The sequence below is a fragment of the Halorubrum distributum JCM 10118 genome, from assembly GCF_000337335.1.
GTDB classification, from domain to species: domain Archaea; phylum Halobacteriota; class Halobacteria; order Halobacteriales; family Haloferacaceae; genus Halorubrum; species Halorubrum distributum.
Map to the genome: position 1 here is coordinate 1 of NZ_AOJN01000039.1, position 110,885 is coordinate 110,885.

Below are 110,885 nucleotides of genomic sequence, written 5' to 3' on the forward strand. Positions count from 1 at the left end.
GACGCGACGAGGCCGCCGAGGTCGTCGGCGGCGCCGGACTCGTCGGGCAGCGTCGGGAACCGGTCGCTCCCGCCGGCGTGCGCGAGGTACTCGGAGCCGCCGAGCGCGTCGCCGCCGGCGCCGACGAGCAGGAGCTCGGAGTCGGCCGCGCGGTCGGCGTCGAGCGCGGCGGGCGGCGCGTCGTACCCATGCGTCGTGCCCAGGACGGCGAGCGTCGGCGTCGGCGGGATCGGGCCCTCGACGCTGTCGTTGTACAGCGAGACGTTGCCGCCGACGACGGGGGTGTCGAGCGCGGAACAGGCGTCCGCGAGGCCGTCGACGATCCCCTCGAACGCCCCGTACACGTCCGGCTTCTCCGGGTTACCGCCGTTGAGGCAGTCGACCGCGGCGAGCGGGACCGCGCCGGTCGCGGCGAGGTTCGTCGCGTTCTCCAACGCGACCGCGCGGGCGCCCTCGTACGGCGCGACCGCGGTCCACTTCGGGTTCGCGCCGGAGGCGAGCGCGAGGCCGACGCCGTCGGCGGGGTCGCCAGCCACGTCGGCTCCGGCCTCCGATTCCGTCTCCCGGACCGCGAGGAGCGCGGCGTCGTCGCCCGGCTTCACCGCGGTGCGCGTCCCGACCTCGTGGTCGTACTGGCGGTACACCCAGCGCTTGCTCGCGGTCGAGGGGGCCGAGAGGACGGCCGCGACCGCCTCGGCGAGCGGGGGCTCGTCGGCCGGGAGGTCGCGTTCGGGCTCGCTCGGCGGCTCGCTCGCGAGGTCGTTCATCGGCGCGCCGTCCGCGAGGAACTCGGCGGGCGCGTCGACGACGACCTCGGATTCGGCGCCGCCGTCCTCCTCGTCGCCTTCCTCGGCGTCGCCCGCGAACTCGCAGACGTAGTTTCCGTCGGTCACCTCGCCGATGACGGAGCAGCCGAGGTCGAACCGCTCGGCGAGGTCGGCGACGCGGTCGACGTCGTCCGGGGCGATCTCGTAGCACATCCGCTCCTGGCTCTCGGCGAGCAGAATCTCCATCGCGTTCATGTTCGGCTCGCGCTGGTGGACGCTGTCGAGGTCGATCCGCGCGCCGAGCCCGCCCTTCGCGACGAGTTCCGAGGAGGCACCGCCGAGGCCGGCCGCGCCGAGGTCGCGGGCGGACAGCACGAGGTCCTCGTCCACGAGGGCCTCGTTGCACTCGATCAGCCGCTTCTCGGCGTAGGGGTCGCCGACTTGGACCGCGGGGCGGTCCTCGGTCTCGGCGTCCTCCGCGAGGTCCTCCGAGGCGAAGGAGGCGCCGCCGAGCCCGTCGCGGCCGGTGCCGTTGCCGACGAGGACGAGCTTGTTGCCCGGTTCCTGGGCGGTGGCCGTGACGAGCCGGTCCTCGTTCGTGACGCCGACGCAGGCGACGTTGACGAGGGGGTTCCCCTCGTAGCCGCCGTGGAAGGCGACGCTGCCGCCGACCGTGGGGACGCCGATGCAGTTGCCGTAGTGGGAGATGCCCTCGACGACGCCCTCGAAGAGGTAGCGGGAGCGCTCGCGGTCGAAGCCGCCGAAGTACAGCGAGTCGAGGAGGCCGATCGGGTACGCGCCCATGCTCATCGTGTCGCGGACGATGCCGCCGACGCCGGTGGCCGCGCCGTCGAACGGGTCGACGAAGGAGGGGTGGTTGTGGCTCTCGACGCCGAACGTGACGTAGGTGTCGCCGTAGTCGTCGGCGTCGCGCTCGCTCGCCGGCCGGTTCGCCGCCTCGGGCTCGGGCAGCGCGAGGACCGCGGCGTCGTCGCCGGGGCCGACCACGACCTGGTCGCCCTCGCTGTCGAACGCCGACAGCAGGGGCCGCGAGGAGCGGTACGCGCAGTGCTCGCTCCAGAGGTTCTCGAACAGCGCGGCCTCGGCCGCCGTCGGCTCCCGACCGAGCTCCGCGGTCACGAGCTCGTGGTCCGCATCGGACAGACTCATTCACTTACGTGGTTACCGAGCCGGTTCTAATGCTTTTCTATACGCACGTTCGTGTGTATTCGGCGACCGCGACGCCGACGGGACGTGAGACGGCTCGCAGTGTTGTGCGGTGGCGCGTGCCTGCGAGCGGCCGCTAGGCCGCGAGCCAGCACGCGCGAGGGACGCCGCGAGCGACCGGAGGGAGCGAGCGGCGAGGCTGGGGAGGCGTGAGGTGCGGTTGCGGTGCTGTGCGGGGCGGGAGTCAAAGGGGCAGCCGCGAGGACGAAGCACGCCGCAGCAAGCACCGCAACGAGGGAGCGAACGCAGTGAGCGACCGAGTGAGGCGCACAGCAAGGCGCGCGAGTCGTCGCGGCTGGGGCTTTGGCGGTGTTCACCGCCGATCCGCTAGCAGTTATTTATAAACGAACGACCAGCGATCGTGCGACGATTTATAAGAGATAGGTCACCGCGACGAACACGACGACCGTTCCGGCGACGCCGAGCGCCATCGCCTTCGCGTTGAGCCGGACCGCCTTCTTGCGGTCGGCGGCGAGCGCCGCCTCGTTTTGAATCTCGTTCGCCCCGTCGCCCACGTCGAAGACGCCCATCCCGGCGAAGCCGATACAGAAGCGCTCGCGGTACTGTAACGCCCCCATCGCGGCGCCGTACAACGGGACCACCGAGGCGATCAGCGCCCACCGCGGCCACGCGAGCGCGACGGCCGCCGCGACGTACGCCGCCGCGGCCAGCAGCGACCCGACGCCGAGGAGAAGCCGCCGTCGCTGTTGGGTCGGTCCGATGTTACACACGCCCGGTTGGTACTCCATACCGGCGGTGAGGGACGCGCGAGTAAAAGCCCTCCCGACGGCGGAGATCGGAGGCGCCGGCCGCGGTCCCGACGCCCGACTGAGAGGGATCCGGTCGCCCGAGAGCGCGTCCGCCGGTCCGCCTCGCCGCGGTGGCAACCGTAAAAAGGGCTCCCGCCGACGTAGTCGTGTGAAACGGATCCAGCTCGGCAACACCGTCTTCGAGGGCGCAAACGACGTGTACCTGCTCGACGGGGAGACCACCGCGCTCGTCGACACCGGCGTCGCGCTCCCGGACGTGCGCGGGGAGTTGGTCGACGGCCTCGCCGAGTACGGCCGCTCGTTCGGGGACATCGACGCGGTCGTGCTCACCCACTGGCACCCGGACCACGCGGGGCTCGCGGGCGAGATTCAGGCCGAAGGCGGCGCGGACGTGTACGTCCACGAGGCGGACGCCGCCCTCGTCGACGGGTCGGAGACGCCGCTGTTCGCCGACCGCGACCTCCAGCGCGAGACGTTCGAGCGGTGGGGGATGCCCGACGCCGACCGGGAGCGACTCACCGATTTCTTCTCGGCGGTCAGCGCGGACCTCTCCGGGGAGCCGGCCGACGTGACGACGTTCGAAGACGGCGACGCGATCGAGGCCGGCGGCGTCGAGCTCGAAGCCCTCCACCTGCCGGGCCACACCGCGGGGCTCTCCGGGTTCGCGTTCGACCCCCGAACCGTCCCCGATCACGACCCCGTGGCGGGAGAGAATGCGACGGAGGAGGCGTTCACCGGCGACGCGCTGCTCCCGAAGTACACGCCCAACGTCGGCGGCGCGGACGTGCGCGTCGAGGGCGCGCTCGCGGCGTACGCCGAGAGCCTCGCGCGGATCGTCGCCCGCGACTTCGACGCGGCCCACCCCGGCCATCGGTGGCGGATCGACGAGCCGAGCCGCCGCGCGGCGACGATCCTCGACCACCACCGCCACCGGACCCGGCGAGTGATCGAGGTCCTCGACGAGTCCGGGCCCGCGACCGCGTGGGACGTGTCGGCCGCGCTGTTCGGGTCGCTGGAGGAGATCCACGTCCTCCACGGCCCCGGCGAGGCGTTCTCGCACCTCGACCACCTCGCCGACGCCGGCGTCGTCGAGCCCGACGGGACCGCGTACCGCCTCGTCGACCCCGACCCCGACGTCGACGCGCTGTTCCCGACGACGCCCCTCGACGACCTCGTCGACGGGAGCGACGACGCGTAGGCGGAGCGTTCCGGTAATTCCTCCTCTCGTTTCGGCCGGCGAAAGCTATTCCCGGCCCCCGGCGTATTCGGGGACGTGAAGCGGGACGCCCTCGTCGCGGTCGCGGTCGCCCTCCTCGCCCTCGTCGCGCTCGGCGTCGCGGCCGCGACGCTGAACACCGCCGTCGACACGGGCAGCGGTGGGTTCGGCGGTGGCGGCGGCGACGCCCCGAGCGTCGGATCGGACACCGGAGACCCCGGCGTGCTCTCCCCGTCGGGCGAGGCCGGCGAGTTCTCCGCGTCGGGCCTCTGCTTCCCGTTCCTCAGGGAGCCGCCCGCCGTGCTCGCGCTGCTCGCCGGACTGACGCTGATGGCCGGGATCACCTATCGGGACACCGCGTCGCCGTTCGCGAGCGTCGCCGTCGCCGCCGTGATGGGCGCCCCGATCGGGGTCCTCTTCTGGGTGCTGTCGACGTGCCGCTCGGTGGCGCAGAGCATCTCCATCTCGCTCGGCACCGGCGGCAACGGAACGGGGCTGTTGCCGGGCGGCGCGGCCGGCGGCGGGTTCGGCAGCGGGGAGGGCGCGGCGTCGGCGCCGCAGATCCTGTTCGCGCTCGTCGTCGTCGCCGCGGTGATCGCGAGCGTCGCCGCGCTCCTCCTCGCCGGCGGCGACGACGGGGCGGGCGGGGACGCGGGCGGTCGGCCCGAGGAGGCGGACGAGGAGCCGCCGGCCCTCGACGCGATCGGTCGGACCGCCGGCGAGGCCGCCGACCGGATCGAGTCGTCGGACGCGGACAACGAGGTGTACCGGGCGTGGCGGGACATGACCGATGTCCTCGACGTCGAGCGCCCGGCCTCCTCGACGCCGGCGGAGTTCGCGACCGCCGCGGTCGACGCCGGCGTCGACGAGGAGCCGGTGACCGCGCTCACCGAGGTGTTCGAGCGCGTGCGGTACGGCGGCGAGGACGCGACCGACGACCGCGAGCGCCGCGCCGTCGAGGCGCTGCGCCGGATCGAGGAACGGCACGGGGGCGACTCGTGAGCCGCGAACCGACCGGCGTCGCGGCCGCGGTCGAGCGCCGCGCCGAGCCCGGCGGGGGTGACCCGTAGTGCGCCCGCTCGCGCTCGCGGGGGTGCTGGCGGTCGCCGTCGGCCTCCTCGCGGCGCTCGACCGCGGAATCGCGGCCGCAATCTCCCCCACCTCGGCCGTCGTCACGCTGATCGGCGTCCTCGGCGTGGTCCAGGGGGTCCGGTACGCGAACGCGCGCCGCGACCGGCGGCGGCTGCTGACCGACCCCGGCGAGCCGGAGCGGCGCGCGCCGGCCGCGGTGCCCGGGTCGGACCTCGACGAGCGGATCGCGCGGGTCGCCAGCCCGGCGCCGGGCGGCTACCGAGATCGCAGGGACCTCCGCGACCGGGTCCGGGAGGTCGCGGTCGACGCCGTGGCCCGCGACCGCAACTGCTCGCCGGAGGCCGCGGCGACCGCCGTCGACGACGGGACGTGGTCGGACGACCCCGTCGCGGCCGCGTTCTTCGACACCCGGACCGCGTATCCGCTCCGGGTCCGCCTGTCGGCCGGGGTCCGGGGGCGCTCCAACTACTGGTACGGCCTCCGGGCCGCGATCGACGAGATCGAGCGGGTCGAGGGGGGAGCGCCGTGAGCGACCCCGGAGACGCAGCGGTCGCGTCCGAGTCGGACGCGGCGACGCTCGATGAGGCCGAGGCGGGCGCGCCGGAGCGGAGCGAGCGAGCCGGACCGAACGCCGCCGACGCCGACGCGACGGGAACCGAGAGCGACGCCGCAGAAAGCGCAGGCGACGCGGCCGAACGGGCCGGCGACGCGGCAGAAAGCGCAGGCGACGCGGCCGAACGGGCCGGCGACGCGGCCGAACGGGCTTCCGAGACCCCGACCGATCGCGAGCGCCGTCGCGAGGTCGCGACCGACCGCTGGCTGGGGATCGCGGGCGCGGCGCTGGCGCTGGTCGGCCTCGGGGTGCTCGTCCGGCAGCCGTCGCTGGTGCTCTCGGGCGCGGTCGGCGTCGGCTACGCCGTGTACGCGCGGGCGGGCGACGCGCCGACGCCGACGCTCTCGGTGACGCGGTCCGTGAGCGACGAGGCGCCGGCCCCCGGCGACGAGGTGCGCGTGACCGTCCGCGCCGAGAACGTCGGGGAGACGGCGCTGCCGGACCTCCGGCTCGTCGACGGCGTCCCGCCCGGGCTGGCTGTCGTCGACGGCCCCGCGCGGGTCGCGACGGCGCTGCGGCCCGGGACGGCGGTGACGTTCGAGTACACCGTGCGAGCGGCTCGGGGCGACCACGAGTGGGAGCCGCTGACCGCGGTCACGCGCGACGCGGCGGGCGCCCGGGAGCGCACGACCGTCCTCGACGCGCCGACCGCGATCGCCTGTACGCCGGAGCTGTCGGCCGGCGGGGACCTCCCCCTGCGCGGGCTGACGACCGTCCACCACGGGCGGGTGCCGACCGACGTGGGCGGCGCCGGCGTCGAGTTCCACGCCACCCGGGAGTACCGCCGCGGCGACCCGCTGAAGCGGATCGACTGGAACCGGCGGGCGCGGACGGGCGAGCTGTCGACCGTCGAGCTGCGCGAGGAGCGCTCGGCGACCGTCGTGCTGCTCGTCGACGCCCGCGAGTCCGCGTACGTCGCGGCCGACCCCGACGCGGAAACGGCGGTGGAGGCGAGCGTCGCGGCCGCCGGCCAGGCGTTCTCCGCGCTCCTCGACGGCGGCGACCGCGTCGGGATCGCGGCGCTGTCGCCGCTGGACTGCTGGCTCCCGCCCGGCAGCGGGACCGTCCACGCCGCCCGCGGTCGCGAGACGCTGGCCACCGACCCGGCGCTCGCGCCGACGCCGAGCGACGAGCGGTTCTACCGGTCGCTGTGGCTCCGGCGGTTCCGGCGGCGGCTCCCGGCCGACGCGCAGGTGCTGTTTTTCACCCCCTTGGTCGACGACACCGCGGCGACGCTCGCACGGCGGATCGACGCGCACGGTCACCTCGTGACGGTGCTCTCGCCGGATTCGACGACGACCGAGACGGCCGGCCAGCGGCTGACGACCTTCGAGCGCCGCCAGCGGCTGCGGTCGCTCCGGTCGGCGGGGATCCGCGCGCTGGAGTGGGGCGACGACTCCTTCCCGGTCGCGGTCGCGGCCGCGACGAGGCGGTGGTCGCGATGAGCGGGGAGGGATCGGGGAGCAAAGTGGCGGGCGACGATTCGGCGGGCGGGGCGACCGGGGACCGCTCGCGGGCCGCGACGAGCGACGACGCGCTCGTCGACTTCCACGAGACGGACGCGCGGCCGCCGACGGTCGCGGTCGTCGCGAGCCTCGCGGCCGCAGGCGCGGCGGCGACCGCCGCGCTGGTCGCGAGTCCGACCGGCGGCGCGCTGCTCGGCGTCGCCGCGCTCGGGTTCCTCGCCGGGTCGCTCCGGAGTTCGACGCGGGTCTTGGGGTGGGGCGCGGCCGTCGGCGTGGTCGGCCTCGCGCTCGCGGGGTATCGCGGCGCGCCCGCCGAGGCGCTGCTCGTCGCCGCCGTCGGCCTCGCGGTCGCGTGGGACGTCGCCGACCACGGCGTCGGCCTCGGCGAGCAGGTGGGTCGGGGTGCCCGCGTTCGGCGCAACGTCGCGGTCCACGCGGGGGCGAGCCTGCTCGTCGGCGCGCTCGCGGCGGCCCTCGTCTACGGCGTCTCCCTCGCGGTCGGCGGCGGGCAGCCGGTGGCCGCGCTCGCGCTGCTGTTGGCGGGCGGCATCGCGCTGATCTCGGCGCTGCGGTGACGCCGGGGACGGCGAGGCGAGCGGCGTCGACCGGGAGGGAGCGAACGCCCCGCGACGCCGGAGCTAAACCCTTATCAGCGCGCGGGTGGCAGGTACGGTCGTATGAGCGACCTCCCGGACGACTTCGACTGCACGCTCACCAACTGGGAGTACATCTACGGGCTCTGCCGCAACGTCTCCGACGCGGTGAAGCGGGCCGACTTCGAGCCGGACGTGGTCGTCGCCCTGGCCCGCGGCGGCTGGTTCGCGGGCCGGTGCGTCTGCGACTTCCTCGGGCTCAACGATCTCACCAGCCTCAAGATGGAACACTACGTCGGCGCCGCGGAGAAGAGCGACGAGCCCCAGATCCGCTACCCGATGCCGGAGGGGAGCGTGGAGGGGAAGAACGTCCTCATCATCGACGACATCGCGGACACCGGCGGCTCGATCCGCCGCGCCGAGGAGTACGTCGACGAGCGGGACGCCGCCGAGGTCCGAACCGCGACGCTCCAGCTTCTGGGCACCTCCGAGTTCCAGCCCGACTTCGTGGGCGAGCGGCTCGAACAGTGGACGTGGGTCGTCTATCCGTGGAACTTCCTCGAGGACATGGTCGACCTCACGGAGGGGGCAATGGAGCGCGCCGACGAGTCGGCGTTCTCGCGGGAGGACCTGCGCCACTACTTAGAGGAGTTCCACGGCATCGGTCGGATCGAGATGGAGGTCGCCCAGCCCGACCGCCTCGACGAGGTCATCGACGAGATGGTGCGGCGCGACGTCGCGGAGCCCGTCGGCGACGAGACCTGGGCGCTCGCCGAGTAGCGGACCGGAGCGATGGACGGGGAATCGGACGACGACGCCGGTGACGACGACCGTGACGCGGACGCCGACGACGGCCGGGACGCGGCGCTCGACGCCGTCCTCGCCGCCTACGACCTCAAAGACGAGCGGCGCACCGGCTGGCAGCTCCGCGGGGTCGACGACCCCGAGTCCGTCGCGGCCCACTCGTGGGGGGTCGCGTACCTCGTCGTGACGCTCGGGGACCGGCTGGCCGCCGACCTCCCCGGCGTCGACCTCGACCGCGCCCTGCGGCTCGCCGTCGTCCACGACGTGGCCGAGGCCGAGACGGGGGACGTGGCGACGCGGGCGGATTCGACCGCCGACGCGGTCGACCGCGAGGCGAAGGTCGCCGCCGAGCGCGAGGCGATGGCGGACCTCGCCGGTCCGCTCCCCGAGCGCGTGCGAGACGCGTGGGAGGCGTACGAGGCCCGCGAGTCGCCGGAGGCGATTCTCGTCAAGGAGTGCGACCTGCTCGACACCTGTCTCCAGGCGGTGGTCTACGAGCGCGGCGACCGGTACGACCCGGAGCGCGGCGAGCCCGACGCGTTCCGCGAGTACGACGACCTCGACGAGTTCTTTGCCACCTCCGAGCCGCGGCTCCGGACCGAGGCCGGGAGGGAACTGTTCGCGGCGGTCCGCGATCGGTACCGCGTCGAGCGGGACGGGGCGTGAGCGTTCGCTCCGGGGGGAGCGCGTCTCCGGCGAGCTAATCCGCCGCCCGTTCGGCCCGTCGCGTCTCCTCGACCTCCAGCGGGTCGCCCGTCGACGTCGCGGTGACGAGTCGCAGATACTGTCCCGCGCTCGTGAGCAGCTTGTTCTCCGCCTTCCGGAGGTGTTCCTCGTACGTCGAGCGGGCGACCGCCGTCTGGTCGGCGAGCTCCCGCAGCGAGGTCTTCCGCGGCTGGGTGTAGTAGCCGCGCTCCAGCGCCAACTGGAGCGCCGCCAGCTGTCGATCGGTGAGGTCCTCGAACAGCTGGTTCGCCGGTGCCAGCATGCTGTGCGGGACCTGCTGTTCCGCGATCGAGGTCTTCGAGAGCAGCTCGATCTCCCTGTCGGCCCGGAGGTCGCCGAGCAGCTCCCGGATGTCGGCGTCGTCGAACGCGACCACCGTGTAATGCTCCCAGCCCTGTCGGTAGATGGTCGGCGACTGATACAGGCAGTTGTGCTTCTCGAAGCGATCGATGACGGACTCCCCGAGCGAACAGAGACAGGACTGCGTGACGACGTGGTACCCGTCGTCGTCCGCGGATTCGTGGAGGACGGTCCCGAGCCGATCGATGTCGTCGAGCAGCGCGTCCGTCGGCGTCGTCTCGCTGGTGATCTCGAGCACCTGACAGTCGCTCAGCGGCCACTCGCGGATGGTGAGATCCGGATGTCGTTCGGAGATCTCCCGGTACGGACACTCGTGTTTCACTCGGATCGAGGCCTCGTACAGGCTCATACACCGATTTGTCACTGCCACTGATTAACGGTGCCGGTCATGTCCGGCAGCGGCCGTATCCCCATCTCCCCGCTATACCGGTGTACGATGCAGGAACTATCGCCGGACGCGCTCAGCGAACAGCTGCGAGACGACGAGGAGGGCCCGCTCGTCCTCGACATCCGCCACGAGGCGGAGTTCGAGGAGTGGCACGTCCCGGGCAGCGTCAACGTCGACGTGTACGACGAACTGACCGAGGACCCCGACCGCGCCGAGCCGGCGCTCTCCGAGCTCCCCGAGGGCTCGGCGATCGTCACCGTCTGCGCCGCGGGGGTCGTCTCGCAGACGGCGACGGACGTCCTCCGCGAACTGGGCTACGACGCCGTGACGCTCGCGGACGGGATGAGCGGCTGGAGCCGCGTCCACCGACACGCCGAGGTGCCGGTCGACCTCGACGGGACGCTCGTTCAGGTCGCGCGCCCGGGCAAGGGCTGTCTCTCGCACGTCCTCGTCTCGGACGGCGAGGCCGCCGTCTTCGACCCGTCGCACTACCTCGGCGAGTACGACGCGGTCCTCGACGAGTACGGTGCGGAGCTCGTCGGCGTCTTCGACACGCACGCCCACGCCGACCACGTCTCCGGCGCGGCGGAACTCGCCGACCGCCACGGCGTCCCCTACTCCCTCCACCCGAAGGACGCGCTCGCGCTCGACGCGACGCCGATCGAGGACGGCCAGGTCGTGACCGTCGGCGGGCTCGACGTCGAGGTCGTCCACACGCCCGGACACAGCGAGGGGAGCGTCTCGTTCGACGTCGACGGCGCGGCGCTGCTCACCGGCGACACCCTCTTCCACGAGAGCGTCGGCCGCGTCGAACTCGGCGTCGAGGCCGGGATCGAAGACGCCGACGTGGAGGGGAACGCCGCGACGCTGTACGAGAGCCTCCGGCGGCTGCTGGACCGGCCGGACGACGCGCTCGTGCTCCCGGCGCACGACCCCGGCTCGCCCGAGCCGCCGGTGACCGCGACGCTCGGCGAAGTGAAGGGCCGGAACGCGGACCTCGACCGCGACCGCGAGTCCTTCGTCGCGGCGCTCGCGTCGGACGTCCCGGACCATCCCCCGAACTTCGAGCGCGTCAAGCGCACGAACGTGGGGCGGGAGTCGGTTCCGGCGGCCGAGCTGGCCGAGCTGGAGCTGGGGCCGAACAACTGCGCGGCCGAGTGACCGATGAGCGCGACAACCGACGTCAAACAGGGAATCCGCGAACACCTCGGCCAGTTCTCGCTCCACGTTCTGTTGGTGTTCGCCACCGGACTGACCATCGGGTCCGAGCGGACCGTCGTCCCAGCGCTGGGAGAGGACGTGCTCGGCGTCGAGTCGTTCCTCGTGATCGGCTCGTTCGTCGTCTCCTTCGGGGTCGTGAAGTCGATCCTCAACCTCTACGCCGGGAAGTGGGGCGAGGAGTACGGCCGCAGGCCCGTGCTCGTCGCCGGGTGGGTCACGGCGCTCCCGCTGCCGGTCATCCTCATCTTCGCCCCGAGCTGGGGCTGGATCACCGTCGGGAACGTCCTGCTGGGGATCAACCAGGCGCTGACGTGGAGCATGGCGATAAACGCCAAGATCGACCTCGCGAGCCCGGACGAGCGCGGCCTCGCGGTCGGCATCGACGAGTCGTTCGGTTACACCGGCGTGGCCGTCGGCGCCTGGGTGACGGGCGTCATCGCCAGCCGATGGAGCCTCCGACCGGAGCCGTTCTACTTCCTCGCTGCCGTCGTGGTCCTGGCGTTCCTCGTCTCGGTCTTCCTGATCAGAGAGACCGTCCAGTACGCGCAGGCCGAGGGAGACGACGACGACCGCGACGCGAACCTCCCGTTCAAGGAGGTCGTGAAGCGGGCGACCTACGGCGACCGGACGCTGTTCGCGGCGGCGCAGGCGGGTCACATCGAGAACTTCGTCGACACGCTGTTCTGGATCGCCGTCCCGCTGTACCTGCTGAACCAGGGGCTCGACATCGCGGCGGTCGGGGCCGTGGTCGGCGTCCACAGCGCGATGTACTTCCTCCAGATCGGCACCGGCGGCCTCGCGGACCGGATCGGCCGGCGACCGCCGGTCGTCGCCGGGATGTTCCTGGCCGGCGCGGGCGTCCTCGGGATGGTCCTCGTCGAGGGATACCTCGCGTGGGCCGCGCTGGCCGGCGTCTCCGGGTTCGGGATGGCGCTTTTGTACCCGAACCTGATGACCGTTCCGAGCGATGCGGCCCACCCGACCTGGCGGTCCGCCGGAATGGGGGTCTACCGGATGTGGCGCGACTCGGGCTACGCCGTCGGGGCGATCCTGATCGGGCTCGCGATGGAGTTCGTCAACGCCGAGGCGGCGTTCTACCTGACCGCCGTCCTGATGTTCCTCTCCGGCGCGATCGTGGTCGTCTGGATGGAGGAGACGCACCCCGAGTTCGGGACCCACGAGCCGCCCGCTCCGGCGCCGGAGTCGCCGGCCGAACCGGCCGCACGGGAGTAGCCGACGGCGGACGATCAGGTGAGCGACAGTAGTTTCGACGATCGTCGTATTAGTAATCGACGTTTGTAGGCGCTCTACCGGTCGATTTCGCGCGAGGATGGTAAAAGGGTTAACGGGGGAGGTCGTCTCACGAGGTGAGCTTTCACCACGCATGTCTGACACCGATCTCGTAATCATCGGCGGGGGGATAAGCGGGGCGTCGCTGCTGTACACGGTCGCGAAGTTCACCGACGTCGACGACGTCACGCTGATCGAGAAGGAGCGGGAGATCGCCGCGATCAACTCCCACCGGACGAACAACTCCCAGACCCTCCACTTCGGGGACATCGAGACGAACTACACCCTCGAAAAGGCGGAGGAGGTCAAGGAGGGCGCCGAGCTGCTCGCCGGCTACCTCGAAGGGGAGGACCCCGACCGGGAGATGCACAGCAAGCGCAGCAAGATGGTGCTGGGCGTCGGCGACGAGGAAGTCGCCAAGCTGGAGGAGCGCTACCACGAGAACGGCTTCGGGGACCTGTTCCCGAAGCTGCGCGAGATCGGCCGCGAGGAGATCGCGGAGCTGGAGCCGAAGGTCGTCGAGGGGCGCGACCCCGGCACGGAGCTGAAGGCGCTCCAGACGCCCGACGGCTACGTGGTCGACTACGGCGCGGTCGCGGCGTCGTTCGTCGACGCCGCCCGCGAGGAGGAGGGCGTCTCCGTCCACCTCGGGACGACCGTGACGAACGTCGACGACCGCGGCGACGGCTTCCTCGTCGAGACGGACGACGGCGACTTCGAGTCCGAGGCGGTGGTCGTCGCGGCCGGCTCGCACAGCCTCCAGTTCGCCAAGGAGATGGGGTACGGCGAGGGGATGTCCCTGCTGCCGGTCGCGGGGAGCTTCTTCCTCGCGGACGACCTGCTGAACGGGAAGGTGTACACGCTACAGATGAAGAAGCTCCCGTTCGCGGCGGTCCACGGCGACGCCGACGTCCACGACGACGGGATCACCCGGTTCGGCCCGACCGCGAAGCTCGTGCCCGCGCTCGAGCGCGGCCACCTCTCGACGGTGAGCGACTTCGTCGACGTGTTCGGCTTCAACCCCGACTCCGTGCTGAGCTACGTCAACATCCTCTCGGACAAGATCCTCTTCCCGTACGTCGTTCGCAACCTCGTGTACGACCTCCCGGTGGTCGGCAAGCGCGCGTTCCTGCCGGACGTCCAGAAGGTCGTGCCGAGCGTCGACGTCGACGACATCGACCGCGCGAAGGGGTACGGCGGCGTGCGCCCCCAGATCGTCGACACCGAGAACAAGGAGCTCGACATGGGCGAAGCGAAGATCGTCGAGGACGGAGTGCTGTTCAACATCACGCCCTCGCCGGGCGCGTCGACCGCGCTGAAGAACGCGATGCGGGACGTCGACACCGTCCTCGGCTTCTTCGAGGACGACTACGAGTTCGACGAGGCCGCCTTCCGCGACGCGACCATCGAGAACTTCCCGCGGGCCGACGACGAGGCGGAGACCGACGACGAGACGGAGGCGGACGACGAGGCGGGCGAGGAGGCGACCGAAAACGACGACGCTGAGGGCGAGGAAGTCGCGGCCGAAGCCGACGACTGATCCGGTCGAAGGCCGATTTCGTCTCCGACCGCCTCGAACGCCGGCGCGGGGGCTACGCGCGCGCTTCTTCTCTGACCTCCCGCTCGAACGCCTCCCGGAGCACGCGGATCGCCCGTCGCTTCGCCCCGTCGGGGACGAACACGAAGGGGATCGGCACGTCGAACGCGCGGTCGCCGTACAGCCCCCAGTCGGCAACCGACCGCGTCGTGCCGCCGTACGCGATGGGGATGTCCTCCAGCTCGTCGGGGTCGTAGGCGGGGACGTACGAGCGGTCGATCCACACCTCGTGGACCGGCACGTCGAGGGCGTCGGCGAGGAGCCGCTCCAAGCGGTCGTCGCCGGCGGTGAGCCACGCGGTGAACTCGTCGAGGGGGTCGCCGTTCACGGGGAGGTCGTCGTCGAAGTCGCCGCCGATCCGGTCGGCGAGCGCGATCCGGTGTTTCCAGCAGGTGGCGGGGAAGCGCCGCCCGCGGAAGCGGTCGTACATCGACGCGAGCGTCGAGTCGGGGTTCTCGCGGGCGGCGGTCCGGAGCCGTTCGAGCACCGCGTTGTCGTCGAGCTCGCGGTCGAGTATGCCGTCGACCGTGACGGGGCTCTCCCCGGTCTCCCGCTCGTACTCGCCCAGGAGCGCCTGGAGGAGCCGGTTCGCGTACACCGACTTGTGGTGCTGGGTGACCCACATGTACAGGGCGATGCGGCCCTCGAGGTAGTTGCCGATGGTCGACAGCGCCTTCTCCGAGAGCGCCAGGCCCGCCTCGGGATGGGCGGTGTAGGCGTCGACCATGCGCTCGACGTCGAAGCTCAACACGCCCGCGCCGGTCATCTCGTTGTCGCGGGTGATGTAGTCCAGCCGGTCCACGTCGATGGGGGAGTGGAGCAGCTGGGCGCCGACCCCGTACTGCCACGGCTCGCCGCGCTCGTACGCGAGGCTGTATCCCAGCACGTACGCGCACACCTCGAAGGGGTCCACGTCGAAATCGCGGAGGGCGTCGCCGTACTCCTCGACGATGATCACGCAGCCGAGCAGCTCGTGGGGGTTCGCCGAGCGGAGCGGCGCGCCGCCGACGCCGGCCGCGTCGAAGGCGTCGACCAGCCCGGTCTCAACGATGCGCTCCCGGAGGATCCCCTCGTCGAGGAACCCCTCGGAGAGGTGCGAGAAGGGCGGGTGGCCGACGTCGTGGAGCAGGCAGGCGCACTCCAGCGTGCGCTGGATCTCTTCGAGCTCGTCGACGGCCGCGTCCCGAGCGAAGTACGACTGCCGGCGGAGGTTCTCGAAGACGGTCCGGCCGAGGTGGTAGACGCCGAGCGAGTGCTCGAACCGGGTGTGGTTCGCGCCCGGGTAGACGAGGTGGGTCGCCGAGAGCTGGCGGACGTAGCGCAGCCGCTGGAACGGCCGCGTGTCGACGACGCCCTCGACGAGCGCGTCCGGCAGCTCGATGTAGCCGTGAACGGAGTCTTTGATCTGTGTGGTGGGCATCGATTGTGGGCACCACTCCCTCCCGCTCCCTGCCTCTTTCGGTCGTCAGCCGGCCCCGTGCGCTCCCTCGACCCCGGAAACCGCCCCGATTCACACTACATAAATGCGAGCGCGGCGAGTCACGCGTATGGTATCGGACGCCGCCGACGTGACCGACGGGCGACCGGACCCCGCCGACGCGACCGACCCCTCGCTCGTCGACCGCTGGACTGCGCTGGATCGCGGCTGGCAGGCGCTCGCGCTGGGGCTCGGGATCGTCGCCGCGCACCTCGTCGGACAGGCGCTGTGACGGGGATCGCCGAGGCGGTCCGGGGGTACCTCCCCGGCCTCGCGCTGCTCGCGGGCGGCGCCGTCGCGGCGACGCTCGTCGCGGACGCGGTCCCCGGCCTCCAGCCGCTCGTCGTCGCCGTCGCCATCGGCGTCGGGATCGGGAACACCGTCGGGATCCCGGCGGTCGCGGAGCCGGGCGTCGGCGTCGACAAGCTGTTCTTGGAGACCGGAATCGTGCTGCTCGGCGCGGCGGTCGCGGTCGAGGAGTTCCTGGCCGCCGGGCCGACCGTCCTCGGCCTCGTGGTGGCGTTCGTCGCCGGCGGGCTCCTGTTCGCGGAGGTCGTCGCGCGCGTTCTCTTCCGGATCGAGTCGCCCACTTCCTCGCTTCTGGCGGCCGGCGCGAGCATCTGCGGCGTCTCCGCGGTCGTCGCCATCGGCCGGGTGCTCGACGCGCGCGGGACGGCGATCACCTTCGCGGCCGCGACGATCCTACTCTTCGACGCCGCGACGCTCGTCGCGTTCCCGCTCGCGGGCGAGTGGCTCGGCCTCACCGGCCGGCAGTTCGGCGTCTGGGCGGGCGTGAGCATGTTCTCGACCGGCCCCGTCGCGGCCGCGGGGTTCGCCTACTCGCCCGAGGCGGGCCAGTGGGCGACCGTGACGAAGCTGGCGCGCAACTCGCTGCTGGGCGGCGTCGCGGTCGCGTACTCGCTGGCGTACACCGCGCGCTCGGCCGCCGACCCCGGCGTCCGACGGCTGTGGGCGGAGTTCCCGAAGTTCCTGCTCGGCTTCCTCGTCGTCGCGGCGGTCGCCAACAGCGGGCTGCTCTCGCCGGCCGCGCTGGCGTCGATCGGCCGCGTCTCGGACGCGCTGTTCGCGCTGGCGTTCGTCGGCCTCGGGCTCTCGATCCGCGTCGAGGACATGCGCGCAGTGGGCGCCGCGCCCGTCGGCGCCGTCCTCGTCCACCTGCTCGTCGTGAGCGCGGTCGCGCTCGCGGCGGTGCGCTGGCTGCTGTGAGCGGATCGGGGCCCCCGGCGACGGGGTTCGGTCCGTATAAGTGGCGAGCGGGCGCACTCCGGGTATGGACACCATCGGATTCATCGGCGGCAGCGGCATCTACGAGGCGCTCCCCCTGAACGACGTGCGGGAAGTCGAGTTCGACACGCCGTACGGCGAGCCGAGCGACGCCGTGACGATCGGCGAGTTCGGCGATACCGGGAAGGAAGTCGCGTTCCTGCCGCGACACGGCTCCGAACACGGCGTCTCGCCGACCGACCTGCCGTACCGCGCGAACATGTACGCCTTAAAAAAGGCAGGCGTCACCCACATCTTCGCGTCGAACGCGGTCGGGAGTCTGAAGGAGGAGCTGGAGCCCGGCACGCTCGTCGTTCCGGACCAGATCTACGACCGGACGAAGGGCCGCGACCTCTCCTTCTACGGCGACGGCGTCGTCGTCCACCAGCCGTTCGCGGACCCGTACAGCCCGGAGCTCGTCGACCACCTCACCGAGGCCGCGGAGTCGGCCGCGGGCGGCGACGGCGACGACGCCGCGAACGTCGTGAAGGGCGGCACCTACGTCTGTATCGAGGGGCCGCAGTACTCGACGCGCGCGGAGTCGGAGTTCTACAAGAGCCAGGGGTGGGACCTCGTCGGCATGACCGCGATCCCGGAGGCGAAGCTGGCCCGCGAGGCCGAGATCGCGTACGCGACGATCGCGGGCGTCACCGACTACGACGTGTGGAAGGAAGACAGCGAGGTGACGCTCGAAGAGGTCTTAGAGAACGCCGAGCAGAACCAGAAAGCGATCAAGGCCGCGGTCGAGGAGGCCGTGCGGACGCTGCCCGAGGACTTGGAGTGCGACGCGCACACCGCGCTGGAGGGCACCGTCAACACGCCGACCGAGGCGATTCCGGAGGAGACGAAGGAGCGCGTCGAGCCGCTGCTGGGCGACTACTTATAAATAGACGCGGCGGTGGCGCGTGCCGGTGAGCGCCGCACCGCGGCGCGAACCGCACGCGCGAGGGACGCCGCGAGCGACCGGAGGGAGTGAGCGGCGAGGCTGGGGAGGCGTGAGGTGCCGTGCGGTTGCGGTCGGGGAGGATTCAAAGGGGCAGTCGCGAGGCGGGCGCAGGCGACGCAAGCACTGGAGCGAGAGAGCGAACGGAGTGAGCGACCGAGTGAAGCGCGCAGCGAGCGTGCGCCCGCCTCGCGACTGGGGCTTTGAGGATGGTCGCCGCCGATTTTTAAATAGCGACGTCTCACCGAGCGACTGGGGCTTTGGAAGTGCTCTCCGCGGGAGCAGCCGCGTGTTAGTCGTCGAACACGTCGAACGTGAACTCCTCGTCGGACTCCCGCATCAGGCGTTTGGAGCCGTCGTGGTCGGTGACCGTCCCCGGTTCCATCGACTCGTGGACCCGCTCGACCGCATCCGGCGTCACCTTCTCCGTCACCTCGAAGGTCGTCACCGGCGAGACGATCCCCCAGAGCGCGCCGGCCGAGTGCGCGAGGAAGGCGACCGGCGTCAACAGGAGGTAAATCGGCCACGTGAGGGGATGCTTGTCGTACGCGGCCGCGCCGACGAGCGTGTAGACGAACAGGATCCCGAACAGCGCCAGCGACGCCGTGCGGTACCACTCCATGCCGGGCGCGGTACCGGGGAAGATCAGCGACGCGAAGACGAGGAGCGGGACCAGCGGCGAGAGCGACCACGCGATGACTCGGGGGTAGTAGACGGGCCGGTACCTGAGCGGGAGCAGGTGGCCGTCGGCGCGCGTGCCCGAGATCCACCGCCGGCGCTGCTTGGCCATCGCGCGTAGCGACGGCGGCGCCTGATTGCGGAACCGGACGTCGAGGACGGCGAAGGAGACGCCGAGCTGATCCGCGGCCCGCCAGATGAAGTTCGTGTCCTCGGTGATGGTCGCGACGTCCCACGTGATCGACTGCTCTAAGGAATGCCGGACCGCGACGCCGCCGCCCCACGCGTACAGCGGGTAGCGAAGTTTGTGGAACGCGAACTGCTCGTACTGGTAGCCGACCCGAAAGATTTCGCTCAGGTACGCGACCCGCGAGCCGGTGTACAGCGGCTTCTCCGTGAACTGGACCACGTCGGCGTCGGGGAGCCCCTCGAAGCCGGCCATAATCGTGTCCTCGTCGAGGTAGAGGACGTACTCGCGGTCACAGGGCACCACGCGACGCGCCCACTCGACGGCGCGGCCCTTGTTGGTCGCGTCGCACTCGAACTCCTCGGGGACTACGTGGACGTCCGCCCCCTCGACGTCGATCGGCTTCTCCGCGATCACGCGCACGTCGTCGAGCGCCTGCGGGACCGCGTTGACGGTCGCCTGTACGACCTCCTCGGCGTCGATCGTCAGGATGCGGACCTGAACGTCGTCGTACCCCCACTCGACCTCGTCGGGCTCGACCCGGCCGCCGCGAGCGAGCACCGTCGCCTCAAGGAGCCACCAGACCGCCGAGGCGCCGTACAGCAGGAGGGCGACCCACAGCGCCGCGACGACGGCAGCGAGCGCGGGGTTCCCGGTCGCGAACGATATCACTACTAACGTGTGTCGCGATACCGGCAAGAACGTGTCGGAACGCGATCACGCTTGAGAAGAGTCCGGGGGACCGAACACGGGGGACTCGGATCGCCGCCGGCGGTTCAGTCCGCGATCGCTTCCGACTCCCCGGTCATCGCGGTCGGGTCCTTCACCCACAGGTCGCCGAACAGGTCGTCCTGCTGGAGTCGGACCGAGCCGCGGTGGGCCATGAACAGCAGCGCGAGGTACGTCATGAACGGGCGCCCACCGGCAGATTCTATCTCGGCGAACAGCACCTCCGTGCGCCCGCGGTCGAAGTGGGTCCGGAGGGCGTTGTCGATCTCCACGATCACCTCCTCGATGTCCTCGTCGTGAGTGCGGTCGGTCGCCTCGCCCGCGGTCGGCTCCCCGTCCTGTCGGAACTCGTCGTCCGCGTGGTAGTCGAGCGTCTGCGTGCCGCGGGCGTGGCCGTGCGGCGACTCCGAGGTGTCGTACTCGCGGGAGTCCTTCCACCACGAGCCGCGCTCGGCCTCGCGCAGCTCGCGGACCAGCTCGTCGAGCGTCTCCGGCGAGCCGCGGGTGTTCTTGCGGTCGAGCCGACGGTCGATCTCCGCTTCCAGCTCGTCGACCGGGTCGAAGTCGCCGTCGGCCGGGTCGGGCGCGCCGCCCTCCATCGCGACCTCCCACGGCTCCGGCTCGGGCTCCTCTTCTTCGTCGTCGTCGGCCAGCATCCCGTCGCTTTTCATCCGGAGCAGGACGCTGGCGTAGAACAGCGCCCGCCCGGTCGTCCGGAGGTCGGTCTCGTCGAGCTTCTCCAAGAACGCGTCCGTCACCTGGACGATGTCGATGTCCCACGGCTCGATCTCGCCCTCCTCGGCGAGCTGGACGAGGAGCTCGACGGGCTCGACCTCGTCCTCGTCGGTCTCATCGGGCGGGGAGACGTCGGGCACGTCCGGGCCGGGTCCGTCGGTCGCGTCCGAGCCGGACTCGGCAGCCGAGTCGGAGCCGGATTCGGCGGTCGAGTCGGAGCCGCCGTCGCCCTCGGGAGCGTCGTCGGCGAACGGGTCGGCACCGTCGCGCTCGCTCGTCAGGTCGAGGTCGGGGACGCCGCCGTCGGCGGCGCCGTCGCCGTCCTCAGTCATCCGCGCTCACCCCTTCCCCGTCGCCGTCGTCGCCGAACTGCATCCCCGTGACCGCCGAGAGGTTGTCGCCCTGCATCGTGACGCCGATGGCGCGGTCCGACCGCTCCAGCAGCGCCGAGCGGTGGCCGACGACGACGAACTGGGCGTCCTGCGCGAGTTCCTCGATCATCTCGCCGACGCGTTCGGCGTTGACCGCGTCGAGGAACGCGTCGATCTCGTCGAGGGCGTAGAACGGCGCCGGGTTGTGTCGCTGAACGGCGAAGATAAAGGAGAGGGCGGTGAGCGACTTCTCGCCGCCGCTCATCGCGTCGAGCCGCTGGACCGGCTTGTCCGCGGGCTGCGCCTTCATCGTTAACCCCTCCTCGAAGGGGTCCTCCGGGTTCTCCAAGACGAGCTCGCCCGACCCGGCCGAGAGCCGCGCGAAGATGTCCTCGAAGTGGTCGTTGATCGACTCGAACGTCTCCATGAACGTCTCCTTCTTCGCCGCCTCGTACCCCTCGATGCGCTCCTCGATGGCGTCGCGCTCCTCGACGAGCACGTCGCGGCGCTCCTGGAGCTCGTCGAGCGCCGCCTGGACCTCCTCGTACTCGTCGATCGCGAGCATGTTCACCGGTTCGAGCGCCTCCATCTCCGACTCCAGCTCCTCGATCCGCGACTCCACCTCGTCGAGGTCGGGAATCTCGTCGGCGTCGTAGGCGCCCACCTGCGACTCCAGCTCGTCGATCTCCCACTCCAAGCGGTCGCGGCGGTCGGTGAGGTCCGAGAGGTCGGACTCCGCCTCCGAGACGAGCGACCGCTGCTCGTCGCGCTTCCGGGTCGCCTCGCGGATCTCCTCGCGGAGCTCTTCGCGCTCCGCCTTCAGCTCCGTGAGCTCTTCTTCGAGGTCGGCGATCGCCTCCTTCTTTTCCGCGAGCTCCGCCTCCTTCTCCTCGATCGCGGCCTCGTGGTCGGCGATCGCCTCCTCGGCCTCCGCCTTCGCGTTCTGCGCCTCCTCGACGTCGTCGTGGAGGTCGTCCAAGGCGTCCTCGGCGTACCCCTTCTCCAACTCCAGCTCGTTGATCCGGCCGTCGAACGAGTCCATCCGCTCTTCCAAGTCGTCGATCTCCGCGCGGATCTCGTCGGCGCGCTCGGAGAGCTCCGGAATCTTCGAGTCGGCGAGCTCGGCCTCGATGTCGTCGATCTCGGCGGCGAGCTCGTCGATCTCCGCGTCGGTCGCCGCGAGCTCCTCGTCGAGCGCCGTCATCTGCTCGTCGACGGACTCGCGTTCCGCCTCCAGCTCCTCGAGCTCGGCTTCCAGCTCCTCGATCCGGTCCTCCGCGTCCGCGAGGTCGTCCTCGGCGCGCTCGACGTCCGCCTCCAGCGACCGGACGCGCTCGGCCGCGTCGGCCTTCCGGTCGCGGGCGTCCTCGATGTCGTCGTCGAGCGCGTCGATCTCGGCCTGGACCGACTGCCGCTCGTCCTCGAGGTCGGAGATCTCCGTCGCGAGGCGTTCGAGCTTCCCGCCGCCGGACTTCGTGAACGAGTAGCGGGAGCCGCCGCCGGAGCCGCCGGTCATCGCGCCCGACTTCTCGACGAGGTCGCCGTCGAGCGTCACCATCCGGTAGTCGCCCATCAGCTCCCGCGCGGTCGCCATGTCCTCGACGACGAGCGTCGAGCCGAGCACGTACGAGAAGATCGACTCGTACTCGGGGTCGTAGTCGACGAGGTTGCGCGCGAAGTCGACGACGCCCGGCAGCGAGGGCTTCCGCGGCAGGCTCCGGTCGTCCATCTTCGTGATCGGGAGGAACGTCGCCCGCCCCGCGTTGCGCTGTTTCAGGTAGTCGATACAGGTCGAGCCGACGCCGTCGTCGTCGACGACGACGTTCGCCAGCCGACCGCCGGCGGCGGTCTCGCAGGCCTCGGCGTACTCGGCCTCGACCGAGGCCAGCTCGCCGACCGCGCCGTGGACGCCGTCGATGCCGCCGTTCTTCACCTCGGAGACCGCTCGGGGCCAGGAGGCGTCCCCCCGCTGGTCGGCCGCCGCCTCCAGCTTGGCGTACTCGTTCTGCTTCTCGCGGAGCGTCGACTCGATCTCCTCGAGGCGCTCCTCCGTCTCGGCCTTCTCGGCGAACAGGTCGGCGACGGCGTCCTCGATGGTCGCCTGGTTCTTCTCGGCCTTGTCGAGCTCGCCCTTCAGCTCGGAGATGCGCGCCTTGTGTTCCGGGAGCGACTCGCGGGCCTCCTCCAGCTCCTCGCGGGCCTCGCTCACCGCGTTCGAGCGGCGGCGGGCCTCGTCGAGCAGCCGGTCCTTCTCGCGTTGCGTCTCGTTCTTCTCCTCGCGGAGCGACTCGATCGCCTCCTTCTTCTCCGCGAGGTCGCGTTTCAGCTCGTCGAACTCCGTGTCCGCGCCCTCGATCTCGGCCTCGACGTCGGCGAGCTCGGAGCGCTTCGTCGCCAGCTCCGACTTCACCGACGCCTTCTCCACTTTCGTCTCGCGGATCTCCGCCTCCAGCTCCTCGACTTTCTCCTCTTTCCTGTCTATCTGGACGAACGCCTGCCGCCGGTCGTTCTCGGCCGACTCGGCCCGCTCCTCGGCCGACTCGATTTTGTCCTCCAGCCGCGAGATCTCGCCTTTGACCTCCTCTATCTCCGAGCGGATCTGGATCTGCTCCTCCTCGCCTTTCGTCTCGATCTCGTGGTTGAGGTCCGCGAGGTCCTCCTCCAAGCGGGTGAGCTTCCCCTGCCTGGCGTCGAGCTCCTCGCGGAGCTCCTCGAGGTCCGCCTCCGCCTCGTCGACCTCGCGCTCGACGTCCGCGAGCGCGTCGCGCTTCTCCTCGAGCTCGGAGGCCTTCCGGAACCCCCGGTACTCCTCGAGCTCGTCGCGGAGCTCCTGGTACTGGAGCGCGGTCTCGCGCTCGTCGGCGAGCTGGTCGAGCCGGTCCTGCTTCTCCCCGATGCGGAGGTCCGCCTCGTCGATCCGGTCTTCGACCGTGTCCAGCTCCTCGTAGGCGGCCTCCTTCTTCTCGTCGAACTCCGCGACGCCCGCGATCTCGTCGATGATCCCCCGCCGCTGGTAGGGGGTCATGTTGATGATCTCGGTGACGTCGCCCTGCATCACCACGTTGTACCCCTCCGGGGTGACGCCCGCCGCCGCGAGCAGGTCTTGGACGTCCGAGAGGTTCACCGAGCGCCCGTTGAGGTAGTAGTACGAGTAGTAGTTGTCCTCGGTCTCCTTCACCCGGCGCTTGATCGTGATCTCGGAGACGTCGCCGACGTTCTCCGTGCCGGCCGCGGAGACCACCTGCGAGCGGTCGAGGGTGCCGTCCTCGTTGGAGAGCACGACCGTGACGGAGGCCTCGTTCGGCCCGTCCGCGGCCTCGCCGTCGTCGTGGCCGGGGTTGTAGATGAGGTCGGTGAGCTTCTGGGCGCGGATCCCGCGGGTTCGGGCGAGCCCGAGCGCGAACAACACGCCGTCGATGATGTTCGACTTCCCGGAGCCGTTCGGACCGGTGACGACGGTGAAGTCCTCGTAGAAGGGGATCCTCGTCGTTCGCCCGAAGCTCTTGAACCCGTCTAAGACGACTTCAGTGATGTGCATGGAGTCGGGGGCGACCGCTTACGCGACGATGATGTCGTCGCCCTCGCTCGACTCGCCGTCGTCGTCCTCGGCGGCCTCCTCGGCCCCCCCGTCGGCGTCGGGCGTCGTCGCCGACTGCTCGGGGACGATGACGTCGTCTCGCTCGCCCGCGTCGTCGGTCGCCGCCTCCTCGTCGGCGCTGTCGGACGACTCCTCGACCGACTCGAAGACGTCGACGTGGTCGTCGGAGTGCGTCGTTCGCTCGCCGCCGGCCGCGGCCTGCGCCGCGTCGTCGGCCGCGGACCCGTCGCTCGCGGACTCGTCGGCCGCGGCGTCCCCCGCGTCGGAATCGGCCGTCGCGCCGGCGGCCGCCTCCTCGACCGCGACCGACCGCTCGTCCTCCAGCTGTCGGACGCGCTCTTTCATCTCGACGAGCTCTTCGGTGAGCCCGTTGACCGCCGCCTGTAGCTCCGCGACCTGCCGTTCGAGGTCCTCGACGCGGTTACTCATATACACACGCATGCTCGCGCGACGCGTATAAATCTGCGTCAGACACATGTGTGACCAAACCGCACGATCCGGGCGTCGTCCGCTCGAACGTTTCGGCGCCGTGAAACGTGTCAGACAGCAGGAGAAGATACTTATACCGACCGGAGACACTCCTTCGGTATGAGCAAGATCACCTTCCGGGCGGACGACGACCTCGTCGACCGGCTGGAAGCGTGTGACGCCTCCAAAAGCGAGGTGATGCGGGAGGCGCTCCGGACGCACCTCGACGGGGAGGCGGACGCGTCCGACGCGTCCGACGCGACGTCCGGCAGCGTCGACGACGCTCTCGCGGACCGCGTCGACGACCTGATCGCGGAGCGGCTCGACGCCGCGCTCGACGAGCGGCTCGGTCCGGCGGGCGGCGCCGCGGGGCGGACGTATACGCCCGAGAACGCCGGCGATATCAACGTAAACGTCACGCTCGACGCCCCGAACGCCGGATCCGACGAGCGGGACGACGAGGTGCGTGTGACGCGTGAGACGGCCGGCGAGACGGAGCCGAGCGCGCGTAAGACGGAGGGGAGTCCGGGCGCGCAAACGCGCGAAAACGCCTGCGGCGGATGTGGCGAAATCGTCCCGTCTGACCACGTATACTGCCCGAACTGCGGTGAGAAGCAGTCGCACAGGGCCTTCTGTGAGTGCGGCGACGAGCTCCGAACCGACTGGGCGTTCTGCCCCGGCTGCGGGCGCCGGACCCCGGCGGCGGACGTTTTGAAAGACCAATAACCTGCGTTAACGCCCTGTATACGCCAATTTTCGGGCGTTTTCACGTTCTGTCTTACACCCTCCGGTAGTTTTATAATGGTTCGCTCGATGACTTCAATTGCGTAAGACGGTCGTCTTACAGCGGCCGGCCGGTGCGGGGTATCGCCCCGCAGTCGGGCGGTTTCGCGCTGTAAGACACACGCGTCGCGTGTTCGCCGTCTTACCGGGGGAATACCAATGGAGCGTGTGACACTACGAATCCCGAAACAGCAGATCGACGAGGTCGAACAGATGGTGGAGACGGGCGAGTTCCCGAACCGGAGCGAGGCGATCCGGTCGGCCGTCCGCGACATGTTGAACGAACAGGACGGCGAGCGCGACGAGCGCGGCCGCAACCGCAACTGGGCGAAGGTGTAAACTGATGCAAGATCTCGTTCAGGACGCCCTCGACAACGCGGAGGCGGAGAAGCGCGACATGGACGACGTCGACATGGGCGACGACGAGTTCGGGGACCCCCGGATCGTCATCGTCGGTGCCGGCGGCGCCGGGAACAACACGGTCAACCGGCTCTACAACATCGGCGTCGACGGCGCCGACACCGTCGCCATCAACACGGACAAACAGCACCTCAAGATGATCGAGGCCGACACCAAGATCCTCGTGGGCAAGTCGCTCACGCAGGGGCTCGGCGCCGGCGGCGACCCCAAGATGGGGGAGCGCGCCACCGAGATGGCCCAGGGTACGATCAAGGAGGTGCTCGGCGACGCCGACCTCGTCTTCGTCACCGCCGGTATGGGCGGCGGCACGGGCACCGGCGCGGCGCCGGTCGTCTCGAAGATCGCCAAAGAGCAGGGCGCCATCGTCGTCGGGATGGTCTCGACGCCGTTCAACGTCGAGCGCGCCCGCACGGTGAAGGCCGAGGAGGGCCTCGAAGACCTCCGCAACGAGGCCGACTCGATCATCGTCCTCGACAACAACCGGCTGCTCGACTACGTCCCGAACCTGCCGATCGGGAAGGCGTTCTCCGTGATGGACCAGATCATCGCGGAGACGGTGAAGGGGATCTCGGAGACGATCACCCAGCCGAGCCTGATCAACCTCGACTACGCGGACATGTCGACGATCATGAACCAGGGCGGCGTCGCGGTCATGCTCGTCGGCGAGACGCAGGACAAGAACAAGACCCAAGAGGTGGTCAACGACGCGATGAACCACCCGCTGCTCGACGTCGACTACCGCGGCGCCTCGGGCGGGCTCGTCCACATCACGGGCGGCCCGGACCTCACGCTGAAGGAGGCCGAGGGGATCGCGAACAACATCACCGAGCGGCTTGAGGCGAGCGCCAACGTGATCTGGGGCGCCCGCATCCAGGAGGAGTACAAGGGGAAGGTGCGCGTCATGGCGATCATGACGGGCGTCCAAAGCGCGCAGGTGCTCGGTCCCTCCACCCAGAAGCAGGCCGACAAGTCTCGCGCGGCGGTCGACGCCGACGACCTCGGCGACTCGCGCTCGCGAGCGGCCGACGCGAACGAGGGCCCGGGCGCCGCGGGCGAGCGAGGCGAGCCCGCGGTCTCCGGCGGCACCGACCGCGGCTGGGAGTCCGACGGCGGGAGCGACCCGATCGAGAAGAACAACGGGCTCGACGTCATCCGCTGAGCGTCTCGCGACGGAGGCCGCTGCGGTTCGTTTTCGATTCCGTTTTCCGTCGATACTGTTCGAACCCGCGCACGGCGCGAGGACTTAACATCACACGGTCCGTGTGGGGTTACGTGTCACGTCACCAGCCGAGCCGGGGGACGCGGCGTCGCTCCGTCGCCGTCCGCGGTCGAGCCAGATTCGCGACGACACGATGACCGACGCGGCGCTCTACTTCACGGGTCCGGAGACCGTCGAGGTGCGGGAGGCGTCGGTCGGCCCGCCGGACGCAGACGAACTGCTCGTCGACACCCGGGCGTCGGCGATAAGCGCCGGGACGGAGCTGCTCGTGTACCGCGACCAGACGCCCGACGGTCTCCCGGCCGACGAGACGCTCGACGCGCTCGACGGCGACCTCTCGTACCCGCTCCAGTACGGGTACGCCGCGAGCGGGGTCGTCAGCGAGGTCGGCGCGGACGTCGACCCGGACTGGGTCGGTCGGTCCGTGTTCTCGTTCGTCCCCCACCAGACGAGCTTCCGAACCACCCCCGACTCGGTGGTCGCGCTCCCGCCGGGGACGGCGCCGGCCGTCGGATCGCTCCTCCCCTCGGTCGAGACCGCGACGAACATCGTCCTCGACGCCGCCCCTCGGCTCGGAGAGCGGGTCGTGGTGTTCGGCGCCGGCGTGATCGGGCTCTGCGTCACCCGGCTGCTGGCCGCGTTCCCGCTGGAGTCGCTCGTCGTGGTCGACCCGGTCGAGCGTCGTCGGGCCCTCGCGGCGGCGTTCGGCGCCGACCGGACGACGACGCCGGCGGCTCTCGACGACGGCGCCGGCGGCGGCGGTTCGGACGCCGCTCTCGACGACGCCGACCTCGCGGTCGAGCTCTCCGGGCAGCCGAGCGCGCTCGACGACGCGCTCGGCGTCGTCGGCTACGACGCGCGGATCGTCGTCGGGTCGTGGTACGGCACCAAACGCGAGCCGATCGGGCTCGGCGGGCGGTTCCACCGGGACCGCATCGACATCGTCTCCAGTCAGGTGTCGACGATCAGCCCCGAACTCCGGGGGCGCTGGGACCGCGACCGACGCATGGACGCGGCGCTCGAACGGCTCGACCGGATCCCCGCCGACGAGCTGATCACCCACCGGATCCCCTTCGAGCGCGCGGCGGAGGCGTACCAGCTGCTCGACTCGGGGACCGACGAGACGGTTCAGGTAATCCTCGAGTATTCGTGAACGGCCGCCGCGGTCAGCGGCGGTCGGAGAGGTGCCCGCTGACGTAGAGGTAGTCGCGCGTAAACACCGCCAGCGACGGGAGGAGGACGACGGGCGCGACGGTCCACACGAGTTCCGTCGGGACCGGCGGGACGAGCGCGAGCGTCACGAAGACCATCTGGACGCCCGCGAGGTACTTCCCGAGGTCGCTGTCGGGGAGGTCGCCGACTGGGAGCCCGCGGACGCGGCGCAGCCACACGGCGCCGCGGAAGACGTAGCGCGCGGCGGAGATCGAGAGGTACCAGACCGGCAGCAGCCCCCACAGCACCGCCACCAGCGGCGCGGCGACGAATCCGAAGGTGTCGAACGCCATGTCGAGCCGGCGGCCGATCTCGGTCTCCCGGCCCACCGTCCGGGCGAGGATCCCGTCGAGCCTGTCGAGGGCGACGCCCGTCCCGTAACACAGCGCCGGCGCCCACGCGAGCGACGTCCCCGACGGGACGACCGCGAACCCGGCGACGACGGCGTACAGCGCCCCTCGGGCGATCGTGATCGCGTTCGCCAGCCCGAACAGCCGCCGCCAGAACCGCCCGGCCAGCCGCTCCGGGTCGAGCCGGAAGCCGACGTACCAGAGCTGTCCGGCCCAGCAGCCGCCCGCGACGACGGCGGGAGAGAGCCCCCACCTTCCCGCCGCATCCGTCGGGAACAGCCGAAAGAGGAGCGCGGCGAGCGCGACCGCGGCGACGAGCGGGAGTCCGACGCCGATCCCGACGCGGAGGGAGCGCCGCCGGCGCGCGCCGGCCATCTACCCGTCACCTCCGGCGGCGGTGCCCGCGACCGCGGACTCGCGTCGCGGTCTGCGCTTCCGGGTCGACACGGCTACCGGCGCAGTAGGAGGACCAGGACGGCTATCAACACGACCTGTGCGACCTTGTCGACGGCGCCGAGCGTCCCGACGTCGGCCGGGAACGACTTCCCCCCGCCCGCGAAGTTGAAGACGTACCACAAGACGATCTGGACGAGCGTGAAGGGGATCCCGACGGCGTACACCGCCCGGCGGCGGTAGTCGAGCAACACCAGCACGACCGCTCCGAGGAAGCCGAACCCGGCGAGAAGGAAGCTGATCCGAAGCGGCAGCGGGAGCCCCCCGACGCCGAGGCGGATGTGGACGGCGGCGGTGATCAGCGCAGCGGCGATGCCTACCCAGTGGAGGCCGCTCAGCGACCCGACATCTATCGCCGGCCCTCGTGATTCGGTCGTTGCCATACCTCACGCACGGACTTCACTCACATAGAAATACCGCCCGAACCGCGGGTGGCCGCTCTGCGCCGACCGTCTCACCGCTCGAAGTCGGGGTCGCGAAGGGCGTCGACGCGCGCGATCTCGTCGGCGGTCAGCCGCTCGCTCCCGGCCGCCAGGTTCGAGACGACGTGCGACTCGGCGGTGCTCGACGGGATCGGGACGACCCCCCGCGAGACGTTCCACGCGATCACGACCTCGGCCGGCGAGAGCCCCCGCTCCGTCCCGATCGCGTTCAGGACGGGCTCGTCGAGGAGGCCGGGCGCCGACAGCGGCGAGTGCGCGACCACTCGGATCCCGCGCTCGTGACAGAAGTCGATCAGATCGTTCCGGGGCCGGTAGGGGTGTCGCTCCACCTGCACGAGCGCCGGGTCGACCGCCCCCGCCTCCAGCACCGTCTCCAACTGCGCCCGCGAGACGTTACAGATCCCGAGCGTCCGCGCCCACCCCCTGTCGTGAACGGCCTCCAAGTTCTCCCACGCGGTCGCGAGGGACACGTCGTCGGCCGCGAGCTCGCCGTCGGCGTCCTCGGGGAAGGTGAGCGCCTCCTGCCGCTCGACCGGCTTCTCGGCGAGCCGGCGGAGCTCGCCCCGGTGTTCGAGCGCCGAGGGCCAGTGGAGCGCGTAGCAGTCGAACGCGTCGATCCCGAGCTCCTCTCGGCTGCCCGCACAGGCGTCGAGCAGGTGCTCGCGGCGGTGGTTCGTGCGCCACGCCTTCCCGAGGAGGAACACGCGCTCGCGGTCGGGCGCGCCCGGCGCGGCGAGCAGCTCCCCGATCCGGTGTTCGTTGCCGTACAGCTCGGCGGAGTCGAAGAGGCGGTAGCCGGCGTCGAGCGCGGTCTCGATCGAGTCGGCGCGCTCGACGTACTCCCCGTCGCGGTAGCGGGAGCAGCCGAAGCCGACGGCGGGGAGCCGGAGCGCGGCGGCGCCCGCATCGGTCTCGCCTCCAATCTGCTTCTCCGGCCGCACCGCCGGCGCCGGCGGCGGGTCGGCGGTCGCGTCGCAGTCGTCGACAGCGACCGGGCCGTCGCCCTCGGCGGCCGCCTCGATCGCGTTGCAGACGGCGACGACGTGGGCGCCCCGTCGTCCCCCCGCCCGCGAGGGCGACCCGGCCTCGATCGACGCGGCGAGGCGCTCGACCGCCTCGACGTACTCGTAGGGCTCCCCGGGTGCGTCCGGCGGCGCGCTCACGTACTCCCGGCCGACGCGGCCGAACCGGACGGCGTCGCGGTCGTCGCCCATCGCGCCGGTCCCCTTCAGGTACAGCGAGCCGTCGTCGCCGTGGAGCTCCAGCCCGTAGAACTCCCGGCTCCGGTGGGGCGCGTAGAAGCTGGCGGTGAGTCTGACGGTCGGCCCCGCCGCGAACGCCAGCGTCGCCTCGACGTGGCTCGGCGTCGACGGCCGCCGGTCCTCCCGGGCGGGCCAGACGTCGAGGGCGTCGGCGACGCGAACGCGCTCGACCGGTCCGAACCACGACACCAGCAGCGCGAGCGGGTACACCGCCCCGTCGTACAGCGGCCCGATCTCGAGGAAGGAGTCGGGCCGGTCGTGCCAGTCGGTCACGCGACCGACGTGGGCGTGGGCGTACCCCAGCCCAACCGGCCCGAGTCGGCCGTCGGCGAGGAGTCGGCCCGCGCGGCGCTGCGAGGGCGCTCGCGGCGTCCCGGGCGCGCAGCCGAGGGCGAGCCCGCGGTCGCGGGCGAGCGCCACCAGCGACCGCGCCTCGTCGGCGTCGAGCGCCAGCGGCTTCTGCGAGTAGACGTGGCGGTCGGCTTCGAGCGCGGTCCGCGTCACCGCCGCGTGGGCGGCGTGGCTCGTCAGGTTCACCACGAGCGGCGCGTCGACGCGCTCCATCGCGGTCTCCAAGTCGGCGAACGACGGGCAGCCGCGGGCGTCGGCGAGCGACGCGGCGCGGTCGGCGTCGAGGTCGACGACGCCGGCCAGCGACAGCGAGCTCTCCGGCAGGCCGGCGGCGTACTCCGGCGCGATCGCTCCGGCCCCCACGAACAGGCAGTTCACGGTCGTACCGGGGCGGCGAGACGTATAGGTGTCCCGACGGCGTCGGGTCGCCGGGGGCGACAGAGGCGCTCCCGCCGGAGCGGTTTAGTCGCCTCGCGCCGAACTCGCGGTCGTGACGGAGCCGGGCATGGGCCGCCTCGGGACCGCCTACCTGCGCGGGCTGCAGGCGATCGGTCGGCGGCTCGACTACGGGACGAACGCCTTCGACCGCGAGTGGGACATCCTCGTCGTCCTCGACGCCTGTCGGGCCGACCTGCTGCGCTCGGTCGCGCCCGACTTCGGGTTCCTCGGTGCGGTCGAGACGGTCCGGTCGGTCGGGAGCTCCTCCTCGGAGTGGCTGGAGAACACCTTCCCCGGCCGCCCCGAGACGGCGCGGACCGCGATGGTGACCGGGAACACGTGGACCGACCGCTACCTCGACGCCGACGCGTTCGCCGCGCTCGACGAGGTGTGGAAGTACGCGTGGGACGGGGAGGCGGGAACCGTGCCGGCCGCGGCCGTGACCGACCGGGCGATCTCGCTCGCCCGCGAGCGCGACCCCGACCGGCTCGTCGTCCACTACATGCAGCCGCACCACCCGTTCGTCCCGGACCCGCTCGACGGCGACGACGGGCTGGCGCGGACCGGGAGCCACAGCAACGCGGAGAACCCGTGGGTGCTGCTCCGGCGCGGCGAGGTCTCGGTGGAGCGCGTCTGGACGGCGTACGAGGCGAACCTCCGACACGTCCTCGGCGAGGTCGAGTCCCTCGCGGCGAACGTCGACGGGCGGATCGCGGTCACCGCCGACCACGGCAATCTCTTCGGCGAGTGGGGGCTGTACGGCCACCCGATGCACACGCCAGTCCCCGCGCTGCTCAAGGTGCCGTGGGCGACGGTCGACGGCGCGGACGAGGGCGCGCGCGAGCCGACCCTGACGCCGCCCGAGCCGCTACCGGTGTCGCGGGTCCACGGCGGCGAGGGCGAGACGGACCGGGACCGGCTGCGCGCGCTCGGCTATTTATAAATGGCCGTTGTCGGCGCTCGCGTCCGATTACAGATACCGTGACGCGTCGAACGTCCTTCCGCCGCCCTCCGGATTTAGGTTGCTCGCGTCCCTGGTTCGGTTCATGTACGCGACGACGGTGCTGACGGACTTCGTGGCCCAGCACTACCTCACGGTCGTCGACGAGGGGCCGGAGAGCGTCCCGCACTCCCACCACTTCGAGGTGGAGCTGACCTTCCGCGGCCCCGAGCTGAACGAGCACGACTACCTCGTCGACATCGACGACGCCGAGGCGGCGCTCGGCAACCTCGCGGACCGCTACCGCGACGAGCTGCTCAACGATCTGCCCGAGTTCGAGGGGTACAACCCCAGCGTCGAGCGCTTCGCTCGCGTCGTCTTCGAACGCGTGAGCGACGCGGTGACCGACGACGCGGTGAGCGAGCTGGCCGTGACGGTCTGGGAGGACGACGCGGCCGCCGCGACGTACGACGCGCCGGTATGAAGGTTGGGCTCGCGCTGTACGGCAGTCTCGACGAGCGGTCGGGCGGGTTCCGCTACGACCGGAAGCTCGTCGAGGGGCTCCGCGCGGCCGGCGACGCCGTCGAGGTCGTCGAGCTCCCGTGGCGGGCGTACCCGCGCGGGCTGCTGGACAACGCGCTCCCGGGGGTCCGCGACCGCCTCCGCGTCGACGTCGACGTGATGCTCCAAGACGAGCTCGCGCACCCCTCGCTTTTCCTCGCCAACCGGGACCTGCCGTACCCGGTCGTGAGCGTCGTCCACCACCTGCGCGCGAGCGAGCCGCGCCGGCTCTCGCCGCTGTACCGCGCCGTCGAGCGCCGCTACCTCGCGACCGTCGACGGCGTCGTCTGCAACAGCGCTGCGACCCGCGACGCCGTCGCCGCACTCGGCGTCGATCCCGAAGCGACCGTCGTCGCGCCGCCCGCCGGCGACCGGTTCGACCCCGCGATCGACGGCGACGCGATCGCGGCGCGGGCCGCGTCGCTCGGCGGGCCCGACCCCGAGCCGCTCCGCGTCGCGTTCGTCGGCAACGTCGAGCCGCGGAAGGGGCTCGACACGCTCGTCGAGGGGGTCGCCCGCGCCGACGCCGCCGTCGACCTCACGGTCGTCGGCCGGGCGGTCGACGAGTCCCACGTCGCCGACGTGCGGCGACTGGTCCGGGAGCGGGGGCTCGGCGACCGCGTGCGCTTCGCCGGCCGGCTGTCGGACGCCGAGCTGGCCGACGCGCTCCGCGCGAGCCACGTCCTCGCCGTCCCCTCCCGGTACGAGGGGTTCGGGATCGTCTACCTGGAGGGGATGAGCTTCGGCCTGCCGGCGATCGCCTCGCGGGCGGGCGGCGCGAGCGAGACGGTCGCCGACGGCGAGACGGGCGTCCTCGTCGACCCGGACGACCCGGCCGCCGTCGCCCGGGCGCTCGACGGGTTCGCGACCGACCCCGACCGGCTCGCCGAGATGGGTCGCGCCGCGAGGCGGCGGTACGAGCGCCACCCGAACTGGGAGGAAACGACGGCCCGCGTCCGCGGGCTCCTCGCCGACGTCGCCGACGCGTCCGATGCCATCGACGCGGCCGAGGCGGAGGTGACGACGTGACGGGGACCGACGACGCCGCGGGCGGCGACGGCGGTTCCGCGGACGGCGACGCCCTCGCCGCCGACGCCGAGGCCTTCCGGCGCTACCTCCGGGCGAAGCGGAGCGTCGACGACCGGGCGCTCGACCGGCGGCTCCTCGGGATCCTCCGAGAGCGGCTCGCGGACCGCGCGGCGCGCGACGGCCGCCTGCGCGTCTTCGAGGTCGGGACCGGCGTCGGGACGATGGTCGCTCGGCTGATCGACTGGGAGGTGCTCCCGCCCGGCGAGACCCGGTACGTCGCGGTCGACCGCGACCCGGACGCGCTCGCCGGGCTGGGTCCCTTCCTCCGAGAGTGGGCGGACGACCGGAAGGCGCCCGCCTCCGTGACTGAGGCGGCAGGCGGGAGCGAGGCGGCAGGCGAGAGCGAGGCGGCAGGCGAGAGCGAGGCGGCAGGTGGGAGTGAGGCGGCAGGCGAGAGCGAGGCGGCAGGTGGGAGTGAGGCGGCGGGCGGGAGCGAGAGGGCGGGCGGGAGCGAGGCGGACGCGCTCGTCGTCGAGACCGACGCGCGCACGGTCAGGGTCGAGCCGGTCGCGGCCGACGGGGTCGCGTACGCCGCGGAGCACGCCGGCGAGTCCGACGCGCTGATCGGGATGGCGCTACTGGACGTACTCGGGCTCGACCGGCTCGACCAACTGCTCGACGCGCTGGCGCCCGACGGGACCTACTACTTCCCGATCACCTTTGACGGCGGGACCCGGTTCCGCCCGGCACATCCCGACGACCGAGCGATCGAGCGGCTCTACCACCGGCACATGGACGAGAAGCCGGGCGGGAACAGCCGCGCCGGCGGCGCCGCGCTCGCGCGCCTTCGCGAGGCGGACGGCTCGACGCTCCTCGGGGTCGCCGGCTCCGACTGGATCGCGCGTCCCGCCGACGGGGAGGCCGGCTATCCGGGCGACGAGGCGTTCTTCCTCCGACACATCCTCGACACCGTCGAGGCCGCGGTCGGCGAGGTGATCGCCGGTGGGGGTGAGACGAGGGCTCTCTCCGCGGCCGACCTCGACGCGTGGCTCGAAATTCGCCGGCGGCAGGTCGATTCCGGGGAGCTCGTCTACCTCACCCACCAGCTCGACCTCATCGGTCGCGTCGACGACGCGTGAGCGACGCCCCGGTTACGTCGCCGCCTCGATCGAGTCAAGCAGGCGGCACTTCCGACAGACGTCCCGGCTCGTCTTCGAGCCGCAGCGCTCGCACTCGCGGAGGGCGGAGTCCTCGCCGTCGTCCTCGTCGCCGGCGCCGTCTCCGTCGCCCCCGCGGTAGGCGTCGGCCGCGAGCGCGGACAGCTCCTCGTAGCCGGCCATGATTGAGTGGCGCGCGCCGGGATGGTTTTCTTCGAGTTCGTGGATCGTCGACTGGATCTCGCCGCGGTACGCCTCCTCGGCGTGGGGGCACTCGGCCATGTGGGTCGGGAGGTCGCGGACGTGACAGTACAGGGCGATCTCCTTTTCGGGCACGTCGCGGAGCGGCTTGGCGCGCGGGACGAACGCGTCGGTGGCCTCGCGCTCGTCGAACGGGCCGAGCGAGGCGTCGAAGTGTTTCGCGACCTGCCGCACGTCGCCCTCCAGGAAGTTCATCATCGCGGTCTGCGCCTCGTCGTCGAGGTTGTGCCCGGTAAGCAGCTTGTCGGCGTCGAACTCGGCGGCGTACTTTTCGAGGAGGTCGCGGCGGAACACGCCGCAGTACGCGCAGGCGGCCATGTTCTCGGGGTCGTCCTCGACGACGTCGTCCATCCGCACGTCGAACTCCTCCTCGTAGGAGACGAGCTCGTGGCGCAGGGAGAGCTCGTCGGCCAGCTCGACGCAGGCGTCGACGCTGGCGTCGCGGTACCCCTCTATCCCCTCGTGGATCGTGAGGGCGAGCATCTCCACGCGGGGGTCCTTCCCGAACACGTCGTCGAGGATCCGCGTCAGGGCGACGCTGTCTTTCCCGCCGGAGAGTCCGATCACCCAGCGGTCGGGGTCCTCGGGCGTCGCGTCCGGATCGAGGAGGCCGTCCTCGCGGACCCGACGCTTCACGCGCTTCTCGACCGACCGCCGGAGGTGCTCGCCGCAGAGGTGCGCCCCGGAGTAGGCGGCGTGGTGGATCGCGTCGCTCCCGCACTTGTCGCACTCCATCGGTGTCGGGTTGCGCTCGCGCGGGGATACGGGTTTCGGGCCGCCTACGTGAGGGGAGTGTCGGAGGTGAGTGGAAGCGACGGCAATTCGAACGCTCCCGAAGCGACGGCGATTTATAAATAAACGGTTGCTGGCGGATCGACGGCGAACGCGGTCGAAGAACCAGCCGCTCGGTTATAAATGAGTGCTGACAGATCGGCAGCGAACACCTCCGAAGCCCCAGCCGCTCGGTTATAAATTATTGCTGACAGATCGGCAGACAACACCTCCAAAGCCCCAGCCGCGAGGACTCGCGCGGCTCGCTGCGGTCCTCAGTCGCTCGCTTCGCTCGCTCTTTGTGGTCCTTACATCGCCGTGCTTCGTCCTCGCGGCCGCCCCTTTGAGTCCCGCCCCGCTCCGCGACCGCAGCCTCACGCCTCCCCAGCCTCGTCGGTGGTCCTCCGCTTCGCTCCGGACCACCGACTCCCTCGCGCGGTGCTGCTCGGCCGCTCCGCGGCCTCACAGGCACGCGCCACGAGGTTAATATAAACGAGCGTTCGAGAGCGACAACCCCCGGTCGGTTGTCGCCGGTTCCGACACCGGTTTGACGGCGGGGCGTCCTGAATCTGCGTGAGCGATTCCCCGACCGGGGTCGACCGCGACCCCGACCCGCGACCCCTGCGCGAGGACCCGCCGGCGGAGAGCCGCCGGACGCGGCTCTGGCGACTCGGGTTCAACCTCCTCCCCGCGTACCGGGGCACGGGCGCGCGCGTCGACCACATCGCGGCCGACTGGCGCTACATTCGAATTCGACTGCCGCTGAACTGGCGCACCCGCAACGCGGTCGGAACGATCTTCGGCGGCAGCATCTACGCCGCGATCGACCCGGTGTACATGATGATGCTGCGGCGGGTCCTCGGCGACGCGTTCACGGTGTGGGACAAGTCGGCCGCGCTGGAGTTCATCGAACCCGGTCGCGACACGCTGTACGCCGAGTTCGAGGTGCCGACCGCCGAGACCGCGGCGATCCGCGAGACGCTCGGGCCGGGGGAATCGACCGACCGCGAGTACCTCGTCTCGCTGGTCGACGACGAGGGAGAAGTCCACGCGGCCTGCGAGAAGACGCTGTACGTGCGCCGCGACGAGTGAGGCGGGCGGGGTCCTGCGGTTCGCGACCGTTCAGTCGTCGGCGACTTCTCGGACGGCGTCGAGCGGCGACACCGAGATGACCAGCCGGTCGTCCGCCGTCGCGCTCACCATCTTCGACTCGGCGAACCGGCTGCCGTCCGCCCGGAGCCCCGTGATCGCCCCCGTCCACCGCTCGCCGTCGGTCACGGCCGGGATGATGTTCGTCTCGATGTGTTCGACCTCGGTCTCGGGATGGAGCCGCTGCCACGGCTCTCCCTCCAGCTCCTCGGGGGCGTAGCCGTACAACGCGCCGTACTCCTCGCCGACGAACTCGAAGGTCCCGTCGGGCGCCACGGTACAGACCCCGTCGAGCGCCACGTCCGCCTCGGTCAGGTCGTCGGCGTCCCGAGCCCCGAAGCGCCCGTTCTCGCCGGCTGCGGTCCGCTTGACGCGCCGCAACAGCGCCGTGTAGCCGTCCGCGCCGCCGCGCTTCGAGACGTAATCGCTGACGCCCGCGCGGACCATCTCGGCCGCGATGTCGGCCGGGCCGGTCGCGGAAAACAGGAGGAACGGGAGGTCCGGGTCGACCTCGCGGGCGGCCGAGAGCAGTTCCACGCCGGTCAGGCGGGGCATGTCGTAGTCGCTGACGACGCAGTCGAACGACTCGCGCTCGATCCGGCGGAGCGCGTCGCCGGGGCGGGTCTCGACCGCGGTCTCGCAGTCGAGGTCGGCGTCGCGTTCGAGGTGGGTCGCGACGAGCCGCGCGAGTCCGGGCTCGTCGTCGACGCACAGCACGCGAAACGTCTCGTTCGTCATACGCACCTTCGGCGGACGGCGTACTTATTGGTGTTCGCCCGATGCTCAGCGCTGAGAACCGGGGTCGGCAGCGACCGAAGAGCGTCGGCCGACCGGCCAGCCGAGCTACGCCGCCGCGGCCGCGACGAGCGCCTCCTCGACCGTCTCGACGAAGCGGTCGGGGTGTTCGACGTGCGGGAGCAGCCGCGCGCGGTCGAAGACGACGAGGCGCGCGTCCGCGGCGTCCGCCAGCTCGCGGCCGTCCGTGAGCGGGCTCACCGTCGCCTCGCGGCCCCAGACGATTGTCGGGGGCACGTCGAGGTCACCGAGCGCGGCGGCGAGGTCGATCTCGCTGTTGAGCGTCCCCGAGATGAACGAGGCGGGCGCGAAGCGCGCGTTCTCGACGTGGGTCGTGCGCCACTCGTAGTCGGTCCACTCCGCGCTCGGGTTCGCGGGGTCGTCGTAGCCGTGGTCGGCGTTGAAGTAGCGGATCGCGGGCTTCGACGTGATGCCGTTGAACAGCGCCTGCCCGACGAGCGGCGCGCGGAACAGCTCTCGCAGCCACCCCTTCGCCGGACTCGGCCCGGCGGTCGCCGTCGGACAGACGGCGACGAACCCGCTCAGTTCGATGCCGCCCTCCGCGCCGTCGTCGACCGCCGCGACCGCGTACGCCGCCGACAACGAGGAGGCGACGACGGCCGGCTCGTCGAACTCCGCGAGGAAGTCGTGGACGAAGTCCTCGTACAGCGCCGCCGAGTACCGGAGCGGCGGGCGGTCCGAGCGGCCGTACCCCGGGAAGTCGGGCGCGACGACGTGGTAGTCGGCGGCCAGGTCGTCGAACACCGCGCGCCACTCCCCGGAGGAGCCGGCGGCGTTGATCCCGTGCAGCAGGAGGAGGTCGGGGTCGTCCGGGTCGCCCGCCTCGGTGTAGGCGACGTCCATCCCGCGCCAGCGGAAGGTGCGGTCGTCGCCGTCGAGCGGGGACTCCAACTCGCCCTCGTACCGGAGGCCGGTGTTGATCGCGGCGAGCGCGCCGGTGCCGAGGACGGCACCGCCGAGGAGGTTTCTGAGCTTCATGGAAACCTGTTGGTTCGCTGGCGACTTATACCCGTGGGACGCGGTCGCGGCCGCGGTCCGCGCGACCGCAAACACGCCCGGGCGTCAGTCGTCGCGCTCGTCGTCGTCGGCGCGCTCCTCGTCGACGCAGTCGGCGATCGGGCCGACGATCGCCTCCGCGACCGCGTACGGGTCCGTCTCGCGGTCGCGGACCCGCTCCGCGAGGCGATCGATCCCGCCGTGCCGCTCGATCTCGGCGGTCGCGAGCGCCCCTACGTCGGCCCGCACGAGCGTGCGGATCTCCGCGGCGTACCGGCGGCGCTCGGTCACTTCGATCTCGCCAGACTCCCGGAGATACGCCGCGTGCGCGTCGAACGCCTCGATCAGCGCCTCGACCCCCTCGCCGCTGTTCGCGACGGTCTCTAACACGTCCGGCGTCCACGAGTCGTGGGAGTCGCCGGCGCGCGCGTCGGATTCGCCGTGTCCGGAACCGCCCGCGTGATCGCTGGCGTGGTGGCCGTCGCCGTGGTTGCCGCCATCGTGGTGGCCGCCGTCGTGGTGGCCGTCGCCGTGCCCCGCCGGTGAGCCGCCCGCGCCGGTCGAGGCCATCGAGGCCGCGCCGTGGTGGCCGGCGCCGCGGCCGGTGGTCCCGCCCTCGCGGCGGTGGACCATCTCCTCCAGTTCGGCGACCGTCCGCTGTGCGCCGTCCATGTCCGCCTTGTTGACGACGAACACGTCGCCGATCTCGAGGATGCCGGCCTTCAGCGTCTGGACGTCGTCGCCGGAGCCGGGCTGGACCAACACCGCGACCGTGTCGGCGGTGCGGACCACGTCGACCTCGTTCTGTCCGGCGCCGACGGTCTCTAAGACCACGACGTCCTTCCCGAAGGCGTCGAGCGCCTTCACCGCGTCCGCGGTCGCGGTCGAGAGCCCGCCGAGCTGGCCGCGCGCGCTCATCGACCGGAAGAACACGTCCATGTCGCCGACGTTCGATCCCATCCGGATCCGGTCGCCGAGGACGGCCCCGCCGGTGTACGGCGAGGAGGGGTCGACCGCGATCACGCCCACGGTGTCGCCGCGGTCGCGGTAGGCGGCGGCGAGCTTGTCGACCAGCGTCGACTTCCCGGCGCCCGGCGAGCCCGTGATCCCGATCACGTCCGCGCCGCCGGTGTGCTCGTGGAGCGCGGAGACGATCGCGCGGTACCCCGGCGTGCGGTTCTCGATCTTGGTGATGACGCGGGCGAGCGCGCGGTGGCTCCCCGAGAGGAGGTCCTCGACGAGCGCGGCGTCGTCGTCGGAGAGCGTCGGCGCGTCCGCGAACGCGGGTGCGTCCGACCCGGCCATCTACGCGCGCTCCGGGACGTTGTTCCGGATGAACTCGATCGTCTCCTCCATCGGCGTCCCGGGGCCGAACACCTCGGCGACGCCCAGCTCCTTCAGCTCGTCCTCGTCCTCGTCCGGGATGATTCCCCCGACGAGCACGAGGGTGTCGTCGAACGCGTCGTACTCCTTCAGCCCCTCGATCACCTTCGGGACGAGCGTGTTGTGCGCGCCCGAGAGGATCGAGATCCCGAGCACGTCGACGTCCTCCTGCACCGCCGCCTGGACGATGTCCTCCGGCGCCCGGTGGAGCCCGGAGTAGACGACCTCGAAGCCGGCGTCGCGGAACGCCCGCGCGATCACGTGTGCGCCCCGGTCGTGGCCGTCGAGCCCGACCTTCGCGACCAGACACCGGACGGCCCGCTCCTGCTGTTCGGCGCTCATACACCCTTCTGTGTCGCGTGCGGGTTTGATTCTAACGGAAGATGGGGAAGGTTCGGGCGGCCGGCCGGGGCGGTCGCTCGGTTCGGCTTCCGCGACCGACGCGTTGAACGCGCGAGCGACCGTAGTCCGCCCGATGACCGACAGCGACGACGATGCCGCGGCCGGCGCTCCGGGAACCCCCGAGAGCTCGCTCCCGGCCGAGACGCGTATCGGCCGCGCCGCGCTCCGGGTCGCAGACCTCGACGAGACGACCGCCTTCTACCGGGACGTGGTCGGCCTCGTCGTCCTCGACCGCGACGCCGAGCGCGCGACGCTCGGGGTCGACGGGACGCCCCTGCTCGTGTTGGAGCGCGACGCCGACCGCCCCGCCCGGGGCCGGACCGACGCCGGACTCTTTCACGCCGCGTTCCGGGTCCCCTCCCGGGCCGCGCTCGGCGAGGCGCTGGGGCGCGTCCGGGAGCGGTGGCGGCTCGACGGCGCCTCCGACCCCTCGTCAGCGAGGCGCTGTACCTCGACGACCCCGAGGGGAACGGCGTGGAGATATACCGCGACCGCCCCCGCGAGGAGTGGCCCGTCGACGGCGACGGAACGGCGCGGATGGCGACCGACCCGCTCGACGTCGAGGGCGTCGCCGCGGCGGCGGCCGGAGACGGGACGGGCACCGCTCCCCTCGTCGACCGCGCCCCCGCCGGCACCGACGTGGGCCACATACACCTCGAAGTCACCTCGCTGTCGGCGTTCGAGGCGGTGTACGTCGACGGGCTCGGCTTCGAGGTCGGGATGAGCGGCCCGGACGTGCGGTTCGTCGCGGCCGGCGGCTACCATCACCACCTCGGCGCGAACACGTGGCGAGGGCGGACGACCCCCGCCGCGGGGCGCGGCCTCGCATGGTTCGAAGTGGTCGTGCCTGACACGGCGGCGCTGGAGGCGACCCGGACGCGACTCGACGCGGTCGCGGCCGACAGCGACGTCGAGTTCGCGGTCGAAGGGCGCGAGGACGGCTTCGCCGTCACCGACACCGACGGGATCGAGGTCCGTGTTCGGGCAGCGGAAACTCAGTCTTTATAAAGGAATGCGGTGGCGCGCGCCTGCGAGCGGCCGCCCTCGGCGGCCGCGAGACAGCGCGTGCGAGGGAGTCAGTCGCCGGAGCGAAGCGGAGGCGACTGACGAGGCTGGGGAGGCGTGAGGTGCTGTGCGGAGCGGTGCGGGGTGGGACTCAAAGGGGCAGCCGCGAGGGCGGCGCAGACGACGTAAGCACCGCAGGAACGAGCGTAGCGAGTGACGAGGAGCGCAACGAGTGTGCGCCGCCCTCGCGGCTGGGGCTTTGGCGGTGTTCGCGGTCGATCTGTGGTCTGTTATTTATAAACGAGCGGCTGGGGCTTTGGCGGTGTTCGCGGTCGATCCGTAAGCAACCATTTATAAAAGAGTAGCTGGGGATTTCGAAGTCCCCACGGTCGATTCGCGGTTGATCACTCATAATTGAGAACGCAAGAGTTCGGAGGTAGCAGCTGTTGCTCCAGGTTCAACCATTTATACATGCGTACTCGAGCGCTGTCGGATGTCCCGAACCGATCGATCGCTGTGTCAGTTGTTACCCGACGATCGTCCGGAGCGTCGACTCGGTCAGGAACGTGGTGATCCCGAACGCTTCGGCCGTCATCCAGCCGAGGAAGGCGACGTACATCGCGAGGAAGACGTACCCCTCCTCGGTGGTGATCTCGAAGTCCGTCGCGGCCATCACCACCACGACGAGGGTCGTGTAAAACAGGAACAACAGGAGCGGCACGGAGGTGAGGAAGCCGATCGAGACGCCGCCGGCGAGGATAACGCCGATCGGCAGCGCCGCGACGAGGTTGAACGTGTTCGTTCCGAAGACGTTCGCGATCGCCGCCCGCTTGTCGCCGGCCTTGCCCATCTTCACGCCGACGAGCAGGTCGGGGAAGGAGCTCAGCGCCGACAACACCGTCACGGAGATGAGGAACGACGGCGCGTCGAGCGCGTCTGCGATCTGCACCGTCATGGTGACCATCGACTCGACGCCGACGAGCACGACGACCAGCCCGACCGCGAACAGTCCGGCCTGTTTGGGGACGTTCGTCGATTCGGCCCGTTTGAGGTCCGACGCGCCGCTTTTCCCGCCGGCGAGGAGAATGACGTACACGCCGTACAACACCACCAGGCCGACGCCCATCTGCGGGGTGATCCGCGCGATCTCCCGCCCGTCGGTCCCGAGGACGCCGAGCGCGATCACGCCGAAGAGGGCGAGGACGGCGACCATATAGAAGATGGCGTCGCGGTAGACGATCCCCTGCGTCGTCGTCGTGTCGCCGCTCGTGATGGAGACGGCCGCCGGGATGACGAGGATGTTGAACACCGCCGTCCCGATGAGCGCCCCCGCGCCGACGCCGAAGTCGCCGAGCACGAGCACCGAGATGAGGATAATCGCGAGCTCGGGGAACGACGTCGCGGCCGCGACGATGAGTCCGCCCTGAATCGCCTGCGAGACCCCGAAGTGGTCGCTGATCTTCGAGGTCGTCGACTCGATGACGTTCGCCCCCTTCCAGGTCAGCAGGAACCCGATCGCGCCCAAGACGATCCAGACGGCGAGCGACTGGTCTCCGACGAGCTCCTGCAGTACGGTCACGTGTGGTCACTGGGTCCGGAGTTGATTATGGGTTCCGGAGGCGCCGAGACGGAAGCCGGTCCGCCCGCGGCGGGCCGAACCGCGCTCAGTAGATCAGTTCGTCGTCGTTTTCGACCATGTACAGCGTCCGCGCCGCGATGTTGACCGCGTGGTCGGCGACCCGTTCGAGGTCGCGCACCGCGAGCAGCGCCTGCGACACCTCGTCGAGGGAGGCTTCGAGCGCCTCGCCGTCCGTCGGCGCCGGGCCGTCGCGCGCCGCGTTGCGGGCGCGGTCGGCCTCCAGCAGCTCGCGGACGACCGCCTCGCTCGCCTCCCGACAGCGCTCGTCGAACGCGTCGTCGCTGGCGGCGATCTCGCGGCAGGCGTCCGGGTCGCGCGCCGCGTAGGCGGCGACCGCGTCCGCGACCATCCCGCGGGCGCGCTCTCCGAGGTCGCGCACGTCGACGGCGTCGTGGACGCCGCCCTCGGGACCGCCGTACGCCGCGACGTTCGTCGCGAGGTCCGCGACGCGTTCGAGGTCGGTGATGATCTTGAAGGAGGCGGTGACGAGCCGGAGGTCGCCGGCCACCGGCTGCTGGAGCGCCAACAGCTCCGTGCACTCGTCTTCGAGGGCGAGGTACGTCTCGTTGACCTCGTGGTCGGTCTCGATCACCGACTGTGCGAGCTCGTCGTCGCCGGTCACCGCGGCCTCGATCCCGTCGTCGAGGCGGTCGCAGACGGTCTCGCCCATCGCGACCACGTCCTCGCGGAGCTCGTCGAGCCGCTCCTGGTAGCTCTCGCGGGGCATCTATCCGAACTTCCCCGTGATGTAGTCCTCGACGCGCTGCTCTTCGGGGTCCTCGAAGATCTTCGCGGTGTCGTCGTACTCGACCAGCTCGCCGCCCGTGAGGAAGACGGCGGTGCGGTCGGAGATGCGGGCCGCCTGCTGCATGTTGTGCGTGACGATGATGACGGTGTACTCCTCCGCGAGGTCGTCGATGAGGTCCTCGATCTTCGAGGCCGCGACGGGGTCGAGCGCCGAGGTCGGCTCGTCCATCAGGATGACCTCCGGGTCGGGCGCGATGGCGCGGGCGATACAGAGCCGCTGCTGTTGCCCGCCGGAGAGTTCGAGCCCCGAGGAGTCGAGCTGGTCTTTCACCTCGTCCCACAGCGCCGCCCCCTTCAGCGACTCCTCGACGCGCTGGTCGACGTCGCCGTCGAAGTCCTGGATCTTCAGGCCGTAGGCGACGTTGTCGCGGATCGACTTCGGGAAGGGGTTCGGCTTCTGGAACACCATCCCGATCTTGCGGCGCAAGGCGACGGGGTCGACGTCGGGGTCGTACACGTTCTTGCCGCCGAACTCCACGTCACCCTCGACGCGGCAGATCTCGATCATGTCGTTCATCCGGTTGATGCACCGGAGGAACGTCGACTTCCCGCAGCCGGAGGGGCCGATGAGCGCGGTCACGCGCTTCTCGGGAATCTCCATCGTCACGTCGTCGATCGCCTGCTCGTCGCCGTAGAAGACGTCGAGATCGCGGGCCGCCACCGCGGTCCCGGCGGCGGGCGCCTCGCGGCCGTCGTTCGAGTCCGTCTGTACCTCCGTCGTGATGAGCGAGTCGTCTGTTGTGCTGTTACTCATGCTAGCTCCCCCGTTCCGCGCGGTTCCGCAGCAGAATGGCCGTGCCGTTCATGCCGACGAGAATGATCAGCAGCGTGATAACGCCTGCGGCGACGACGCCGTACCGGAAGTCGGCCTGCGGGAAGCCGGCCCACGTGTAGATCTGCATCGGCATGGCGCTGAACCGGCTGAACAGGCTGTCCGGCGCCCTGAACACGGTCGTCGCCGCGCCGATCATGATCAGCGGCGCCGTCTCGCCGATGGCCCGTCCGAGCGCGAGGATCGTCCCGGTGAGGATCCCCGGCATCGCCTCGGGCAGCACGACGTTCTTCGTCGTCTGCCAGCGCGTCGCGCCCATGGCGTCGGAGCCGCGCCGGAGGTCGTCCGGGACCGATCGGATCGCCTCCTGGGCGGAGATGATCGTGATCGGGAGGATGAGCAGCGACAGCGTCAGCGCCGCGGTCACCGCCGTCCCGATCCCGAGCCCGAGGAGGTTCGCGAACAGCCCCAGGCCGAGGAGCCCGTAGACGACCGACGGGACCGCCGCGAGGTTCGCGATGTTGACCTGGAGGATCCGGGTCAGCGTCCCGAGCGGACCGGTGCCTGGCGTGTACTCCTCCAAGAAGACGGAGGTCCCGACGCCGAGCGCGAACGATAACACGGCGACCATCGCGATGATGATGACGGAGCCGACGATGGCGGGGTAGAGACCGGCCTCCGACGGCGTCCGAGAGGGCGCCTCGGAGAGGAACGACGCGTCGAGCCACGGGTTCGGCGCCGGGACGCCCAACGCCTCGACGATCAGCGCCCCGGCGATCGCGCCCGCGGCGAGGAGCAGCGGGAGCCCGAGCCCGGCGAGCCCCTCGCCGCCGTCAACGACGCGGGAGACGTACACGGCCGTCGGCACGCCGGTCAGGGCGATCGCGAGGAGCACGGTCGGAGCCGGCAGCCCGGCGCCCGCGGCCAGGAAGCCCCCCGCGGTCGCCGCGGCGAGCGGGACGCCGCCGACGGCGGCCGCAGCGACGCGACCCCTGCGGTCGGCGACGAGGAGCGCCCCGGCGGCCGCGACGGGGACCGCGATCGTCCAGAGGTAGATGATGAGGTCCGACGGGTACGTCGCGATCACGTCGCGGAGGAACACCGCGGCGGTCAGACCGACGAGGCCCACCGGCGTCGCCGCGGTCCGCGCCCGCGGCGACTCGCGAACCCGCCCGAATGCGTACAGCCCGACGGCCGGGAGGACGCCGAGCGTGTACGCGAGGAACCAGACGAGAGAGTCGAACACCAAGAACAGCGTCCCGACCGCGAGACCGAGCGCGGCGCCGCCGACGAGCCGGCCGAGAAGTCCGAAGCCGACCGCGCCGACGCGGCCCCCGCTCCCGACGTACGCGAGGTACGCCGTGACGGGGGCGGCGACCACGAAGAGGTACGCGAGCTGCCAGTTGAGCCGCGGGATCGGGACGAGAAGGGCCTCAATCGCGGAAAACAGCACGGCGACCGCGACGAGCCCGCCGCCGAGCGCGACGAGTGCTCGCCGAGTGACGTCGCGGTCGTTCGCGCTGTACAGGCAGAAGACGATGAACGGGACGACGAGCGTGAGGAAGTACGTCAGCAGCCACTCGGGGCTGGCGTTCGCCAGGTCGAAGGCGTCGATGGCGACGTAGACGAGCAGCACGCCGAGCGCGACGAGGCCGAACACGCTCGCGCCGAACGAGAGGTACTCGAAGGCGATTCCTCTGACGCGGCTGACCTCGCCGAACCCGTCCGCGTTCGGATTTTCGGTCGCCATCAGTACTCCTCCCGGTAGCGTTGTGCGATGATATCACTGATCACGTTCATAACGAGCGTTACCGCGAACAGCGCGAGGCCGAGCGCGAACATCGAGTTGTACGGGAGCGTGCCGCCGGTGAGGTCGCCGCCGGTGATCTGGACCATCGCGACGGTGATCGTCATCCCGGACTGGAGGAGGACGTCTGCGGGGTTGACGAACGGGATCCCGAACAGCGCCTGTTGGACCTCGGGCATCCGCGCCTGCGCGCCCATCGCGACGACGACGATCATCGTCTCGCCGATGGCGCGGGAGACGGCGAGGATGTACGAGGAGGCGATCCCGGAGATCGACGCCGGGACGACGATACCCGTCGACACCTCGAACTTGGTCGCGCCGAGGCCGTAGCCGGCCTGGCGAAGCTCGTCGGGCACCGCGCTCATCGCGTCCTCGGAGATCGACGACACCATCGGGATCGTCATGATCCCGACCATTATCGACGCCGCGAGCGCGTTGAACGTGCTCATCTCCGGGAACAGTGTCGCCTTCAGCGCCGGCGTGACGTACACCAGCGCGAAGTACCCGTACACGACCGTCGGGATCCCCGCCAGAATCTCCAGGAGCGGTTTCAGGATCGACCGGGCGTTCGGGGTCGCGTACTCGCTGAGGTAGATGGCGGTGAGCGTCCCGATCGGGATCGAGATGAACGCCGCCGTGATCGTCACGGTGAGGGTGCCGATCAGCAGCGGGATGATGCCGAACGCCTGCCCGCCGCCGGCCGGGTTCGGGCTCCAGTTGGTGCCGGTGAGGAACTCGACTATCGAAATCGACCGGAAAAACACCACCGCGTCCGACAGGAGCGTGACGAAGATCGCGGCCGTCGTGAGCAGGGTGATCGCCGCACACGCCGCGAAAAGCCCGCCATAGGTGCCCTCCTTCAGTCGTGTGAGCCCGCCCCGCCGGGTCAGGTCGGGACTCTCTGTGCTGTCAGTCACGAACGGTGGGGTATCGAACGCAGTCGTAAATCAATACACCGGTTCATCGCGCCGGCTCAGCCCTGCGCCTGCTCGATCGCGTCTTCGAGCTTCTGCATCTGTTCCTCCTGCGTCTCCTCGGTGGCGGGGACGTAGCCGACGTCGCCGGCGACGAGGTCCTCGTTGGTCGTCTGCTCGACGAAGTACCGGGCGAACTCGGCGATGTGCTCCTCGCCGAGCGACTCGATCGACGGGTAGGTGAACAGGGGCCGCGAGAGCGGAGTGTACTCGCCCGAGGAGGCGGTTTCGAGGCTCGGCTTGACCGGCCCGTCGCCGTCGTCGATCCCGAGCGCCTTCAGCTGGTCGGGGTTCTGGAAGTAGTACGCGAAGCCGAAGTAGCCGATCGCGTACGGGTCGCCGGCGACGCCCTGTGCGATCGTGTTGTCCTGCTCGGTCGCCTGGTAGTCGCTGGTGTGGCCCTCCTCCTCGAGGATCGCCTCGATGAAGTAGTCGTACGTGCCGGAGGTGTCGGCGGCGCCGAAGCGGTTTATCTCCTCGTTCGGGAACTCGTCGCGGACCTCGTCCCACGTCTGGGCGGGGTCCGACTTCCAGATCTGCGCGAGCTCGTCGGTCGTGAGCGAGTCGACGAAGTCGGCGTCGGGGTTGACGACGACGGTGAGCGCGTCGGTGGCCGCGATCAGTTCGATGTACTCGACGCCGTTGTCGGCGCACAGCTCTTCCTCTTCCGGCTGGATCGGACGGCTCGCGTTGTTGAAGTCCGTGTCGCCCGTACAGAAGAAGTTCGAGAACCCGCCGCCGGAGCCGGTCGAGCTGATGTCGGGGTCGACGCCCGGGTACTCCTCCGCGAAGTCCTCCATGACCGCGCTCATCAGCGGGAACACCGTGCTCGAACCGGCGATGTTGATCGGGCCGGAGATCTCATCGTCGCCGTCCCCGCCGTCGGAGCCGTCCCCGCCGTCGGAGCTCTGGGTACAGCCCGCGAGCCCGAGCGCTCCGGCACCTGCGATCGCCGCGAGCGATTTCCGCCGTGTGATTCCCGCTGTGTCCGCGTCGTGGCTGGAAGCCATCACCCGTGGATGGGCGAGTTCCGGTTAAGTAGTATGCTATGAGGGGTACGGGGTGACGCGTACGGCCCTGTACGACTATGTTCTACTATATACGCTATATAGCGACGCGCGTTCGGCGGACCGCCGCCGTCGGGTCGAGCGCGGGGTCTCCGGGCCGTCCGCGGTCCCGAACCGAGACGTGGTTTTAAGTCCTCGTACCGGGAGAACCCGGACGAATGACCCCTCCCACCACCGACGGGCCGCCGGCGCCGACCACCTCCCGGGAGGAGGCGTGGGTGGCTCACGCCGCGCTGCTCGACGCCGCGCAGCGCGCGACCGACGAGGACGTCGCGTACCGCCGTCCGATCGAGTCGATAGAGCGGGGCGCGGCGCTCGACGACGAGGACATCGCGCTGCTCCGGGACGCGCTCGTCGACTACCTCGGCGACGCGCCGGTCCGCGACCGCGCTCCTGGTCGCGCGCTGCTGCGCCGCACCGACGACGCGACGGACGCGCGGTCGCGGCGCGCGTAGCGTCGACGACCGCGGGAAAAGAGCCCCCGACCGCTACGGGCCGGCCTCCACCGCCTCGATCAGCAGCTCCGCCACGTCGACGATCTCCACGTCGTCCTCGAAGTCCCCGGTCTTCCGGCCGTCCTCGAACATCGTCGTACACATCGGGCAGGCGACGACGAACTTCTCGATCGCGGCGCCCGCGTCGGTGTCCTCGACCGCCTCGCGGAGGCGTTCCTCGCTCGGCTTCACCTCCTCCTCGTGTTCGGTCCAGAGGCCGCCGCCGCCCCCGCCACAGCAGAAGGAGTCGTCCCGCGAGCGGGGCATCTCGTAGAGGTCCGCGCCGGTCGCGCGGATCAGCTCGCGGGGCGCCTCGTACTCGTCGTTGTACCGGCCGAGGTGACACGGGTCGTGGTAGGTGACGGTGTAGTCGAGCTCGTCGCCGGAGAGGTCGAGCCGCCCCTCGCTCACCAGCTCCTCGACCACCTGCGTCCAGTGGAACACGTCGATTCCCCCGTCCGGGTTCCACGGCTCCTCGCGCTCGAACGGCATCATCGGGTCGTCCGCGAACTCGGCGAAGTCGACCTCGGGGTACTCGTTTTTGATGGTGTTGTACGAGTGCGGGTCCGTACAGACGATGTTCTCGAACTCGCAGTCAGCGAACGTCTCGACGTGGTGGCCCGCCAGTTCGAGGTAGAGGAACTCCTCGCCGATCCGGCGGACGTCGTTCCCGTCGGTCTTCTCGTCGTCGAAGAGGATGCCGAACGACACGTCGGCCTCGTCGAAGAGGCGGGCGAGCGCGCGGGCGACCTTCTTGTTCCGGTCGTCGAAGCTCGGGTAGTCGCCGACGTACCAGAGGTACTCGACCTCGGTCTCGCGGGCGTCCGGGACGTCCACCCCCTCATCGAGGTCGTCGGCCCAGTCGCCCCGCGCCGACTGCGACTCGCCGAAGGTGTTCCCTTTCTGCATCACGTCTTGGAACACGTCTTGGAGGTTCGAGTCGACCGCCCCCTCGTCGACGAGCTGACGGTTCATCTTCGTGAACGAGGTGAGGTGTTCGATGTCGACCGGGCAGGCGTCCATGCACGCCATACAGGACATGCACGACTCCATCGACTCGGCGTCGATGACGCCGCCCTCGTCTGCGACGATTGGGACGGTGCCGCCGTCGGAGGCGGCGGCGGAATCGGCCACGCCGCCGTCCGAGGCGGCGGCGGTTCCACCGTCGGTCGCCATCGGCCCGTTCCCGCTGCCCGACCCGGCGACCGGGTCGTCGCTCACCGATTCCCGGTACGACTTCAGGTCGAGGATGACGTTCCGCGGGTCGAGGTTGCGGCCGACCGTGTCGGCGGGACAGGCGTCGGTACAGCGCCCGCACTTCGTACAGGCGTCGCCGTCCATCAGCTCCTTCCACGTGAAGTCGTCGAGCGACTCCGCGTTGGTGTGATCGAGGTCCGCGGGGACGTTCGGGAGCCGCGCGCCCGCGTTCTCGTCGCGGGCGACGACGTTCGCGAACGAGGAGATCATGTGGAACGGCTTCGCGTACGGGATCCACGCGACGAACGCGAACGCGAGCAGCGAGTGGCTCCACCAGAGGACGCCGTATATCGCCTCGGCGCCCGCGGCCGTGAGCCCGGCGGTCTCCAGCCCGGTCGCGAGCGCCATCCCGACGAAGCTCACCGTCTCGGTCGCGCGTTGCGGCTGGCCGACCATGCTCACGCCCTCGACGAGGAAGCCGCCGACCCCGAGCAGGAACAGCGTCCAGACGAACGCGTCGTCCTCCAGCGAGGTGTGTTTCCCCCACAGCCGCCCCTCGCGGGTCCGGTAGCGCCGGTAGCCGGCCATGCCGACGCCGACGACGAACAGCAGGCCGAACGCGTCGACGGCGAACTGGTAGGCCAAGTAGAAGTCGCCGACCCAGAAGGACTCGCCAGTGAGCGGGCGGTAGAGGTCGATGTCGATCCCGAGGATGGTCGTCGCGACGAGGAGGACGAGGAACCCCCACAGCACGAACGTGTGCATCACGCCGGTGTAGAGGTCCCCGTCGAACTGGTTCTCGTTCGCGAAGACGGTCTTCGTGGCGTCGGCGACTCGGCCAGGGAGGTTCGACAGTCTGTCGCGCGGGTCCGCGCTCCCGCGCGCGTACGCCGCGAACCGGGCGTAGACGCCGTACAGGAAGACGAGGACCGCGACGGCGGCGAGCCAGTAGAACGCAGCCTTCCCCACCGGACCGATCGTCCAGAAGGTCTCTCGGGTGGCCGCCTGGAGAGGAATCATGATCGATCACCGGGATACGGTCCGGTTAAAGCTTGCCACAACGCGGAGTTCGTCGCTCGGCGTTCACGCGATTCGGGGGTCGGGCCACGCTCCGCCGACGCGCAGCCGCCTCACGCGATCCGCAGGACCGCGGCCGCGAACATGGCCGCCGCGAGCGTCAGCGCCGGAGCGTCGGCGCGACGGAACGCGAGCCGCGGGAGCGTCGGGTTCCACGCGAAACAGCGGGCGACGAGCGCCGTCCCGAGGCGGTCAGCCCGAGAGAACGCCCGCGAGAGCCCGCCGACCGCGACGAGCCGCATCCGCTCGCGGCGGGAGCGTTCGGCGCCGAGACGCGCTCGGACCGCTTCGCGCGTCGCGACGAGGTCCCGTTTCAACAGGGGGAGGAACCGGAAGACGAGCGCGACGCCGACGCCGAGGAAGACGCCCGGCCGTCCCGGAATCGTCCGCTGGAGGGCCGCGCGCGACTCGCGGACCGGGGTCGACCGCACGTACGCGGCCGCGACGACGAGCAGCAGCAGGACGCGGTAGCTCGCGAGTCCCGTCGTCGCGGCGCGCTCGACCCGAAACCACGGCGCGCCGAGCGTCGCGCCCGCGACGAGGGGGGCGAAGAGGAGGACGGGAAACGCGACGCGGTAGCTCCACAGGTCCCGGGCGCCACCGTCGGCGGCGAGCAGGCAGCCGACGGCGACGAGCGTGAGAAGCGCGAGCCCCCGCGGCGTGGTGTACGCGTACGCGACGGCCGCGAACGCGACCTGGACGAGCAGCTTCGACCGCGGGTCGAGCCGGTGGGCGAGCGAGTCGCCGGGGACGAAGGAAAGCGTCATCCGGCCGGATTTCGTAACTCGCCGCCCTCGGGAACCCGCACGTCCAGCCCGGGAAGGGACTCGACCGCCTCCTCGGGGGGCGCGTCGACCGCGACTCGCCCGTCCGCCAGCCCGACGATCCGGTCGGCGAGCGCGGCGACGTCGCGGAGATCGTGCGTGACGACGACGACGCTCGTCCCCTCGCGGTGAAGCGCCCGAAGCCGGTCGACGACCGACCGACGCGCGGGCTCGTCGAGGCCGGTGAACGGCTCGTCGAGGACGAGGTGATCCGGCTCCATCGCGAGCGCGCCCGCGATGGCGACGCGTTCCCGCTCGCCCCCGGACAGGGAGTCGACGCGCTCGCGCTCCCGGCCCGCCATGTTCACGGCCGCGAGCGCCTCGTCGACCCGCCGGTCGATCTCCGTATGCGAGAGGCCGAGGTTCTCCGGGCCGAACGCGACGTCCGCGCCGACGGTGGCGGCGACCAGCTGGTCGCGCGGGTCCTGGAACACCATCCCGACCGCCGAGCGCGCGGCGACGAGGTCCGCGTCGACCGGGGTCCCGTTCACCGCCACGGTCCCGGCGTCCGGCTCGACGAGGCCGTTGAACGTCCGCACGAGCGTCGTCTTCCCCGAGCCGTTCGCGCCCGCGGCGACGAGGAACTCGCCGTCGGGGACCCTGAGGGAGACGTCGTCGACCGCGACGGTAGCGGCGGTGCCGTCGGCGTCGTCGGAGTCGCCGTCCGCCCCGTTACCTCCCTCGCTCCCGGACCGACCGTACCGGCACGTGACGCCGTCGAGTTCGATCACGGTTGCGCCTCGCGTGCGCTCACGAGCGGCTCACGTCGCGGCGATCGCGTCGGACCTGACGACGCCGACCGCGGCGGCGATCTTCAGCGCCTCGGCCGGGAGGAACGCGACGGCGCCGACCGTGACCGCCTCGACCGGGCCGAGCGAGAGGACGAGCGCGAGGCCGGCCACGCCGAACCCGTAGATGACGACGGTGCCGAGGACCATCGCCCCGACGAGCGTCGGGAGGCCGACGCCGTCGAGGTCGCGGAGCGTCGCGCCCCGGTGGACGACCGCGCCGACGACCGCCGCGGCGACCGGGTACGACCAGAGGTAGCCGGCCGACTGGCCGACGAGGGCCCCCACGCCGGCCGACCCGCCCTCGAAGACGGGCGCGCCGAGCGCGCCGGCCGCGAGGTAGAGGACCAGCGACGCGCCGCCCCACACCGGACCGAGGAAGATCCCCGCGAGGAAGACGCCGAGCACCTGGAGGGTCACGTCCACGGGCGAGACCGGGTTCGGGAACGTGACGTACGCGAACGCCCCGACGAGCGCCGCGAACAGCGCGGCGCGCGCGAGGTTCGTCGCCGCCTCGTCGCCGACGAGGTCGACGGACTCCGTGTTGGTTGCCATACCCGAACGGATTCGTAAACCCACTTCAACGTAGCGGTTTACGAGCTGGGACGCCCCGGTCGAATCCGAGTTCGAGCACCGAGAGAGCTCCTCGATAATCCTCGGATAATAACGTTCATGCCCGCCCGGCGTCCACGACGCGAGTATGCCAAAGATAAGCGTCGAGATCCCGGCGGAACTGCTCGCCGACCTCGACGAGCACGTCGGCGACGACGGGAAGTTCGTGAACCGCAGCGACGCGGTGCGCGCGTCGATCCGCAAGAACCTCGACCTGCTCGACGAGATCGACGCCCGCCACGACCGGCTTGACGACGACGCCCCGTCGACCGCGGCCGGGTCGGCGGAGGAGACCGATGAGTAGCCGGACCGCCGGCGGTCAGGACGGTCCCTTCCGGGCCGACCCGCTGGACCGGTCGGCGGTCGCGGCGGTGGCGCTGATCACGCTGTTCACGGTCGCGCTCGCGACCGCGCAGCTCACCGCCGTGAAGGTGCTCGCGCTGCCGCTCCCGTTCGCGCTGCCGGTCGTCGGTCCGGAGATCCTGCTGCCCGGCGCCGCGCTCGCGTACGCGCTCACGTTCCTCGCGTCGGACTGCTACGCGGAGCTGTACGGCCGACGGGCGACGCAGGTGGTCGTCAACGTCGCGTTCCTCGCGAACTTCCTCGTGCTGGCGCTCGTGTGGTCGACGCTGGCGGCGCCCGGGGTCGATCCCGAGGTGTCGGCCGCCTTCCAGACCGCGCTCGGGCCGACGGGGAACATCGTCGCCGGCAGCCTGCTGGCGTACGTCGTCAGTCAGAACTGGGACGTGTTCGTCTTCCACGCGATCCGGGACCGGACCGGGGAGCGCATGCTGTGGCTCCGCAACCTCGCGTCGACGGCGACGAGCCAGGCGCTCGACACCGTCATCTTCGTCGGCGTCGCCTTCTACGCCGCGCCGACTCTGTTCGGCGTCGGGATCGCGTTCGAACCGCCGGCGCTGCTCGCGCTCGGGCTGGGCCAGTACCTGCTGAAGCTCGCGATCGCCGTCCTCGACACGCCGGTCGTCTACCTGATCGTCGGCGCCGTCCGGAACTGACCGAACGGGAACCGACCGGACCGGGGGCGTTCGTTCTCGGTCGCGCCGTTTTCTCTCGCCTCACGCGACCGACAGCGCCCGCGCCGCCCGGTCGGGGAGGTCGGCCGGGACCTGCTCGAAGGAGTCGCCCGCGTCGCGGGTGACGAAGAGCCCGCGGTTCGAGAGCGCCCAGATCTCTCCTGGGGCGCGGCCGGACGCCAACACGGCCCGATAGGTGCCTTCCCCCGTCGGGAATCCGCGCTCGTCGAGCCGATCGAATCCTTCGTCGCGGCGGTAGCGGTACAGGTACGCCTCGCCGCGGCGGTGGGCGGCCGTCGCGCTCTCCGCCGCGCTGATCAGGGCGGTGTCGGGGTCGCCGGGGTCGACCGCGAGCCCCCAGACGTAGCCGTGATCGAGGCCGGCGTCGCGGACGCGCCACGAGTCGCCGCGGTCGCCGCTCTCGGCGAAGCCGTCGCCGGCGGCGGCGTAGACGCGGTCTGGCGCGTCGGGGTGGGTCGCCATCGCGTGGGTGTCCCGGCGCGACCCCGGCGGGCGGTCGGTCCACCTCTCGCCGCCGTCGGCCGTCACGGCGAGCGCGCCCGCCTCGATGCCCACGAGCCACCGCTCCGGGTCGGCCGGGCAGGGCTCGATCCACCGGACGTGGTGGGTGTCGGGCCGCGGCGGGAACGACCACTCCGCGGCGGAGGGGAGGTCGGTCAGCCCGTCGACGCGCTCGGCCGTCTCGCCCCCGTCGACGGAGCGGTACGCCCGCGAGGGCTCCGTGCCGATCCAGACGACGTCGGGGTCGTGCGGGCTCGTCGCGACCGCGGTCACCGCGTCCGGGCCGGACCCGTCGGGGCCGAGCGTCGAGGCCGTCACGCAAGCGAACCGGCTCCCGCCGTCGACGGAGCGGAACAGGCCCGCGCCGAACGTCCCCGCGAGGACGCGCGGCGGGTCGGTCGCGCCGTCCGCGTCTTCGCGGACTTCGCCGTGCGCGACCGAGAGGCACTCGACGCGCTGGCCGGAGAGGCGCGTCTCGACCGCGCCGGTCGCGGGGTCGACGACTCGGAGTCCGTCGTCGTAGGCCGCGTAGATGCGCATGCGTCGAGGTTCGGTCAGGAGGCTCAAAAGGGTACGCCGGGCGTGCGGGGGCGAGGCGTCGGCGCGTCGGGCCCGGCGCGCGCGCGATTCGGGGTTCCACGAGCGCAAGAGACTTACCGCCCGCTCCCGTGTGAACTGTACGCATGGATCTTCGCGTTCAGGGGGACGTTCCCCCCGACCCGTTTCTCGGCGCCGCGGACCTCTTCGAGACCGAGCGCTCCGTGGAGGCGCCGGTCCGCGTCGTGGTCCGCGAGGACCCGGACGAGCGGACCTGGGCCGGCCACTACGACGACCACCACGTCCTGAACGTCTCGCGGCGGGCCGCCACGAGCGCGATGGCGCGCGAGCTGGCGATCCACGAGCTCGCGCACATGGCGCGGTACGAGGAGGGCCACCCCTCGCACCTCCAGTCGACCGAAGAGGCGCTGTACCTCGGCCTCTCCGGCGAGAAGGTCGAGCGCCGGAAGCTCGCGCACTGTTACCAGATCGCGAACCACATGAAGGACATCTACGCCGACGACATCACGCTCTCGGTGGCGCCCGCGGACAAGCTCCTCGGCTTCCTCGAATCGACGCTGGCGACTGCGGTCGCGGACCGACCCGACGTGTCGCGCACCGGCTCGCCGCCGGTGACGGCCGGCGCCGACCCCGAGATCACGGCCGTCAACGCCGCGTTCGCGCTCGCCCTCGTCGAGCGGCACGACATCGCCGGCCCCGACCACCGCATCTACGACCTCGCGCGCGCGGCCGGCAGCGACACCGACGCCGTCGACGTCGACGCGTTCAAAGAGCGGTTCCTCGACCTCGGCCACGACCCCTCGGAGAGCGACTACCGGAAGGCGCTCGTCGCGGCCGCCCGCGCCTACGCCGTTTAAAAAACGGAACGCGGCACACGGACGGCCGAGTCGCGGACGACGCCTTTTCGGGACGGGACCGACCGCGGCGGTTACTTATAACTGAACGCTGTGCGGTGGCGCGTGCCTGCGAGCGGCCGACAGGCCGCGAGCCAGCACGCGTGAGGGAGTCAGTCGCCGGAGCGAAGCGGAGGCGACTGACGAGGCTGGGGAGGTGTGAGGTGCCGTGCGGTCGCGGTCGGGCGGGACTCAAAGGGGCAGCCGCGAGGCGTTCGTCGTCGATCCGTTATCAGCCATTTATAAGCGAACTGCTGGAATTTCGTCGGTGTCCTTCAGCTCCCGGCTGTCAACTACTTATAAATAAACGGCTGGAACTTCGCCCGCGTTTGCCACTGAAACGCCGGCAGCCGTTTATAAACAACCGCTCCGCTCTCCGAACCCCTCGTACTCCCCGTCCTATTCCGCGTCGCTCTGCGCGGGTTCGCCGTCGCCGTCCGCCTCGACCGTCTCGCCCTCGTCGGTCGAGTCGGCCGCCTCGACCGGGGCGCTCGACCCCTTTGCCCGCGCGTCGCCGTCGAGGACGGTGACGCGCGCGGACATGATCCGGGTGTTGTCGACGCGCTCGATGCGGATCCGGATCTCGTCGAACTCGATCTCCTCGCCCTCCTCGACGAGGCGCCCGGCGCGGTTGAAGACGAAGCCGGCGAGCGTCTCGAACTCCTCGCCCTCGGGGAGGTCGATCCCGAGGATCTCGTTGACCTCGTCGATGTTCACCTCGCCCTGAACGACCGCGACGTTGTCGTCGACGAACTCCACCGGCGCCTCCTCGTCGCCCTCCAGAATTTCGCCGACGATCTCCTCGACCATGTCTTCGAGGGTGATGATCCCCTCCGTGGTCCCGAACTCGTCGATGACCGTGACCATCTGGAGGCGGTTGTCCTGCATCTCGGCGAGCAGCTCGTCGGCGTTCTTCGACTCGGGGACGTGGAGCGTGGGCTTGACGACGCGCTCTAAGGAGGGCGTCCCCTCGGAGTAGCGCAGCTCGCGGACGAGGTCGCGCACGGTGACCACGCCGATGATGTTGTCGAGGTTCCCCTCGTAGACGGGGACGCGCTCGTGGTCGGCCTGGATACACGTCTCGATCGCCTCCTCGACTGAGTCTTCCTTCGCCACCGCGGTGACGTCGAGCCGCGGCGTCATCACCTCCTTGGCGATGGTGTTGTTGAAGCGGAAGATGCGGTCGAGCATCTCCCGCTCCTCCTCCTCGATGACGCCCTCGCGCTCGCCGGTCTCGATGATGTCCTGGATCTCGTCGCGGGTGACGTACGTCGACTCGATGGCCGCCGAGCCGCCGATGATGCTGTTGACCCCCTTGACGATGTAGTCGAAGAGGACGACGAGCGGGTACAGCGCGTACTCGGAGGCCTTCAGCGGCCGGGCAATCCGGAGCGCCCACGACTCGGTGTTCTCGACGGCGTACGACTTGGGCGCGCTCTCGCCGAAGATCAGCACGAGCGTCGTGATCCCGAACGTCGTCGCCAGCACCGACTGGCCGCGGGAGAGGTAGATCCCGAACAGCGCGGTGGCGATGGAGGTCATCGCCACGTTGACGATGTTGTTGCCGACGAGGATCGTCACCAGCAGCCGGTGGGGGTTCTGTTTCATCTCGCGGATCGTCTCCGCCCCGGTCACCCCCTCGTCGACGAGGCTGTCGATGCGGTGTTGCGGGAGCGAGAACATCGCGATCTCGGACGAGGAGAAGAACGCCGAGAGCCCGACCAACACGAGGATCGCGACGGCCCCGAGGACGGTCACGACGCTATCGCCCGGCATCGGTATCTGGAGGAGGTCGACCACCGGCGCGCTAGACGACAAGCCCATATTCGTTTGTCATCCGTCGCCCCGCGATTAAAGCGTTCCCTTCGGCTACCCCCGACGCGGTCCGACCGCCGCCGAGGCCTCCGCCTCGTCGGTCGCGGAGATCAACCGCCCCCGAGGGTGCCGCTGCCGACACGATTACCCGTCTCGCGGGCGAATCACGCGGCATGAGCGATCCACAGATCACCCTGTACCGGCTCCAGGCGTGTCCGTTCTGCGAGCGCGTGGTCCGGACGCTGAACGAGCTCGGGCTCGAGTACCGCTCCCGGTACGTCGAGCCGATGCACTCCGAGCGCAACGTCGTCAAGCGCGTCTCCGGCGCCCGGAGCGTCCCGGCGATCGTCGACCGCGAGACCGGCGTCACCATGTCCGAGAGCGCGAACATCGTCGAGTACCTGAAGGGGACCTACGGCGAGGGAGGTGCCTGAGATGGTCGACTTCGACGTCGTCTCCCTGCCCGAGACGGACCACGTCGCCGAGGGCGACACGGCGCCCGACTTCACCCGCCCGCTCGTGAACGGCGAGTACTGGGAGGACCGCGCGCTCGACGACGTCGTCGACGGCCCGACGCTGCTCCTGTTCCACCCGATGGACGGGACGTTCCAGGGCACCTACCTCTACAACACGGTCGACGACCACGGGTGGAGCGACGACCTCGACGTCCTCGGCGTCTCCATCTCGACGCCGTACGCCCACAAGCGCCTGCTCGCCGAGCGCGGCGACGGCGTCCGGATCTTCTCCGACCCGGGCGCGGCCGTGGTCGAGGAGTACGGCCTCGCGCACGAGATCGACGGGATGACGGGGATCACGGAGAGCCGCCCCGCCGTCTTCCTCCTCGATTCCGACCGCACCGTCGAGTACGCGTGGGTCGCGAGCGAACACCCCGAGTTCCCCGACGCCGAGGCGATCGGCGACGCGGTCGCCGACCTCGTCGACTGATCGGGAAATCGATTCCCTCTCGATCGATTCCGGGATCGCACACACTCGTCACCCTTTTTCAACTCGCCGCCGAACTACCGCGCGTGACCGCCGACACGAGCGACGACCGACCGGACCGATCCGACGAGCTGCGCGCGGCGGCCGCCGCCGTCGACCGCGGCGAGCCCGTCGTCTACCCGACCGAGACGGTGTACGGGCTGGGCGCCGACGCGCTCGACGCCGACGCCGTCGAACGCGTCTTCGAGCTGAAAGGCCGCGACCGGTCGAACCCGCTCTCGCTCGGCGTCGCGAGCGTCGACGACGCGCTCCGCTACGCCCGGCCGACCGAGCGTGCGGTCGCCTTCGCGCGGGCGTTCCTCCCGGGACCGGTGACCGTCGTCGTCGAGCGCGGCGACCCGGTGCCCGACGCGCTCACCGCCGGGCGCGACCGCGTCGGGATCCGCGTGCCAGACCACGACCTCGCGCGGGCGCTGCTCGACGAGACCGGCCCGCTCACCGCGACGAGCGCCAACGTCTCGGGGACGGGCAGCGTCACGGACCCGGCCGACCTCGACGACCGGATCCGCGGGGGCGTCGCCGCCGTGATCGACGACGGGGAGGCGCCCGGCACCGAGAGCACCGTCGTCGACCCCGAGGCGGGGACGATCCACCGGCGCGGCGCGATGGCCGGCGCCATCGAGGCGTGGCTGGCGGACCCGCCGGTGGAGGAGTGAAGAGAGCCGGCGAAAAGCGTTCGTTTGAGGATTTTAAACGGAGAGTTCGCCCTTCGCTTTGATCACGTTCAGGTCCTCGGCGTCGACCGTCTCGACGTCGAGCCAGTGGGGGACGTACTCGCGTTTGTCGTACGCCTCGCGCTCGTCCTCGGTGCCGACGGTACACCAGAGCTGCGGCTCGTCCGGGCCGTGCCAGCCGCCCTGAACGTTGATACCGAAACAGACCAGCTCCTCGCCGTCGTGCTCGATCACCGCGTCCTTCCGGATGTCGGGGTCGCCGCGGATGATGAGGTGGTACATGTGCCGGCGTTCGCGTGTTCCGGGCTTAATCGCTTCGATACCGCGGATCGGATCGCGGAGAGGGCCGCGCGCGAGCGGGCGCGTCGACACACCGCCGGCGCGCGGAGCCGCGGCGCTCACCAGCCCGCGTCGAGGTCCTCGACGAGCGCGCCGAGGATCTCGCGGGTCGTCGCGGCGACGATCGGTTCGAGCGCGTCCGGGTCGCTGTTCGTCGGGTCGCCGAGCCCGCCCAGTTCGGTCACCTCGTCGAAGTACTCGTAGCTCCGCGTTCGGGGCATCTCGTCGGCTTCCTGCGGCTCCTTCTTCTCGGACCGGACGAGGTCCGGGCGGTACAGCTCGACGAAGCTCGTCTCGTGGTCGCCGGCGTGACCCCATCCCTCGCCGTACGCCTCCTCCAGATCCTCGCGCGCGAAGTCCGTCCAGTGGACGAAGTGGACCGTGAGGTCGGTGTCGCGGCCGAGCCGGTCGGCCGCGACCGACAGCGGCTCGCGGTTCCCGCCGTGGCAGTTTACTATTAGCAGCCGGTCGACGCCGTGTTCGGCCACCGACTCGCCGATCTGCCGGACCACGTCGACGTACGTCTCCGTCGAGAGGGTGACGGTCCCCGGGAACCGCATGTGGTGTTCCGACTGCCCGTACGGCAGCGTCGGGAGCCGCAGCAGGTCGAGGTCGAACTCGTCGGCGGCGTCCACGAGCTCGGCGGTGAGGTGGTCCGCGCGGAGCGTGTCGGTCGACACCGGGAGGTGCGGGCCGTGCTGTTCGATGCTGCCGGTCGGGAGGACCGCGAAGTCGGCGTCGTCGATCGCGTCCCCCGCCTCTTCCCACGTCATGCCGAACAGGTCGGCGTCCGTCTCGGGCATGACGGGGACTCCGGAGTCGGGCGAGGAAAGGTTCGGGGTAGCGGCGACCGCCTCAGCCGGAGTAGTAGTACTCGCCGTCGCGCTTCTGCTGGCTGTCGAGCTGCGACCCCGGCTTGTTGATCCGGGGGCGGCCGGTGCGCTCGTCGCGGCGGAAGGTGATCTCGAGGTCGGCGAGGAACTCGTTCATCCCGTCGCGCATGTCCTGCGGCGGCGCGGCGCGCCCGCGCTCGGCCGGCTCGCCGTCGAACACCATCAGCCGGTCCGCGAGCAGGTCGATCATGTAGATGTCGTGGTCGATCACCATCACGGTCGCGTCGTGGTTCTCGGCGTACCGGCGGATCGCGGTCGTCGCCCGCACGCGCTGCTCGACGTCGAGGTGCGCGGAGGGCTCGTCGAGCAGGTAGAGGTCGGCGTCGTCGGAGAGGCAGGCCGCGATGGCGACGCGCTGGCGCTCCCCGCCCGAGAGGTCCGAGAGGTTCTGCTCCATCACGCGCTCCAGCTGGAGCGGCTGCGCGATCTCGGTGTTCCAGTAGGAGGAGCCGAACTCGTCCGTGATCGAGGAGAGGAACGCGTCGACCCGCATGTGCTGGTCGATGTCGATGTACTGCGGCTTGTAGGAGATGTCGAGCGCGAAGTCGAGCTCCCCTTCGTCGGGCTCCAGATCGCCCGTGAACAGCTGCGCGAGCGTTGACTTCCCGATCCCGTTCGGGCCGACGACGCCCAGCACCTCGGAGCGGTTGATCTCGCCGCCCTCGACGCGGAGCTCGAACTCGCCGTCGCCGTAGGACTTCCGCAGGTCGGGGTACTCGATCAGCGTCTCGCTCCGGGAGGCGACCCGCGGCGCGTGCTCCTCGAAGGTGATCGCCGACGGGCGGATCCGCATGTTCTCGTTGTCGAGGTACCCCTTCAGGTACTCGTTGATCCCCTTCCGGACGGACTTCGGGTCGGTGATGACCCCGTACGCGCCCGGCTCCCCGTACGCGACGTGGAGCGTGTCCGCCAGCAGGTCGAGGATGGCGAGGTCGTGTTCGACGACGAGCATCGAGCGGTCGGCGGCGTCGTCGTCCGCTAGCTCGCGGATGAGCCGGGCGACGATCATCCGCTGGCCGATGTCGAGGTACGGCGTGATCTCGTCGAGGAAGTAGAAGTCGGCGTCGCGGGCGAGACAGGCCGCGATGGCGACGCGCTGGAGCTCGCCGCCGGAGATGGAGTCGATGTCCTGGTCCATCACCGGGCGGATGTTGAGCCGGTCGACGAGGTCGTCGAGCGCGCCGCGCTCGTCGGTACGCTCCAACAGCTCGCGGGTGTTGCCGTCGAACTGGTTCGGAATCTGGTCGACGTACTGCGGCTTGCGCGCGACGGTCACGTCGCCGTCGCGCAGCGACTCGAGGTAGTTCTGGAGCCCGGTGCCGCGGAAGCGGTCGAGGACGCGCTCCCAGTCGCCGTCGGCCGCGTGGTCGCCGAGGTTCGGGACCATCTCGCCGGCGAGCGCGTGGACCGCGGTCGACTTCCCGATCCCGTTCGGGCCGAGGATACCGGTGACGCTGCCGGGCTCGGGGGTCGGGAGGCCGTACAGCGAGAAGGCGTTGTCGCCGTAGCGGTGGACCGGGTCGTCGTCGAGCTCGGAGGGGAGGTTGATGATCTCGATCGCGTCGAACGGGCAGGAGTTGACGCAGATGCCACAGGTCTCGCCCAAGCAGATCTCCTCGGAGATGTGGATCTGCTCCGGGTCGCCCTCCTCGGTGTCCTCGCCCCGCTCCGTGATGCACTCCTTGCCCGTCCGGTTGGGCGGGCAGTCCTTCATGCACTCGTAGTTGCAGCGGTCGGGCTGGCACCGATCGAGGTCCACGACGGCGATGCTGTCGTCGGCCATCTCAGACCCCCAGGTCGACGGCGGACGTCAGCAGGACGGTGTAGCTGATGAACCAGAGGGTGAACGTGAGAAACGCCACGTAGAGGTTGTCTTTGATCCCGAGGTCGCCGACGCCGACGGCCTTGTATATCGGGTACTGGGCGATGACGAACGCGCCGAGCACGAACACCGCAGTGGTGCTCGCGGCGGACGCCGGATCGGTGCCGACGTAGACGGCCGAGACGACGCCGGCCGCGATCCCGGCGAGACAGCAGATGGTCGTGACGACCACGCCACGCGCGTGGTCGGACAGGCCCGAATCGTCGCTCATGCCTTCGGATCCGCGAGCGCCCGTGAAAAGCCGTTCGTTCCGGCCGCCGCCCGCGACCGCGACGGGGCGCCGCCGGTGCCGCCGGTGCCGCTCCGCTCGTCGGGCCGGCTCGCGACGGCGCGGCCGAGGCGCGCGCGAGCTAAATCGCTGACTGACTGGTCAGTCCAGCGGCCGGTTACCGGTGTTTTTTGCTGTATTATGGCGCGAAATGCGGCCGTTTTTACCGGTAAACGGCGCTCAGACGGCCATGCTCCATCAACATTTATGAGCGTGTGCGGTTTCGAATCGTAACGATGGAAGGAACTCAAACGGAGGGGCTCGACGACCTCCCACCGAGCGCCAAACTCGTCTTCAAGGTGCTCGAGTACAACGGACCGTTGACCCAGAAGGGGATCGTCCAAGAGTCGATGCTGTCGGCCCGCACCGTCCGATACGCGCTCGAACGGCTCGAGGGGATCGGCGTCGTCGACGAGGACGTCTACTTCGCGGACGCCAGACAGAACCTCTACAAGCTCACGGAACCGGCTCAGGAGTTCACCGCCGACGAGAGCGAGGCCTCCTGCACCGCCGACTGACGCTCCGTTTCCCGTCGTCCGCACGGCCTCCGTTTTTACGCATCCGCACTGGCGAGTGCGAGCGGCGCGTCTCCGTCGCGCCTGTCGCTCCGCGGCGTCCGGCTACTCCGGCCGCTCCGCCCCGCCCTCGCGTGCGCCGCGGACCGCCGCCGCTATCGTGAGGGCGACCGCCACCGACAGCGCCGACGTCGCCGCCAGCACGAACGCGAGCAGGAGGAACCAGACGTCCGGGCCGAACAGCGGGTAGTCGCGCGTGTCTATCACCGGTCCGAGCAGCTCGAAAGTCCTGACGAGGTACAAAACCGCCGCAAGCAGCGCGCCGGCCGCCGCGCCGACGCGGACGTTGCGGTAAAACGACAGCGACTCCAGGAGAACCAGCATCGGCGGCTTCGAACTGTCCTCGCTCACGGGGAGTCGTACGGCCGGCGACCGCAAAGAGCCATCGGAACGCGCCGCGCCCCTCCGAGGTCCATCACGATCGAAACGGACGTACGAGGGCCTGACGGCGTCAGTGACAGCCGTCAAGTGGGTCGGGGGCGAACCGCGGCGCATGCCCAGAGTCGTGCTGTCGGCGTTCCCGATGATAGACCCCGAGACGTACCGCGAGGTCCTCGCCGACGCCGTCGACGAGCCGGTCGAGGTCGAAGTCGCGGAGATGGGGTCGACGGAGCGGCTGATCGAGGCGGCGGCCGGCGCCGACGCGGTCGTCACCGACATCAACACGCCGGTCACCGAGGCGGCGCTCGACGCCGCCGACGTCGACGTCGTGGTACGGTCGGCGGTCGGCGTCGACAACATCGACGTGGTCGCGGCCGCGGAACGCGGCGTCACCGTCACGCGCGTCCCCGACTACTGCACCGAGGAGGTGGCGACCCACTCCGTCTCGCTGCTGCTCGCCTGCCTGCGATCGCTGAAGCCGTACGACGACGCGGTCGCGGCCGGCGGGTGGAGTTGGGAAGCCGGCGTCCCGACTCGGCGCGTGAGCGCGTCGACCGTCGGACTGCTCTCGTTCGGCCCGATCGCGAAGCGGGCGGCCGAGCAGCTCTCCGGGTTCGGCGCCGACCTCGTCGCGTACGACCCGTTCGTCGACGCGGAGGAGATGGCCGACTACGGCGTCGAGAAGGTCGACTTCGACGCGTTGTTCGACAGGGCCGACCACGTCGGCGTCTACGCGCCCCTGACGGACGCGACGCGCGGGATCGTCGACGCGGACGCGCTGGCGCGGCTGAGCGAGGACTCGGTCGTCGTCAACGTGAGCCGCGGCCCGGTCGTCGACGCCGAGGCCCTGCTCGACGCGCTGGAGGCGGACGAGGTCAAGGCCGCCGGCCTCGACGTGCTCGCCGAGGAGCCGCCCGAGGACGACCCACTCGTCGGCCGCGACGATACCGTGGTCACGCCGCACGCGGCGTGGTACAGCGAGGAGGCGAGAGACGACCTGAACCGGAGCGGCGCCGCCGACGTGGCGGCCGTGTTGAACGGCGAGACGCCCGACGGTCGGGTCGACCCCGACGCGGACTGGCTGTAGGCACCGCAGCGGGTCGCGAGAGGAGCGGCGAGGCTGGCTACAGGCGGTCGAGCGCGTCGAAGTCGTCGTCGAGGTCGTCGTCGAAGTCGTCGTCCGCGCCCGAGTCGCCGCTCCCGTCCGAACCGCTGGGGGCGGTGGGGTCGCCGCCGTCGCTGCCCGGATAGCTCGCGTCGAGCCCCGCGGCGAGGCCGGGGCCGAGGTCGTAGGTGTCTCGAACCGTCTGCGCGAGGACGCCGTCGCGGTCGAAGACGACGTAGACGGCGACGAACTCGTGTTCCGCGGGGCGTAACACGAACACCTCTCGCGGGTCGTCGCCGTCCCGTGAATCGTTCACGCGCGCGACGAGCGGTTCGATCGGGAGCCGCCCCGTCCGAACCTCGTCGAAGGTGTCGCTGCCGGGCGCATCGGCGAAGAGGTATAAGGCGCCGTTGGGGTCGCCGTCGTTCGAGCGGGTCGTGATCGAGCCGACGGGCTCCCCTTCGGCGCGGATCTGCCGCCAGGTCTCGACGGCCGCCTCGAACATCCCCTCGACGCCGTCGGCGAAGCGGAACCGCGTCTCGCGGACGACGTCGACCTCGCGGAAGCGCGCGGAGCCGTCGGTCCACGCCAGCGTCGCGTCGACGACGAACCCGGGGCGGAGCGCGTCGACGGCCTCGGCGAGGTCGCCCTCGTACCCCTCCGCGGTGGCGTAGAGGGGGTCGAAGCGGTCCTCGGCGTCGGGGGCCGTCGGGTCGACCGGCTCGTCCGCAAGTTCGACGAGGACGAACTCCTCGGCGTCGTCGGGGGTCGCGGCCGAGTCGGCCCCGTCCGACTCGTCGTCGATGTCCGGCCGCCGGCGGCGGTCGTGAACGCGGAACCGGCCGCTCGTCGTCGGGTCCATATCCGACGATGGGACGGCGGCCGGAAAAGCCGGTCGGAAGCGGACCGGTGCGGTCGTCCCCTGGGCCTCGGCCGGGGATCCGACTCGGATCCCGCTCCCGGATCCGTGTCGTTATGGGGCCGCCGGCCCAAGGAACCGGTAAATGGGGATCCTCGAGGACAAGTCGAACGCCCGGCTCTTCTACAAGTACCTCTCGAAGGTGTACGACCGGATCAACCGTTTCAACTGGAACGAGGAGATGCGGGCGGAGGCGCTCTCGTGGCTGGAGTTCGGCGACGACCCGACGGTGCTCGACGTTGGCTGCGGGACCGGGTTCGGCACCGAGGGACTGCTCGAACACGCCGACGACGTCCACGGGCTCGACCAGAGCGTCCACCAGATGGAGAAGGCGTTCGAGAAGTTCGGGAAGCACGACAGGGTGAACTTCTACCGGGGCGACGCCGAGCGGCTCCCGTTCCGCGACGACGCGTTCGACGTGGTCTGGTCGTCCGGCTCCATCGAGTACTGGCCGAACCCCGTCGAGGGGCTGCGCGAGCTCCGGCGGGTCGCGAAGCCGGGCGGCCAGGTGCTCGTCGTCGGGCCCGACTACCCGCACAACCCGATCCTCCAGCGGGTGGCGGACGCGATCATGCTGTTCTACGACGCCGACGAGGCCGACCGGATGTTCGAGGCGGCCGGCTACGAGGAGTTCGAACACCACATCCAGCGGGCGACGCCCCAGAGTCCGAGAGCGATCACGACCGTCGCTCGCGTCCCGGGCAGCGACGAGGGGGTCGACGGTTCGGCGGCGGGCGCCGAGGAGTCCGCGTCGACGGCGCCAGACGCCGAGTAGCGGCGTCGGAACCGATCCGTCCGAGACGCGCGTTCTCACCCCGAGTCGACGAACGCCTCCAGCGTCGCGACCGGCCGGCCGTCGGCCGTGATTTCGACGGTGACTCGCCGGCCTGGTTCGAGCGTCGGGTCGTTGGTGTCCGCGACGCGGAACGTCGCCGTCTCTCCGGCGCGCAGCGTGTCGCCGCCCGCGGAGTTGAACGCCCCCGTCGGTCCGGGATGGAAGCCCGCGGCCGAGAAGAACGGGACCGGCGGCTGTTCGTCGAGCGGTTCGCCGTCGACGCTGACGCGGATCGTCACCGCGGAGGCGTCGATCGGGTCGCCGCCGCGGTGGTCGATCGCGATCCGGTCGTCGGTCGCCGACAACGACAGGGCCGCCGACGGCGGCACCGTCGCGGTCGGGCCGTCGAGCGTGGCGGCCGCGACGCCGCCGGCCAACACGACCGTGATCGCGATGAGCAGCACGCCCGCGACGGGCGCCATCCCTCGGGCGCGACGGACGACTGGTGGCACGGCGGCACTGCGGCGGTTTCGGGTAAAAGGGTCGGCCCGGGCGGCGACGCCCCGAGTCGGGCCGTCACTCGTCGTCGACCGGCCGCGGCGTCGGGAGGGGCTCGATGTCGCCGAGGACGACGACGCGGGGCTCGTCGACGACCGTGATGCGGTACGTCTCGGCCGGCGAGAGCGTCCGGACGACCCCCTCCTCGTCGGTCGTCCCGATCGTCTGGCTGTCGCCGTCGCCCACCGACTTGGTGACGGTGACGTCGGGGACCGGCTCGCCAGTCTCGTCGTCGAGGACGGTCACGGTCACCGGGCCGCCGGGATACGTCCGTTCGACGGTGACGTTGAACCCGTCGCCCGCCGCCGTGACCGGCTCGCTGTCGGGGAACGCGGACAGGTCGATGCGCTGGTGTTCGACGAACACCTGCTCGGTGCCGCCGCTGACGAACGTCCGGAGCGTTCCGACCTCGTGCGGGATGGTGATCCGCTGGACGGAGCCCGCGCCGAACGCGTCCGGCTCGCGGAGCGCGGCCGTCTCGGGGTAGGCCGCCTCCGTCATCTCGATCGCCGCGTCGTTCGAGATGTCGCCGCCGCCGCGGTCCCAGCGATCAGTTCGGAACACCTCGCGGACGTACTCGCCGTCGACGACCGTCGCGAGCACGACGGCGCCCTGACTCGACGCGACGTACAGCTCGTTCGGTGAGGACTGGCCGCGAGCGGCCGCGAGCGCTCGGTCGCGGACCGGCCCCTCGTACACCTGGAGCGCCACCTGGAGCTCGTCGAGCCGGCCGGGCGAGCTGAATCCGTCCGTCGACTCGGCGAGCGCGTCGATCGCGTCGAGCCGCTCGTCGTACTCGCGGGCGGTCGCGGCCACGCGGACGAGCTCGTCGACCAGTTCGCGGTCGCTGATCTCGCCGGCCGCGTGCGCGCTGAAGGCGGCGGTCTGGCGGCTGTTCAGCGCCACCTCCGCGCGCTCGACGCGGTTGAGCTCCGCGAGGATCTGCTGTTGGCGCTCGACGCCCGCCTCGGCGCGTTCGATCCGGTCGACGACGGCCGCGGTCTCGAAGGCGGCGTCGGCGTCGGCGGTTGCGAACCCGAGCGACGACCCGAGGTCCGGGCCGCGAGTGTACGCGCTGACGCGCGTCTCCGCCCCGGGCGGCGTCGAGAGCGTCCGGAACGTGAGGTTCGCCGTGTCGATCTGCGGCGTCGTCTGTCCGGTGACGGTCGATGCCGAATCGGCGGACAGCGGGGAGTCGACGGGACCGGCCGAATCGGTGGACGGGGCCGAATCGGTGGACGGCGAGACGGCGCCGGGCGCGGTGACGCCGGCGACCGGGGCCACGAGCAGCAGGACCGCGACCGCGGCGATGGGGAGGGCTCTCATCGTCTTGGAGTTCGACCCGCGACACAAAAAGTCCACCCACTGCGGTCGCCCGGCGGGTCGTGCGGCCGGGCGTCGCGGGCGAACCGCGGCCGGTGGAGCCGCGCGGGTCGGCGTCGGGGGCAAACGGGGGTCCGGCAGCCGAACTCGTTCCAGAATCCTGTCAAAAAACAGCGTATGGAAAGCGTTTTGCCCGGCGCGCGAGTGGCCCGAGACGTATGCGGAACCCCGCCTTTCGCGCGCTCTTGGTCGCTGTCGTCGCGCTCGCGCTGGTCGCGAGCGCCGGCGGCGCGGCCGACGGTGCGACCACGACCCCCTCCCCCCTCGCCGCGGACGACGCCCCGGCCCACGTGCCGGCCGTCGGTGACGAACCGCGCGTCCGCGAGTCGGTCGACGACCGCTCGACGACGGTCCGCCAGCAGACCGGCGACGGCATCACGTCGCCGTCGACGACGCGGATCCGACTCGCGTTGAACTCCGACCGCAGCGCCGACTGGACCGTCGTGGTCCGGTACTCGCTGGCGGACGAGAACGAGACGAGGGTGTTCAGAGACGCCGGCGACCGCTTCCTCGACGGCGAGGTCGGCCCGAGCGCGGAGCTGTTCGAGGGGTTCCGCCGCGAGGCGAACCGGAACGTCGACCGGTCGATGGCGATCGAGAACGTCGAACGCGAGGTCGTCGTCCACGAGGACCCGGGCGAGTTCGACGTCGCCACGGAGGATGCGGTCGCGGTCGGCGAGCTCCGGCTCCGCTTCACCTGGACGTCGTTTCTGGCGCAGGACGGCGAGAGCCTCGTCCTCGGGGACGCGCTGACGACGCCCGGTAACGAGACGTGGCTCCGCAGCCTCGAGGCGAGCCAGACGCTGGAGGTGGCGACGCCGGAGGGGTACACGGTCACCGGAACGCCGAGCAGCGCCGTGACGCAGCTCTCGGACGGCGACGTGATCATCGAGGGCCCCCAGACGTTCGAGGGAGGCGAGCCCGTGGTGATAGTGTACGGGCCCGCGGGGGCGGGCGCGCCGTGGACGATGCTGATGGCCGCGATCGTGCTCGCGGCTGCCCTCGTGGCCGGGAGCGTTGTCGGGTACCGCCGGATCAACGACGAGGAGAGCGGGCCGGACGAGTCGGCCGCGAACGGCGGTGAGCGCGCGGCGAGCGGCGCCGAGCGGGACCCGACCGGCGACCCGGGCGCGGGCGGTGCTCCGGAGACCGGCGGCGGCGCGTCCGCGGCCGAAGCGGCGGACGACGACGAGGAGGACCTCTCGCTGCTCTCGGACGAGGAGCGCGTCGAGCGGCTCCTCGACGCGAACGGCGGCCGGATGCGGCAGGCCGACATCGTCGCCGAGACCGGGTGGTCGGACGCGAAGGTGTCGCAACTGCTCTCGGCGATGGCCGACGAGGGGCGCGTCGAGAAGCTCCGGCTCGGCCGGGAGAACCTCATCTCGCTGCCCGACGACGAGGCGGGCGGGGACGACGCAGGCGAAGACGAGTAGCGACCCGATCGCGGCGCGCGGAAACCGCTGGTCCGCCGTCGCCCGTTCCGAAAACCATTACAGGGCGAGCGACCGAGTATCGATCATGAAAGTTCTGGTGACCGTCAAGGAGGTCGCGGAGGCGGACGACGACTTCGCCATCGAGGGGACCGACATCGCCGAGTCCGACCTCGAGTACGACCTGAACGAGTGGGACGACTACGCCGTCGAGGCCGCCGTCCAGCTCGCCGAGGCCGGGATCGCGGACGAGGTCGTGACCGTCACCGTCGGGCCGGAGCGCGCCGAGGAGACGATCCGCATGGCGCTCGCGAAGGGCGCCGACCGCGCGGTCCGCGTCTGGGACGAGGCGCTCGACGGCGGGTTCGCCGACGTCGCCTCGAAGGTCGCCCTGTTCGAGGCGGTCGTCGACGAGGAGGAGCCGGACCTGGTCCTCGGCGGCGTCCAGGCCGCGGACACCGGCTTCGGCGCGACGGGCGTCGCGCTCGCGGAGCGGATCGGCTTCGAGCACGCCGCGGTCGTTAACCACCTCGACGTCGACGCGGACGCGGGCGTGGCGCACGTCCACCGAGAGCTGGAGGGCGGCGTCGAGGAGCTGACCGACGTCGACCTCCCGGCCGTGTTGACGGTCCAGACCGGGATCAACGAGCCGCGGTACGCGAGCCTCCGCGGGATCCGACAGGCCCAGCGCAAGGAGATCGCCGCGAAGGACCTGTCCGACCTCGGGCTGACCGCGGACGACGTCGAGAGCGCGCTGACGATCACCGAGATGTACGAGCCGGAGAGCGAGTCCGACGCGGAGATCATCGAGGGCGACGCGGGCGAGTCCGCGGGTCGCCTTGCCGAGGTCCTGCGGGACAAGGGGGTGGGCGCGTGATGGCCGACGTGCTCGTCGCCGCCGAACACCGCCGCGGCGCGCTCCGGGACGTGACGTACGAGGCGATCACGGCCGGGCGAGAGCTCGCCGACGCCCGCGGCGGCGACCTCCACGTGGCCGTCGTCGGCGGCGACGTCGAGGGGTTCGCGGAGGACGTCAACCGCGAGGGCGTCGACGCCATCCACGCGGTCGACGACGGCGAGGAGTTCGACCACAACGCCTACCAGGCGGCCGTCTCGACGCTCGCGGACCGGATCGACGCCAGCGCGGTGGTGCTGCCGAATTCCGTCAACGGGCTCGACTACGCGCCCGCCCTCGCCGAGGACCTCGGCGTCCCGGTCGTGACCGACGCGGTCGGGATCGAGTACGACGACGGGCTCACCGTCACCCGGGAGATGTACGGCTCGAAGGTCGAGACGACCGTCGACGTCGCCGGCGACCGCTTCGTGCTCACCGTCCGCGGCGGCGAGTGGCCGCCCGCGGAGGGGGTCGGCGACGCGACCGTCGAGGCGGCCGACGTGGACATCCCCGAATCGGGCGCCCGCGTCACGGGCTTCGAGGAGGTCGGCGGCGGCGACGTCGACATCGCGGACGCCGACGTGCTCGTCTCGGTCGGCCGCGGCATCGAGGAGGAGGAGAACCTCGAGCTCGTCGAGGAGCTCGCGGACGCGCTCGGCGCGACCCTCTCGGCCTCGCGGCCGATCGTCGACAACGGCTGGCTGCCGAAGAACCGGCAGGTGGGCCAGTCGGGGAAGGTCGTCACGCCGGACGTGTACATCGCGGTCGGCATCTCCGGCGCGGTCCAACACGTCGCCGGGATGAAGGGGTCGGACACGATAATCGCGATCAACACCGACCCGAACGCGCCCATCTTCGACATCGCCGACTACGGGATCGTCGGCGACCTCTTCGACGTGGTGCCCGAGCTGATCGACGAGTTCGCGTAGGCCGGCGGCGCGGTTCCGGCAGCAACACTCTTTGACTCCGACCGAGTACCGGGCGGTCCGACGGCGACCGCCGTCGCGTCACGATGACCCCGATCCGCACCGCCGTCCCGACCGCCGAGGAAGCGAGAGCGCTGTTCGCCGGGATCCGGCAAACGGTCGACGTCGAGGCCGACGACGTTGCCGAGTCGTTGGCGGACGACGAGCCGGACGCGGCGCTGCTCGATCTGGTGTCGGAGCCGTTCGCGTCCGTCGCCGACGTCGACGAGCGGCTGGCGCGGACCGAGTCGTACCTCCGCGAGCGCGGCGACCGGCGCGCGGTGTTCCTCACGGTGTACAGCCGGATGACGGCGACCGTCCGGGACGCGATCGACGACGGCGCGTTCGTCGATCCGGAGTGGACGGCCGCGTACCTCGTCGCCTTCGCGGAGCGCTACCGGCGGGCGCTGGTCGCGTTCGAGCGGCGAGCGTTCGACTCGCTTCCCCGGCCGTGGCTGCTCGCCTTCGCCGCCGCGGCCCGCGGGGAGACGGTCGTCGCGCAGGACGCCCTGCTGGGCATCAACGCGCACATCACCTACGACCTCACGTACGCGCTCGGCGACGTGGGGATCGACCCCGACCGCGGCGCCAAACTTGAGGACCACGACCGGATAAACGCGATTCTCGCGCGCCTCGTCCAGACCGCGCAGGACGCGCTCGTCGAGGCCTACGACGCGGTGGGGATCGCCGGGATCGATCGGTTGTTCGACCCCCTCGACGACCGGCTGGCGCTGCTCGGCCTGCGGGGAGTCCGGGAGTTCGCCTGGCGGAACGCCGTGTTGCGTGCCGATCTCCCGAAGTGGGCCGGCGAGCCGTACGTCGACTGGCGGACGGAGACCGTCGCGACCGGCGCCGCCGCGGTCCTGCTCGCGCCCGAGTTCGACGCGGCCGAGAGCGCGCGCCTGCGGGACGGGGAGGCCGACGCGGACGTGGCGAACGCCTTCGACGAGGCGGTCCGGCGGCGGATGTAGGAAGCGGACCGTGACCCTTCCAGCGGAGTCCAGACGTAGCGAACTCGCGTCCCCGGCGGAGCGTCTGCCAGGGGAGAAACACCTATGACACTCGTCGCAGATATGACGGTTATGCCACATATCCGGGGGACGATCCACGGCGTCGCCGCGATGGTGATGCTCGTCGTCGGGTCGATGCTGACGAACGCGATCCGCGAGGAGTACGAGCTGTTCGCGCAGATGGCCGCGACGACGACGCACCTGCTCGTCGACGTCGCGGAGCTGCCGGTGTCGCGGGAGATCGCCGAGGTGGTCGTTCCCCTCGGCGTGCTGATGGGCGTCTGGGTGTTTGCCTACGAGCTCCAGCGGCTCTCGCGGAGCGACTGACCCCGAGGGAGGCGGGCCGGTCTCGGTTCGTTTATCACCCCGCCGACCGTCGGATCGCGTAATGAGCGAGGCCGACGAGCAGGCGGCTGCGACCGCGACCGGGCGGGAGATCTGGATCGAGAAGTACCGGCCGCAGACGCTCGACGACATCCACGGCCAAGAGGAGATCGTCGAGCGCCTCCAGAGCTACATCGCGCAGGACGACGTACCCCACCTGCTCTTTTCGGGGCCTGCGGGCGTCGGGAAGACCACCGCGGCCACCGCCATCGCCCGCGAGATCTACGGCGAGGACAACTGGCGCGGCAACTTCTTGGAGCTGAACGCCTCCGACCAGCGCGGGATCGACGTCGTCCGCGACCGGATCAAGGGGTTCGCGCGCTCGTCGTTCGGCGGCGACTTCCGGATCGTGTTTCTCGACGAGTCCGACAGCCTCACGGATGATGCACAGTCAGCGCTCCGCCGCACGATGGAGCAGTTCTCCGACAACACCCGCTTCATCCTCTCGTGCAACTACTCGTCGAAGATCATCGACCCGATCCAGTCGCGCTGCGCCGTCTTCCGGTTCTCGCCGCTGTCGGACGAGGCGGTCGGCGGGATGGTCCGCGAGATCGCGGCCGCGGAGGAGATCGAGGTGACCGACGCGGGCGTCGACGCCCTCGTCTACGCGGCCGACGGCGACATGCGCCGCGCGATCAACTCGCTCCAGGCGGCGGCGACGACCGGCGACGTCGTCGACGAGGAGGCCGTGTACGCGATCACGGCGACCGCCCGCCCGGAGGAGATCGAGTCGATGGTGACGGACGCGCTGAACGGCGACTTCGCGCGGGCGCGGTCGACCCTCGACACGCTGCTCACGGAGACGGGGATGGCCGGCGGCGACGTGATCGACCAGCTCCACCGCTCCGTCTGGGAGTTCGAACTGAGCGAGCGCGAGGCGGTGCGGCTCATGGAGCGCATCGGCGAGGCCGACTACCGGATCGCCGAGGGCGCCAACGAGCAGGTCCAGCTGGAGTCGCTGCTCGCGGCGCTTACGTTGGACGAATAGCGATAGACCGGGGCCGGATCTCCGCTCGTTGTTTTCTAAACAGTCGGCCGCGGACGGATGACGAACACCCCCAAAGCCCCAGCCGCTCGCTTATAAATGGCTGAGAGCAGATCGACGACGAACACCCCCAAAGCCCCAGCCGCGAGGACGGCGCACACTCGTTGCGCTCCTCGTCACTCGCTGTGCTCGTTCCTGCGGTGCTTACGTCGTCTGCGCCGTCCTCGCGGCTGCCCCTTTGCGTCCCGCCCCGCACAGCAACCACACCTCACGCCTCCCCAGCCTCGTCAGCCGGCCTCCGCTTCGCTCCGCCCGGCTGACTCCCTCGCGCGTGCTCCTCGCGCCCGTTGGGCGCTCGGAGGCACGCGCCTCGGCAGTAGGCGCGCTTTTTAAATCACGGCGGCGCCGACGGTCGGTATGCTCGTCGTCGTCTCCGACACGCACGCACGCGAGGAGTCGAAGCTTCAGGGGCGGACCGCGGCGGCGGTCCGCGAGGCGGAGTTGGTGATCCACGCGGGCGACTTCTACCACGAGCCCGTCTTGGACGCGTTTCGGTCGGCCGCCGCGAGCCTCCGCGCCGTCTACGGCAACAACGACGACGCGGCGATCCGCGACCGAGTCCCCGAGGTGCGGACCGTCGAGTACGCTGGGGTCCGGTTCGCGGTCACGCACCGGCACCGGAGCGGCGACACGGGGCTCGTCATGCTCGGTCGCGGCCGCGACGCGGACGCCGTGATCTGCGGCCACAGCCACCGCCCGCGGTTCGACGACTCGGGCGGCCTCCCGATACTGAACCCGGGCAGCCACGCGCAGCCGCGCGGCAACCGCCCGGCGCACGCGGAGCTGACGCCGGTCGGGGACGAGAGGGGAAGCGCGCTGGACGGGAAACTGGTGACGCCGGACGGCAAGGTCTTCGAGGAGTTCCGTATCGAGGGCGGCGGCGCAGAGTAACGGGGCGGCGCAGAGTAACGGGGCGGCGCAGAGTAACGGGGCGGCGCAGAGTAACGGGGGCGGCGCAGAGTAATGGAGCGGAGTTCGGATCGGAGACGGAAGCGCGAGAAACAGGCGGATCGGGTCGCCGCTGCGTCGGCGGGGACCGATCGCGACGCCCCGCGTACGGCCGGGCCGGTCGACCGTCGTGTGCGCGGTGGCGGACCCGGATCGGCGCGGGTGCGGGCGCCGGCGGTCGGACGGGGCGACCGGGGAGGGGTTCCGGGCAGGGGAGGGAGCGGCCGCGAGTCCGACCGGCCGGCGGGTCGACCGGCGTGTTGGGGCGTGTGAGGGCCGAAGCGGGGGTCGCGATTACACGTAGTGCGGGTATCGACATATACGTGGCTGAGAGACAAAGGCGCGTTTTAGTCACCGATCCGATCGCCGGCGGGCGGCGGGACGGCGCGGTCGCGCGACCGGTCGGCTCGAAAGTTATAACCGCGTGCCGACGGATTCGAGCGTATGCTCCCGGTCCAACCGCTGTTCGTACTCTTATTGGTGGGTCTTCTCGGGCTGTTCTTCTTCGGGTTCCTCCTCGTCCGGCGCACGGTGGCCGGGCTGAACGAGGGGTACAACGACGGGCGGAACTGATGGTCGTCGTCACCGCCGCGACGCTGCTCGTCGCGGCCGCCGCCAGCCTCTTCATGGCGTGGTCGATCGGCGCCGGCTCCTCCGGGTCGACCCCGTTCGCGCCCGCGGTCGGCGCGAACGCTATCTCCGTGATGCGCGCGGGCCTGATCGTCGGCGTCCTCGGGCTGCTCGGCGCGATCCTCCAGGGCGCGAACGTGACCGAGGCGGTCGGCACCGAGCTGATCGGCGGCGTGACGCTCACGGCCGCGGCGGCCATCGTCGCGCTCGTCACGGCCGCCGCGCTGGTCGCGATCGGCGTCTTCGCGGGGTACCCGATCGCGACGGCGTTCACCGTCACCGGGGCGGTCGTCGGCGTCGGCCTCGCGCTTGGCGGCGACCCCGCGTGGCCGAAGTACGCCGAGATCGGGACGCTGTGGGTGCTCACCCCGTTCGTCGGCGGCGGCGTCGCCTACGGCGTCGCCCGGCTGCTGATCGGCGAGTCGCTTCCCGAGCGACCGCTCACGGCGGTCCTCGCCGGACTGGTGGGGGCGATCCTCGCGAACGTCGGGTTCGCGCTGCTCGGTCCCGCCGGCGAGCAGGCCTCGGTCGCGAGCGTCCTCGGGTCGGGACTCGGGATCGGCGGCGCGGGGCCGCCCGCGGTGAGCCTCGCGATCGCCGCCGTGGTCGCGGTCGCCGTGTACGCCGACCTCGGCCGCGACCGCGAGGGCGCCCAGCGGCGGTTCCTCCTCGCGATGGGCGGGCTCGTCGCGTTCTCGGCCGGCGGGTCGCAGGTGGGGCTCGCGATCGGTCCGCTCGTCCCGATCTTCAGCGAGGTCGGCGTCCCGCTATGGGCGCTGCTCGTCGGCGGCGGCGTCGGGCTACTGGCCGGGTCGTGGACGGGCGCGCCGCGGATGATCAAGGCGATCTCGCAGGACTACGCCTCGATGGGGCCGCGGCGGTCGATCTCCGCGCTCATCCCGTCGTTCGCGATCGCGCAGACCGCCGTCGCGTTCGGGATCCCGGTCTCGTTCAACGAGATCATCGTCTCGGCGATCGTCGGCGCGGGCTACGCCGCCGGCGACGCTGGCGTGAGCCGGAAGAAGATGGGGTACACGGTGCTCGCGTGGATCGGGTCGCTCGTCGGCGCGTTCACGCTCGGGTTCGTCGTCTACTCGGCGGTCGACATCGTCGTGTGAAGGAGGCCCCCGATCGGTACCGAAGGTTCCGCAACGCGCCTCAGGCCCGCAGCTCCGGGTACGTCGGCAGCCGCGCGGACCGCGCGCTTCCGTCCACGAACGGGAGGTCGACGACGGTGGCCGGGACCGCCTCGCCGTCGACGCGGACGGTGACCGCGCCGCGGTCGGCGTCGAACGCGACGAGCGCGAGCGCGATCGGGACCTCGGTCGCGGGGCCGACCGCCGCGCGGGTGACCTCGCCGATCGCCTCGTCGCCGTCGAAGACGGCCGCGCCGGCCGCGGGGAGCGCGTCGGCTACCCCCTGCGGGTCCGCGTTCGCGTCGACGCCGGCGACCGCCTCGGCGACGCCGTCGAGTTCGAGGCCGACGAGCCGGCGGCTCGGTCGGCCCTGGTTCTCCACGCGCGAGACGACCTCCTGACCCACGTAACACCCCTTCTCGAAGTCGAGCGCGTTCCGGAGGCCGAGGACGTTGGGGACAGTCCCCGCCAGCTCGTACTCGAAGAGGGGCGTCCCGGCCTCTGTCGCGAGCGCGTCCCACGTGCGGTAGCCGAACGGCGCGGCGTTGAGCCCGCGGTTGATCAGGGTGTCGAACACGTCGCCCGCGTCGGCGGCGGCGCAGACGATCTCGTACCCCTCCTCGCCGAGCGGCGCGTCCGTCGCGATCACGGTGACGCCGGCGTCGACCATCGACCCGCGGACGAAGGATAGCGGCTCCTCTGGCGCGCCCGGACCGCCGAGGACGGAGGCGACCTTCTCCGTCGATTTGGGGCCGTGGACGCCGAACACGCCGAACTCGTCGGAGACATCGTCGATCTCGACGTCCTGGATGAACACGTTCTCCGCCCAGTCGGCGGCGACGGACTCGACCCGTTCCGGGGGGAGGAAGACGAGCAGCCGCTCGTCGGCGTTGTACACGTACATGTCCGTCTCGATCCCGCCCTGCGGGTCGAGCAGGAGGGCGTACGTCCCCTCGCCGTCCTCGGTCGGGACGCGATTGGAGACGGCGTTGTCGACGAACTCGACGCGGTCGTCGCCCCTGACGGCGAGGACGCCGTACCCCATCTCGATCACGCCGGCGATGTTGCGGACCGCCTTGCCGACGCGGACGGGCTTCCCGTAATGGTCGACGACCTCGCGGCCGCCGCGGTCGCGGTACACGGCGCCGTGCGCGTCGTGGGTCCCGGAGACGAGCGTCATGGTCGGAGGGACGCGATCGAGGGGCAAAAGGCCGCCGTCTCCGGCGGCTACAGTCCGAGGCGGTCGCGGATCGCGTCGACGAGGCTCTCCGTGGGGTCGTCGTCCGGCGCCTCGGGGTCCGGGACGACCTTGTCGTGGGCGTACACCCGGACGCGCTCCTCGGACTCCACGGTGATCAGCGAGTCCTCCTTCAGCGCCGAGAGCGCCTCCTCGACGGCGTCGATGTCGGCGTCGACGGCCGCGCGCAGTTCGAGGACGGTCATCCCCTCGTCGCCGCGGTCGACGAGCGCGTCGAGCAGCGCGACCTCGACGTCCGGCCGGTCGCGGTATTCCGGCTTTGCGGCCATACGCGTCCCTTGTGCGGGGCGGACTTTACGTCTACCGGCGAGGGAAAAGCCCCGACCTGAGAGCGCGATCCGTCAGCGAACGATCCGAGAACAGGTGCCACAGAGATTCTCCTCTTTCACGTCGACCTCGCGCACGGTGGGGGAGAACGACATGACGCACTTGCTGTTGTCGCAGTGTTCCAGGCCGAGCGTGTGACCGATCTCGTGGACGACCTCCTTGCGGACGCGGTCGCCGAACACGTCGACCGCGGGCTTGGTGGAGACGCCGCCGTCCGAGGAGGTTCGGAGGCGGTGCGTGGAGATGACGGAGCCGCTGCCGTTGAGGTACGCGAGGCCGAACACGTAGTTCCGGCGGCGGTAGTAGAGGTCCTCGGGCGTGATTCCGATGTTCTTCTCGCCGCCGCCGACCCGGGTGACCGTCTCGATGAGATCCTCGGCGCGGTACTGGCCGCGGTCGGCGTCGAACGCGGAGTCGGGGATCGCCTGATCGTCGTGGACCGTCACGTCGCAGTCGTATACGGAACGCAGCGCACCGGAGGCCTCCCGTTTCACTCGGGGGGTGACCTCCCCGACCGGGACGATGTCCACGAGCATGGAACCGCTTTTGACCGCCGCGGTCATAAAGGCCGCGCCGTGGGCCAACCACCGCCGTCGGAACGGGCACTCGTCGCCGCGCTCGACCCGTACGCACGACTGATCGAGATCGGTGTCGGGCGGCGCCCGGACGTCGCGCGCGCGCTCGCCGAGCGCGGTCGCGAGGTCGTCGCGATCGACGTCGAGATGAGCGAGGCGGCGCGAGACGCGGCGGCGCGGGACGCGGCCAAGTCGCCCGAGGCGGCGGGCGAGGGATCGCTCCGCGCCGTAACGGCGGACGTGACGGCGCTGGCGACCGACGACGAGCGGGCAATACGGAACGCGCTCGGCCCCAGTGCGTCCGAGAGCGGGTTCGACGCCGTGTACGCGCGGAACCTCCCCGCCGAACTCCAGCGGCCGACCGTCGCGCTGGCGGAGCGGCTCGACGCCGCCTGCCTGTTCACCACGCTCGGGTTCGAGGAGCCGGTCGTCGACGTCCGGCGGCGGGCGACCGAATCGGGGACGGTCGTGTACGTGGCGCGATGACGGAGCGAACCCGCGATATCGACCGCGAACCCGAACGTTCATTCCGCCGCCAGCCGGGGTAGCGGTATGCAGGTCGACGCAGTGGTCCTCGACATCGACGGGGTGTTGGTCGACGTGGCGGACTCCTACCGTCGGGCGATCCTCGAATCGGTCGACCGCGTCTGCGGCAAGCCGATCGACCGCGACGCGGTCCAGGCGTTCAAAGACGCCGGCGGGTTCAACAACGACTGGGAGCTGACGGACGCGGCCGCGCTGTTCGTGTTGGCCCGCCGCGAGGGGCTCCGAATGGACGTCGACGAGTTCACCGACCGCGTCCGCGAGCTCGGCGGCGGCCTCGACGCCGCCAAGGAGGTCGTCGGCGACCTCCCGCGGGTCGCGCAGGCCCGCGTCCGCGACCAGTGGGACCGGGACGCGCTCCGCGAGACGTTCCAAGCGCTGTACCTCGGCGCGGAGCTGTACCGCGAGCTGGAGGGGGGCGAGCCGCCGATCGAGGCGGACGGGTACATCCACGACGAGCCAACGCTCGTCGACCCCGAGACGATCGCCGACCTCACCGCGCGGTTCGACGTGGGCGTCCTCACCGGCCGGCCGGCCGCGGAGGCCGACATCGCCCTGGAGCGTGTCGGCCTCGACGTGCCCGAGGACCGCCGGTTCACGATGGACGACTGGGAGGAGGGGAAACCGCACCCCAGAGCGCTCGTCGAGCTCGCCGAGCGGTTCGACGTCGAGCGCGTCGCGTTCGCGGGCGACACCCTCGACGACGTGCGGACCGCGCGCAACGCCGACGAGGCCGACGAGACGCGGGTCTACTACGGTATCGGCGTCCTCACCGGGGGGCTCACCGGCGAGGCCGGCCGCGAGAAGTTCGCCGAGAACGGGGCCGACGCGGTCGTCGAGGACGTGAACGAACTGGTGGAGCTGTTGGAGTAGTCGCCGGCGCGTGGCGGCCGAGACCGCGAATCGCGAAGTCCGATGGAAAGTGGGCCTTGCCGGATTTGAACCGGCGATCACTCCGTTATGAGCGGAGGGCTTTGAGCCAGACTAAGCTAAAGGCCCTACAGTCTCGGCTACAAGAGGGACATTCTTTAGGTTACCGCATTACCCCGACCGAAGCTCCTCGAGAACCCTATCGAGCCGGTACTCTGCGTGCCAGTTAACGTTCGCTCGGTTGTTGTTCGCGGCGGGTTCGTACCGGATCGCGGTCACCGTCGATCCGGCGTCGTCGATCGAGACGAGATACACTTCCTCCGTCCGGACGTTCAACGCGGCGAAGTAATCGATCTTGCCGTCGTACCCCTCTCGCTCGTAGCCGTCGCTTTTCGTTCGAACGCTCCGAGTCCGGAACTCCACGGCGCCGTCGCTTTTGCCATCGTACGCCGTCTTAACCTGTAGACGGTAGAACTCGCCACCGACCCTGATGACGAGATCGTACGGTTCGTTGTCGTACGCCGGCGTAAGTACGGAAACGTCGCGAGCGACCAGCTCCGCCGTGACGATCGCTTCCGTTGCCTGTCCTCGCTTTTGCGGTTCTTCGAGACGGTCGTACTGGTCAAACCGGGACACACGACGGCCTCACTCGGCATCGTAGAAAACGGGTGACTGCGAGCGAGGAGAGACGCCGAAGCCAGGACTCGAACCTGGGACCGCCTCGTGACTGTGACGGTCGGGGGAAGATCCGCCGAACGTCGTAACAGCGAGGCGCTCTACCAACTGAGCTACTTCGGCTCACTTCCGGATACTCGCGTTGTTTTGATATGGCTTTCGTTTCCGCCCGACGGGGCGGTATCTGGGTGTCGTGAAGGGGGGAACACGGTACCGCGATCTCCGCCCTGACACCGTCGATCCGACCGACACGTTTTCGGCCGGACCGCGAGACCGTTCGGTATGGACGAGTTGGAGGCGGTGCTGTCGCGGGTCCGCGAGCGGGTCCTCCCGGAGCCAGAGGAGCGCGAGCGGCTGCGCGAGACGGCCGCGACGCTGACCGACCGGACCCGCGAGGCGATCGCCGACCTCCCCGTCGAGGCCGACGTGGTTCAGGTCGGGTCGACCGCACGCGGGACGTGGGTCGCGGGCGACCGCGACATCGATCTCTTCGTCCGGTTCGACGCGGACCTCGACCGCGCCGAACTGGAGGAGTACGGCCTCGACGTCGGCCACGCGGTCCTCCCCGACGGCCACGAGGAGTTCGCCGAGCATCCGTACGTGAAGGGGAGCTACGAGGGGTTCGACGTCGACCTGGTCCCCTGTCACGACGTGGAACGGGCCGCCGAGCTGGTCTCCGCCGTCGACCGGACACCGTTCCACGACGCGTACCTCTCGGCGCGGCTCGACGACGACCTCGCCGGGGACGTGGTGCTGGCGAAGGCGTTCCTGAAGGGGATCGGCGCGTACGGGAGCGACCTCCGCACGGAGGGGTTTTCGGGCTACCTCACGGAGCTGCTCGTGTTGGAGCTCGGCGGGTTCGTCCCGCTCGTGGAGTCCGCGCGGAGCTGGCACCCGCCGGTGGAGTTCGACCCCGAGGGGCATGCCGAGCGCACGTTCGAGGACCCCCTCGTCGTCGTCGACCCCACGGACCCGACGCGGAACGTCGCCGCGGTGCTGTCGGCGGCGAACCTCGCGCGGTTCCAACACTACGCGCGGGAGCTGCTCGCGGCGCCGAGCGAGGCGCTCTTCGACCCGGACGAGCCGGAGCCGCTCGACTCGAAGGAGGTCCGCGCTCACCTCGACCGCCGGGGGACGACCCCTGTCGCGGTCGTCTTCGACGCTCCCGACGTGGTCGACGACCAGCTGTGGCCGCAGCTCCGGCGATCGCTGGACGGGATCGTCGGCGGCCTGAACGACCACGGCTTCAACGTGCTCCGAGCGCGGGCCATGACGGACGCGGCGGGAGCGGCGGACGCCGCCGTGACGAGCGACGTCGAGGAGACGGCCGAGCGCGACGTATCCGACGAGCCGACGCGGGCCGCGCTGTACGCCGAGCTGGAGGTGACCGAGCGGCCGACCGTCGAGCGTCACGAGGGGCCGCCGGTCGCGGTCCGGAAGCACGCCGCGAGCTTCTACGAGTCGTACGTGGACGACGTCGACCCGGACACGTACGGCCCCTTCATCGACGGGGATCGGTACGTCGTCGAGCGGGAGCGGGAGTTCGCCACGGTCCGGGAGTACCTGGAGAGCGACGCCGCGAGCGACGTCGCGCTCGGCGCGCAGGTGGAGCCGGCGTTCGACGACCGCGACGTGTTGGTCGGGGAGGCGGTCGCGACGCTCGCGCCCGCGTTCGGCCGACCGCTCCGGGAGTTCTACGAGCCGCGGCCGTGAGGGAGCCGCCGAGGGGTTGTTGCCGCGTGGCGCCGGGCCGAGCCGCCGGCGACGTGTGAGCGGCGGTCAGCGAGAGACGCTGTCGAGGAGCCAGTAGACGAGCGCGGCGACGGCGGCGACGATCAGCGCGACCGCGGAGAGGAGCCCGGCAGCGCGGGGGAACGACAGCCAGAACGCGGCGTAGAAGGCGAGCGCGAACGCGAACAGGCCGACGACCAGCAGTCCGCGAGAGGGGTTCTGCGCGGCGGCGACGAACGCGCGCTGGGGGATCGAGAGGTCGCCGAACTCGGGGACGTCCTCGGGGTCGACGTCGTCGGAGAGCGGTCCCGAGTCGGCCGGATCTGTCGACTCGCCGTCGACGGAGCGGTCGGTATCGGTCACGGACACGGGTACGGGCCGAGGGATGCTGTACCTATCGCTTGCCGAGCCGGCGTCGGCGGGGCGGAGGGGAACCGTCGGTCAGCCGACGCTCTCGGCGACGAGGAGCGATCCGAGGAGGAACGCGGCCAGCGCGGCCGCGAGGTTCGACGCCGCGACGGTCGCGGCGGCGCGGACGCCCGTCTCGCTCGCCGCCCGAACGGTCCCGACGGCGAACGAGGAGAACGTCGTGAACGCGCCGCAGAAGCCGACGCCGAGGAGCAGCGCCGCCGTCGACCCGATCGGCGCGGCGGAGACGGCGCCGAGGGCGAAGCTTCCGAGCGCGTTGACGACGAGGACCGACCGGCGTCCCTCGACGCGGATCCCGACCGCGTGCCGGGAGACGGCGCCGAGCGCGCCGCCGACGCCGACGAGCGCCGTCGCGAGGAGCGGGGAGGCGGTCATCGGCGGTCCCGCCCTCCGATTGCGAGTCCGAGCGCGGCCGCAGCGAATCCGGTCGCGTAGCTGACGGCGACGTACCAGGCGCCCGCGGGCGTTCCGATCGCGACCGCGTCCGCGACGAACGTGCTGTACGTCGTGAACGACGAGAGCGCGCCGGTGCCGACGAACAGGCGGAGCCGGTCGCTCGAGGCGCGGGTTAAGAGGAGCCCGAGGGCGAACGACCCGGCGACGTTCGTGACGAGCGTCCCCGCGCCGGTCAGGGGGTCGCCGAGGACCGCGGGACCGGCTCCGGCGGCGCTCGCGGCGAGGGCCCGACCGACCCCGACGTCGACCGCGTGTCTGGCGACCGCGCCGAGGAACCCGCCGAGCGCGACGAGCAGGAAGCCGTACGGCGTCCGTTCCATGCGCCCGGGAGAGTCCGAGACGGCTTGTGCGTTCTGGACCGCGTTACTGGCGCTCCGAGTCCGACAGCCGGCTCGCGCGCGGACTCTCCCCTCCGTGCGGCGTTCGCCGCTCTCTGATCCGGACCGTGTGGGCCGTCTCGGTGGCGTCGTCGACTACGAGCGCCTCGCCGACGCCCTCGGGCAACCGCGCGGCGAGGTCGCCCGCGAGGTACGTCGCCTCGGCTTCGGCCAAGCGGTCGACGTCGCGCGCGGCCGTCAGGCGGTGAGAGACGAGGAGGTCGGACTGGGAGACGGCGACGCTCGGGAGCGCGGCCGGCCGTTGGGTCGCACAGACCAGCGAGGCGCCGGGCGCGCGCCCCCGGGTGAGGAGCGTCCGGAGGGCCGGGTCCGCGACCCCGCCGAAGAAGGCGTGCGCCTCGTCGACGAGGAGCCACGGGAGCCGCGGAAGACTGCCAGCGACCCGTGCGTCGTAGAGGCCGCGAGCGACGGCGCGGACGACTGCCNCCCCGCCGAAGAAGGCGTGCGCCTCGTCGACGAGGAGCCACGGGAGCCGCGGAAGACTGCCAGCGACCCGTGCGTCGTAGAGGCCGCGAGCGACGGCGCGGACGACTGCCGATGCGGCGGCGTCCGGGACGCCGGCGAGGTCGAGGACGGAGGGGTCGCCGTCGGCCGCGAGGGACGCGACCGGCGGTGCGTCGCCGTCGAAGACGCCCCACGAGTCGGCCAGCCGGAGGTGGTTCGCCGCGGCGCGCCGCGTCTCGGCCGGAGCGTCGGCGGCGTCGACCGCCTCGCGGAGCGTCGCGAGCGAGGGCGAAGAGCCGCCGTCGACCGCGTCCGCGACGACGCGCCAGACGAGGCTCCCGGGGCCGCTCGCCGGGTCGAGTCCGAGCAGGTCCGGCCACGTCGAGGGCGGTATGGAGGCGGGGCGGACCGCGGGGTCGACGACGCGGCCGCCGGCCGCCTCGAGGCCGCCGAAGACGCCCATCGGGTCGACGATAACCGGTGCGACGCCGTCGGCGTCGGCTATTTCCTCCGCGAGGACGCCGAGCGTGTACGACTTCCCGGTCCCGCGTTTCCCGAACACGACCCCCGCGTGCGGCCGGTCGAGGTCGACGCCGACCGCCGCGCCGGCGCTCCCGTCGCGAGCGAGGAAGGAGCCGATTCGGGCGGTGTGAGGCGGGCGGTCGTCGTCCGTGTCGGGTTCGGCGTCGCGGCGAGACTCGCCCGTGGGGCCGGTTCCGTCGTCGCGGTCGAACTCCGCTTTGTCGCGGCCGAGCACGTACACGCGGTCGGGTGGCCGCGGCATCGGATAAAAACGGTCGGGCGAGTCTCGCGGCCGCGAACGCCCCCGCGAACGTCGGTCGCCTCCCGTCCGGCTTCGTCCGACTCTTTATAAGCGATGCCGCGGCCAGCGGGCCGTATGTCCGATCGAACACACGACTCGCGCGCCGCGAACCGCCGGACGTTCAGCACCGACACCCGTGCGATCGAAGGGCTGCCGGTCCGACTCGTCATCGCGCTCGTCGTCGGCGTCGCCAGCCTCAGCGTGATGATGGGGATGATCGGCGACATCGACGGGCTGGCCGCGACCGAGCTCGACGCGCAGCCGCAGCCGGAGGTGACCACGCCCGGCGACCAGTCGATCGACGTCGCGGTCGTCGACCCCGACGGCTCCCGCGTCGCGGACGCGACGGTCATCGTCCGCGGCGGCTCCGCGCGGATCGACGGCGTCGTCACCGCGAAGACGAACGGAGAGGGGGTCGCGACGGTCGACGTCGACCCCGAACTCGGACCCAATCAGGCCGACGGGACGCTCACGATCGACATCAAGCCGCCGGCGGAGGGCGACTACGTCGACGAGCGGGGGAACACCGAGGTGCTCGTCGTCGAGGAGTGACGCCGCGAGCGACGCGAGCGAGAGGGCCTTTCAGAGCCGCTCGTCCCAGTCGATCCAGTCCTGTTCCCAGCCGTGCCGACGCTGACGCCCGCGTTCGGCGCGCTCGGCGTCCTCGCGTCGGGTCCGGTTCCGTTCCGCCCCGGGCTGCTCGCCGTCGACGAGCATCGGCTGGAGCCGCGCCGGCCCGTGCGTCTCGACCGTCTCGAACCCCGCCGGCGCCGGGTCCTCGTCCGGAGCGGAGTCGGCGGCGGGCGACGGCTCGATCGCCGCGACCGTCTGGACCCCAGCGCCGCGCGGGTAGACGATCCGGCCGCCGGACGCAAGCTGTTCGCGGAGGGAACGCGGCGGCTCGACGACGGCGGTTTCGAGGAGGATCCGGTCGTAGGGCGCGTACGCGGGGAGCCCGTCGGCGCCGTCCGCGCGGTCGACGAGGACCGCGCCGTAGCCGGCCGCGTCGAGGTTCGACCGCGCGGCGTGGACGGCGGACCGGTCGATGTCGACCGCGTGGACGCGGCGCGCGCCGGCTATCTCCGCGAGCATCGCGACCGAGTAGCCCACCCCCGCGCCGACGACGAGCACCGAGTCGCCCTCCTCGGCGTCGAGGGCGGTGATCAGGCGGACCAGCGTCGGGAGCGAGAGCGAGTGCGGGTCGTCGCCGTCGACGCCGTTGCGGGGCGAGTCGTCGACGAAGGGGTCGCGCGGGACGCGCTGGAGGGCGGTCAGCACGGGCGGCTCGATCGGCTCGCCGATCTGGTGTTCGAGCCCCTCGATCATGTCCGCCCTGAGCGACGCGTCGTCCATGACCGCTCTCGGGGCTCGGTCCTCTAAAACCGTGCGTTCGGCGGGCCGACTACCGCATCGGGACGAATCGCACGCCGCCGTGGTCCTCGCGGTCGATCCCGTCTTCGCGGACCGTGAGTCGGACGAGCCGTTGGCGACCGCCCTGACGGACGGGGGCGACGACGCGGCCGCCAGTCCGGACGCGGTCGACGATCGCGTCCGGGACGGACTCGGGCGCCGCGCAGGTGAGGTAGGCGGCGTCGAACGGCGCTTCGTCGGCGAACGCCTCGCGGCCGTCGGCGGCCGCGACGGTCACGTCGTAGCCGAGGCGGTCGAGGCGCTCGCGGGCGGCGGCGGCCAGTTCCGGGACGCGCTCGGCCGAGAAGACGTTCCCCGGACCGACGATCTCGGCGACGACGGCGGCGTGGTAGCCGCAGCCGGTCCCCACCTCGAAGACGCGGTCGCCGCGCTCGACGTCGAGCAGGTCGGTCATCAGTACGACCATGTGCGGCGCGCTGACCGTCTGGTCGTGGCCGATCGGGAGCGGCCGGTCGGCGTACGCCGACGCGCGCTGCGGCTCCGGGACGAACTCGTGGCGCGGGACCGCGCCGATCTCCGACAGCGTCCGCTCGCTCGCGTCGAGGTGGTCGCGGAGCGCGCTCACCAGTTCGCGCCTGGCGGCCGCGGGGTCGGCGTCGTTCATGCGGGTAGTTAGCACGGGGAGTGTGGAGAAAGCATCGGCCGAAAAAATCGAGTGCGTGAAAAATCGGGCGCGCGGTTCGACCCCGGGTGCGTCGACCCGCTCAGTTCACGTCGATCCGGTGCCCCTCGTCGGGGTCGACGGCGTCGAGCGGGACCGTCACGGTGAGCACGCCGTGTCGGTACGACGCGGTGGCGTCCTCGTGACGGGCGGTCCGCGGGAGGTCGACGGTCCGGGTGACGGACTCGTGGCGGCGCTCGCGTCGGAGGTATCGTCGGCCCGTGTCCTCGCGTTCCGCGTCGCGCTCGGCGGCGATGGTGAGCCGGTCGTCGCGGGCGCGAACGTCGATCTCGTCGCGGTCGAACCCCGGGAGGTCGGCCATCACGACAAGCTCGTCGTCGTACTCGGCCACGTCGATGTCGGCGGTCCGGAGGTCGCGGCCCCAGGCTCGGTCGCCCGCGAAAGGCGTGCGGCCGAGGAACTGCTCGATCTCGTCGAAGGGATTCGTCGTGTTCATACCAACAGAAAGGCGCCGTGAGGTATTAAACAGCGAGTGACGCGTGCTATCTCGCGGTCGCGGCGGAAAATGGCGATCCCGAGCGACGCGTCCGAGGCTCAGCTGACGTCGATCGTGTGCCCGCGGTCGTCGTCGGGCGAGCGCTTGGGGAGCGTGACGGTGAGCACGCCGGCGTCGAACGAGGCCGTCGCCGCGTCCGCCTCGACCGGTTCCGGGATCGGGATCCGGCGGGAGACCGACCGGAGGCGGCGTTCGCGTCGGTGGTAGCGGACCTCGTCGTCGGCCTCGTGTGCGCCGTCGCCGGCGGCGTCCGCGGCGTCCGCGTCGGCCTCACCGCCGTCGTCGTCGCCCGCGTCCGCGCCGGCGACGTCGAACTCGGTCGCCTCCTCGCGGGATCCGGTGATGACGAGCGCGTCGTCGCGGAACTCGACGTCGACGTCGTCGGCGTCGAACCCGGGGAGGTCGGCGACGACGGTGACCGCCTCGTCGTCCTCGATCACGTCGACGTCGACGTCGCGGGCGCCGGGGAACCGCGGGACCTCGGGACCGGTCCCCTCCAGCGTGCCGCCGAGCTCCTCGAACTCGCGGCCCATCCGTTCGAGCAGGTCTTCGATCTCGTCGAAGGGATCGCGTCGTGTCATACGGGTCAGGATTCGAGACGGAGCGTCTTGAACGTACTGGCGGAATGGCGGGCGGCGGACGAGACGACCCGGCGACAGACACTATCCGCTCGCGCCCCAGGCGATCGTATGCGCCTGTTCTGGCACCGAGGCGACGCGCGGACGCGGGACAACGCCGGCCTCGCGGCCGCGGCCCGGAAGGGCGAAGTCGTTCCGACGTTCGTCTACGATTCCGACCTGCTCGCGACGATCGGCGCGCGTCAACGCGCGTTCTTCCTCCGACACATCAAGCGGCTGGAGGCGCGGTACCGCGAACTCGGGAGCGACCTGGTCGTCCGCGCCGGCGACCCGGACGAGGTCCTCGTCGACCTCGCCGACGAGTACGACGCCGAGGCGGTGTACTACAACGACCACTACCGACCGGCGCGCCGTAACCGGGGGCGGGCCGTCGAGGACGCGCTCACCGGCGCGGGCGTCGAGACGGAGTCGCGGACCGACCTCGTCTTGATCGATCCCGGGCGGCTGGACGAGCGCTACCCGAACCACAGCCAGTTTCACGACGACTGGGACGCCGTTCCGAAGCGCGGGCCGTACGCGGAGCCCGGTCGGGACGCGCTGGCCGACGTGCGCGACGGGAAGACGGTCCCCGAGCCCGACGCCGACATCGACCTCCCGGACGCGGGGTACGACGCCGCACGCGAGCGGTTCGACGAGTTCCTCGAAGGCGGGATTCGGTCCTACAACGACACCCGCGACGACCTCGCGGGGGCGGTGGAGGCGCCGACGCACGCGGTCTCGCGGATGTCCCCGTACCTCGCAACGGGAGCGATCGGGATCCGGGAGCTGTGGGCGGACGCGGGCGACGCGTACGACGCCGCGACCGGCTCCGAGCGCCGCAACGTCGACAAGTACCGCTACGAGCTGTCGTGGCGCGAGCAGATGTACCACCTGCTGTACTACAACCCGGAGCTGGCCGTCTCGAACTACAAGTCGTTCCCGAACGAGATCGCCTGGCGCGACGACGACGACGCGTTCGAGGCGTGGACGCGCGGCGAGACCGGCTACCCGCTCGTCGACGCCGGGATGCGACAGCTGAACGCGGAGGGGTACATCCACAACCGGCCGCGGCAGGTGGTCGCGAGCTTCCTGACGAAACACCTCCTGATCGACTGGCGGCGCGGCGCGCGCTACTTCACGAAGCAGCTGATCGACCACGACTACGCCTCGAACCACGGCGCGTGGCAGTGGACGGCCTCGACAGGAACCGACTCCGTCGACGTGCGGATCTTCGACCCGGTGAGCCAGATGAGCAAGTACGACGCGGACGCGCGCTTCGTGAAGGCGTACGTTCCGGAGCTGGCGGACGTGCCGGCGGAGAAGGTCGTCGACTGGCCGACCCTCTCGCGAGGGGAGCGCGAGGCGCTGGCGCCAGAGTACCCGCACCCGATCGTCGACCGGAACGAGGGGTACGAACGGGCGCAGCGCGTCTTCGAGGAAGCGCTCGGCAAGCGGTGAGGCCGGGACGGCAGTTCGTCCGTATCGGCGTTCCGAAACCGAGTTCTTTTGCGGGGACCGGGCGAACACCGCGCCCATGTCCCCCGTCACGATCGACGACGTCGAGGCCGCCGCCGAGCGGCTCGCCGGCACCGACATCGTCCAGCGCACGCCCGTCGAGCGGAGCCGGTCGCTGAGCGACCGATGCGGCGCCGACGTGCGCCTGAAGATGGAGCACCTCCAGCGCACCGGCTCGTTCAAGACCCGCGGCGCGTACAACGCGATCTCGCGGGCGGTCGCCGGTTCGGGTGCGGGGGCCGACGACCCCGCGGTCGAGCGCGTCGTGGCCGCGAGCGCGGGCAACCACGCGCAGGGGGTGGCGCTGGCGGCGGCGGACGCCGCGATCGACGCGACGATCGTGATGCCGGAGTCCGCGCCCGCGGCGAAGATCGAGGCAACCCGCGCGTACGGCGCCGAGGTCGTGCTCCGCGGGAGCGCGTTCCCGGAGGCGATGGAACACGCCCGGACGCTGACCGACGACCCCGGAACGCGGTTCGTCCACGCGTTCGACGACCCGGACGTGGTCGCCGGACAGGGGACGCTCGGGCTGGAGGTGCTCGACCAAGTGCCCGACCTCGACACCGTGCTCGTCCCGGTCGGCGGCGGCGGGCTCGCGGGAGGCGTCGCGACCGCGATCAAGGCGCGAGTGCCCGAGACGCGAGTCGTCGGGGTCCAGACCGAGGGCGCGTCGACGCTCTCGGAGAGCCTCGCGGCCGGCGAGCTCGTGACGCGCGACGAGCCAGACACCATCGCCGACGGCATCGCGACCGGCGGGCTGAGCGACCTCACCTTCGAGCTTCTGGAGGAGCACCTCGACGAGGTGGTCATCGTGAGCGACGACGACGTGGCGAACGCGATCCTGCTGCTCTTAGAGCGCGCGAAGCAGATGGTCGAGGGCGCGGGCGCGACCGCCGCGGCGGCCCTTTTAAATGACGACGCGGTCGACGGGCTGGACTTGGCCGGCGAGACCGTCGTTCCCCTCCTCTGTGGCGGCAACATCGACGTGACGACGCTGAAGGAGGTGGTGACCCACGCCCTCGTCGACCGCGACCAGCTGATCGAGCTCTCCGTCCGCATCGACGACACGCCCGGGACGATGGGCGAGATCGCGACCCTGATCGGCGGCGAGCGCGCGAACATCCGGACGGTGCGCCACGAGCGCAGCCGCCCGGACCTACCGGTGGGCGACGCCGACCTCGTGTTCGAGGTGGAGACGAACGGCCCGGCCCACGTCGACCGCGTCCTGTCGGCGGTGCGCGAGGCGGGGTACGAGGTCGAGTGGACGACGCGGGTAGAGTGAGGGAGAGGGTCGTTATTTATAAATAGAACTGCGGTGGCGCGTGCCTCCGAGTGGCCGCCGAAGGCGGCCGACGAGGAGCGCGCGCGAGGGAGTCAGTCGCCGGAGCGAAGCGACGGCGACTGACGAGGTTGGGGAGGTGTGAGGCTGCGGTGCGGTCGCGGGCGGGTGGGACTCAAAGGGGCAGTCGCGAGGGGCCCGTAGGCGACGCAAGCACCGCAGCGAAGGAACGGAGTGACTGAGCGAGGAGCGCAGCGAGCGTACGGCCCCTCGCGACTGGGGCTTTGGAGGTGTTCGCCGCCGATCCGCGGTCGGCCTTTTATAAGCGAATGGCTGGGTATTTAGCGGCGTTTGCCACCTGTCCGCCGTCGACATCGACTGTCTACACCCGAACAGACGAACCGTCGGAAGACTAGCCGTCCTCGTCGTCTCGCTCGATCCGACGATTTAAAACGCTCACCTCGGCAACCACGTCGTAATGAGTCTCGTCGTTACCGACACCCTGGAAGACGAGCGCGTCGAGTTCACGGCCGACGGCGACGTCACGCTGTACGTCTGCGGCCTGACGGTGTCGGACGACCCCCACCTCGGCCACGCCCGGCTGTGGTTCCACGCCGACGTGCTCCACCGGTGGCTCGAACACGAGGGGTACGACGTGCGCCACGTCGAGAACGTCACCGACGTCAACGAGAAGATCACGGCCCGGGTCGGCGAGCGCGACGACTGGGCCGCCGAGCGCGACGTGGCCGAGACGTTCACGGCGAGCGTCTTCGACGCGATGCGCGGGCTGAACCTGAAGCGCGCCGAGGTGTACCCGCGCGTCACCGAACACGTCCCGGAGATCGTCGGCCTCGTCGAGACCCTGATCGAGCGGGGGTACGCCTACGAGTCGAACGGCTCCGTCTACTTCGACGTGACGCGCTTCGAGGAGTACGGGAAGCTCTCGAACCAGGACCTCGACGCGCTCGAAGCGCAGGGCGAGCCGGACGAGCGCTCGGAGAAGCGCAACCCCGCCGACTTCGCCCTCTGGAAGGCGGACGGCGTGAGCGAGACCGCGGCGCGAGAGCACGCGAAACACGACCACGGGGCGGAGACGCCCGACGGCGAGACGTGGGAGTCGCCGTGGGGCGAGGGGCGCCCGGGCTGGCACGTCGAGTGCTCGGCGATGTCGACGACGCACCTCGGCGACACGCTCGACATCCACATGGGCGGCCGCGACCTCGTCTTTCCGCACCACGAGAACGAGATCGCGCAGTCGGAGGCGGCCACCGGCGAGGCGTTCGCCCGGCACTGGCTCCACGTCGGCCTCCTAGAGATGGACGGCGAGAAGATGTCCTCTTCTATCGGCAACTTCTGGACCGTCCCGGACGCCTTAGAGGAGCTCGGCGTCAACGTCGTCCGCACCTTCTACGCCGGCGCGGCCTACCGCTCCGAGCAGGCGCTCACCGAGGAGACGATCGCCGAGGCCGAGGAGCGCTGGGAGCGCCTCTCGCGCACCTACGACCGCGCGGTCGACGCGCTCGACTCGACCGACGCCCGCGCGAAAGCGGCGGATGACGACCTCCGCGCGGCGGTCGAAACCGCCCGCGACGACTTCGCGGCCGCGATGAACGACGACCTCAACCTCCGGGAGGCGACCGCGGCGCTCCTGGACCTCACCGACGCGGTGAACCGACACATCGACGCCAACGGCGACGCCGCCTACGACTACCGCGGCCTCCGCGAGGCGGTCGAGGCGTTCGACGACCTCGGCGGCGACGTGCTCGGGCTCCAGTTCGAATCGCCGAGCGACGGCGACGTCGACCTCGCCGGCGAGCTGGTCGAACTCGTCCTCGACGTGCGCGAGGCCGAGCGCGAGGCCGGCAACTACGAGCGCGCCGACGAGCTCCGCGACGCGCTCCGCGAGGTCGGCGTCGAGATCGAGGACGGCCCGGACGGCGCGACGTACCGGTTCGAGTAGCGCGACTTGGCCCGGGGGACAGACCCGGCTCAGTCCCAAGTCACGTAGACGAGGAAGGCGATGCCGACGAACTCTAAGATCTGGAGGTACATCATCGCCCGGAGCGCGGGCGTCGACATCTGCGGCGGGTTCAGGTAGTAGAACAGCGCCAGGGCGTTCTCGGCGAGGAGGAAGAGCGCGAACACCGCCGAGCCGAGGGTGTGTTTCGACCGGATCTCGAGGTAGTTCCGGCCCCAAATGCCGACGAGGACGAGCAGCAGCAGGATGTTCAGCGCCGCGGCGACCCGCGCCACGCCGAGCGTCGCGCCGCCGAGCGTCGCGATGACGGCCGTCGCTACGTCGATGGTCGCGGTCAGTTCGGGCGTCGTCACGCCGAGGGTCGCGGTCATGCCGCGTGCCCTCCGGTTCGGCGGTCGGTCGCTGCGTTCGGGAGATATGTTATGCTCATTCCAGTTGGTCGATGATCTCCTCGACGGTGTCCCAGTGCGTACGGGTCCGGTCCGTGGGGAGGTAAACGGCACCGTAGTTCTGGTCGGTGCTCTCTATCACGCCGTTCTCTTCCAGCACGTCGAGGTGGTGTCTGACGGTCTTGTACGCGAGGTCGAGGTCCTTGGCGAGCCGGTTGGCGTTCCGCGGGCGCTCGTCGAGCGCGCGGAGCAGGCGAGCCCGGTTCGGGCCGCCGCGCGTCCCGGCCAACACCTGCCAGAGAACCGGCTCCATCGACAGTACCCATCGGGAGAGCGGCTATTAAGCGCGGGGATAGCCACACGGCGCATGGAGGAGGACGTACCGTCAGCGGGGGCATCGGTCGAGAGCCCGCCTACGGCAGTAACACGCCGTCGATGACGTGGATGACGCCGTTCGAGGCCTCGATGTTCGTTTCGACGATCTCGGCCTGACCGTCGTTGAGGACGGTCCCGTCGACGTCGACCGTCGCGCCGTTCAGCGTCGGGACGCTGTCGGCGTTGACGATCGAGTTCGCCTTCCGGCGACCCGGCACGACGTGGTAGGTGAGCACGTCGGTCAGGAACTCGTCGTCGACGTCGCCCACGTTGTCGGCCGTGATCCCGGCGGCGTCGAACGCCTCGTCCGTCGGGGCGAACACCGTCAGCTGCCGGTTCCCGCTCAGCGTGTCGACGAGCCCGGCCTCTTGGACCGCTGCGACGAGCACATCGAACCCGTCGGCGGCGACCGCCACGTCGACTATCGTGTCGCCCTGGCTCGGCGGCTTTGCGGCGGCCGCGCCGACGCCGCCGAGCAGCGTCGCCGTTCCCGCTCCGACGCCCCTCAGTACCGTCCGTCTGTTTGCGTTCATGGGATGAACCCGTCCGGGAGGACGTTTCAGTATGTATTCAACAATTTGGTGAAAGCAACCCGCATTCGGCACGAAAGAGACCCAAATCTGCGTCGGTATTGCCGGCGTCACCCGACGACCGAGCGGGCGGAAGCGGCGCCGGAGCGGCGCCGCGATCGGGAGCGAGACTCAGTCCAGCACGTGCTCGGTGTCGTACGAGCCGAGCACCTTCACCCACCCGTTGTCCGCGATGGCCTCCACGTCTCCGACCGCCTTCGCCATGTGGTCCTCGTAGAGGCCGGCGTCCACGTCGAAGTGGAACAGGTAGTCGCCGAGGCGCTCGCCGCTCGGGCGCGACTCGATCCGCGAGAGGTTGAGGTTGCGGTCGGCGAACGCTTCCAGCAGTTCCAAGAGGAGGCCGGGGTAGTTCGCGTTCGGGTAGACGATCAGCGTGGTCTTCCCGCCTGCGTCGGAGCGCGCGGACTCGGGCGCGACGACGAGGAACCGGGTCGCGTTGGAGGTGCGGTCCTGGATGTCCGCCGCGAGGATCGAGAGGTCGTCGCCGGCGTTGTCCGGGTGCCCGATCCCGGCGACGCGGGCGTCCTCGCGGGCGCGCTCGACCCCGCGGGCCGTGGAGGCGACCGCTTCGAGGCCGGCGTCCGGGTAGTTCGTTTCCAGCCAGTTGCGACACTGCGCGAGCGCCTGCGAGTGGCTCGCGACGACCTCGAACGCGTCGTCCTGCGCGAGGAGGGCGTGCCGGATCGGCGTGACGACCTCGCGGGTGACCGAGACGTCGTAGTCGGCGAGCGCGTCGAGGCTCTCCGTGACGGAGCCCTCGATGCTGTTCTCGATGGGGACGACGCCGCGCTCGAACTCGCCGGCCGCGACGGCGTCGACGATGGCGGTGACCGACTCCCGGAACGACACCTCGGCGGCGACGGAGCGAGCGGCGCGGTGCGAGTACGTGCCGGCGGGACCCAGCGTGACGGCGTTCATTACCGTACCGTACCGGGGGCGGTGAGAAAAGCCTGCGGGGCGCGGCGATGTTTCCGGGGCGGGCGGGTGCGGTCCCGCACGTCAGCCTGGCTCGCTTCGTCGCGGTCCCGCCGGAGAGTCACTCCTCGTCCGGGTCGGTCGGCACGCCGCCGAGGTTCCCCTCGTCGTCGAACCGCTTCGCCCGCAGGAAGCGCGCGCGGTAGCGGTTCGCGCCCTCCTTCGTGTCCGCCTCGCGGATCTCGTCGGTCCGGCCGTCGGCGACCGCGTCGATGATAGCCTCGACCTGCTCCTTCTCGCTCGGCGTCAGCTCGAACTCGTAGGTCCGCGGCTGCTCGCTCTCCAGCCGCGTCCACTTGCGCGCGGCCGACACCACCACGGAGCAGGGCTCGCGACAGGGGAAGACGCCGTCGCCGCCGTCGACGTCGAGGTCGGTGTCCTCGTCGTACTCCCACTCTCGGCGCTTGAGACACTGCGAGTCGTCGCAGCAGGCCTCGGCGACCCAGTCGACGTGCTCGTGGCCCTCGCCGCGGTCCCACGTCTTCACGACGCCGTAGATACCGGACTGGCGCTCCATCGTCTCGCGCCAGTGGGTCACGTCGAGCTCGCCCTCGCGCTCGCGGTGCCAGTTGGCGACCGTCGCGGGGTAGATCGTCTCCACCGTCTCGTAGAGGTCGCGCGGCCCCAGATCGGGGAAGACCCACCCGCCGGCGAGCGACGGCGCCGTCTTGAGGGGGCGGTATCGCCCCATCTCGTCGAAGGTGACCAGGTCGCGCGCGTCGAGGGGATCCTCGTGCGCTTCCAAGTCGTCGACCGAGACGTCCGCGTCGTCGGCGTGGCGCACGTCGTAGCGGCGCTCCCCGCGATCGGTGACCGTCGCCGTAATCTTCAGTTCGCCCCAGGCGCGCTCGATCCCCTCGGCGAGCGCCGCGTACCGGGTCGCGACGGTCTCGCCGTCGGCGTCCTCGATCCACCGGAGGAAGGCGCGGCGCGGGCCGAACTCGCCGACGACGCGCTCGAAGGCGTACCAATCGGTGACGGCCGCGGCGCGCTCGGTGAGCGCCTCGTGAAGCTCGCGCTCGTCCATCGGCCTGGGCCGACCGCCGTCGGCGAGGACGTATCCCCCCTCGTCGTCGCGGGCGACGCTGAACCCCTCGAACCGGAGGGGTTCTCCCGGGTCGAGGTCGTCGAGCGCGTCGAGCACCGCGTCGAACGCGTCGCCCGGGAGGTCGATCTCCGGGGTCGCGGTCCCGTCGTCGCCCGCCTCGTCGTCGACCGCCTCGCCGCCGTCGGTCGCGGGGGTGGAGTCGGCCACGGTCAGTCCCCCGTGGCGACGCGGGTCGTCTCGCGCACGTCGTCGAGCGCGGTCCCGAGGTCGGCGCCGGCGTCGGCCGCCCGCTCCAAGACCACGTCGGCCATCAGGGGCTCGGTGCCCACCGCACCCGCGTACCAGATCCGCGTGCCGTCGACGGTCTCGGGCACGTCGTACCCCTCGGTGTGGTCCTCGCAGAGCCCGACGTCCTCCGGGATGTCCTCCTGGGTGTGGTAGCCGTCGGCGATGAAGAGGGGGACCAAGACGACGTCGTCGCTCTCGAAGTGCTCGGGGAGGTCGTCGACCTCGGGGTCCTCGTCCATGTACAGCGCCTTCACCTCGTCGAAGCGGTCGCGCTCGGCGATCCGGTCGGCGTGGTACTCGATCGCCTTCGCCGAGTTCTCGTTGCGCTCGGTGCCGTGGCCGACGACCGCCAGCCCGAACCCGTCGCCCACGTCGGCGTCGTTCGTCACGGACTCCGCCCGCCGGACGATCACGTCGGTCATCGCGCGGTGGGTCCCGACCGGGCCGCAGTAGTGGACCTCGCGGTCGATGTCCTCGGCGACGAGGGTCGCCTGGTCGGCCGAGAGGCCGTCGGAGTCCCACTCGGAGACGTCCCAGCCGGCGAGCCGGAGCTCGCGGGGGATCACCTGCTCGGTGAAGTACCCCTCCGAGATGAACAGCGGGACGACGTACACCTCGTCGCCCTCGACGGTGCGGAGCACCTCTCGGAAGTGCGGCTCCTCCTTCCAGAAGCCGGTGCGGACCTCGTCGAAGGCACCGGTGGCTCGGATCGTGTCGGCGTGGTCGTACGTCGGCGCGCTCGACTCGGGGTTGAGGTGGGAGCCGTGCGCGACGATGACGAGCGACTGCATACCCGTGCTGGGGCCGCGCCGCTCTTAGGGACTTCGGAGGCTGCGAGGCGACGAGAACGCCGAACGGTCGGCGGCGAGCGGTCCGCGCGTCCGTCGACCGGACCGAAACGATCTTGCCCGCCCAACGCGCAGCCCCGCGCATGTCGCTGGCAGCCGAGACGCGCGAGGCGGTCAGAGCGCACCCGTTCGTCCGCGACGCGCTCCGCGCCGGACTGGTGAACCACAGCGCCGCCGCGACCTGGCTCGCCGAGCGGGCCGACCTCAACGGCGATCCGGACGCGATCGCGGCCGCGCTCCGCCGCTTTCGGGAGGACCTGCCGGCGTACGAGACCGAGTCCCGGACCGCGAGCGTCACCATGCGGAGCGGCGTAGGCGTGGTCGACGACGCGGACGACGCGGCGGACGCGGGCGCCGGCGACTCCGGCGCGGACGACGCCGACGCCCTCCTCCGGGTCGGCGACGCGGCGGTCGTCGACGGCGGCGACCGCACGGCGATCCTCGCGACCGGCGACGCCGACGCCGCGGCGCTGGCGGACGCGCTCGGTCGGCTCGCCGCCGCGGACGTCGACGTCGGGGCCGCGGGCGTGGCCGGCGACGCGCTCGTCTGCGTCGTCCCGCGGCGCGACGGCGCGAGCGCGGTGCGGGTGGTCGAAGCCGCGCTCGACGCGGTGCCGGTCGCGGAGAGCTAACCGCCCGCCGCGGCCGAACCGATCCTGTCCGGGAGGGCCTTTTTCCCGCTCTCGTGCCCATACGATCCCGTGTTGCTCACGACCGCCTTCGTCCTCCACGTGCTCTCCGGCGCGCTGTGGACCGGCGCGACGCTGTACGTCGTCTACGCGACCCTGCCGCGGGCGACCGACGGGACGCTCGGTCGCGCCGCGTTCGTCGACGCCGCGCACCGGCTCCTCATGCTCACGCGCTGGACCGGTGTCGTCCTGCCGGTCACCGGCGCGTACATGGTCTGGCGGCTGTACACGCCGCTCGATCTCCTCGCGACGACCGGCCGGGGGTGGGCCGTCCTCGCGATGCTGTCGCTGTGGGGCGTCATGAACGGGCTCGTCGAGCTCGGCGTCCTCCGGATGCGCCGCGAAATCGACCCCGACCTCGGGTGGGGCCGGTACATGGCCGAGGGGTTCCCGGTCGACGCGCTCGCCGGAGTCGGGGGCGTCCCCGGATCCGCCCGATTGGCGTCCGTCGCTCGGCCCTACCTGCTGGCGAGCGGCGGCCTCGCCGTCCTGCTGCTCGTCGACGCCGCGCTCCTCGCCGGCGGGATCCCGGGGTGACGAGCCGCCGCGGAAGAAGTATATAAACCAGGGCGAAACGGCGTTCTCGAAGCAAAATAGATCAATGCTAACTTCCCGCATGAACCGGGATAGATGACCGCGGTGTCGTGCGGTTTTCGCCGAGAGTCGCCGGCGACGGCCGAGCGCGTCCGGTCGCCCCTCACCGAGAGATTTATATAGAATCACAATCAATCAAACGCTGTATGAGTCAGCGAATGCAGCAGGGCCAGCCGATGATCATTATGGGCGAGGACGCCCAGCGCGTCCAGGACAAGGACGCACAGGAGTACAACATCTCCGCGGCGCGCGGCGTCGCCGAATCCGTCCGCTCGACGCTCGGACCGAAAGGGATGGACAAGATGCTCGTCAACTCGATGGGCGACGTCACCATCACCAACGACGGCGTCACCATCCTCCAGGAGATGGACATCGACAACCCGACCGCCGAGATGGTCGTCGAGGTCGCCGAGACCCAAGAGGACGAGGCCGGCGACGGGACGACCAGCGCGGTCGCCATCGCGGGCGAGTTGCTGAAGAACGCGCAGGACCTCCTCGAACAGGACATCCACCCGACCGCGGTGATCAAGGGGTTCAACCTCGCGAGCGAGTACGCCCGCGAGCAGGTCGACGAGGTCGCGACGGCCGTCGACCCCGACGACACGGAGACGCTGCGTAACGTCGCCGAGACGTCGATGACCGGCAAGGGCGCGGAGCTGGACAAGAACGTGCTCGCCGACCTCGTCGTCCGCGCGGTACAGGGCGTCACCGTCGAGGCCGACGACGGCTCCCACGTGGTCGATCTGGCGAACCTCAACATCGAGACGCGCACCGGCCGCGCGGCGGGCGAGTCCCGCCTGCTCACCGGTGCGGCGATCGACAAGGACGCGGTCCACGAGGACATGCCGACCGACTTCGAGTCCGCGAACGTCCTCCTCCTCAACGACCCGATAGAGGTCGAGGAGGCGGACGTCGACACCTCCGTCAACGTCGACTCCCCGGACCAGCTCCAGAAGTTCCTCGATCAGGAGGAGAAGCAGCTCCGCGAGAAAGTCGACACGATCGTCGAGTCCGGCGCGGACGTCGTCTTCTGTCAGAAGGGGATCGACGACCTCGCGCAGCACTACCTCGCGAAGGAGGGCATCCTCGCGGTCCGCCGCACGAAGAAGTCCGACCTGACGTTCCTGAAGAACGTCCTCGGCGCGCCGATCGTCACCGACCTCGACTCGCTCACCGCCGACGACCTCGCGGTCGGCTCGGTCGAGCGCGACGACGACGAGGAGCTGTTCTACGTCGAGGGCGAGGACGCCCACGGCGTCACGCTCCTCCTGTACGGCACCACCGACCACGTGGTCGACGAGCTCGAACGCGGCATTCAGGACGCGCTCGACGTGGTCTCGACGACCGTCTCCGACGGCCGGACCCTGCCCGGCGGCGGCGCGGTCGAGGTCGAGATCGCGCGCCGCCTGCGCGACTACGCCGACTCCGTCGAGGGGCGCGAGCAGCTCGCGGTCGAGGCGTTCGCGGACTCCCTCGAACTGATCCCCCGCGTGCTCGCGGAGAACGCGGGCCTCGACGCCATCGACCTGCTGGTCGACCTGCGCGCGGCCCACGAGGCGGGCGACGAGAACGCCGGGCTCGACGTGTTCGCCGGAGAGGTCGTCGACACGGCCGAGGCCGGCGTCGTCGAGACGGCCCACGCGAAGGAGCAGGCGATCGCCTCCGCGGCCGAGGCGGCGAACCTCGTGCTGAAAATCGACGACATCATCTCGGCGGGCGACCTCTCGACGTCGGGCGGCGACGACGAGGGCGGCGCCCCCGGCGGCGGCATGGGCGGCATGGGCGGCATGGGCGGCGCGATGTAAGCGAGGTTCCGAAGGAACCTCGAACGGCGAGCGGGGAGCAAGTGGGGTCGACCGGAGGGAGACCCCAAAAGCGAACGGGACGTATCGTCCCGTGAGCGAGAGCGACCCGCGAGCCGGAAATCTGCCGGAGACAGATTTCCATAGACGCCGACCCGGCATCGCCTCGCCGACCACCCCGTTCACGCGCTCCGATTTCCTCCGGTTTTCGCGCAGTTACCGGTAGCGTCCCCCACACCGCTGTCTGCGGCCGGAACGCGCTCGACCGCCCGTGCGCGGCGGACGCATCCGCGGCCGCACCTCTTTACGGGTCCGTCTCCTACGCGACGGTGATGGCGAACCTAACGCTCTACGAGCTCGAGGGCTGTCCGTACTGCGCGAAGGTCAAGACGAAGCTGGCGGACCTCGACCTGGAGTACGGGTCGGTGATGGTGCCGCGCTCGCACGGCGAGCGCACCGAGGTCGAGGAGGTTTCCGGGCAGACCGGCGTTCCCGTCCTCGTCGACGAGGAGCACGGGGTCGAGGGGATGTCCGAGAGCGACGACATCGTCGAGTACCTCGAGGAGACGTACGGGAGCGCGAGCTAAGCGCCGACGCGATCGGCGGCGAGAGCTGAGCTGACGCCGACCGAACGAGAGGCTATTTATCTGCCCGCGGCGAGGTGGCGGGCGTGCGACTCGTTCACCGCCCCGCACCGGGGAGCGATCGAACCGAGACCGTCCTCGCGAGCGACGTCGACGTCGCGCGCTCGACGCTCGAACAGGCTCGTGGACTGATGTTCCGGCGGTCGATCGCGGACGACTACGCGTTGGCCTTCCCGTTCGACGAGCCCGACACGCAGTGGCTCCACATGCTGTTCGTGCCGTTCGCGATCGACGCGGTGTGGATCGCCGACGGCGAGGTGACGGCGAAAAAGCGGCTCGCGCCGTTCGTCGGGCTGGGGCGCGGCCGCGCCGACACCGTGGTCGAACTACAGGCGGGCGCGGCCGAGGCGGTGGCGGTCGGCGACGAGCTGCGCCTGGTCGAGTGAGCGGGCGGCCCGGGAGCTACGCGCCGTCCTCGGCGGCGTCGGGATCGAACAGGTCCGCGTCCTCCGGCAGCGGCTCCTCGGCGGCCCGCAGCGACAGCTCGATCCGGCTGCCGCCGGCCTTGCTCTCGGCGATGTCGAGGCTCCCGCCCCCGGCGGTGACGATCCAGTTCACGTACCAGAGGCCGAGCCCGCTCGCGTGGTCCAGCGGCGTTTCCTCGCCGGTGAGCACGGCGCGCTCGGCCGGCGGGATCCCCGGGCCGTCGTCCGCGACGACGAGCGAGACCCACGACTCGCTCGGCAGCTCCGCGGCCGAGATCCGTACCCGCGGGTCGTCGGCGTCGTTGTGCCGGACCGCGTTGTCGACGAGCTCGGTGATCGCCTCGGGGAGGTACGCGACCGCGGAGACGGCGATCCCCTCGGGGACGTCGACGTCGACGGCCGCGCGCTCGCGGATCTCCGGCGGGAGCGATTCGAGCGCCGCGTCGACCGCGGGCGCGAGCGCGACCGGCCGCGGCGAGGGGCGCTGAGAGAGCAGCCGCTCCACTTTCCGCGAGGTCTCGCCGAGGCGCAGCAGCCGCTCGGCGGTGTCGACGACCCGCTCGAGCTGTCCCGTCAGCTCGGGGTCGTCGACGGCCTCGATTGCCCGGCCGGTAAACCCGGTGACGACGTTGAGGTCGTTCCGGAAGTTGTGTCGGAGGACGCGGGTCAACACCGCGAGCCGCTCCTCCCGGAGCGACGCCTCGGTGAGGTCCTCGCCGACGCCGACGGCGCCCACGACCCGGTCGCCGTCGGTGACGGGACCGACGGAGAGCCGGTAGGGGACGCGTTCGCCGGAGCGGGTGAGCAGCCGCGCCTCTCGAGACACGGTCTCTCCCTCGCGGTACACCCGGGAGAGCGCGTCGGTCACGCGGCCGCCCGTCTCCTCGTCGAACAGCGAGGCGAGCGCCCGCCCCGAGAGCGACTCGGGGTCGTAGCCGGAGTCGGCCGCCAGCCGGCCGTTCCACCGCGCGAGCGTCCCCTCCTCGGTACACCGGAACAGCGCGAGCGGGACCGTCTCGGCGAGCGCGTCGACGAGCCGGCGTTCGGCGTCGCGCTCGGTCTCGGCGGCGACGCGGGCGGTGGCGTCGGAGAGGCCGACGACGAGCCACTCGTCGCCGGCGATCGTCGCCGCGTGGAGCGCCCCGTCGACCCGCAGTCCCGGGCTCCCGAGCCGGAGGTTCCACTCGAACCGCTCGACCGGGGCGTCGGCCCCGTCGGACCCGGGAAGCCGGGCGGCCGCCGCGGCGACCTCGGCGATCGACTCCCCGGAAACGGTGACGTCGTTCTCACCGATGTCGGGGAGGCCCATCAGGGTCAGCGTGCCGCGGTCGTGCCCGAGGAGGTCGGCCGCGGGCGCGTTCGCGGCCCGGATCGTCAGCGTCTCCGGATCGCAGACGAGCGTCGGGGTCGGAATCGCCTCGACGAACGCCCGGAGGATCCCGGTCGGGACGGCGTCGCCGCTCGACGACTGTCGGTCGTCGGCCGACGGATCTCCCCTCCGGTCCCCCATCTGTCGACAAGGGAGACACTCCGCCCATATGTGTTTATGGTTTTATGATTCCCGCCGGTCCGGAAACGGCTGTCGGCCCGAAACCGGTCAGTCCGCCTTGGCCTGCCAGTCGCGGACGGTGTCGGCACCCACGCCGTCGACGTCGCTCGCGAGGTCGTCCGGGTCGGCCGACTTGAGCTCGTCGACGCCGTCGACGCCGGCGTCTTTCAGCTTCGCGGCGGTCTTCTCGCCGATCCCCTCGACCGCCTGGAGCTCCGACCCCTCCTGGCGGGCCGTGAACTCGCGGTAGTTACAGATCGGACAGCCGAGCTCCCACGGCTCGTCGCCGGAGTGGACGCGGAGGTGCGGAAGGTCGTGCTCCTCGCAGGTCTCGTCGGTGACCTCGATCTCGCCGCGCCGGGGGAGCGGCAGCGAGTAGTCGCAGTCGGGGTAGCGCGTACAGCCGACGAGCCGGGAGCCCGAGCGGAGTCGTTTGATCGCGAGGTCTCCCCCGTGCTCCTCGCCGCAGTCGGGGCAAGTCCCGATCACCTCGTCCTCCTGCTCGTCGGCCTCGTCGGCCTTACACTGCGGGCAGCCGTGGACGAACGTCTTCCGGCCGGCGAGCATCTTCACGTGGCGGAGCTCGTGGTCCTCGCAGGTCTCGTCGAGGATGAGCGGCTTCCCGGTCGACGGGAGCGGGAGCGTGTACTCGCAGTCGGGGTAGCCGTCGCAGCCGACGAAGTACGACCCCTGCCGCGACTTCCGGACGAGGAGGTCCGCGCCGCACTCCGGGCAGGGACCGAGCGTCTTGTCCGCCTTCAGCGAGTTCTGGAGGTGGTCGCCGACCGCCTCGCGCGACTCGGTGAGGTCGTCGAACACGCGCGAGAGCAGCTCGCGGGAGGCCTCGGTCACCTCGTCGTAGGCCTTCTCCCCGGCCGCGATGGCCGCCATGTCCTGTTCGAGCTGGGCTGTCATCTCCTCGCTCACGATCCGGTCGGCGAACTCCTCGGCGGCCTCGACGACCGCCTCGGCGAGCCGCGTCGGCCGGGGCGGGTCGCTCTCGACGTAGTTGCGGTCGTACAGCTTCTCGATGGTCCGGTGGCGGGTCGCCTTCGTGCCGAGCTGTCGCTTCTCCATCTCCTCGATGAGCCGCGACTGGCCGTAGCGCCGCGGGGGTTGGGTCTCCTTCCCCTCGGTGGCGCGGTCCGACAGCGACAGCGTCTCGCCGACCTCGACGTCCGGGACGATCCGCTCGTCGCTGGAGCGGTACGGATAGACGTCGTGGTAGCCGGCCTCCAGCAGCCGCTTCCCGTTGGCCTTCAGCCGCAGGCCGCCGTCGGCGACGAGGTCGGCCGGCTTCGCCGCGTCGTCCGGATTTCGGAGGGCTGCGAGCCCGTCGGCGGTCTCGGCGATGGGCGTCGCCTCGCCGTTCGCGAGCGCGACGACGCGCAGCCGCTCCCAGGTGGCCGGGTCGGCGCAGGTGGCGAGGAACCGGCGGACGATCAGCTCGTACACCTCCCACTCGTCGTCCGAGAGGTCCGAGGCCGAGGGGAGCTCGCCGGTTGGGTGGATCGGCGGGTGGTCGGTCGTCTCCTCGTCGCCCTCGGTCGGCTCGATCTCGTCGTCGCCGTCGAGCAGGCTCGCCGCGTCCGTCCCGAACGTCGAGGCCGCCGAGAGCTCCTCGATCAGCTCCGCGGGCTCCAGATCCTCGGGATACACCGTGTTGTCCGTCCGCGGGTAGGTAACGTAGCCGGCGGTGTAGAGGTCCTCCGCGAGCGACATAGCGCGCTGCGCGGAGTAGCCGAGCGACCCCGCCGCGCGGATGAACGCGGTGGTGTTGAACGGCGTCGGCGGGTCGTCGGTCTGGGTGCGGCGGTCGACGTCGTCGACGGTCGCCGCGTCGGCGGCGGCGAGGGCCTCGGTGAGCACCTCCGCGACGTCGCCGTCCCAGACGCGCTCGCGCTCGTTGCCCTCGTCGTTCAGGTAGAAGTAGCGCGCCTCGAACGGGTCGCCGCCGGACTTCGCCAGCTCGCCGGTCAGCTCCCAGTAGGACTCGGGGTCGAACGCCTGGATCTCGCGCTCGCGGTCGACGATGAGCTTGAGCGTCGGCCCCTGGACCCGGCCCACCGAGATGAAGTCGTCGCCGAGCTGGCGGGCGGACAGGGAGAGGAACCGCGTCAGTGCGGCGCCCCACGTGAGGTCGATGGTCTGGCGGGCCTCGCCCGCGGCCGCCAGCTCGAAGTCGAGGTCGTCGGGGTTCGCGAACGCCTCCTGCACCTCGTTTTCGGTGATCGAGGAGAAGCGCACGCGGTCGACGGGCACGTCCTCGTTCACCTCGCGGACGAGCTCGTACGCCTCCTTGCCGATCAGCTCGCCCTCGCGGTCGTAGTCGGTCGCGATGACGACCCGGGAGGCGTTGCGCGCGAGCCGGCGCAGCGCGGCGACGATCCCCTCCTTCGTCGGCGTCTTGGTGACGGGCGCGTCGATCAGCTCGACCGGCTCGACGTCGCGCCAGTCGTTGTACTCGGCGGGGAAGTCGACACCGACGACGTGGCCGGAGAGCCCGATGCACCGCTTGCCGCCCCACTCGTAGACGTTGACGTCGTTCATCCGCTCCGCGGTCGCGGACTCGCCGCTCAGGATGTCGGCGATGCGCCGCGCCGCGTTGTCCTTCTCCGTGATTATCAGCTCGGGGCCGCGACTCATTGCGCCGAGATACGCCGCTCCCGGGTCTAAAGCTTTCGCGACGCGAGATTGCGGGCAGGCTCGGGGACGGACGGCCTCAGAAAACGAATCGGGACGCGACCGTCACCGGGCCGCGTCGTCGGACTCGGCGAGGAACTCCGCGTCTGTGGCCTCGACATACGGCTCCGGCGGTTCGTCGTCCGCGTCGAGTTCGCGCCGTGCGAGGTGGTTCTCGAGTTGGCGGCGCTTGTTCCTCCCTTTCCGCTCGCGGCCCGATTTCGTGTCTGGCATCGTCACCCGTGTCAACTCCCCCCATACATATGAATCTTGTGTCGGTGTGTGGACGCATCCGCGAGCGGGGGAGGGGACGCCATCGGAGCAGCGCAGCCCGACGACAATAACTGAGTGTTTAAATATCGACGGCCGGCAGCGACAATTACTTATAAATAAACGATGCGGTCGGCGCGTGCCTGCGAGCGGCCGCAGGCCGCGAGCAGCACCGCGCGAGGGAGTCAGTCGGCGGAGCGAAGCGACGGCGACTGACGAGGCTGGGGAGGCGTGAGGCTGCGGTCCCGCGAGCGACCGGAGGGAGCGAGCGGGAGTACGGAAGACGCAGCGCCGAGCGAAGCGAGGCGACCGTCTTCCGGCGGTGCTGTGCGGTGCGGGGGTGGGACTCAAAGGGGCAGCTGCGAGGGCGGCGTAGGCGACGCAAGCACCGCAGGAGCGAGTGAAACGAGCGACGAGGAGCGCAGCGAGCGTACGCCGCCCTCGCAGCTGGGGCTTTGGAGGTGGTGTCCGACGCCGATCCGTAATCGTCCATTTATAAACAATCAACAGCGCACCGCTCGGTTGTTTATAAATGGACGGCCCATCAGCATCGCCGACACCGAACTCGCTCGTCGCTGCCGCTCCTCGCTCGTAGTCGGCGTCGACAGAACGCCAGGAGAGGGAGTTGAACCTCAGTCGTTCCGCTCGCTTCACTCCCTGATTCAAATCCCTCAGTCTCGGTTTTCGACGAACGGCTCGCTACGCTCGCCGTGTTGTTCGTCGAAAACGCCAGGAGAGGGATTTGAACCCCCGATCCCGGATGGGAACACGCTTTCCAGGCGTGCGCCTTACCACTCGGCCATCCTGGCTCACGCGGAGATAATCCGGTGTGACTGTTAAGTCCTTCTTTTCGCACGCACCCGGGCCTCGGCGAGGTACGTAATACCGGCCGACGCGGCCGCGACTGCGAACCCGACCAGCACCAGTCCCCCGAACCCGACGGGCAGCGATCCGGGACCGAGAAGCCGGTATCCCTGCGCGAGCACGAGGAAGGCGAACCCGCCGACGATCCCCCACAGCGCCGCGGAGCGCGCTCTGGCGCGCGGGGTGGCCGCCGCGCCGGGTGCCGGGGCGGACCCGTCGGTCACGGCGTCCGGCTCGCTCCCCCACTCCCCCTCGCCGTCGGCCATCTACTCGACGACGGCGACCGCCTCGATCTCGACGCCGGCGCCCTTCGGGAGCGCCCCCGCCTCGACCGCGGAGCGGGCCGGCGGCGACTCGTCGAAGTAGCCGGCGTACGTCTCGTTCATCTCGTCGAAGTCCTCCATGTCGGCCATGAACACCGTCGTCTTGAGCACGTCCTCGGGCCCGGCGCCCGCCTCCTCCAGCACCGCGAGGAGGTTGTCGAGCGCCTGCTCGGTCTGGTCCGCGATCGACGCGTCGTCGAGGAGGTCCCCCTCGGGCGTGAGCGGGATCTGCCCGGCCGTGAACACGAGGTCGCCGTCGGTCGTCGCCTGACTGTACGCGCCCACCGCCGCCGGGGCGTCGTCCGTGTGGATGGTCTCCTTCATGCGGGTGCGCCTTCGACCGGCGGCCTCAAGAGTACTCTGGAGCGGCGCGCCCGACCCCGGCCGATCCCGACCGAACCGACCCCGGCCGATCCCGACCGAACCGACCCCGACCGAACCGGCCGACCTGTCCCACCGTCAGACACAAAACGCTCGGATGGTAACAGTACACATATGACGGGAGATCAGCTCCTGCCGCTCGCCGCGGTGTTCGTCGGCGTAGCGGCGCTCAACCTCGCGGTGACGTGGCTCCTCGTTCGGCGGAACCGCGACCCCGCGGAGCTGTTCGGCTCGGTCGCGACCCGGTCGTCGGACGCGGACGGCGAGGGCGTCGGGCCGACGCTCGCGCTCGACCGCGACCCGAACGCCGATCCGGCGGCCGAGCCGGGCGAGACGAGCGACGGCGGCGGTGAAGACGGTCCCCCGCCGCTCGACGCCGACGGCGAGACGGTCGTCTGCCGGCACTGCGGCGCGGAGAACCGGACCGGCTACCGGTACTGCCGGTGGTGCGTCCAGTCGGGGTTCGTCGACGAGGACGCCGGCGTCACCGCGGGGAGCGCGATGGCCGACCGGTCGCTGTGAGCGTTCGCGGCGGGTCGGCGAGGACGCCGGCCCGACCGAATCAGGCCGCGTCGATCTGGCAGCCGGCCGCGTAGTCGATTCCCTCGATGCTGTCGATGCCCTCGTCGCCGCACACCGGGCAGTCCGGGTTGCGCGCGTACGGTACCGTCTCGAAGGAGAGATCCATCGCGTCGTAAAACAGCATCCGGCCGACGAGCGGGTCGCCAACGTCCATGATCAGCTTCACGGCCTCCGTCGCCTGGAGACAGCCGACCGTTCCCGGGAGGACGCCGAGGACGCCCGTGCTGGCGCAGTCGGGCACCGTCCCGGGCTCCGGCGGCTCCGGGAACAGACAGCGGTAGCAGGGGCCGTCGGGCGAGAGCGTCGTCACCTGCCCCTCGAACTTGTAGATGGCGCCGTGCGACACCGGCACCCCTTCGATCCGGGCGGCGTCGTTCACCACGTAGCGGGTGGCGAAGTTGTCCGAGCAGTCGACGACGACGTCGTAGTCCGCGATCAGTTCCCGGGCGTTGCCCGCGTCGAGCCGCAGCTCGTGGCGCTCGACGTCGACGTCGGGGTTGAGGTTGGCGACGAACTCCGCCGCCGAGTCGACCTTCTTGCGCCCCACGTCGCCGTCGCCGTGGATCACCTGTCGCTGGAGGTTCGAGCGCTCGACGACGTCGTCGTCGACGATACCGATCGTCCCGACGCCCGCGGCCGCGAGGTACTGGATCGCCGGCGCGCCGAGCCCGCCCGCGCCCACGACGAGGACGCGGGCGTCGAGCAGCCGCTTTTGCCCCTCCGGGCCGACGTCGTCGAGGATGACGTGCCGGGAGTAGCGGTCGAGCTGGGTCGCGTCGAGCGAGAGACTCATGTCCGTGACCAGTGCCGGCGCAGATATAATCGTGTTCCCGATCGCCGGTCGGGGCGCCGCAACCGGTGTTCCCGAGGCGGCGCCGAGCGGCCAGCGCTTCCGTGGCGGCGCCGCGGGGTCCGCGGTCACGCCGTCGACGCCGCCACGGCGTCGGTCATCCAGCAGTCGT

At 71.0% G+C, this 110,885-nt stretch carries 114 protein-coding genes, 3 tRNA genes and 2 pseudogenes (1 of these 119 running past the window's edge); 55 read left to right on the forward strand and 64 right to left on the reverse strand.

The window, feature by feature from the left end; translation table 11 throughout:
• Window positions 1-1,937 (reverse strand): phosphoribosylformylglycinamidine synthase subunit PurL (purL, locus tag C466_RS06105; protein ID WP_004599602.1); only part of this gene is annotated, 1,937 nt, incomplete at its 3' end.
• 428 nt (window positions 1,938-2,365) lie between these two features.
• Complete coding sequence (locus tag C466_RS06110; RefSeq protein WP_004595161.1) at window positions 2,366-2,743, reverse strand: hypothetical protein; 378 nt, start codon at window positions 2,741-2,743, stop codon at window positions 2,366-2,368.
• A 169-nt stretch (window positions 2,744-2,912) separates the two neighbouring features.
• Here C466_RS06110 and C466_RS06115 point away from each other — a divergent pair, with 169 nt between their 5' ends.
• The 7 genes from C466_RS06115 to C466_RS06145 all read left to right on the forward strand — a co-directional run bounded on the left by C466_RS06115 (window position 2,913) and on the right by C466_RS06145 (window position 9,214).
• Window positions 2,913-3,962, forward strand: coding sequence for an MBL fold metallo-hydrolase (locus C466_RS06115; protein WP_004595162.1), 1,050 nt, complete (start codon window positions 2,913-2,915; stop codon window positions 3,960-3,962).
• A gap of 75 nt (window positions 3,963-4,037) precedes the next feature.
• Window positions 4,038-4,982 (forward strand): DUF4129 domain-containing protein, encoded by a 945-nt coding sequence (locus C466_RS06120; protein WP_004595164.1) that lies wholly within the window; start codon window positions 4,038-4,040, stop codon window positions 4,980-4,982.
• A 67-nt stretch (window positions 4,983-5,049) separates the two neighbouring features.
• A complete protein-coding gene (locus tag C466_RS06125; RefSeq protein ID WP_004595166.1) occupies window positions 5,050-5,601 on the forward strand; it encodes a DUF7269 family protein in 552 nt (183 codons plus the stop codon).
• Window positions 5,598-7,130, forward strand: coding sequence for a DUF58 domain-containing protein (locus C466_RS06130; protein ID WP_004595168.1), 1,533 nt, complete (start codon window positions 5,598-5,600; stop codon window positions 7,128-7,130). The genes C466_RS06125 and C466_RS06130 overlap by 4 nt, the downstream gene beginning before the upstream one ends.
• A complete protein-coding gene (locus C466_RS06135; RefSeq protein WP_004595170.1) occupies window positions 7,070-7,726 on the forward strand; it encodes a DUF7519 family protein in 657 nt (218 codons plus the stop codon). The genes C466_RS06130 and C466_RS06135 overlap by 61 nt, the downstream gene beginning before the upstream one ends.
• 102 nt (window positions 7,727-7,828) lie before the next feature.
• On the forward strand, window positions 7,829-8,524 hold the full coding sequence (locus C466_RS06140; RefSeq protein ID WP_004595172.1) for a phosphoribosyltransferase: 696 nt from the start codon (window positions 7,829-7,831) through the stop codon (window positions 8,522-8,524).
• 12 nt (window positions 8,525-8,536) lie between these two features.
• Window positions 8,537-9,214 (forward strand): HD domain-containing protein, encoded by a 678-nt coding sequence (locus C466_RS06145; protein WP_004595173.1) that lies wholly within the window; start codon window positions 8,537-8,539, stop codon window positions 9,212-9,214.
• A 34-nt stretch (window positions 9,215-9,248) separates the two neighbouring features.
• Here the strand turns inward: C466_RS06145 and C466_RS06150 are convergent, their stop codons facing one another.
• A complete protein-coding gene (locus C466_RS06150) occupies window positions 9,249-9,983 on the reverse strand; it encodes a helix-turn-helix domain-containing protein (RefSeq protein WP_004595174.1) in 735 nt (244 codons plus the stop codon).
• Window positions 9,984-10,070: 87 nt separating this feature from the next.
• Between C466_RS06150 and C466_RS06155 the strand changes: the two genes are divergently transcribed.
• The 3 genes from C466_RS06155 (at window position 10,071) to C466_RS06165 (ending at window position 14,073) form a co-directional block, all read left to right on the forward strand.
• Window positions 10,071-11,183, forward strand: coding sequence for an MBL fold metallo-hydrolase (locus C466_RS06155; protein ID WP_004595175.1), 1,113 nt, complete (start codon window positions 10,071-10,073; stop codon window positions 11,181-11,183).
• Between the two features lie 3 nt (window positions 11,184-11,186).
• Window positions 11,187-12,476, forward strand: a complete 1,290-nt coding sequence (locus C466_RS06160; RefSeq protein ID WP_004595176.1) for an MFS transporter — start codon at window positions 11,187-11,189, stop codon at window positions 12,474-12,476.
• A gap of 151 nt (window positions 12,477-12,627) precedes the next feature.
• Window positions 12,628-14,073 carry an FAD-dependent oxidoreductase gene (locus C466_RS06165; RefSeq protein WP_004595177.1) on the forward strand — a complete coding sequence of 482 codons (1,446 nt, stop codon included), beginning with the start codon at window positions 12,628-12,630 and terminating at the stop codon, window positions 14,071-14,073.
• A 52-nt stretch (window positions 14,074-14,125) separates the two neighbouring features.
• Here the strand turns inward: C466_RS06165 and C466_RS06170 are convergent, their stop codons facing one another.
• Window positions 14,126-15,550: an HD domain-containing protein gene (locus C466_RS06170; protein WP_004595178.1), complete on the reverse strand. Its 1,425-nt coding sequence runs from the start codon at window positions 15,548-15,550 to the stop codon at window positions 14,126-14,128.
• Between the two features lie 127 nt (window positions 15,551-15,677).
• Between C466_RS06170 and C466_RS16930 the strand changes: the two genes are divergently transcribed.
• The 3 genes from C466_RS16930 (at window position 15,678) to mtnP (ending at window position 17,777) form a co-directional block, all read left to right on the forward strand.
• Complete coding sequence (locus tag C466_RS16930; RefSeq protein WP_004595179.1) at window positions 15,678-15,839, forward strand: hypothetical protein; 162 nt, start codon at window positions 15,678-15,680, stop codon at window positions 15,837-15,839.
• Window positions 15,836-16,834 (forward strand): YeiH family protein, encoded by a 999-nt coding sequence (locus C466_RS06175; protein WP_004595180.1) that lies wholly within the window; start codon window positions 15,836-15,838, stop codon window positions 16,832-16,834. The genes C466_RS16930 and C466_RS06175 overlap by 4 nt, the downstream gene beginning before the upstream one ends.
• A 64-nt stretch (window positions 16,835-16,898) precedes the next feature.
• Entirely contained in the window at window positions 16,899-17,777 is an 879-nt protein-coding gene (mtnP, locus tag C466_RS06180) for an S-methyl-5'-thioadenosine phosphorylase (protein ID WP_004595181.1), read from the forward strand.
• Between the two features lie 349 nt (window positions 17,778-18,126).
• Here mtnP and C466_RS06185 read toward each other — a convergent pair whose 3' ends face one another.
• The 4 genes from C466_RS06185 to C466_RS06200 form a co-directional block, all read right to left on the reverse strand.
• Window positions 18,127-19,371 carry a glycosyltransferase gene (locus tag C466_RS06185; protein WP_004599603.1) on the reverse strand — a complete coding sequence of 415 codons (1,245 nt, stop codon included), beginning with the start codon at window positions 19,369-19,371 and terminating at the stop codon, window positions 18,127-18,129.
• Between the two features lie 104 nt (window positions 19,372-19,475).
• Complete coding sequence (locus C466_RS06190; RefSeq protein WP_004595183.1) at window positions 19,476-20,495, reverse strand: segregation and condensation protein A; 1,020 nt, start codon at window positions 20,493-20,495, stop codon at window positions 19,476-19,478.
• Window positions 20,488-24,072 carry a chromosome segregation protein SMC gene (smc, locus tag C466_RS06195; RefSeq protein ID WP_004595184.1) on the reverse strand — a complete coding sequence of 1,195 codons (3,585 nt, stop codon included), beginning with the start codon at window positions 24,070-24,072 and terminating at the stop codon, window positions 20,488-20,490. The genes C466_RS06190 and smc overlap by 8 nt, the downstream gene beginning before the upstream one ends.
• A gap of 18 nt (window positions 24,073-24,090) precedes the next feature.
• Entirely contained in the window at window positions 24,091-24,561 is a 471-nt protein-coding gene (locus tag C466_RS06200) for a DUF7518 family protein (RefSeq protein ID WP_004595185.1), read from the reverse strand.
• Window positions 24,562-24,720: 159 nt separating this feature from the next.
• Here C466_RS06200 and C466_RS06205 point away from each other — a divergent pair, with 159 nt between their 5' ends.
• From C466_RS06205 to C466_RS06220, 4 genes are all read left to right on the forward strand, one after another.
• Window positions 24,721-25,326 (forward strand): double zinc ribbon domain-containing protein, encoded by a 606-nt coding sequence (locus C466_RS06205; protein WP_004595186.1) that lies wholly within the window; start codon window positions 24,721-24,723, stop codon window positions 25,324-25,326.
• Between the two features lie 216 nt (window positions 25,327-25,542).
• A complete protein-coding gene (locus C466_RS06210) occupies window positions 25,543-25,722 on the forward strand; it encodes a ribbon-helix-helix domain-containing protein (protein ID WP_004595187.1) in 180 nt (59 codons plus the stop codon).
• A gap of 4 nt (window positions 25,723-25,726) precedes the next feature.
• The gene (gene ftsZ / locus C466_RS06215; protein ID WP_004595188.1) at window positions 25,727-26,962 is read left to right on the forward strand and encodes a cell division protein FtsZ; all 1,236 of its coding nucleotides are present in this window, start codon (window positions 25,727-25,729) and stop codon (window positions 26,960-26,962) included.
• 193 nt (window positions 26,963-27,155) lie between these two features.
• The gene (locus C466_RS06220; RefSeq protein ID WP_004595189.1) at window positions 27,156-28,175 is read left to right on the forward strand and encodes a zinc-dependent alcohol dehydrogenase; all 1,020 of its coding nucleotides are present in this window, start codon (window positions 27,156-27,158) and stop codon (window positions 28,173-28,175) included.
• 13 nt (window positions 28,176-28,188) lie between these two features.
• Here C466_RS06220 and C466_RS06225 read toward each other — a convergent pair whose 3' ends face one another.
• From C466_RS06225 to C466_RS06235, 3 genes are all read right to left on the reverse strand, one after another.
• Window positions 28,189-28,959 carry a CDP-alcohol phosphatidyltransferase family protein gene (locus tag C466_RS06225; protein WP_004595190.1) on the reverse strand — a complete coding sequence of 257 codons (771 nt, stop codon included), beginning with the start codon at window positions 28,957-28,959 and terminating at the stop codon, window positions 28,189-28,191.
• Window positions 28,960-29,033: 74 nt separating this feature from the next.
• Window positions 29,034-29,420, reverse strand: coding sequence for a DUF7475 family protein (locus C466_RS06230; RefSeq protein ID WP_004595191.1), 387 nt, complete (start codon window positions 29,418-29,420; stop codon window positions 29,034-29,036).
• 71 nt (window positions 29,421-29,491) lie between these two features.
• A complete protein-coding gene (locus C466_RS06235; protein ID WP_004599604.1) occupies window positions 29,492-31,471 on the reverse strand; it encodes an aldo/keto reductase in 1,980 nt (659 codons plus the stop codon).
• 127 nt (window positions 31,472-31,598) lie between these two features.
• Here C466_RS06235 and C466_RS06240 point away from each other — a divergent pair, with 127 nt between their 5' ends.
• The 4 genes from C466_RS06240 to C466_RS17130 all read left to right on the forward strand — a co-directional run bounded on the left by C466_RS06240 (window position 31,599) and on the right by C466_RS17130 (window position 35,200).
• A complete protein-coding gene (locus C466_RS06240) occupies window positions 31,599-32,474 on the forward strand; it encodes an alkaline phosphatase family protein (RefSeq protein WP_004595193.1) in 876 nt (291 codons plus the stop codon).
• Window positions 32,475-32,577: 103 nt separating this feature from the next.
• Window positions 32,578-32,955: a 6-pyruvoyl trahydropterin synthase family protein gene (locus C466_RS06245; RefSeq protein WP_004595194.1), complete on the forward strand. Its 378-nt coding sequence runs from the start codon at window positions 32,578-32,580 to the stop codon at window positions 32,953-32,955.
• Window positions 32,952-34,061, forward strand: a complete 1,110-nt coding sequence (locus C466_RS06250) for a glycosyltransferase family 4 protein (protein ID WP_004595195.1) — start codon at window positions 32,952-32,954, stop codon at window positions 34,059-34,061. The genes C466_RS06245 and C466_RS06250 overlap by 4 nt, the downstream gene beginning before the upstream one ends.
• A complete protein-coding gene (locus C466_RS17130; RefSeq protein WP_004599605.1) occupies window positions 34,058-35,200 on the forward strand; it encodes a hypothetical protein in 1,143 nt (380 codons plus the stop codon). Before C466_RS06250 ends, C466_RS17130 begins: the two co-directional genes overlap by 4 nt.
• A gap of 12 nt (window positions 35,201-35,212) precedes the next feature.
• On the opposite strand, the gene ncsA is transcribed toward C466_RS17130, so the two are convergent.
• Window positions 35,213-36,214, reverse strand: a complete 1,002-nt coding sequence (ncsA, locus tag C466_RS06260) for a tRNA 2-thiolation protein NcsA (RefSeq protein ID WP_004595197.1) — start codon at window positions 36,212-36,214, stop codon at window positions 35,213-35,215.
• Between the two features lie 609 nt (window positions 36,215-36,823).
• Here ncsA and C466_RS06265 point away from each other — a divergent pair.
• Entirely contained in the window at window positions 36,824-37,342 is a 519-nt protein-coding gene (locus C466_RS06265) for a DUF4442 domain-containing protein (RefSeq protein WP_004595198.1), read from the forward strand.
• A 30-nt stretch (window positions 37,343-37,372) separates the two neighbouring features.
• Here C466_RS06265 and C466_RS06270 read toward each other — a convergent pair whose 3' ends face one another.
• From C466_RS06270 to C466_RS06285, 4 genes are all read right to left on the reverse strand, one after another.
• On the reverse strand, window positions 37,373-38,137 hold the full coding sequence (locus tag C466_RS06270) for a response regulator (protein WP_004595199.1): 765 nt from the start codon (window positions 38,135-38,137) through the stop codon (window positions 37,373-37,375).
• Window positions 38,138-38,242: 105 nt separating this feature from the next.
• Window positions 38,243-39,193 (reverse strand): alpha/beta fold hydrolase, encoded by a 951-nt coding sequence (locus C466_RS06275; RefSeq protein WP_004595200.1) that lies wholly within the window; start codon window positions 39,191-39,193, stop codon window positions 38,243-38,245.
• A gap of 84 nt (window positions 39,194-39,277) precedes the next feature.
• Window positions 39,278-40,516, reverse strand: coding sequence for a methylmalonyl Co-A mutase-associated GTPase MeaB (meaB, locus tag C466_RS06280; protein WP_004595201.1), 1,239 nt, complete (start codon window positions 40,514-40,516; stop codon window positions 39,278-39,280).
• Window positions 40,517-40,936 carry a cobalamin B12-binding domain-containing protein gene (locus C466_RS06285; protein WP_004595202.1) on the reverse strand — a complete coding sequence of 140 codons (420 nt, stop codon included), beginning with the start codon at window positions 40,934-40,936 and terminating at the stop codon, window positions 40,517-40,519.
• 133 nt (window positions 40,937-41,069) lie between these two features.
• Between C466_RS06285 and C466_RS06290 the strand changes: the two are divergent.
• Window positions 41,070-42,004, forward strand: a pseudogene (locus C466_RS06290) (VOC family protein).
• A 523-nt stretch (window positions 42,005-42,527) separates the two neighbouring features.
• Here C466_RS06290 and C466_RS06295 read toward each other — a convergent pair.
• The 6 genes from C466_RS06295 to C466_RS06320 all read right to left on the reverse strand — a co-directional run bounded on the left by C466_RS06295 (window position 42,528) and on the right by C466_RS06320 (window position 49,010).
• On the reverse strand, window positions 42,528-43,580 hold the full coding sequence (locus C466_RS06295; protein WP_004597990.1) for a sodium:calcium antiporter: 1,053 nt from the start codon (window positions 43,578-43,580) through the stop codon (window positions 42,528-42,530).
• Between the two features lie 85 nt (window positions 43,581-43,665).
• Window positions 43,666-44,367 (reverse strand): phosphate signaling complex protein PhoU, encoded by a 702-nt coding sequence (gene phoU / locus C466_RS06300; RefSeq protein WP_004597991.1) that lies wholly within the window; start codon window positions 44,365-44,367, stop codon window positions 43,666-43,668.
• Entirely contained in the window at window positions 44,368-45,201 is an 834-nt protein-coding gene (pstB, locus tag C466_RS06305) for a phosphate ABC transporter ATP-binding protein PstB (RefSeq protein WP_004597992.1), read from the reverse strand.
• Window position 45,202: 1 nt separating this feature from the next.
• Window positions 45,203-46,969, reverse strand: a complete 1,767-nt coding sequence (gene pstA / locus C466_RS06310) for a phosphate ABC transporter permease PstA (RefSeq protein ID WP_004597993.1) — start codon at window positions 46,967-46,969, stop codon at window positions 45,203-45,205.
• Window positions 46,969-47,943 (reverse strand): phosphate ABC transporter permease subunit PstC, encoded by a 975-nt coding sequence (gene pstC / locus C466_RS06315; protein WP_004597994.1) that lies wholly within the window; start codon window positions 47,941-47,943, stop codon window positions 46,969-46,971. Before pstC ends, pstA begins: the two co-directional genes overlap by 1 nt.
• Before the next feature lie 56 nt (window positions 47,944-47,999).
• Window positions 48,000-49,010, reverse strand: coding sequence for a PstS family phosphate ABC transporter substrate-binding protein (locus C466_RS06320; protein WP_004597995.1), 1,011 nt, complete (start codon window positions 49,008-49,010; stop codon window positions 48,000-48,002).
• 215 nt (window positions 49,011-49,225) lie between these two features.
• Between C466_RS06320 and C466_RS06325 the strand changes: the two genes are divergently transcribed.
• Window positions 49,226-49,522 (forward strand): DUF7853 family protein, encoded by a 297-nt coding sequence (locus C466_RS06325; RefSeq protein WP_004597996.1) that lies wholly within the window; start codon window positions 49,226-49,228, stop codon window positions 49,520-49,522.
• A gap of 33 nt (window positions 49,523-49,555) precedes the next feature.
• On the opposite strand, the gene C466_RS06330 is transcribed toward C466_RS06325, so the two are convergent.
• From C466_RS06330 to C466_RS06345, 4 genes are all read right to left on the reverse strand, one after another.
• Window positions 49,556-51,778 (reverse strand): (Fe-S)-binding protein, encoded by a 2,223-nt coding sequence (locus tag C466_RS06330; RefSeq protein ID WP_004597997.1) that lies wholly within the window; start codon window positions 51,776-51,778, stop codon window positions 49,556-49,558.
• A 110-nt stretch (window positions 51,779-51,888) separates the two neighbouring features.
• Window positions 51,889-52,602 (reverse strand): energy-coupling factor transporter transmembrane component T family protein, encoded by a 714-nt coding sequence (locus tag C466_RS06335; protein WP_004597998.1) that lies wholly within the window; start codon window positions 52,600-52,602, stop codon window positions 51,889-51,891.
• Entirely contained in the window at window positions 52,599-53,390 is a 792-nt protein-coding gene (locus C466_RS06340) for an energy-coupling factor ABC transporter ATP-binding protein (RefSeq protein WP_004597999.1), read from the reverse strand. The genes C466_RS06335 and C466_RS06340 overlap by 4 nt, the downstream gene beginning before the upstream one ends.
• A gap of 30 nt (window positions 53,391-53,420) precedes the next feature.
• Window positions 53,421-54,002: a biotin transporter BioY gene (locus C466_RS06345; protein WP_004598000.1), complete on the reverse strand. Its 582-nt coding sequence runs from the start codon at window positions 54,000-54,002 to the stop codon at window positions 53,421-53,423.
• Between the two features lie 145 nt (window positions 54,003-54,147).
• On the opposite strand from C466_RS06345, the gene C466_RS06350 reads away from it, so the two are divergent.
• Together C466_RS06350 and C466_RS06355 are read left to right on the forward strand one after the other, a co-directional pair.
• Window positions 54,148-54,363, forward strand: a complete 216-nt coding sequence (locus tag C466_RS06350) for a ribbon-helix-helix domain-containing protein (RefSeq protein WP_004598001.1) — start codon at window positions 54,148-54,150, stop codon at window positions 54,361-54,363.
• The gene (locus C466_RS06355; RefSeq protein ID WP_004598002.1) at window positions 54,356-55,075 is read left to right on the forward strand and encodes a queuosine precursor transporter; all 720 of its coding nucleotides are present in this window, start codon (window positions 54,356-54,358) and stop codon (window positions 55,073-55,075) included. The genes C466_RS06350 and C466_RS06355 overlap by 8 nt, the downstream gene beginning before the upstream one ends.
• Window positions 55,076-55,135: 60 nt before the next feature.
• Here the strand turns inward: C466_RS06355 and C466_RS06360 are convergent, their stop codons facing one another.
• Window positions 55,136-56,155 carry a WD40/YVTN/BNR-like repeat-containing protein gene (locus C466_RS06360; RefSeq protein ID WP_004598003.1) on the reverse strand — a complete coding sequence of 340 codons (1,020 nt, stop codon included), beginning with the start codon at window positions 56,153-56,155 and terminating at the stop codon, window positions 55,136-55,138.
• Between the two features lie 143 nt (window positions 56,156-56,298).
• Here C466_RS06360 and C466_RS06365 point away from each other — a divergent pair, with 143 nt between their 5' ends.
• Window positions 56,299-57,030 carry a DUF5781 family protein gene (locus C466_RS06365; protein ID WP_004598004.1) on the forward strand — a complete coding sequence of 244 codons (732 nt, stop codon included), beginning with the start codon at window positions 56,299-56,301 and terminating at the stop codon, window positions 57,028-57,030.
• A 435-nt stretch (window positions 57,031-57,465) separates the two neighbouring features.
• Here C466_RS06365 and C466_RS06370 read toward each other — a convergent pair whose 3' ends face one another.
• The gene (locus tag C466_RS06370) at window positions 57,466-58,890 is read right to left on the reverse strand and encodes a hemolysin family protein (protein ID WP_049908392.1); all 1,425 of its coding nucleotides are present in this window, start codon (window positions 58,888-58,890) and stop codon (window positions 57,466-57,468) included.
• Window positions 58,891-59,054: 164 nt separating this feature from the next.
• Between C466_RS06370 and C466_RS06375 the strand changes: the two genes are divergently transcribed.
• From C466_RS06375 to C466_RS06385, 3 genes are all read left to right on the forward strand, one after another.
• The gene (locus C466_RS06375) at window positions 59,055-59,315 is read left to right on the forward strand and encodes a glutaredoxin family protein (protein WP_004598006.1); all 261 of its coding nucleotides are present in this window, start codon (window positions 59,055-59,057) and stop codon (window positions 59,313-59,315) included.
• A 1-nt stretch (window position 59,316) separates the two neighbouring features.
• A complete protein-coding gene (locus C466_RS06380; protein WP_004598007.1) occupies window positions 59,317-59,826 on the forward strand; it encodes a redoxin domain-containing protein in 510 nt (169 codons plus the stop codon).
• Between the two features lie 83 nt (window positions 59,827-59,909).
• A complete protein-coding gene (locus C466_RS06385) occupies window positions 59,910-60,539 on the forward strand; it encodes an L-threonylcarbamoyladenylate synthase (protein WP_004598008.1) in 630 nt (209 codons plus the stop codon).
• A gap of 33 nt (window positions 60,540-60,572) precedes the next feature.
• Here C466_RS06385 and C466_RS06390 read toward each other — a convergent pair whose 3' ends face one another.
• The 4 genes from C466_RS06390 to C466_RS06405 form a co-directional block, all read right to left on the reverse strand.
• Window positions 60,573-60,839, reverse strand: coding sequence for an HAH_0734 family protein (locus C466_RS06390; RefSeq protein WP_004598009.1), 267 nt, complete (start codon window positions 60,837-60,839; stop codon window positions 60,573-60,575).
• 116 nt (window positions 60,840-60,955) lie between these two features.
• A complete protein-coding gene (locus tag C466_RS06395) occupies window positions 60,956-61,699 on the reverse strand; it encodes a creatininase family protein (protein ID WP_004598010.1) in 744 nt (247 codons plus the stop codon).
• Window positions 61,700-61,751: 52 nt separating this feature from the next.
• Window positions 61,752-63,572, reverse strand: a complete 1,821-nt coding sequence (locus C466_RS06400) for a ribosome biogenesis/translation initiation ATPase RLI (protein WP_004598011.1) — start codon at window positions 63,570-63,572, stop codon at window positions 61,752-61,754.
• A gap of 1 nt (window position 63,573) precedes the next feature.
• On the reverse strand, window positions 63,574-63,882 hold the full coding sequence (locus C466_RS06405) for an EMC6-like membrane protein (protein ID WP_004598012.1): 309 nt from the start codon (window positions 63,880-63,882) through the stop codon (window positions 63,574-63,576).
• A gap of 293 nt (window positions 63,883-64,175) precedes the next feature.
• Here C466_RS06405 and C466_RS06410 point away from each other — a divergent pair, with 293 nt between their 5' ends.
• Window positions 64,176-64,457, forward strand: coding sequence for a MarR family transcriptional regulator (locus C466_RS06410; RefSeq protein WP_004598013.1), 282 nt, complete (start codon window positions 64,176-64,178; stop codon window positions 64,455-64,457).
• A gap of 102 nt (window positions 64,458-64,559) precedes the next feature.
• Here C466_RS06410 and C466_RS06415 read toward each other — a convergent pair whose 3' ends face one another.
• Complete coding sequence (locus C466_RS06415) at window positions 64,560-64,865, reverse strand: DUF7536 family protein (RefSeq protein WP_004598014.1); 306 nt, start codon at window positions 64,863-64,865, stop codon at window positions 64,560-64,562.
• A 142-nt stretch (window positions 64,866-65,007) separates the two neighbouring features.
• Here C466_RS06415 and C466_RS06420 point away from each other — a divergent pair, with 142 nt between their 5' ends.
• The gene (locus tag C466_RS06420) at window positions 65,008-65,982 is read left to right on the forward strand and encodes a C-terminal binding protein (RefSeq protein ID WP_049908393.1); all 975 of its coding nucleotides are present in this window, start codon (window positions 65,008-65,010) and stop codon (window positions 65,980-65,982) included.
• Between the two features lie 37 nt (window positions 65,983-66,019).
• Here the strand turns inward: C466_RS06420 and C466_RS06425 are convergent, their stop codons facing one another.
• A complete protein-coding gene (locus C466_RS06425; RefSeq protein ID WP_004598016.1) occupies window positions 66,020-66,862 on the reverse strand; it encodes a DUF6663 family protein in 843 nt (280 codons plus the stop codon).
• 142 nt (window positions 66,863-67,004) lie between these two features.
• Here C466_RS06425 and C466_RS06430 point away from each other — a divergent pair, with 142 nt between their 5' ends.
• Window positions 67,005-67,694 (forward strand): methyltransferase domain-containing protein, encoded by a 690-nt coding sequence (locus C466_RS06430; RefSeq protein WP_004598017.1) that lies wholly within the window; start codon window positions 67,005-67,007, stop codon window positions 67,692-67,694.
• Window positions 67,695-67,729: 35 nt separating this feature from the next.
• Here C466_RS06430 and C466_RS06435 read toward each other — a convergent pair whose 3' ends face one another.
• Both C466_RS06435 and C466_RS06440 read right to left on the reverse strand, forming a co-directional pair.
• Window positions 67,730-68,176: a type IV pilin gene (locus C466_RS06435; protein ID WP_004598018.1), complete on the reverse strand. Its 447-nt coding sequence runs from the start codon at window positions 68,174-68,176 to the stop codon at window positions 67,730-67,732.
• Between the two features lie 94 nt (window positions 68,177-68,270).
• Complete coding sequence (locus C466_RS06440; protein ID WP_004598019.1) at window positions 68,271-69,578, reverse strand: DUF7094 domain-containing protein; 1,308 nt, start codon at window positions 69,576-69,578, stop codon at window positions 68,271-68,273.
• A gap of 215 nt (window positions 69,579-69,793) precedes the next feature.
• Between C466_RS06440 and C466_RS06445 the strand changes: the two genes are divergently transcribed.
• From C466_RS06445 to C466_RS06480, 9 genes and pseudogenes are all read left to right on the forward strand, one after another.
• A complete protein-coding gene (locus C466_RS06445; RefSeq protein WP_004598020.1) occupies window positions 69,794-71,068 on the forward strand; it encodes a helix-turn-helix transcriptional regulator in 1,275 nt (424 codons plus the stop codon).
• An 85-nt stretch (window positions 71,069-71,153) separates the two neighbouring features.
• Window positions 71,154-71,942, forward strand: a complete 789-nt coding sequence (locus C466_RS06450; protein WP_004598021.1) for an electron transfer flavoprotein subunit beta/FixA family protein — start codon at window positions 71,154-71,156, stop codon at window positions 71,940-71,942.
• On the forward strand, window positions 71,942-72,889 hold the full coding sequence (locus tag C466_RS06455; protein WP_004598022.1) for an electron transfer flavoprotein subunit alpha/FixB family protein: 948 nt from the start codon (window positions 71,942-71,944) through the stop codon (window positions 72,887-72,889). The genes C466_RS06450 and C466_RS06455 overlap by 1 nt, the downstream gene beginning before the upstream one ends.
• Before the next feature lie 83 nt (window positions 72,890-72,972).
• Complete coding sequence (locus C466_RS06460; protein WP_004598023.1) at window positions 72,973-73,896, forward strand: DUF5995 family protein; 924 nt, start codon at window positions 72,973-72,975, stop codon at window positions 73,894-73,896.
• A 111-nt stretch (window positions 73,897-74,007) separates the two neighbouring features.
• On the forward strand, window positions 74,008-74,262 hold the full coding sequence (locus tag C466_RS06465; RefSeq protein WP_004598024.1) for a hypothetical protein: 255 nt from the start codon (window positions 74,008-74,010) through the stop codon (window positions 74,260-74,262).
• A 61-nt stretch (window positions 74,263-74,323) separates the two neighbouring features.
• On the forward strand, window positions 74,324-75,307 hold the full coding sequence (locus C466_RS06470; protein WP_004599610.1) for a replication factor C small subunit: 984 nt from the start codon (window positions 74,324-74,326) through the stop codon (window positions 75,305-75,307).
• Window positions 75,308-75,721: 414 nt separating this feature from the next.
• On the forward strand, window positions 75,722-76,255 hold the full coding sequence (locus C466_RS06475) for a metallophosphoesterase (RefSeq protein WP_004598034.1): 534 nt from the start codon (window positions 75,722-75,724) through the stop codon (window positions 76,253-76,255).
• A gap of 498 nt (window positions 76,256-76,753) precedes the next feature.
• Window positions 76,754-76,885: pseudogene (locus tag C466_RS17450) on the forward strand (DUF7859 family protein); the annotation flags it as partial.
• The gene (locus tag C466_RS06480) at window positions 76,885-78,060 is read left to right on the forward strand and encodes an inorganic phosphate transporter (RefSeq protein WP_004598037.1); all 1,176 of its coding nucleotides are present in this window, start codon (window positions 76,885-76,887) and stop codon (window positions 78,058-78,060) included. The pseudogene C466_RS17450 and the gene C466_RS06480, both read left to right, overlap by 1 nt.
• Before the next feature lie 40 nt (window positions 78,061-78,100).
• On the opposite strand, the gene ygfZ is transcribed toward C466_RS06480, so the two are convergent.
• The 3 genes from ygfZ to C466_RS06495 all read right to left on the reverse strand — a co-directional run bounded on the left by ygfZ (window position 78,101) and on the right by C466_RS06495 (window position 80,199).
• Window positions 78,101-79,258 carry a CAF17-like 4Fe-4S cluster assembly/insertion protein YgfZ gene (gene ygfZ / locus C466_RS06485; protein WP_004598039.1) on the reverse strand — a complete coding sequence of 386 codons (1,158 nt, stop codon included), beginning with the start codon at window positions 79,256-79,258 and terminating at the stop codon, window positions 78,101-78,103.
• A gap of 47 nt (window positions 79,259-79,305) precedes the next feature.
• Window positions 79,306-79,605 carry a DUF6432 family protein gene (locus C466_RS06490; RefSeq protein ID WP_004598041.1) on the reverse strand — a complete coding sequence of 100 codons (300 nt, stop codon included), beginning with the start codon at window positions 79,603-79,605 and terminating at the stop codon, window positions 79,306-79,308.
• A gap of 72 nt (window positions 79,606-79,677) precedes the next feature.
• Window positions 79,678-80,199, reverse strand: coding sequence for an archaemetzincin family Zn-dependent metalloprotease (locus tag C466_RS06495; protein ID WP_004598043.1), 522 nt, complete (start codon window positions 80,197-80,199; stop codon window positions 79,678-79,680).
• Window positions 80,200-80,238: 39 nt separating this feature from the next.
• Between C466_RS06495 and C466_RS06500 the strand changes: the two genes are divergently transcribed.
• Together C466_RS06500 and C466_RS06505 are read left to right on the forward strand one after the other, a co-directional pair.
• Entirely contained in the window at window positions 80,239-80,724 is a 486-nt protein-coding gene (locus C466_RS06500) for a UPF0146 family protein (RefSeq protein WP_004598045.1), read from the forward strand.
• 66 nt (window positions 80,725-80,790) lie between these two features.
• Complete coding sequence (locus C466_RS06505) at window positions 80,791-81,654, forward strand: TIGR01548 family HAD-type hydrolase (protein WP_004598047.1); 864 nt, start codon at window positions 80,791-80,793, stop codon at window positions 81,652-81,654.
• A gap of 50 nt (window positions 81,655-81,704) precedes the next feature.
• Here the strand turns inward: C466_RS06505 and C466_RS06510 are convergent.
• The 3 genes from C466_RS06510 to C466_RS06520 form a co-directional block, all read right to left on the reverse strand.
• A tRNA-Ile gene (locus tag C466_RS06510) sits at window positions 81,705-81,780 on the reverse strand.
• A 42-nt stretch (window positions 81,781-81,822) separates the two neighbouring features.
• A complete protein-coding gene (locus C466_RS06515; RefSeq protein WP_004598049.1) occupies window positions 81,823-82,287 on the reverse strand; it encodes a group I intron-associated PD-(D/E)XK endonuclease in 465 nt (154 codons plus the stop codon).
• Between the two features lie 53 nt (window positions 82,288-82,340).
• Window positions 82,341-82,449, reverse strand: a tRNA-Asn gene (locus tag C466_RS06520).
• 159 nt (window positions 82,450-82,608) lie between these two features.
• Here C466_RS06520 and cca point away from each other — a divergent pair.
• On the forward strand, window positions 82,609-84,039 hold the full coding sequence (cca, locus tag C466_RS06525; protein ID WP_004598051.1) for a CCA tRNA nucleotidyltransferase: 1,431 nt from the start codon (window positions 82,609-82,611) through the stop codon (window positions 84,037-84,039).
• 66 nt (window positions 84,040-84,105) lie between these two features.
• On the opposite strand, the gene C466_RS06530 is transcribed toward cca, so the two are convergent.
• The 4 genes from C466_RS06530 to C466_RS06545 all read right to left on the reverse strand — a co-directional run bounded on the left by C466_RS06530 (window position 84,106) and on the right by C466_RS06545 (window position 86,568).
• Window positions 84,106-84,420 (reverse strand): hypothetical protein, encoded by a 315-nt coding sequence (locus C466_RS06530; protein ID WP_004598053.1) that lies wholly within the window; start codon window positions 84,418-84,420, stop codon window positions 84,106-84,108.
• Window positions 84,421-84,498: 78 nt separating this feature from the next.
• A complete protein-coding gene (locus C466_RS06535; protein WP_004598055.1) occupies window positions 84,499-84,861 on the reverse strand; it encodes a CrcB family protein in 363 nt (120 codons plus the stop codon).
• On the reverse strand, window positions 84,858-85,262 hold the full coding sequence (locus C466_RS06540; protein ID WP_004598056.1) for a fluoride efflux transporter FluC: 405 nt from the start codon (window positions 85,260-85,262) through the stop codon (window positions 84,858-84,860). The genes C466_RS06535 and C466_RS06540 overlap by 4 nt, the downstream gene beginning before the upstream one ends.
• Window positions 85,263-85,305: 43 nt before the next feature.
• Window positions 85,306-86,568 carry an ATP-binding protein gene (locus C466_RS06545; RefSeq protein ID WP_004599612.1) on the reverse strand — a complete coding sequence of 421 codons (1,263 nt, stop codon included), beginning with the start codon at window positions 86,566-86,568 and terminating at the stop codon, window positions 85,306-85,308.
• 114 nt (window positions 86,569-86,682) lie between these two features.
• Between C466_RS06545 and C466_RS06550 the strand changes: the two genes are divergently transcribed.
• Window positions 86,683-87,159 carry a DUF7382 domain-containing protein gene (locus C466_RS06550; RefSeq protein WP_004598072.1) on the forward strand — a complete coding sequence of 159 codons (477 nt, stop codon included), beginning with the start codon at window positions 86,683-86,685 and terminating at the stop codon, window positions 87,157-87,159.
• A gap of 30 nt (window positions 87,160-87,189) precedes the next feature.
• On the opposite strand, the gene C466_RS06555 is transcribed toward C466_RS06550, so the two are convergent.
• The 4 genes from C466_RS06555 to C466_RS06570 form a co-directional block, all read right to left on the reverse strand.
• A complete protein-coding gene (locus C466_RS06555) occupies window positions 87,190-87,960 on the reverse strand; it encodes a protein-L-isoaspartate O-methyltransferase family protein (RefSeq protein ID WP_004598074.1) in 771 nt (256 codons plus the stop codon).
• Window positions 87,961-88,009: 49 nt separating this feature from the next.
• Entirely contained in the window at window positions 88,010-88,642 is a 633-nt protein-coding gene (locus tag C466_RS06560; RefSeq protein ID WP_004598075.1) for a protein-L-isoaspartate(D-aspartate) O-methyltransferase, read from the reverse strand.
• A gap of 100 nt (window positions 88,643-88,742) precedes the next feature.
• Entirely contained in the window at window positions 88,743-89,156 is a 414-nt protein-coding gene (hsp14, locus tag C466_RS06565; RefSeq protein WP_004598077.1) for an archaeal heat shock protein Hsp14, read from the reverse strand.
• Window positions 89,157-89,254: 98 nt separating this feature from the next.
• On the reverse strand, window positions 89,255-89,797 hold the full coding sequence (locus tag C466_RS06570) for an Hsp20/alpha crystallin family protein (RefSeq protein WP_004598079.1): 543 nt from the start codon (window positions 89,795-89,797) through the stop codon (window positions 89,255-89,257).
• Between the two features lie 108 nt (window positions 89,798-89,905).
• On the opposite strand from C466_RS06570, the gene C466_RS06575 reads away from it, so the two are divergent.
• The 3 genes from C466_RS06575 (at window position 89,906) to cysS (ending at window position 94,587) form a co-directional block, all read left to right on the forward strand.
• Window positions 89,906-91,291, forward strand: a complete 1,386-nt coding sequence (locus tag C466_RS06575; RefSeq protein ID WP_004598081.1) for a cryptochrome/photolyase family protein — start codon at window positions 89,906-89,908, stop codon at window positions 91,289-91,291.
• Window positions 91,292-91,367: 76 nt separating this feature from the next.
• Window positions 91,368-92,630, forward strand: a complete 1,263-nt coding sequence (gene ilvA / locus C466_RS06580) for a threonine ammonia-lyase (RefSeq protein ID WP_004598083.1) — start codon at window positions 91,368-91,370, stop codon at window positions 92,628-92,630.
• A 475-nt stretch (window positions 92,631-93,105) separates the two neighbouring features.
• Entirely contained in the window at window positions 93,106-94,587 is a 1,482-nt protein-coding gene (gene cysS, locus C466_RS06585) for a cysteine--tRNA ligase (protein WP_004598085.1), read from the forward strand.
• 29 nt (window positions 94,588-94,616) lie between these two features.
• On the opposite strand, the gene C466_RS06590 is transcribed toward cysS, so the two are convergent.
• The 6 genes from C466_RS06590 to C466_RS06615 all read right to left on the reverse strand — a co-directional run bounded on the left by C466_RS06590 (window position 94,617) and on the right by C466_RS06615 (window position 99,061).
• Window positions 94,617-94,976: a hypothetical protein gene (locus C466_RS06590; RefSeq protein WP_004598087.1), complete on the reverse strand. Its 360-nt coding sequence runs from the start codon at window positions 94,974-94,976 to the stop codon at window positions 94,617-94,619.
• 55 nt (window positions 94,977-95,031) lie between these two features.
• Window positions 95,032-95,307 (reverse strand): ArsR/SmtB family transcription factor, encoded by a 276-nt coding sequence (locus C466_RS06595; protein WP_004598089.1) that lies wholly within the window; start codon window positions 95,305-95,307, stop codon window positions 95,032-95,034.
• A 100-nt stretch (window positions 95,308-95,407) separates the two neighbouring features.
• Window positions 95,408-95,902 carry a fasciclin domain-containing protein gene (locus C466_RS06600; protein ID WP_004598090.1) on the reverse strand — a complete coding sequence of 165 codons (495 nt, stop codon included), beginning with the start codon at window positions 95,900-95,902 and terminating at the stop codon, window positions 95,408-95,410.
• Between the two features lie 168 nt (window positions 95,903-96,070).
• Window positions 96,071-96,877, reverse strand: a complete 807-nt coding sequence (pheA, locus tag C466_RS06605) for a prephenate dehydratase (protein ID WP_004598092.1) — start codon at window positions 96,875-96,877, stop codon at window positions 96,071-96,073.
• 118 nt (window positions 96,878-96,995) lie between these two features.
• Window positions 96,996-98,189 (reverse strand): DR2241 family protein, encoded by a 1,194-nt coding sequence (locus C466_RS06610; RefSeq protein ID WP_004598094.1) that lies wholly within the window; start codon window positions 98,187-98,189, stop codon window positions 96,996-96,998.
• Window positions 98,190-98,191: 2 nt separating this feature from the next.
• Window positions 98,192-99,061, reverse strand: a complete 870-nt coding sequence (locus tag C466_RS06615; protein ID WP_004598095.1) for a CbiX/SirB N-terminal domain-containing protein — start codon at window positions 99,059-99,061, stop codon at window positions 98,192-98,194.
• A 140-nt stretch (window positions 99,062-99,201) separates the two neighbouring features.
• On the opposite strand from C466_RS06615, the gene C466_RS06620 reads away from it, so the two are divergent.
• The 5 genes from C466_RS06620 to C466_RS06640 all read left to right on the forward strand — a co-directional run bounded on the left by C466_RS06620 (window position 99,202) and on the right by C466_RS06640 (window position 103,233).
• The gene (locus tag C466_RS06620; RefSeq protein ID WP_004598097.1) at window positions 99,202-99,750 is read left to right on the forward strand and encodes a DUF7523 family protein; all 549 of its coding nucleotides are present in this window, start codon (window positions 99,202-99,204) and stop codon (window positions 99,748-99,750) included.
• Window positions 99,751-99,819: 69 nt separating this feature from the next.
• Entirely contained in the window at window positions 99,820-100,344 is a 525-nt protein-coding gene (locus C466_RS06625) for a hypothetical protein (protein WP_004598099.1), read from the forward strand.
• A gap of 215 nt (window positions 100,345-100,559) precedes the next feature.
• A complete protein-coding gene (thsB, locus tag C466_RS06630; RefSeq protein ID WP_004598100.1) occupies window positions 100,560-102,206 on the forward strand; it encodes a thermosome subunit beta in 1,647 nt (548 codons plus the stop codon).
• 329 nt (window positions 102,207-102,535) lie between these two features.
• Complete coding sequence (locus C466_RS06635) at window positions 102,536-102,790, forward strand: glutathione S-transferase N-terminal domain-containing protein (protein WP_004598101.1); 255 nt, start codon at window positions 102,536-102,538, stop codon at window positions 102,788-102,790.
• A 74-nt stretch (window positions 102,791-102,864) separates the two neighbouring features.
• Window positions 102,865-103,233, forward strand: a complete 369-nt coding sequence (locus tag C466_RS06640) for a DUF192 domain-containing protein (protein WP_004598102.1) — start codon at window positions 102,865-102,867, stop codon at window positions 103,231-103,233.
• Window positions 103,234-103,249: 16 nt separating this feature from the next.
• Here C466_RS06640 and C466_RS06645 read toward each other — a convergent pair whose 3' ends face one another.
• The 6 genes from C466_RS06645 to C466_RS06665 form a co-directional block, all read right to left on the reverse strand.
• A complete protein-coding gene (locus tag C466_RS06645) occupies window positions 103,250-104,782 on the reverse strand; it encodes a PAS domain-containing protein (RefSeq protein WP_004598103.1) in 1,533 nt (510 codons plus the stop codon).
• Between the two features lie 87 nt (window positions 104,783-104,869).
• Window positions 104,870-107,467: a DNA topoisomerase I gene (locus tag C466_RS06650; RefSeq protein WP_004598104.1), complete on the reverse strand. Its 2,598-nt coding sequence runs from the start codon at window positions 107,465-107,467 to the stop codon at window positions 104,870-104,872.
• Window positions 107,468-107,569: 102 nt separating this feature from the next.
• On the reverse strand, window positions 107,570-107,737 hold the full coding sequence (locus tag C466_RS16935; protein ID WP_004598105.1) for a hypothetical protein: 168 nt from the start codon (window positions 107,735-107,737) through the stop codon (window positions 107,570-107,572).
• A gap of 763 nt (window positions 107,738-108,500) precedes the next feature.
• A tRNA-Ser gene (locus C466_RS06655) sits at window positions 108,501-108,582 on the reverse strand.
• Between the two features lie 27 nt (window positions 108,583-108,609).
• Window positions 108,610-108,903, reverse strand: coding sequence for a hypothetical protein (locus tag C466_RS06660; RefSeq protein ID WP_004598106.1), 294 nt, complete (start codon window positions 108,901-108,903; stop codon window positions 108,610-108,612).
• Window positions 108,904-109,284 carry a RidA family protein gene (locus tag C466_RS06665; protein WP_004598107.1) on the reverse strand — a complete coding sequence of 127 codons (381 nt, stop codon included), beginning with the start codon at window positions 109,282-109,284 and terminating at the stop codon, window positions 108,904-108,906. It lies immediately after the preceding gene.
• A 171-nt stretch (window positions 109,285-109,455) separates the two neighbouring features.
• On the opposite strand from C466_RS06665, the gene C466_RS06670 reads away from it, so the two are divergent.
• Window positions 109,456-109,863 carry a DUF7577 domain-containing protein gene (locus tag C466_RS06670; protein ID WP_004598108.1) on the forward strand — a complete coding sequence of 136 codons (408 nt, stop codon included), beginning with the start codon at window positions 109,456-109,458 and terminating at the stop codon, window positions 109,861-109,863.
• A 40-nt stretch (window positions 109,864-109,903) separates the two neighbouring features.
• On the opposite strand, the gene ubaA is transcribed toward C466_RS06670, so the two are convergent.
• Window positions 109,904-110,716, reverse strand: a complete 813-nt coding sequence (gene ubaA, locus C466_RS06675; protein ID WP_004598109.1) for an SAMP-activating enzyme E1 — start codon at window positions 110,714-110,716, stop codon at window positions 109,904-109,906.
• A gap of 125 nt (window positions 110,717-110,841) precedes the next feature.
• On the reverse strand, window positions 110,842-110,885 hold the 3' end of the coding sequence (locus C466_RS06680) for a hypothetical protein (protein ID WP_004598110.1). The gene runs 1,354 nt beyond the window's last position; 44 of the gene's 1,398 nt are visible here — the last part of the coding sequence; its start codon lies beyond the right edge, outside the window; it ends in the stop codon at window positions 110,842-110,844.

Coding starts and splice junctions, on each gene's coding strand:
- C466_RS06110 (WP_004595161.1), bottom strand. CDS start 2,743: ATGGAGTACCAACCGGGCGTGTGTAACATCGGACCGACCCAACAGCGA.
- C466_RS06140 (WP_004595172.1), top strand. CDS start 7,829: ATGAGCGACCTCCCGGACGACTTCGACTGCACGCTCACCAACTGGGAG.
- C466_RS06145 (WP_004595173.1), top strand. CDS start 8,537: ATGGACGGGGAATCGGACGACGACGCCGGTGACGACGACCGTGACGCG.
- C466_RS06150 (WP_004595174.1), bottom strand. CDS start 9,983: ATGAGCCTGTACGAGGCCTCGATCCGAGTGAAACACGAGTGTCCGTAC.
- C466_RS06155 (WP_004595175.1), top strand. CDS start 10,071: ATGCAGGAACTATCGCCGGACGCGCTCAGCGAACAGCTGCGAGACGAC.
- C466_RS06160 (WP_004595176.1), top strand. CDS start 11,187: ATGAGCGCGACAACCGACGTCAAACAGGGAATCCGCGAACACCTCGGC.
- C466_RS06165 (WP_004595177.1), top strand. CDS start 12,628: ATGTCTGACACCGATCTCGTAATCATCGGCGGGGGGATAAGCGGGGCG.
- C466_RS06170 (WP_004595178.1), bottom strand. CDS start 15,550: ATGCCCACCACACAGATCAAAGACTCCGTTCACGGCTACATCGAGCTG.
- C466_RS16930 (WP_004595179.1), top strand. CDS start 15,678: ATGGTATCGGACGCCGCCGACGTGACCGACGGGCGACCGGACCCCGCC.
- mtnP (WP_004595181.1), top strand. CDS start 16,899: ATGGACACCATCGGATTCATCGGCGGCAGCGGCATCTACGAGGCGCTC.
- C466_RS06190 (WP_004595183.1), bottom strand. CDS start 20,495: ATGACTGAGGACGGCGACGGCGCCGCCGACGGCGGCGTCCCCGACCTC.
- smc (WP_004595184.1), bottom strand. CDS start 24,072: ATGCACATCACTGAAGTCGTCTTAGACGGGTTCAAGAGCTTCGGGCGA.
- C466_RS06200 (WP_004595185.1), bottom strand. CDS start 24,561: ATGAGTAACCGCGTCGAGGACCTCGAACGGCAGGTCGCGGAGCTACAG.
- C466_RS06205 (WP_004595186.1), top strand. CDS start 24,721: ATGAGCAAGATCACCTTCCGGGCGGACGACGACCTCGTCGACCGGCTG.
- C466_RS06210 (WP_004595187.1), top strand. CDS start 25,543: ATGGAGCGTGTGACACTACGAATCCCGAAACAGCAGATCGACGAGGTC.
- ftsZ (WP_004595188.1), top strand. CDS start 25,727: ATGCAAGATCTCGTTCAGGACGCCCTCGACAACGCGGAGGCGGAGAAG.
- C466_RS06220 (WP_004595189.1), top strand. CDS start 27,156: ATGACCGACGCGGCGCTCTACTTCACGGGTCCGGAGACCGTCGAGGTG.
- C466_RS06225 (WP_004595190.1), bottom strand. CDS start 28,959: ATGGCCGGCGCGCGCCGGCGGCGCTCCCTCCGCGTCGGGATCGGCGTC.
- C466_RS06230 (WP_004595191.1), bottom strand. CDS start 29,420: ATGGCAACGACCGAATCACGAGGGCCGGCGATAGATGTCGGGTCGCTG.
- C466_RS06240 (WP_004595193.1), top strand. CDS start 31,599: ATGGGCCGCCTCGGGACCGCCTACCTGCGCGGGCTGCAGGCGATCGGT.
- C466_RS06245 (WP_004595194.1), top strand. CDS start 32,578: ATGTACGCGACGACGGTGCTGACGGACTTCGTGGCCCAGCACTACCTC.
- C466_RS06250 (WP_004595195.1), top strand. CDS start 32,952: ATGAAGGTTGGGCTCGCGCTGTACGGCAGTCTCGACGAGCGGTCGGGC.
- ncsA (WP_004595197.1), bottom strand. CDS start 36,214: ATGGAGTGCGACAAGTGCGGGAGCGACGCGATCCACCACGCCGCCTAC.
- C466_RS06270 (WP_004595199.1), bottom strand. CDS start 38,137: ATGACGAACGAGACGTTTCGCGTGCTGTGCGTCGACGACGAGCCCGGA.
- C466_RS06275 (WP_004595200.1), bottom strand. CDS start 39,193: ATGAAGCTCAGAAACCTCCTCGGCGGTGCCGTCCTCGGCACCGGCGCG.
- meaB (WP_004595201.1), bottom strand. CDS start 40,516: ATGGCCGGGTCGGACGCACCCGCGTTCGCGGACGCGCCGACGCTCTCC.
- C466_RS06285 (WP_004595202.1), bottom strand. CDS start 40,936: ATGAGCGCCGAACAGCAGGAGCGGGCCGTCCGGTGTCTGGTCGCGAAG.
- phoU (WP_004597991.1), bottom strand. CDS start 44,367: ATGCCCCGCGAGAGCTACCAGGAGCGGCTCGACGAGCTCCGCGAGGAC.
- pstB (WP_004597992.1), bottom strand. CDS start 45,201: ATGAGTAACAGCACAACAGACGACTCGCTCATCACGACGGAGGTACAG.
- pstA (WP_004597993.1), bottom strand. CDS start 46,969: ATGGCGACCGAAAATCCGAACGCGGACGGGTTCGGCGAGGTCAGCCGC.
- C466_RS06320 (WP_004597995.1), bottom strand. CDS start 49,010: ATGGCTTCCAGCCACGACGCGGACACAGCGGGAATCACACGGCGGAAA.
- C466_RS06325 (WP_004597996.1), top strand. CDS start 49,226: ATGACCCCTCCCACCACCGACGGGCCGCCGGCGCCGACCACCTCCCGG.
- C466_RS06330 (WP_004597997.1), bottom strand. CDS start 51,778: ATGATTCCTCTCCAGGCGGCCACCCGAGAGACCTTCTGGACGATCGGT.
- C466_RS06335 (WP_004597998.1), bottom strand. CDS start 52,602: ATGACGCTTTCCTTCGTCCCCGGCGACTCGCTCGCCCACCGGCTCGAC.
- C466_RS06345 (WP_004598000.1), bottom strand. CDS start 54,002: ATGGCAACCAACACGGAGTCCGTCGACCTCGTCGGCGACGAGGCGGCG.
- C466_RS06350 (WP_004598001.1), top strand. CDS start 54,148: ATGCCAAAGATAAGCGTCGAGATCCCGGCGGAACTGCTCGCCGACCTC.
- C466_RS06355 (WP_004598002.1), top strand. CDS start 54,356: ATGAGTAGCCGGACCGCCGGCGGTCAGGACGGTCCCTTCCGGGCCGAC.
- C466_RS06360 (WP_004598003.1), bottom strand. CDS start 56,155: ATGCGCATCTACGCGGCCTACGACGACGGACTCCGAGTCGTCGACCCC.
- C466_RS06365 (WP_004598004.1), top strand. CDS start 56,299: ATGGATCTTCGCGTTCAGGGGGACGTTCCCCCCGACCCGTTTCTCGGC.
- C466_RS06370 (WP_049908392.1), bottom strand. CDS start 58,890: ATGGGCTTGTCGTCTAGCGCGCCGGTGGTCGACCTCCTCCAGATACCG.
- C466_RS06375 (WP_004598006.1), top strand. CDS start 59,055: ATGAGCGATCCACAGATCACCCTGTACCGGCTCCAGGCGTGTCCGTTC.
- C466_RS06380 (WP_004598007.1), top strand. CDS start 59,317: ATGGTCGACTTCGACGTCGTCTCCCTGCCCGAGACGGACCACGTCGCC.
- C466_RS06390 (WP_004598009.1), bottom strand. CDS start 60,839: ATGTACCACCTCATCATCCGCGGCGACCCCGACATCCGGAAGGACGCG.
- C466_RS06395 (WP_004598010.1), bottom strand. CDS start 61,699: ATGCCCGAGACGGACGCCGACCTGTTCGGCATGACGTGGGAAGAGGCG.
- C466_RS06400 (WP_004598011.1), bottom strand. CDS start 63,572: ATGGCCGACGACAGCATCGCCGTCGTGGACCTCGATCGGTGCCAGCCC.
- C466_RS06405 (WP_004598012.1), bottom strand. CDS start 63,882: ATGAGCGACGATTCGGGCCTGTCCGACCACGCGCGTGGCGTGGTCGTC.
- C466_RS06410 (WP_004598013.1), top strand. CDS start 64,176: ATGGAAGGAACTCAAACGGAGGGGCTCGACGACCTCCCACCGAGCGCC.
- C466_RS06420 (WP_049908393.1), top strand. CDS start 65,008: ATGCCCAGAGTCGTGCTGTCGGCGTTCCCGATGATAGACCCCGAGACG.
- C466_RS06425 (WP_004598016.1), bottom strand. CDS start 66,862: ATGGACCCGACGACGAGCGGCCGGTTCCGCGTTCACGACCGCCGCCGG.
- C466_RS06430 (WP_004598017.1), top strand. CDS start 67,005: ATGGGGATCCTCGAGGACAAGTCGAACGCCCGGCTCTTCTACAAGTAC.
- C466_RS06435 (WP_004598018.1), bottom strand. CDS start 68,176: ATGGCGCCCGTCGCGGGCGTGCTGCTCATCGCGATCACGGTCGTGTTG.
- C466_RS06440 (WP_004598019.1), bottom strand. CDS start 69,578: ATGAGAGCCCTCCCCATCGCCGCGGTCGCGGTCCTGCTGCTCGTGGCC.
- C466_RS06445 (WP_004598020.1), top strand. CDS start 69,794: ATGCGGAACCCCGCCTTTCGCGCGCTCTTGGTCGCTGTCGTCGCGCTC.
- C466_RS06450 (WP_004598021.1), top strand. CDS start 71,154: ATGAAAGTTCTGGTGACCGTCAAGGAGGTCGCGGAGGCGGACGACGAC.
- C466_RS06455 (WP_004598022.1), top strand. CDS start 71,942: ATGGCCGACGTGCTCGTCGCCGCCGAACACCGCCGCGGCGCGCTCCGG.
- C466_RS06460 (WP_004598023.1), top strand. CDS start 72,973: ATGACCCCGATCCGCACCGCCGTCCCGACCGCCGAGGAAGCGAGAGCG.
- C466_RS06465 (WP_004598024.1), top strand. CDS start 74,008: ATGCCACATATCCGGGGGACGATCCACGGCGTCGCCGCGATGGTGATG.
- C466_RS06470 (WP_004599610.1), top strand. CDS start 74,324: ATGAGCGAGGCCGACGAGCAGGCGGCTGCGACCGCGACCGGGCGGGAG.
- C466_RS06475 (WP_004598034.1), top strand. CDS start 75,722: ATGCTCGTCGTCGTCTCCGACACGCACGCACGCGAGGAGTCGAAGCTT.
- C466_RS06480 (WP_004598037.1), top strand. CDS start 76,885: ATGGTCGTCGTCACCGCCGCGACGCTGCTCGTCGCGGCCGCCGCCAGC.
- ygfZ (WP_004598039.1), bottom strand. CDS start 79,258: ATGACGCTCGTCTCCGGGACCCACGACGCGCACGGCGCCGTGTACCGC.
- C466_RS06490 (WP_004598041.1), bottom strand. CDS start 79,605: ATGGCCGCAAAGCCGGAATACCGCGACCGGCCGGACGTCGAGGTCGCG.
- C466_RS06495 (WP_004598043.1), bottom strand. CDS start 80,199: ATGCTCGTGGACATCGTCCCGGTCGGGGAGGTCACCCCCCGAGTGAAA.
- C466_RS06505 (WP_004598047.1), top strand. CDS start 80,791: ATGCAGGTCGACGCAGTGGTCCTCGACATCGACGGGGTGTTGGTCGAC.
- cca (WP_004598051.1), top strand. CDS start 82,609: ATGGACGAGTTGGAGGCGGTGCTGTCGCGGGTCCGCGAGCGGGTCCTC.
- C466_RS06535 (WP_004598055.1), bottom strand. CDS start 84,861: ATGACCGCCTCCCCGCTCCTCGCGACGGCGCTCGTCGGCGTCGGCGGC.
- C466_RS06540 (WP_004598056.1), bottom strand. CDS start 85,262: ATGGAACGGACGCCGTACGGCTTCCTGCTCGTCGCGCTCGGCGGGTTC.
- C466_RS06550 (WP_004598072.1), top strand. CDS start 86,683: ATGTCCGATCGAACACACGACTCGCGCGCCGCGAACCGCCGGACGTTC.
- C466_RS06555 (WP_004598074.1), bottom strand. CDS start 87,960: ATGGACGACGCGTCGCTCAGGGCGGACATGATCGAGGGGCTCGAACAC.
- C466_RS06560 (WP_004598075.1), bottom strand. CDS start 88,642: ATGAACGACGCCGACCCCGCGGCCGCCAGGCGCGAACTGGTGAGCGCG.
- hsp14 (WP_004598077.1), bottom strand. CDS start 89,156: ATGAACACGACGAATCCCTTCGACGAGATCGAGCAGTTCCTCGGCCGC.
- C466_RS06570 (WP_004598079.1), bottom strand. CDS start 89,797: ATGACACGACGCGATCCCTTCGACGAGATCGAAGACCTGCTCGAACGG.
- C466_RS06575 (WP_004598081.1), top strand. CDS start 89,906: ATGCGCCTGTTCTGGCACCGAGGCGACGCGCGGACGCGGGACAACGCC.
- ilvA (WP_004598083.1), top strand. CDS start 91,368: ATGTCCCCCGTCACGATCGACGACGTCGAGGCCGCCGCCGAGCGGCTC.
- cysS (WP_004598085.1), top strand. CDS start 93,106: ATGAGTCTCGTCGTTACCGACACCCTGGAAGACGAGCGCGTCGAGTTC.
- C466_RS06590 (WP_004598087.1), bottom strand. CDS start 94,976: ATGACCGCGACCCTCGGCGTGACGACGCCCGAACTGACCGCGACCATC.
- C466_RS06595 (WP_004598089.1), bottom strand. CDS start 95,307: ATGGAGCCGGTTCTCTGGCAGGTGTTGGCCGGGACGCGCGGCGGCCCG.
- C466_RS06600 (WP_004598090.1), bottom strand. CDS start 95,902: ATGAACGCAAACAGACGGACGGTACTGAGGGGCGTCGGAGCGGGAACG.
- pheA (WP_004598092.1), bottom strand. CDS start 96,877: ATGAACGCCGTCACGCTGGGTCCCGCCGGCACGTACTCGCACCGCGCC.
- C466_RS06615 (WP_004598095.1), bottom strand. CDS start 99,061: ATGCAGTCGCTCGTCATCGTCGCGCACGGCTCCCACCTCAACCCCGAG.
- C466_RS06620 (WP_004598097.1), top strand. CDS start 99,202: ATGTCGCTGGCAGCCGAGACGCGCGAGGCGGTCAGAGCGCACCCGTTC.
- thsB (WP_004598100.1), top strand. CDS start 100,560: ATGCAGCAGGGCCAGCCGATGATCATTATGGGCGAGGACGCCCAGCGC.
- C466_RS06635 (WP_004598101.1), top strand. CDS start 102,536: ATGGCGAACCTAACGCTCTACGAGCTCGAGGGCTGTCCGTACTGCGCG.
- C466_RS06645 (WP_004598103.1), bottom strand. CDS start 104,782: ATGGGGGACCGGAGGGGAGATCCGTCGGCCGACGACCGACAGTCGTCG.
- C466_RS06650 (WP_004598104.1), bottom strand. CDS start 107,467: ATGAGTCGCGGCCCCGAGCTGATAATCACGGAGAAGGACAACGCGGCG.
- C466_RS16935 (WP_004598105.1), bottom strand. CDS start 107,737: ATGCCAGACACGAAATCGGGCCGCGAGCGGAAAGGGAGGAACAAGCGC.
- C466_RS06660 (WP_004598106.1), bottom strand. CDS start 108,903: ATGGCCGACGGCGAGGGGGAGTGGGGGAGCGAGCCGGACGCCGTGACC.
- C466_RS06665 (WP_004598107.1), bottom strand. CDS start 109,284: ATGAAGGAGACCATCCACACGGACGACGCCCCGGCGGCGGTGGGCGCG.
- C466_RS06670 (WP_004598108.1), top strand. CDS start 109,456: ATGACGGGAGATCAGCTCCTGCCGCTCGCCGCGGTGTTCGTCGGCGTA.
- ubaA (WP_004598109.1), bottom strand. CDS start 110,716: ATGAGTCTCTCGCTCGACGCGACCCAGCTCGACCGCTACTCCCGGCAC.